Below are 115,343 nucleotides of genomic sequence, written 5' to 3' on the forward strand. Positions count from 1 at the left end.
TTTCAGATTCCGGAGTTAATCCGCAAGCATTAAACTCAGCTTCATCATCTGTAATAGTTGGAGCATGTTCGTGTTTTGGATGTGCTTTCATCAACCAGTTGGCCATTACAGGAACAAAAGTTTGAGAGAGTAAAAATGAAATTACCATCGAGAAACCAATCGCTAAAGCCAAAGGCAAGAACAATGCGCCCGGAATACCAACCATTGTAAATGCTGGCGCAAAAACCGCCAAAATACAAAGTAAGATCAATAATTTAGGTAAAGCAATTTCCTGACACGCATCCCAAATGGCGAGCGCTTTGGGTTTGCCCATGTCAAGATGCTGGTGAATATTTTCGATAGTTACCGTACTTTCATCCACCAAAATTCCAATTGCAAGAGCCAATCCGGATAAAGACATTAAGTTGATCGTTTGTCCAAATAATTTCAGGAATAAAACTCCCGATATAATCGAAATCGGAATGGTTAAGATTACGATCAAAGCCGCACGTTTATCTCCTAAGAATAATAAAACCATTAATCCGGTTAAAACGGCTCCAATAATACCTTCAGTAATTAAACTTTTAACGGAGTTGATTACATAAACCGATTGGTCAAATTCATACGATAATTTTACATCTTCGGGTAACGTACTTTGAATTTTAGGCAATTCAGCTTTTAATTTCTGAACCACATCCCAGGTCGAAGCATCTCCCGCTTTTGCAATACTAATATAAACCGAACGTTTTCCGTTTACTAAAGCATAACCTTGCGTAATATCTGCACCGTCTTTTACGGTCGCAACATCGCCTAATTTTAAGTTTTGAACACTTCCTTTAAACAAGGGAATATTCTCAAAATCTTTAACTTCTTTAATTGTATTATTTGTTGGTGTGATATAATTTTTATCACCAATTCTAACGTTTCCGGATGGAGCCGTTTGGTTGTTTACACGAATAGCTTCAACAATTTGGTCCGGAGTCATATTGTGCGAACGCAATAAATCCGGATCAACGTTAACCTCAATTGTTCTTGGGCTTCCGCCAAAAGGTGCCGGCGATAATAAACCGGGAATTGAAGTAAAGGAAGCACGAACATAAACGTTGGCTAAATCCTGTAATTCGTTATTCGATCTAATTTTACTGCTCAAAACCAATTGTCCAATTGGCAGAGAAGAAGCATCAAAACGAATGATAAACGGCGGTTGCGTTCCCGGAGGAAATGCCGCCTGAATTCTGTTCGAAAGTGAACTCAACTCGGCCGCAGCCTGAGCCATATTTGTGTTTTCGTAATAGGTTAATTTCATAATCATTAACCCCTGAATATTCTTGGTTTCAACTGATTTTACACCATTTGCAAAAGGTAAAATGTTGACATAAGTTTTAGCAAAGTAAGCCTCCATTTGGTCTGGAGTATATCCACCAAATGGATGTGCAATATAAATTACCGGTAAGTTCATTTTTGGCAGAATATCTACCTTAATGTCCTGTATGGCGCCAATTCCGAAGAAAAATAGACCCGCAACCAATACTAATATGGAGATGGGTTTGCGGAGTGCAAAACGTATTAAATTCATTAGGATCTATAATTAAAATTCATTTATAAATAAGTCAAAATTGCCTGTGGCAGCTACTTTCAATAAAAACGACTGCCATACATTGTTATTGACAATATCACGATCGATTTCGGCGCGATTAAGTGTATATAATGTTTGCGTGATATCTGTCAAATCCGTTAAGCCGTTTTTATATAAAGTCGATTTTTGCAAATACGCTTTTTGTGCTGCATTTACCTGAATTGGTGCTTCGGCAAAATTGTCAAGTGTGATTTTTATTTTATCGTCCGCTAATGTTAACTGCGATTTTATTTCTCTGTCCGCCTGATTGTATTCTTCCTGCAAACCTTGCGAAATATATTTCTGAGCACTTACCTGTTTGCTCATTCTAAACGGAGTTGTAAGGTTCCAGCTAATTCCAATTCCAACTAAATAATTGGTACGATCAGGATTTACGCCATCCCAATAGTTTCTATTGAACGAAGTCTGATCCGTAATATAATTGCTGTTAAAGCCCGAAGCACGTGTTTGCAAAACACCAAATGCGCTCATTGTTGGGTAGTAAAAACGTTTGTATAATTTTGTTTGCTGATTGCTGTAATCAATCTTAGTTTTATAATATTGAAGTAACGGATGTAAACTGTCAGAAGCAATTCCTGTTAAAAGTTCTTTCGGAATCTCGTTCACAAACAACGTATCAGTAACAAAATCCTGAGGTGCAACGCCCATTAAATCAACTAATTTATTGTTTTGTTCTTTCACGAAGTTTTTAGCAAGATTCAAAGCGATTTTAGCTTTAGAAACTTCCGCAGTTGCCAAAGTAGAATCAACTCCTGCCAATAATCCGTTTTTAACACGGGCAACAGCAGTCCTTTTAAAAACTTCGGCACGGCTTAAATTCTTTTGTTGCGAAATCAATAATCTTTGGCTCGCCAATAAATTGAGATAAGCAGCAGAAATTTTGATCTCTTGTTGAAATTCTTCCTGTTTCAAATCATTTTCTTTGGCTTTAACATCAATTTTAGCCAGATTGATTCTTTCCTGCGTTTTTCCGAAAGTGAAAAAATCCCAGTTCATATTTACCAAATACAAAGCACCAAAAGCAGAATTCCAGTTTTGGTCTGGTAGTGCTGGTCCGGATGAAGCGGTTCCTAAACCATTAAAACCATACAGAGCGCCGTTTTGCCCGTTGATGGTTCCGTAATCTTGTTGTGCCGATAAATTTAAATTGGGCAAATAGTCACGTTTTGATTGTTTGAGAGTCTCGCGTGACGCATTCGTGTAATTGCTTTTTGCTTTGATAGTACCGTAGTTTTGTAACCCCGTTTTAACTGCCTCTTTTAAAGACAGGGTTTGTGCATAACTACCACAGGCAAAAATCAAGAAAACTAATAAGGTAATTTTTCTGAAGTACATAAAATTCTTGGTGTCAAAATTGTCTAACAAAATTATTTCTCTTAGGTCAATATATGCCTCGATAAATGATGTAATACGATAATAAATGACCAATTGAATTTGTCATTTAATGGAAATAAAAACTAAAAAAATGTTCGTACTTTGTAAACTATTTAAGTATTAAAAATGAATAAAAAATTTGATAACATATTGGACAACAAATGGTGGCAGGAAATTGCTGTAGTTGTTTTTTCATTTACGCTTTATACGCTAAAAAATGATTGGATGTTATTTAGTTCTTTCATTTCCATTTTAATGGGTGTTTTTTTCTATCTGGTTTTATATATGCATGCCCAATTCAATCGTTTTTTTTTACTTCCAATTTTATTTAAAACCCAACGCCCTTTAACCTATATTTTTTTAACGGTTTTTGGAGTATTTGTATTTTCTGTGATTTTATATGAAGTTACCAAGTTGGACATGTTCAGTAATTGCCGTTTGTATCAAAACTCGCATCAAAGAAGTTATGTATATCAATTGGCAAGTGTTTTAGGTACTTTGGTTTGTATTTTGAGTCCAATAATTGTGTTTAAATTTTATAGAATTCATAAGAGAAAAACTGACGAAACCTTGTTGTTCAATCAAATGCAGCTGAATGCACTTAAAGGGCAATTGAATCCTCATTTTTTATTTAATACCTTTAATACGCTTTACGGGATTAGTTTAGAATTTCCTGACAGAACACCTGATTTAATCATGAAAGTGTCGCAATTGATGCGTTATCAATTGGAAAGTAATAACAAGCAATGTGTTTCGTTAGAAGAAGAATTGGAGTTTATAAACAGTTACGTACAGCTTGAAAAAGAGCGTGTTGCCTATCGATGTGAGATTACATATGATTACAAAGTAGATAACGAAAATGCTTATAAAGTGTCTCCAATGTTATTAATCGCTTTTATCGAAAATGCCTTTAAACATGGGACTTGTGCTATCGAGAAATGTTTCGTGAGAATTATTATTACAGTCGAAAATGGTTTGTTGCATTTGCATGTTGTAAATTCAATTCCGGAGAAAAAAACAGACGTAGTTTCGACAAAAATAGGTTTAAAAAACACTATTGAACGTTTGAATTTAATTTATGGTAAAAACTATAAACTGGATATTCAGGACAATAAAAATACTTACATTGTAGATCTGAAATTACAATTGAAAAAGTTTGTAGAATGAGAGAACCAAAAAAATGTATAATTGTAGATGACGAACCTGCAGCGCATTATGTTTTGGCGAATTACATCAAACAGAATCCGCAATTAGAGTTGGTTTTTCAAGGTTATAATGGCATTGAAGCCATGAATTATCTTCGTGAAAACAAAGTCGATTTAATGTTTTTGGATATTAATATGCCGGAAATTTCGGGAATGGAATTACTAAAGATTATTCCAACTCATCCCAAAACTATTTTAACAACAGCATATTCTGAATATGCACTCGAAAGTTATGATTACGGAGTAATTGATTATCTCTTAAAACCCATTTATTTTCCTCGCTTTCTTAAAGCTATTGATCGTTTTTTTGCGACAGAAAATATTAAAACAAAAGAAGATGAAATCGTAATCAATACAGTAAATGTTAAAGTTGACGGTTATTTTATTGATATCGAATTAGATCAGCTTTTGTTTGCGCAGAGTTTTGGTAATTATGTGAAGTTGCATACAACAAAACGAACCTATTTGGCTTCAATTACCACAAGTGAATTTGAGAAATGCCTGCCTGAAAAGAACTTCATACGCATTCATAAATCATATATAGTAGCGTTAGATAAAGTTGAAGCTGTAGAGAAAGATTTTGTCATCATCAAAAAAGAGAAATTACCGGTTGGTATCACTTATAAGAGAGAACTATCAGAACGATTAAAAAAAGAAAATGACTAAAAAATAAAATATTTCATTAATTCTTAAATTAAAAGTAGTAATTTTAATACGTTATTTTAAAGATTGTTAATTTGAAAAATGATGAATTATGAAAAACGTTTTACTTGTAGTTCTTTTTTTATACAGTAGTTTTTTAATTGGACAAAATGGAGTTTCTCCTGATAAAGTGGTTACGCCGCCAGAAAAAGTGCTCTTTACTTTTCAAAAAGAGTATCCTGGTAAAATAGCAGTTTGGGTGCTAAAATATGTTGGAGATGATGATGATGAAATTCGATATGAAGGAAAATTCAAAACCAATGAAAATACAGAATCATTAGCCGTTTATAGTAATTTGGGAGTTTTAAAAGCCTTTGAAACACAAATTCCGCTAAGTAAGCTTCCACAGAAAGCGCAAGCTTATTTAAAGAAAAATTATCCTTCAAATGCCATACGTGAAATTGCAGTTGTTGTAGATGATAAAAGCAAAACAACATATGAAGTGGGCGTTGAGAAAAAAGGACGATTTTATGATCTTGTCTTTGACCAGAATGGTGGATTTGACGTTGCAATTGAGAAAGATTAAAAACATGCTTACTTACTAATTCAATTATATTTGAGACAATAAACCCGACAAATTTTTAAAGTTTGTCGGGTTTTGTTTTTATTATCTGTAAAAGCTTTCGGGTTTAATTTTGATGCTAAATTACAACATCATCCCGCCAGAAACTTCGATACGTTGTGCATTTACCCAGCGAGCTTCTTCAGTACATAAAAAGGCAACTACACCACCAATATCGTCAGGCAAACCAACTCTTCCTAAAGCAGTTGCTGATGCGATTTGCTGATTCATTTGCTCGTTATCACGAACAACGCCACCGCCAAAATCAGTTTCAATTGCACCGGGAGCGATTACATTTACTCTGATTTTTCTTCCGCCTAATTCTTTTGCCTGATATTTTGTTAAAACTTCAATCGCGCCTTTCATAGAAGCATAAGCCGCATAACCCGGAAATGAGAATCTCGCCAAACCTGTTGAAATATTGACGATTCCACCGCCATCATTCATTACATTTAATGCTTTTTGCGTTAAGAAAAACGGGCCTTTAAACTGAATATTAGTCAATTGATCAAATTCAGCTTCAGTAGTTCCAATAAATGAATTGTGAATTCCGATTCCCGCATTATTTACTAAAAAGTCAAATTTATCAGTATTAAAAGTGTTTTTCAAAGTTGAGTAAACGCTTTCAAAAAAGCCATTGAAAGTACTTGAATCTGCAACATTCAATTGAAGTGCAGCGGCTTTTTGACCTAAATTTTCGATTTCTTTTACAACCAAATCAGCTTCTTCTTTTTTACTGTTGTAGGTAATAATAACGTCGATCCCTTTTTTTGCAATTGCAATTGCCATATTTTTTCCTAAACCTCTGCTACCACCTGTAACTAGAGCTATTTTTGTATTTACTGCCATTTTATAAATTGTTTTAAATTGATAGAGCAAAGGTAGGAGCGAAGTAGTGTTGGGGAATTGTAAATATCAAATCGATATTTGCGAAATTCAAATCATTAATTAAATTCGGAAAGCTAATGGCGTGAAAGAGGTTTGTTTTTTAAAGAAATTAGAAAAATGCGCCAATTCTTCAAAACCTAAAGAGAAAGCAATTTCGGAGATATTCCAATCTGTTTGTTTTAAAAGAATTTTGGCTTCATTGGTCAAACGGCTGCTAATTAATTCAGTGGTTGTTTTTCCGGTGTTTTCTTTTAAAACTTTATTTAAATGATTGACATGAACAGATAATCTTTCGGCAAAATCTTTAGCAGTTCTCAATTCTAATCGTTGATTTGGAGATTCAATTGGGAATTGTCGTTCTAACAATTCAGCAAATAACGAAGATACTCTTGCTGCCGAATTGTGTTTAGAATAAAGCGCTGTAATGGGTTGGAGTTTTTGTCCAAAATGAATTAACTCCGCAACATAATTTCGAATCAAATCGTATTTATAAATGTAATCAGAGTTGATTTCTTTTTGTATTTTGTTGAAAATCAATTCTACTTCAGCAACTTCTTCATCTGTAAGCTGAAAAATAGGATATCCGTCAGATGCGAAAATTGGAAGATCGTCTAAATCAATTCCGCTTTTATTCTTCGATAAAAACTCACTTGTAAAAACGCAAAACTGCCCAGATTGATTGGTGTCTTGAGGAAGATAGTTGTACGGAATTTTTGGCGTAGCAAATAAAAGTCCCTGTTTTTCAATATCGATTATTTTATCGGCATATTCAGCTCTGTTTTTACCTTTTATCAGGCTTATTTTGTAATAAGCTCGTCGATCATAAGGCATAATCGATTTTCCTTGAAGGCGTTCCAGAAGCTCTTTAATATCAAAAACATTAAAGTGACCAATTTCTTTTTGAATGTCATTTGGAAGTAAAGAACTCGGTTCAATGGAAGAACCTTCAGTGATATCTTTGTAAAATGAATCTAGAGATTTCATATGTTCGAATTGTAAAATTCAAATATACGAAAAAGAGAAAGATTGTTTTATTGGTTTATAGTTTTCTTTGTTTCAAGTTTCAGGTTTCAGGTTGCTTTTTTGTGAGTTTTTGTTATTTCGAGGAACGAGAAATCACACTTGCAAGTTCATGTAGAAAGTAACCTGTCTTTATCGATTAGCGAGTGTGATTTCTCGATCCTCAAAATGACAGGCTTCATAAAAATGCAAAAAATCAAAACAAACTTCCCTGAATTAATTCCGGTTGAGGGTTATTGCCAAATTGGAAATGATCAATCACGAAAAATTGTTTTTTAATAGGATCGAATTCTCTTAATACAATAGAATTGCATAAAAAATCAGTATTTATGACTGTAAAAAGCTTTGAAGCTATTTCAAGATTTTCAGGACTTAATCTTCGGCCAATAGAAATATGCGGATCGTTACTTTTCTTGAGATTTGAAAGCTGAAGTGATTCCTGCGTTTTCTTCATAATGGGTTTTAAATTTATTTTAGAATCCTCATTCGGAGCAATAAAAAAAGCGCCATTTTCATAACTGCTAAAATGATCTAAATGAACTTGAAAAGAAGAAAATGAATCGCAGATTTTTAAAAGTTTCAGTTTTATTTTTTCTAACTCTTTTTCTGCTATTTTGAATTCGCAAATTGTAATATGTGCAACAGAATTTTTACTATTAAACCAACCAATTTTTGCTGCCAATTGCTCCTTCATGGTTTTAACAGAATCAATTATATTTTGAGGCGGATAAATAGCTACAGAATAGTGTTTCTCCATTTTAAAGTTTGTTTTTTAGGTGTAAGCGATGATAAATTTCAGATTGAAGTAATCCGCTTCCTCCGCCAAAATGCTCTATAACTTCTACTTCAGGTTGGGTTTTAAGGCAAAATTGTGTGAATTCTTTTTCAATATGATCTTCGATTCCTGAACTTAATAAAACGAAATCTAAGTTATTTTTTAAAAAGTGATCTTGCGCTAATGTTTCGTCATTAAAGCTTATTGCGTGCCAATTTTCGTTTGCATTTACAAGTCGAAGTAAAATTTCTAAGATAGGCTGGTTCTTTCCAAGTATTAAGAATTCTAATTTTTTCATAATTTTTTAATTTACTGGACAAATTTACTAGATTATAAATTGGCTTAACTTAATGTAGGACAAGAAATTGAAAAAATGGTAGTTTAATAAATTGATAAGTTTTTGTTAGAATGTGGAAAGCCGTAAGTTTTTTTTATTCAATGCATGTAGCTTTGTGGTATAGAGATCGGGAAATATGATGTTTTTACCTTTTTAAACGCGTATAGATCTCTATGGTTAACTGTTTTTGGAGAAACATTTTTACAATGAAAATTTGACATATTCATTTGATCATGGATATAGCTTTGTATAAATTTGCAAGAATACAAAAGAGTCTGATTTTTAGTGGGTTTTTAGATTAAGTTATTAATTTAACTGAATCTAAAAACCCTTTTTTTATGCTAATAACCGTGATTTTTAAGCCATTCTTCACAATCTCTTGTCCAAAATTTACTAGTATCTTTTACGCCTAAACCAAATCCGTGGCCGCCTTTTTCATATACATGTAATTCGGCTGGAACATTATTTTTTTTGAGCGCCAAATAGTAATTAATACTGTTTTCCGGTAAAACTACAGTATCGTCAGTTGCATGAATTATAAAAGCAGGAGGAGTTTGCGAGGTAACTTTTTTCTCGTTTGAAAATGAATCAATTAAGGCTTGTGATGGGTTTTCACCTAATAGACTTATTTGAGATCCTTTATGTGTAATATCATTTTGCATTGAAATTACAGGATAAATTAAAAGCGAAAAATCTGGGCGAGCGCTTACTTTAGAAGTTGTTTCATATACTTTGTCATCATAATGTGTTGCTAAAGTAGAGGCCAAATGTCCGCCGGCAGAGAATCCTAAAATTCCAATCTTGTTTGGATCAATATTGTATTTTGCAGCATTTTGTCTCACATAACGCATTGCTTCTTGTGCGTCTTGCAAAGGACCAATGTTTTTATTCTTCATTATTTTGTCGCTAGGCAATCTGTATTTTACAACAAATGCTGCGATTCCTAAACTGTTAAACCATTGCGCTACTTTAGTTCCCTCTTTATCAATTGCCAGATGTTGATATCCTCCACCCGGAAAAATTAGAACTGCGGTTTGATTGGGTTTGCTGTCTTTGGGTAAAAAAACACTTAAAGTTGGAATTGTAACTAAACTTGTACTCTGTACTTTTCCTTCGCTAATTAATTCTTTTTCGTTGTAATTTGAAGCTTTGATCTCATCAGGAATTGTTTTCCATAACGGTATTACTTGAATTTGGGCGTGCAATTGAGTAGTCATTCCTAAGAATAAAGTAAAAATTAGTGCTGTTTTTTTTAGATAATCCTTTTTTATAGTCTTCAATGTAACATGAATTAGTTGAATATTAATTTATTTGATGAATTCAAAAGTAGAATTTTTTCCTGGTCAATTTTATGACAAATTACGATTGTAACAAGTTATTTTTATTACAAAAAGAGAGAGATTCGTTAAAATTGTTCAAAAGTGAATGTTTTTTGGACAATTTTGACACCTGAAAAGGACAAATTTCACCTGTTGGCTTTTAACAAATATATTGTTTAATATGTAATTTTGAGTTCTTTTTTTTAGTCTATATGTTTATTTAATGAGTTAAAATAATTTTTTATACAATTTATTTGGAATATAAAGATTTAAAACTATATTTGTGCAATCGATTACATTATTTCGTTTTATTGCATTTAATTCATTGATTTCAATGTTTCTATATTGATGCTTACAGACGAATAAAATTACCCAAAAAATATAAATTTTATAATAAACCATTACCATGAATCAAACAGATGCAGTTATTATGAGCCAAACCAAAAAATCAACAGGAAGCTATCGTTGGAGTATATGTGCGTTACTTTTTTTTGCAACTACAATTAACTATTTAGACAGACAAGTACTTTCGTTGACCTGGAGTGATTTTATTGCACCTGAATTTCATTGGACAAATAATGATTATGGTAATATCACAGCTTTGTTTTCAATATTTTATGCTGTTTCTCTTTTGTTTGCAGGACGTTTTGTAGATTGGTTAGATACTAAAAAAGGATTCCTTTGGGCAATCGGAATTTGGTCTATTGGAGCCTGTTTGCACGCATTTTGTGGTATTGCAACTGCCGGAATCATTACAGGGAACTGGTTTGTTGGTTTTGAAGGTGCTAAGGAAGCGATTCATCTTGTAAAAGATACAGGATTGGTTATTAATGTAAGTGTTACATTGTTCATATTTGCCCGTTTTGTTTTGGCGGTAGGTGAGGCAGGAAATTTCCCTGCGGCTATTAAAACTACAGCGGAGTATTTTCCTAAAAAAGACAGAGCATTTTCTACAAGTATTTTTAATGCAGGTGCTACTGTAGGGGCATTGGCGGCTCCTATATCGATTCCGTTCATTGCAAAATCTTTTGGATGGGAAATGGCGTTTATAATTATTGGAGCATTAGGTTTTGTTTGGATGGGATTTTGGGTTTTTATGTATGATAAGCCTGAAAGACATCCAAAAGTAAGTGCTGCTGAACTTGAATATATTCAACAAGATGATGTTGCTGATAGTAAAATAGAAGGTTATGTGCCTGAAACTACAGCAAAAGTATCTTTTGTAGATTGCTTTAAATACAAACAAACGTGGGCTTTTGCCTTTGGTAAATTTATGACTGATGGTGTTTGGTGGTTCTTTTTATTCTGGACACCGGCATATTTAAGCTCTGTTTACGGAATGGATTCTACTCAGGCTGCGTTACCTTTATTTGTATTATATATGATTACGTTGCTTTCTATTGTTGGAGGCTGGCTTCCTACTTATTTTGTAGAAAAGAAAGGTATGAATCCGTACGAAGGAAGGATGAGAGCAATGCTTATTTTTGCGTTTTTTCCATTATTGGCGCTAATTGCACAGCCATTAGGATATATTAGCTACTGGGTTCCAGTTGTTATTATTGGTATTGCCGGAGCAGCTCACCAATCTTGGTCTGCAAATATTTTTACAACAGTCGGAGATATGTTTCCTAAAAAAGCAATTGCTACTATTACAGGTATCGGTGGATTAGCAGGAGGTGTTGGTTCAACAATTATTAATAAAGGATCTGGGTTATTGTTTGATTTTACTCAAAAAAATTGGAGTTTAGTAAATGGACAGCCTTTGTTAGAGAAATATCCTCAATTTCAAAATCCTGAAACAGCGAAAGTTTTTCTAAATGAAAAAGGTATTGCTAATCTTGGTGATTTCTTAAAAGCATTATCAACATCAGGTGATACTGTTGTAAACGGTATAAATTCCGGATATATGATTATCTTTTCTATATGCGCAGTTTGTTATTTAATAGGATGGGCAGTAATGAAAACTTTAGTGCCAAAATACAGTCCAATCACTAATCTTTAATACTTTATAATACTGCTAAACTAACCAACTAAACCAACCAACATCATGAATCAAGCTAATACGGCAATCGGTAAATACCGCTGGACTATTTGTAGTTTAGTCTTTTTTGCAACTACTGTTAATTATCTTGATCGAAATGTAATAAGTTACCTGAGGCCTTTTTTGGCAGAAGCTTTTCACTGGACACCAGAGCAAGAAGTAATTGATTATTCGAATATTGAGTTGGCTTTTAAGATCGCATATGCAATGGGAATGTTGGTTGCGGGTGGAATTATTGATAAATTAGGAACGAAATTAGGTTACGCAATTGCAACAGGATTATGGAGTTTGGCTGCAATTGGACATGCTTTTGCAACCGGAACAGGAGGTTTTTTAATAGCACGTGTTTTTCTGGGAATTACTGAAGCAGGAAATTTTCCGGCGGCAATAAAAGCAACAGCTGAATGGTTCCCGCAGAAGGAGAGAGCATTAGCGACAGGAGTTTTTAATTCAGGAAGTAATATAGGAGCTATTATTGTGCCTTTATCTGTTCCTTTTATAGCAGAAAATTATGGTTGGCAATGGGCATTTATTTTAACCGGAATTGTAGGTTTTGTTTGGCTGGGATTATGGTTTCTTTTGTATGAAGTGCCTCAAAAACAAAAACGATTGTCTCAGGCTGAGTTAGAATATATTACTTCAGATCAGGTTGTGATTAATGAAGTTGAAGATACAGGAAAAGTTTCATGGTTTAAATTGCTTTCATTTCGTCAAACTTGGGCTTTTGCCTTAGGGAAACTATTAACAGATCCGGTTTGGTGGTTTTATTTATTTTGGCTGCCAGATTTTTTAATGAAGCAATACAAACTTACTGCAACCGAGATTATTTGGCCTTGCGCTTTAGTATATGTTATTGGAAGTGTGGGAAGTATTGGTGGAGGCTGGTTGCCGTTAAAGTTAATTAATAAAGGCTGGCCGGCTTATAAGGCCAGAAAAACAAGTATGCTTCTTTATGCATTTGCAGTTTTACCGGTATTATTTTCGCAATATTTAGGTGCGATAAATATGTGGTTGGCAGTTTTAGTTATTGGTTTTGCGGTTTCAGCACATCAAGCATGGAGTGCTAATATCTTTACTACAGTTTCAGATATGTTTCCTAAAAAAACAACTGCATCTGTAACAGGCATAGGTGGAATGTTTGGAGCACTTGGAGGAATTTTACTGACTTTGGTAGTTCAAAAAAATATGTTTGTTTATTATACCAAATTAGGGAAGATAGAGGAAGGGTATTTTATTATGTTTTGTATTTGTGGAGCTTCTTATTTATTAGCGTGGTTTATCATGCATCTTTTGGTTCCTCGTATGAAAAAGGTAGAATTATAGTTTAAAATCAATAAAAATAAAATAAATTTTAGTTTCAATTATGGTTTTTTAAAGATAAAAATCTAATTTTGTGCAATCGATTACATTAAAATAAAATTATGACAAAATATAGCTCAAGATACGCGTCAAGTCCAGAAGCAGTAAAAAAATATGATACGCAGCAATTAAGAGAAGAATTCTTAATTGATAACTTAATGCAAGAAGACGAAATTGTATTAACGTATTCTCATTACGATCGATATATTGCTGGTTCAGCAGTTCCTGTAAAAGGAGATTTGACTTTAGAAAGTATTGATCCGTTAAAAGCACCTTACTTCTTAGAAAGAAGAGAAATCGGAATTATCAATGTTGGAGGTGATGGTTCTATTGTTGTTGAAGGAAAAACTTTTGAACTTGGTTTTAAAGATGCTTTATACATCGGAAGCGGTAATAAAGAAGTAATCTTTAAAAGTAACGACAGCAAAAATCCGGCTAAATATTATATCAACTCTGCGCCGGCTCATACAAGTTATCCAACTGTAAAAGTGAGTTTAGCAGAAGCGAATAAATTAGAATTGGGTACAATGGAAACGGCCAATCACCGTACCGTAAACCAAATGATTATTGGTAGTGTTGTTACAACTTGCCAATTGCAAATGGGGATGACAGAACTTCGTCCTGGAAGTGTTTGGAATACAATGCCTGCACACGTTCACGATCGTAGAATGGAAGTATATTTCTATTTGGATATTCCGGAAAATCAGGCAGTATGCCATTTTATGGGACAACCACAAGAAACAAGACATATTTGGATGAACAATCATCAAGCAGTTATTTCTCCGCCATGGTCTATTCACTCAGGTTCAGGAACCAGTAATTACACTTTTATTTGGGGAATGGCTGGTGAGAATTTAGATTACGGAGATATGGATGTTTGTAAAATCACTGAATTAAGATAAACAATTATGACAAACTCATTATTTGATATAAACGGAAAAGTTGCCTTGATTACAGGAAGTACACACGGACTGGGAATGGCGATGGCAAAAGGATTAGGCGAGGCTGGTGCTACAATTATTATTAACGGAAATTCTTCTCAACAAAAAATTGATGAGGCAGTAAAAGAGCTTCAGAGTCAAGGAATAAAAGCTGTTGGTTATAAGTTTAATGTAACGGACGAGCAGGAAGTTATTGCAGCGGTTCAGAAAATTCAAAGTGAGGTTGGACCAATTGATATTTTAATTAACAACGCAGGAATCATTAAGAGAATCCCGTTACTAGATATGGAAGTGGCTGATTTTAAAGAAGTCATTGATATTGATTTGGTAAGTCCTTTTATTGTTTCAAAGCACGTTGCGAGAGGAATGATCGAAAGAAGACAAGGAAAAATAATCAATATTTGTTCGATGATGAGCGAGTTGGGACGTAGTACTGTAGGTGCATATGCTGCTGCAAAAGGTGGTTTGAAAATGTTGACTAAAAACATGGCTACTGAATGGGCAAAATACAATCTTCAGATCAACGGAATTGGGCCTGGTTATTTCGCTACAGAACAAACAAAACCTATTAGAGTTGATGGACATCCATTTAATGATTTTATCATTAGTAGAACTCCAGCAGCAAAATGGGGTGATGCCGGCGATTTAGCAGGAGCGGCTATATTCTTGTCCTCAAAAGCAAGTGATTTTGTCAATGGACATATTTTATACGTAGACGGTGGAATTCTGGCTACAATTGGTAAACCATCAAACGAATAATTATTTCAATTATATTAAAAAGACATGAGCGCAAATCAAACATTCATAAACGATAATTTTCTTCTTGAAAATAAATTTGCTGAAGAGTTGTATCATAATTACTCAAAAAATCAGCCTATTATAGATTACCACAATCATTTGAATCCTCAGTTTATTGCTGAAGATAAAATTTTTGACAACATAACTCAGGTTTGGATTAACGGAGATCACTATAAATGGCGTGCAATGCGTACATTAGGGATTAACGAACAATTTGTAACAGGAAACGGATCTGACAAAGATAAGTTCTTAAACTGGGCAAAAACAGTTCCGTATACAATGCGTAATCCATTATACCACTGGACGCATTTAGAATTAGCGCGTTATTTTGATATTTACGATTTACTGAACGAAAAATCGGCAGAGAAAATCTATATCGAAACAACTGAGAAAATTAATTCTCAAGCATACAGTACACAAAACCTGCTTAAAAAAGTAAATGCTGAATTAGTTTGTACTACCGAAGATCCAATTGATAGTTTGGAGTTTCACCAGAAACTGACAAAAAATCCAATCGGAACTAAAATGAGTACGGCTTTCAGACCTGATAAAGCCATCTTGATTTCTAATGATGGGTATAATGCATATCTGGACACATTAGGGGATGTGTCCGGAGTTGCAATTAACACGTATGCAGATTTATGCAGCGCGTTAAGAAACCGAATTGAATTTTTTAATGAAAACGGTTGTAAATTAAGTGATCATGGTTTAGATCAGATTTATTTTGAAGAATTTACAGAATCTGAAGTAGCAACAATCTTCAAAAAGAAAAGAGAAAACAGAATTATTTCCCCTGAAGAGGGATTGAAATTCCAAAGTGCTATACTTCAATTCTTATCAGAAACCTATCATGAGTTTGGTTGGGTGCAGCAATTTCACTTAGGAGCTTTAAGAAATAATAATGCTCGTATGCATAGAATTTTAGGTCCTGATACAGGTTGGGATTCTATTGGAGATTATCCACAGGCTCAAAAATTATCAAGTTTTTTAAATGCTTTAGATAGTAAAGATAAATTGACTAAAACAATCATCTACAACTTAAATCCTGCTGATAACGAAGTTATGGCAACTATGATTGGAAATTTCAATGACGGAAGCGTTCGAGGAAAAGTACAGTTTGGATCTGGTTGGTGGTTTTTAGATCAAAAAGACGGAATGACAAAACAATTAAATGCCCTTTCGAACATGGGATTAATCAGTTGTTTTGTTGGAATGTTGACAGATTCAAGAAGTTTCTTGTCTTTCCCAAGACACGAATATTTCAGACGTATTTTATGTAATCTTTTAGGAGATGAAATCAAACGCGGTGAACTTCCAAACGATATGGAATGGATTGGAAAATTAGTTTCTGATATTTCATACAATAATGCAAAAGAATATTTCAAATTTTAGTTAAGAAGAGAGAACAAAGAGAATAGAATAAAGAGAATAGAATAAAGAGAATAGAATAAAGAGGATGAAATTTACTGTTCAAGCTTGAGTTTTTTTAATCCTTTGTAATCTGTGACAAAAAATAAAATGATATGAGTAAAGTAGTTGCATTCGGAGAAATTATGTTGCGTTTATCGACAGAAAGACATTTACGTTTTTCACAATCTACAGCATTTGGTGCTACGTACGGAGGTGGAGAGTTTAATGTATGTGTTTCTTTGGCAAATTATGGTGCGAATGCTGAATTTGTTACGAGATTACCTGAAAACGAAATTGGTTTTTCTGCATTAAGAGAAATCCGAAAAATGAACGTAGAATCTAAAAACATAGTTTATGGAGGAGAACGTTTAGGAATCTATTTTTTAGAAACCGGTGCAGGAACACGTGGAAGTAATGTAGTTTACGATCGTGCGCATAGCTCGATGGCAACTATTGAAAAAGGTACAATTGATTGGGAAAAAGTATTAGAAGGCGCTACTTGGTTCCATTGGAGCGGCATTACACCAGCTATTTCTCAAAGTGCTGCTGAAGCTTGTTTAGAAGCAATTAAAGTAGCTCATAAACTAGGAATTACAATTTCATGTGATTTAAATTATAGATCAAAATTGTGGCAATATGGCAAGACTCCAAGTGATGTTATGCCAGAAATGTTGAAGTATAGCAATGTTGTTTTAGGAGATATTGATACAGCATATTTTATGTTAGGAATTCCGAAAGTAAATCCTAATTATCAAGACGAGAAATCGCTTCCGGTTTTATACAGTAAATTGTTTGATTTGATTCCGAATTTAAAAACGGTTGCGACAACTTTACGTTATTCTGTAAGTGCGTCACACCAAAGAATAGGAGGGATTTTATTTGATGGAAAAGCGATTTATCAGGCTGCAGTAAAAGAAGTAACTCCTGTTGTAGACAGAGTAGGAAGTGGAGATGCTTTTATGGGCGGATTGATTTACGGATTACAACAATATCAAAATAATAACCAAAGAGCTTTAGATTTTGCAGTTGCGGCTTGTTGTTTAAAACATACGATTGCAGGAGATTACAATTTGGTTACTTTAAAAGAAGTTGAAAATATGATTGATGGTGATGGTTCAGCATTAGTATCAAGATAATTAAAATAAAATGGCAAAATATTCAAGAATTGAAGTGGCTTTACAAATGAAGGAAAACGGAATGGTTCCGTTGTTTTTTCATTCAGATTTAGAAATAAGTAAGAAGGTGTTAAAAGCTTGTTATGAGGGTGGTGCGCGATTAATGGAGTTTACAAGCAGAGGCGATTTTGCTCATGAAGTTTTTGGAGCTTTAAACAAATATGCTTTGGCTGAATTGCCGGGAATGATGTTGGGTGTAGGTTCTATTACAGATGCTGCGGCAGCGTCGTTATATATGAGTTTAGGAGCTAATTTTATTGTAACTCCCGTTTTTAGAGAAGATATAGCTATAGCTTGTAACCGACGTAAAGTATTGTGGTCTCCGGGTTGCGGAACTTTAACAGAAATTGCAAGAGCGGAAGAATTAGGTTGTGAAATTGTAAAATTATTCCCTGCAGATATTTACGGACCGGAGTTTATAAAAGCGATTAAAGGACCATGTCCATGGACGAATATAATGCCAACTGGTGGTGTTTTTCCAACGGTAGAAAGTTTGTCTTCGTGGCTAAATGCAGGTGCAACCTGTGTTGGAATCGGATCTCAGTTAATTTCAAAAGATATACTAGATAAACAGGATTTTGACGGACTAAAAACTAAAGTCAGTCAAGTGCTGGAAATCATCAAAAATATTAGAAATAAATAAGGAAGTAATCATGCCAATTCCTTATTTAAGATTGCGTTTTTTTTAGATTTTAGAGATTGTAATTGAGCATTACGCTTGCAAAATAAAACTTGTCACTCCTCACAGCAAGATTTATTTTACTTACAAGTGTAATGTTTCTTTTACAAGTTTGAAGAAGTTTCAAAAAGAAAAAAAATAAGGTATTTAAATGTGATTATTTATAACGCTTTAAAGAAATTTTAAAATGAAAAAATTAAATAGAATAAATACAGGATTAGAAAAGTTGCAGCCAATTAAGGTGGTTCAGTTTGGAGAAGGTAACTTTTTAAGAGCTTTTGTTGACTACGCTTTTCATAAACTAAATAAAGAAGTTGATTTTAATGCCGGTATTGCAATAGTTCAGCCTTTGAAAGACGGTATGGTGAACCTGATTAATGAGCAGGACGGTCTGTATACTTTGTTTATGAACGGAATTAAAAAAGGTGAAAAGATACAAGATATTGAGTTAATTACAAATATTGTAAAAACGATAAATCCATATACTGAATTTGCAAATTATTTGGCTTTAGCCAAAGAAGAAGAACTTCAGTTTATTGTTTCTAATACTACTGAAGCTGGAATTGAATTCATTGAAAGTGATACTCCCGACATGCAGCCGCCAGTGTCATTTCCTGCAAAGCTGACGGTTTTATTATATGAAAGATTTAAACATTTTAACGGAGATGCTTCTAAAGGAGTAACAATCATTCCTTGTGAATTGATTGATTATAACTCAGAGACACTGAAAAAATATATCTTGCAATATTGCGATACATGGAAGTTAGAAGATGCATTTAAAACTTGGGTATCAGATGCTTGTACTTATCACAGTACTTTGGTTGACAGAATTGTCCCTGGATATCCAAGAGCTGAAATTGAAGAATACAATAATAAATTAGATTATCAGGACAATTTAATTGTCGCTGCTGAACCTTTTTTCCTTTGGGCTATTGAAGGTGGAGACGCTTTAAAAGCAAAATTGCCTTTTCATAAAACGGATTTGAATGTAAAAATCGTTGATGATATACGTCCTTTTAAAATGATTAAAGTTCGTATTTTAAACGGTGCACACACGGCAATGGTTCCTTTTTCACTTTTGTATGGTAACAAATTAGTAATGGAAACTGTAAATGGAGATTTTAGTGGAAAATTTGTAAATAGCGTTATTAGTGAAATTAGTGAAACTCTTGATATGGATAAAAATGAAATTACCGCCTATACTGAGGAGGTAATGGACCGATTTAAAAATCCATTTATCAAACATGCACTTGCTGATATTGCATTAAATTCTGTTTCGAAATTCAAAGTAAGAGTTTTACCTAGTTTATTAGGATATTATAATGCTAACAAAAAACTGCCTGTTAATTTGACTTTTTCATTAGCGAGTTTAATTCGTTTCTACAAAAGAACATGGAATAGTGAAAGTTTACCGGTTAAAGATAGTGACGATATTGTTTCGTTTTTTCATGGTTTATGGAAATCAGATGATTATGAAAAAATCGCAAGACTTACATTGCAAAACAAAAGTTTCTGGGATGAAGATCTAACTGAAATTCCGGGATTAACAAAAGCGATTACAATTGCTTTAGAAGAAATTGATGCAAACGGAATAGAAAATGGTTTCGCCAATTTTCAAAAACAATTAAATACAATAACTCAGAAAGTTTAGTTATGGCAACGCAAAAAAAATTAATAAAAGTTCATCCTACTGATAACGTAGCAGTAGCTTTAGTAAATCTTTCAGCTGGTGAAGTGATACACTTTGAAGGTGAGGATATTACTATTGAGAGTGATGTGAAAATGAAACATAAAATCGCGATGGTTCCTTTTAATGTAGGAGACAGGATTATTATGTATGGTGTATTGGTTGGAAAAGCTAGTGCCAGAATCGAAAAAGGAGGATTACTTTCTACAGCAAACGTAAAACACGAAAGTGATAAGGTTACGGGTAAAACTGAAACAATTGGCTGGACTGCTCCAAATATTGATAAATGGAAAGACAGAACATGGCAAGGTTACCACAGAGAAGACGGACAGGTTGGAACTGAAAATGTTTGGTTATTTTTTCCATTAGTATTCTGTGAAAACAGAAACATCGAAATCTTAAAAGATATTTTCGAAAAAGAGTTGATGAAACCTAAAGAGAACGATTATCAGTTGTTACTTCGTTCTTTAGTAAAAACAGAAACTGGCGGTGCAGGAAATGAAGCGGCTTCAAATGATGCTAACTTGTTTAACAACATCGAAGTAAAATTCATTACACATCAAGGTGGATGTGGTGGAATTCGTCAGGATTCGCATAGTTTGGCTAAATTATTAGCTGGTTATGTTAATAATCCAAACGTTGCCGGAGCTACTGTATTGAGTTTAGGATGTCAGAATTTACAAATTCAGATTTTTAAAGATGCTTTAGATGCAATAAATCCAAACAGTAAAAAACCTGTTTTAATTTACGATCAACAGCAAATAGGAACTATCGAAACAATGCTTAGTAGTGTTGTAAAAGATACTTTTGAAGCGATTAAAGTTGCAAATGAAATAAAAAGAGAGCCTGCTCCATTATCTAAATTAAGAATTGGTTTAGAATGTGGCGGTTCTGATGGATTCTCTGGAATTTCTGCTAATCCAACATTGGGAGTTTTATCAGATCATTTAGTTGCTTTAGGAGGAACTACAATTCTTTCTGAATTTCCTGAATTATGTGGAGTAGAACAAGAATTAGTAAATCGTTGTGTAGATGATAAGGATGGAAAACGTTTCCTAGATCTAATGCAATGGTATGAAAAAACAGTTGTAGATGCAGGTTCAGGATTTGATATGAATCCGTCGCCAGGTAATATTAAGGACGGTTTGATTACTGATGCAATGAAATCTGCAGGTGCTGCTAAAAAAGGTGGAACTTCGCCTATTACAGGAGTATTTGATTATGGAGAATATATTAATGAACCAGGCTTCACATTGTTATGTACTCCTGGAAATGATGTAGAATGTACAACGGCAATGGTAGGTTCAGGAGCAAATATGGTATTGTTTACAACAGGTTTGGGAACTCCAACAGGAAACCCAATTGCTCCGGTTGTGAAAATTTCATCAAACACTCAATTGGCGACTAAAATGTCTGATATTATTGATATTGATACTGGTGGAATTATCACCGGAGAAAAATCTATTGATGAAATGGCTGATGAAATGTTAGAATTTATCATAGATGTTGCTAGTGGTACTATTAAAACCAAAGCAGCAATCTTAAATCAAAACGATTTTATTCCTTGGAAAAGAGGAGTTTCTTTATAAAGAGTATTAGTTGCAAAGGTACAGAGATACAAAGTGACAAAGGTTTATATGTAGAGACGCACAGTAGTGCGTCTCTTTTTTTTTTTTTTTTTGAATAGAGAAAGCTCCAGCGGAGCAAAATATTTACAGATAACAATTAGCCATCGATATTCAAGCTCCAGTGGAGCGAGATATTTAGTTAAGAATGTAAAATAAAAAAAGCTCACTTTAAAAATGAGCTTATATTACTTATTTGGTTTTATTTTATCTAGAAGGTGGTTCTTGACGAAGATTTACGAATGTGCAATTCAGGAGCAAGAACTACCTTTTTTTCAATTTTAATTGTATCGGTTTTGTCTACCTGCTCTAAAAAAACACGAGCTGACATTTTTCCCATTTCAAGTGGAGACTGATCGACGGAAGTTATTGATAATTCCATGAACTTGGTAAAAGGTTCATTACTGAAGCCTGCTACGCAAAATTCATTTGGAATACTTATGTTTCTTTCTTTTAACTCCTGAATGGCGCCTAAAGCAGCAAAATCACTTGATGAAAATATGGCATCTGGAGGTGTTTCTAGTTGTAGTAAAATATCAACCGCATTTTTTCCCGCTTCTACCATACTTTTTACAGGAATGACATATTCTTCTTTAAATGTAATTCCGCTATCTAATAAAGCTTGCTTATATCCTAAAAACCTGTTTTTGAAGATTTCAAGAGACTGATCACCTGACAAGTGTGCAATATGTCTGCAGCCTTCATTGATTAAATGTTTTGTAGTTAAATATCCGCCTCTAAAGTCATTGATGGTTACTGAGCTAACACCGTCAATATGTTTACTTCTGTCAAAAAAGATAAGAGGAACATTTTTTTCTAATACATTTTGAAAAGCGCCATCATTCTCGCCCGTAACATCAGTAACAGACATAATGATACCATCAACTTGTGCGTCTATAAGGGTGTACAAATTTTCATTCTCTCTTTTGGTGCTTTCATGTGTTTGGCAAATAATTACCTGATAACCATGAGGGTGTAATTCTTCTTCAATTCCTCTAATTACAGATGCAAAAAAGTTGCTGTCAATACGCGGAACGATTACACCTATATTATTACTTCGACCACTTTTTAATGCTAAAGCAAGTTTGTTCTGCTTGTAATTCATTGCAGCAGCGGTTTTTATAACCAACTCACGTGTGCTTTCTTTTATCTTCGGATTGTTGTTTAACGCTCGCGAGACGGTAGCAGCAGTGATATTCAATTTTTCAGCAATATCGTAAATGGTTATTTTTTCGCTCATTAAAAAAAGATTTTTCGGATTAATTCAAAACAAAAATACATATTTTTTTATAACCTCAAACAAAATGTTATCGATTACCATAATTTATAACTAAAACGTTTTCAGTTCTACAATGATAATAAATTATTAGTTTTTTTACATTAAGTGCAATTATATTTCATAATAAAAATTAAATATATAATTAATTTCTAAATAAATTTGGTGCATTGGAACTTATTTTCTATTTTCGTGTAATCGATTACATAATTACATTGTTTTGACTTTCAAACAATAAAATACAGTTCAGCATGATTTCAAATAAACTTAGAGTGTTTAAGTCGGTTTCAATGATAAGCGCATTAGCTTTGATGGTGTTTTCATGTGCGGAAAAAAAATCTAGTGTCTCAGAATCTGATCCTTGGAAACAAAAAGAATTGATTGTTAAAAGTATTTCTAAAACAAATTTTCCTAATAAAATTTATAGTATTAACGATTTTGGCGCTGTAGCGGATGGAAAAACGTTAAATACGCTTGCTTTTGAGAAGGCTGTAAAAGCATGTGCCGAAAATGGCGGAGGTCAGGTATTAGTTCCTAATGGAAAGTATTTGACAGGAGCGATACATTTAGAAAGCAATGTGAATTTACATTTAGCAGACAATGCTGAAATCCTTTTTAGTATTAATCCTAAAGATTATCCAATTGTTCATACTTCGTTTGAAGGAACTGAATTAATGAATTATTCACCTCTTATTTATGCTAAAAATAAAACTAATGTTGCGATAACCGGAAAAGGAACGTTAAACGGTCAGGCTGATCGTACCAATTGGTGGATTTGGTCTGGAGGTAAAGATTACGGATGGAAAAAAGGGATTCCGTCGCAAAATGATCCTCAAAATCGTGAAGTATTAGTTGAAATGGCTGAAAAAAATGTTCCTGTTGCAGAAAGAGTTTTTGGAGACGGACGTTATTTACGACCTAATTTCATCGAGTTTTTTGAATGTAATACTGTTTTAGTAAAAGATATCACAGTAATAAATGCGCCATTTTGGATTTTACATCCTTTAAAGTCTAACAACATAATAATTGATGGAGTTACAGTAAATAGTCACGGTCCAAACAATGATGGCTGCGATCCTGAATATTCTCAAAACATACTGATTAAAAACTGCACTTTTAATACCGGAGACGATTGTATTGCGATCAAAGCTGGCCGCGATGCTGATGGAAGAAGAGTTGCAATACCAAGTAAAAATATTATCGTTCAAAATTGTAAAATGATTGATGGTCATGGCGGAGTAGTGATTGGAAGCGAAATATCAGCCGGTGTAAACAATGTTTTTGTTGAAGATTGTGTAATGGATAGTCCGAACCTTGATCGTGCGATTCGTATTAAAACAAATTCAAAAAGAGGCGGAATTATAGAAAATGTTTTTGTTCGAAATCTTGAAGTTGGAACTGTTAAGGAATGTGTTTTAAAATTGAACATGTTTTACAATGTTTACGGATCACAAACCGGAAATTTTATTCCGACAATAAGAAACATTAGTCTAGAAAATGTGAAGGTGAAAAACGGAGGAAAATATAGTGTCTGGGCCGAAGGATATAAAGAGTCTCCAGTTGAAAATATTACGCTTAAAAATGTAGTCATTCAAAAAGTAGATTCGATCTATTTATTGAAAAATGTGAAGAACATAAAATTTATTAATACCTATATCAATGAGAAAAAAGTAGAATCAATTAAAAATTAAAAACTATCAATTAACCAAACCACTTAAACTAAACTATGAATACGAAACAACCATTAAAGAAAAAAATAAAATACAGTGCTGTATTTTTATTTTTCCTGAACTTTTTGTTGAGCAATTCGATTTATGCTCAATCGACTGTTATAGAAGGGAAGATCACAGATGCTTCGGGACTATCACTACCAGGTGTTAACATCCAGGAAAAAGGAACTAAAAACGGAACCTCGACAGATTTTGAGGGAAGTTTTAAAATTAACGTCACTAGCAGTAAGGCTATTTTAGTAATTAGCTATTTAGGCTTTCAAACACAAGAAGTTAGTGTTGCAGGAAAAAGTAAAGTAAATGTTAGTCTTGTAGAGCAATCGAACTCACTTAACGAAGTTGTTGTTGTGGGGTACGGATCTGTAAAAAAGACTGATCTTACCGGTTCTGTGAGCACTATTAATGCCGCAACAATTACCGAAAGAAATACAACAAGCGCCTTAGAAGCAATTCAGGGAAGCACGCCTGGGGTTCAGATTTCTTCTAGTTCAGGACGTGTTGGTGACGGATTTAAAGTAGTGATCAGAGGTAACAACTCGTTATTAGCTGATTCTAGTAATCCAAATGTATTAGGATCAACTCCTTTGTATGTTGTTGACGGTGTACCAATGGACGGAATAGACTTTTTGAATCCGCAGGATATTGCCAGAATGGACGTTCTAAAAGATGCATCTTCGGCAGCAATTTACGGTTCAAGAGGATCTAATGGAGTTATCATTGTTACAACTAAGAGCGGAATAAATGCGAAATCAGGTATCAATGTAACTTTCGATTCTTCTTACGGAACAAAGACTGCTGCAAGATTACCTGAAATGATGAGCGGTGCAGAATGGTGGAAATTTCACCAAGTTGCCTATATGAGCGCAACACCTGCTACACAAACACCTGCTCAACTAGCTGCTTTGGCAGGAAATCAAAGCCCATTGTTAGTATCAAGAGCAAATGCAGGATACAGTTTTGACTGGTATGATGCAGTGTTGAAACCGGGTATGACTCAAAATAATTATTTGAATATTTCAGGACGTTCTGATTCTGGATTGAGTTATAATTTAGGTTTCGGTATACAAAGCGACGAAGGTTTAATCGATAATGATGGAACTGATAAATACTCTTTCAAATTAGGATTAAACCACAAAATAAATGATAAATTTTCTACAGGAGCAAATGTTACTATTGCACACGTTGATACGCAATTAGGTAGTGATTTGGCAATGCAGGATGCTTTTAGATTAAGTCCGCTTATGTCACCTTGGGCAGTTGATGCTGCAGGAAATGAAAAAGTAGGTACTTTATTCTTTTTACCTGGAAAACTAACATATCCTGATGGTTCTTGGGCAATTAATAAAACCAGTGCTGTAAATCCGTTAATGGAGATTGCCAATTCATCTCAAACTGAAAAAACATGGCAAACCGTTGGAAATGTTTATATGCAATACCAGCCATTAAAATGGTTAACATTCAAAACAACATTTTCTGCAGGAATTCAAAATACAAGTACAAACAGTGCTTATACTGCACAGACAAATAATGGTGTAACATTAAACGGTAAAAACTCAGCATCAATTAAAACGTTCAATAATTTTAATTATACATGGGATAATCAGGTTGATTTAAAACATACTTTTAATGATGTACATGATTTTAGCTTATTATTATTGCAGAGTTCGTATTCTAATGTAGATGAAAATTCATATATGTATTCTAACAATCAGCCTTTTGATGTTGGAACAAATAATATGGGTTCAGGAGTTCAGACAAGTTATAACTTAACTTCTGGATATGCAAAAAACACATTAAGTTCTTATGCAGTTCGTTTGAACTATACTTTTAAAGATAAATATTTATTGACAGCTTCTAATAGATGGGATGGTTCATCTGTTTTATCAAAAGATAATAAATGGCAAAGTTTTCCATCTGTTGCTTTAGGTTGGAAAATCAGCAAGGAATCGTTTTTAGTAAATAGTTCTGTAGTTTCTGATTTGAAACTTAGAGCAAGTTTAGGGTATACAGGAAATGATAATGTGGCGCCATATACTTCACAAGCTTTATTAAATCAGCAGACTTTTTATGCTAATGGAACAAATGTAGTTCCTGGATGGCAGTCTGAAAATTTAGCCAATCAAAACCTGACTTGGGAAAAAACAAGAGAGGTAAATTTAGGTGTTGATTTTGGATTCTTAAAAAACAGAATTACAGGTAGTGTAGATGTTTATGATAGATTATCTGATGATTTGATTTACAAACAGCAATTGCCATTAGAAACAGGATGGAAAAATACCTTTGCTAATGTTGGTTCTGTAAGTAATAAAGGAATCGAGGTTTTATTGACTACTAAAAATATAAAATCGAACAAAGTAAATTGGGAGACTACTTTCACATTTACTAAAAACGTAAACAAATTAGAGTCTATCTACAATCAGGATAAAGTAAGCGATATTGGAAACAAACTGATTTTAGGTTCAGAAATAAATCCAAACTACAATTACGTTTATGATGGTGTTTGGCAGGAGAGCGAAGCGGCTAAAGCAGCAACTTATGGTATGGCTCCAGGTCAGGCGAGACCAAAAGATTTGAACGGAGACGGTAAATTTAATGCTGATGACAGACAAGTAATTGGTAACGCAAATCCAGAGTGGCAAGGAAGTTTTTATTCTAAATTAACAGTTGGTCAGTTTGATTTTAATTTCTCAGTAATTACAAGTCAGGGACAAACAGTATTAAGTACGTTTCATCAAAATTTTGCTGACGTAAGTGATAGAGGTCGTCAAAAAATTAAAATGGATTATTTTATTCCAACAAACGGAACCGGTATTGCTGCAAACGCTGACAATTCTAACCCAAGACCAGGACCTATTGCAACAGGAGCAGGTGCTTATTGGACTTCTTTATTTGGATACTATAGAGATGCATCTTATGTTAAAATTAAAAATATCTCTTTAGGATACACTTTCAATTCAGAATTGCTTAAAAAGATTAAAATGAGCAATTTAAGAATTTATGTAAATGTTTTAGACCCATTTGTGTTTACAAATTTTGACGGATATGATCCGGAATGGGCAGGTTCAAACTTTGGTATTAACCGTCCTGCATCTGTTACAACGCAATTGGGCTTAAGTGTTAAATTTTAATAAGATATAAAATGAAAAAGATAATATTAATATTAGGAATAATCGTAACCGCTTTTAGTTCATGTAGTGATTACATTGAAGAAGAAAGTCTTTCTAACGTTCCAGCAGATGCAACATACAAAACAGCATCAGGATTTCAGTTATTAGTAAATTCTAACTATGCCAAACTAAAAGGAATTTATGGAGGAAATCCATGGTTGTTTGAGTCAGGTACAGATATGTATGCCGAAGGAAGAACTCCTGAACCGGCAGGTATAAGTCAATATACTTTATTAATTCCATCAGCAGCAAATGTCGATGATTTGTATACTTCTTGCTATCAGCAAATTCAGTCAGTGAATAATACAGTTTATTATTCGACAGTAACAGAGCAAACGGCAAATTTAAATACACTTGTTGGCGAAGCAAAATATATGAGAGCCAATGCTTATTTTTTATTGGTTCAGACTTATGGTGGAGTTCCAATTGTTTTGGATAACATTACCTCTGCAGTTTTATCTTTTAAAAGAAATACAGCTGAAGAAGTTTACACACAAATCATTGCAGATTTAGATGCTTCTTTGGCAGCTGTAGGTACTTCAGCTTATGCTACAACAGGAAAAGTAAACAAAAGAGCCGTAAATGATTTATTGGCAAAAGTGTATTTAACAAGAGGATATGAAACTTTTGGTACTCCTGCTGATTTTACAAAAGCAGCTGCTTATGCTGATGCTGCAATTGCAGGACAAGGATTAAATATTGCTTTTGACCAATTATTCAAACCAGGAAATGATTTAAATTTAGAAACTATTTTTTCTGTACAATACGATAAAGCTTCAACAAGTACAGATCCAACAAAATTAGGAAACAATCAGTTTTATTATTTCAGTTCGTATTTAGGAGGTGCAGAAACAGGAGCTCCGTTAAGAAGTTACAATTTATGCCCAACTGATTATGCTTTAGGTTTATATGAAAAAGGAGATAAAAGATGGGATGCTACCTTTATGACAGAAATTTTAGAAGGTCCTGAAACAACAAATGGAGTAACAAAAACAATTTTGTACTATCCATATTACAGAAGTACATCTCCCGCAACATTAAAAGTGAGACATTTTTATGAGCCAAAATGGTTTACACCAGCCGATAAAGCAGCTTGGAATACAGCAAATGCATCTAGAAAATCAGCAACATTTGTGTACCATCCTTGGGGAGAATATTCGGCAGCACATACTTTAATTCAAAACTTGGATTGCTATACAATTCCTGTTAAGAAATTCGATGACCCGGATCCAACTACACCATCAAGCACCGGTCTTGTAAGTACAAGAGACATTATTGTTGCAAGATTGGGCGAAACGTATTTAGTAGCGGCTGAAGCGTATTTAAAAGCCGGAAACCCTACAACAGGTCTGGATCGTTTAAATGAAGTGAGAAGAAGAGCAGGCGTAGCAAATGCAACCGCTGCACAATTCAACATCGATTATATTTTAGATGAAAGAGGAAGAGAACTGGTTGGAGAGTACAAACGTTGGTTCGATTTGAAACGTACAGGAACTTTAGTTGCAAGAGCTTCGGCATATAATTATAAAATCAAAGCAGCAAATTTTGTTGGAGTAGACGGTAAACTTAAAATTTTAAGACCAATACCACAATCGGCGCTAGACTTAAATCAGAACAAGGATTTTCCTCAGAATCCTGGTTATTAGTAATTCGATATTTTATTGAGGGTAAGTTTTTTTGAAGAAGTTAAAAAGGAGTTCGATCCCTGTATCGGGCTCCTTTCTTAACTAAAAAAAGAGATTAATTTTAATGCGAAAAGTTGTATTCATTTTAGTATTCATTACCTGCACCATTTCGGCGCAGCAGACTTATAATGTAGATACATCCTACACGGAAAGAAGTACTTATAAGAAACTGATTAAGAAATATCCTTTCATAAAAATTGCTGAAGCAAATAAAGGTACAAATGACATTCAAATTGAAAATGTAGTTTATTACAAAAACAAAGATAGAGCGTTGCATTTAGATGCTTTTTATAATAAAAATGAAAAAAGAAATCCAGGAATTATTATGATTCATGGTGGAGGATGGAGATCAGGAAATAAAGATCAAATGAAGGTTTTGGCACAAGAAATAAGCTCAAAAGGATATTCTTGTTTTGCAATTGAATACAGATTATCGCTCGAGGCGAAATATCCGCAAGGGATTTTTGATATAAAAAATGCAATTAAATTTATAAAAGATAACGCAAAAAAATTCCATGTAGATCCAAACAAAATTGCCGTTTTAGGATGCTCTTCCGGAGGTCAGATGGCAGCTTTGATTGGTACAACAAATGAAGATTTTGGTTTTGAAGATGTTCAATATAAGAGTAAATCTTCTTCAAAGGTTCAGGCAATTATCGATGTAGATGGAATTTTAGCATTTAAACATCCGGAATCTGAAGAAGGAGAAATGGCTGCTTTTTGGTTGAACGGAACATATGAAGAAAATCCGGAAAACTGGAAAAAGGCATCGGCTTTAAATCATGCCGATAAAAATACGCCGCCAACATTGTTTATAAACAGCAGTTTTGATCGGTTTCATGCAGGAAGAGATGATATGATTGCAATTTTAAATCAAAATAAGATTTATAGCGAAGTAAAAACAATTCAGAATTCGCCTCATTCTTTTTGGTTTTTTCAGCCTTGGTTTAATGAAACCGTGGTTTATACGACACAATTTTTAGATAAAATATTTAAATAATTATAATAAAAAATGAAAACAAAAATCACATTAGCGACCTTATTTTTAGTTGGTGTTACGACAGTTAATGCTCAAAAAAAATATGATATAAAAACGGCTAAGACGTATGCCGAAATATCTGCAAAAACAGATGGAAAATGGGAAGGACGTAAATATATTGGCGGAACTGTTTTTAAAAATGTTGACAGATTAAAATTGGCTCCTGAACATACCGATCATTCATTTGATATTCGTTACGAAGGTCCGGGATGGGAAAGCAACCGAATTGGATATCGTTTGTACTTAGACTGGAGAAATGCGATTGATATTTTCGGAAAGAAAACTCCAGAGATGATTTTGCCAAAAGTAGGACAGGATAATTTCGACTCTTATCATGAAATGAGCGATTGGGGAGCAGATATTTTGAAAGCAGGTAAAGCGATCGGAATCGGATCTATTGATCGTTATTTAAATAATGAAAAATTGCACTTTCGTGAAGTCGATTCTACTATTGCAACTGTGGTAAATAAAATAAATGAATCAGGCGTAAAAGTGCAATATTATGGATGGAAAACTGCTTCTGATAAAATTGATTTTACATCAGAGTTAACAATTAAGCCGGACGAACTTTATACACAACACACGATTCAGGCTTCAAAAGAAATTAAAGGAATTTGTACCGGAATTGCAAAACAAAAAAATACTGAATTCTTAAAGAAAGAAAGTAAAAATAAAAAATGGGCTTATATAGCAACTTATGGTGTACAATCGTTGGTTCCGGACAAATTAGGAATGGCTATTTTTTATGAAGTCAATACAATTGAAAGTGCTCCGGATACAGATTTAGATTATCTTTTGGTATTTAAACCAACGACTAAAAAAACTTCTTTTTACCTTTTAGGTGCTTGGGAACAAGAGCCAAATGGTATTAAATCGAAAGAAGAGTTTGTGAAGTATTTAGATCAAAAATTAGAAATACTGAACAAAAAAGGTAAGATGTAATTTTTGTGGTAAAAAACAAACAAATGATTAAATATAATATATGTTTAAATCAACTTTTATAATGACAAATTTCACCAAATATTCAATTGTTTTACTATTGATTTTCAGTAGTAAAACAATTGCGCAAACTGCAGAAATTGCTGTTCTTCCTGACAATGTAAAATGGTCAGAAAGAACGGCAATTACTATTTTGAACAAATACCCAAAAGCCTATCAGATTGACGGAACTGAAAAACCAAAATGGGATTACAAAATGGGATTGGTACTGTCCGGTTTTGAAAAATTATATCAGAAAACAAATGACAAAAAGTACTTCAATTACATAAAAGGATATGCTGATGAACTAATTGATACTGATGGAAATATTGCTAAATATGATATTAAAGAATACAATATCGATTGTGCAAATCCTGCAAAATTGCTGTTCAATTTATATGAAGTAACAAAAGACAATCGCTATTTAAAAGTATTACAGCAAATAAGAACTCAACTTGAAAGTCAGCCGAGAACGGCGAGCGGAGGATTTTGGCACAAGCAAATTTATCCAAATCAAATGTGGGTTGATGGTTTGTACATGGCAGAACCTTTTTACACGCAATACACTGTTAAATATGAAAATGATAAAGCTTTAGACGATGTTGCGAAACAATTTGAATTAGTGCAAGCTCATTTGGTAGATAAAAAAACAGGATTGATTTATCAGGCTTGGGATGAAAGTAAAGAAATTGGTTGGGCAAATCCGGAAACAGGAACATCACCAACAATTTGGGGTCGTGGAATAGGTTGGTACATGATGGCTTTGGTAGAAACACTAGACTATTATCCTAAAACAAACAAAAATTACAAGACTTTGGTTGGATATTTGAATCAAATTGCAAAAAGTGCAGATAAAAATAAAAGTGCTTCAGGTTTGTGGTATCAGGTTGCTGATAAGCCTGAAATGGCAGGTAATTATTTAGAATCATCATCATCGGCAATGATTATTTATGCTTTTGCAAAAGGTGCAGATAAAGGATATTTAACCTCAAATTACAAAAAGACCGCACAAAAATCATTTGACGCTTACGTAAAAGAGTTTGTAAAGAAAGACGAAAAAGGTCAAGTGATTATTTCGAACGTGTCGTCGAATGTAGGTTTAGGAGGAAAGCCTTTTCGCGATGGAACAAATCAGTATTACATCAACAGTAAAACTAAAGACAATAGTTCGCCGGCTCTCGCAGCATTTTTGTTAAGTGCAATCGAATTGAATAAGTAGTAATCACAAAGCATTTTAAAATGATAAATAATAGAAAGAAAAATTTTGCTGTTTCAATCGTGCTAACTTGTTTGGTTGCATTTTCATTTGGTAAAATGACAGCTCAGGAATCTTTAAAGAAAGAAATTGTAATTTCTAAAGATTTAAAATGGTCAGAGCGAATGGCGCTTTCTATTATGAAACGTGATCCAAAAGCGTGGCAAATAGATAATAATGATAAACCAAAATGGGATTATAAATTAGGTTTAGTAACCATGTCTTTTCAGGAACTTTATAAAAAGACAAAAAATCCTGTTTATGAAAATTATGTAAAAGAATACGGCGAAACGGTTATTAGTAGTTCAGGCGAAATAATGAACTATAAACTGGAAGATTACAATATTGATTATGTAAATGCTGGAAAAATACTTTTTGATCTTTATAAAACAACAAAAGACAATCGTTATTTAACTGCAATGCAAACATTAAGAAAGCAGTTAGAAACACATCCAAGAACAAATTCGGGTGGTTTTTGGCATAAAAAAATCTATCCGTACCAAATGTGGCTGGACGGTTTGTATATGGGAACGCCTTTTTATGCGCGTTACACTGTAGAATTTGAAAAAGGAAAAAATTTAGACGACGTAGCAAAACAATTTGAACAAATACATTTGCATACCATCGACAAAAAAACAGGTTTACTTTTTCATGCCTGGGACGAAAGTAAGCAAATGCCGTGGGCAAATAAAGAAACAGGAACTTCACCAAATTTTTGGTCACGTTCTATTGGCTGGTACATGATGGCTTTGGTTGATGTTTTGGATTATATGCCAAAAGAGCATCCAAAACACAAAGAATTGATTCAATATCTGAATGAAATTTCAGTTGCAGTTGCAAAATATCAAGATCCCTCAGGATTATGGTTTCAGGTTACAGATGCAGGAACAAAAGAAGGAAATTATCTTGAAGCTTCAGGATCAGAAATGTTTGTTTATGCTTTTGCAAAAGGAGCAAAAAAAGGATATTTACCTTCAGGTTATAAAAAGCTTGCCGAAAAAGGTTTTGATGGTTTAATCAATAAATTAATCACAGTCGATCCTGATGGAGAAATTCATATAACACAGGTTTGTGCCAGCGCAGGTTTAGGAGGGAATCCTTATCGTGATGGCTCTTATGAATATTACATAAAAGAAAAAATAAAAACAGACAACTCACATGGGTTAGGGCCATTTATTTTGGCTGCACTTGAATTAGAAAAATAGTAGAATTTAAATATATTTTAAAATGAAAATTAATAGAAAACAAAGTTATTTTACATCGGTTGCTTTAGTTTGTTTAATGACTTTTGCGAGCTGTAAAGTGACTTCGCAAGAACCGGCAAAAAAGGAAATAGTAATTTCTAAAGATTTAAAATGGTCAGATAAAATGGCTTTGACGTTAATGAAACGTCATCCTGAAGCGTATATGATCGACGATTCTAAAAAGCCAAAATGGGATTATGTTCATGCTTTAGTTTTGCATTCAATCGAAGAATTGTACAAAAAGAATCCGGACGCTCGTTATAAAGCGTATATAAGAGGATATGTTGATGAACTGGTACAAGCTGACGGAACTATTAAAACGTACGAATTCGATAAATACAATATTGATTTAGTAGTACCGGGACGTTTGCTTTTTGATATTTATGCAACTTCAAAAGAAGACAAGTATTTGAAGGCAATGCAATTGGTGCGTAAACAATTAGCAGAACAGCCGCGTACCGCAAGTGGAGGATTCTGGCACAAACAAATTTATCCTAACCAAATGTGGTTAGATGGTTTGTATATGGGAGAACCATTTTACGCGCAATACACACTTACGTTTGAAAATGGAAAAAGTTTTGATGATATCGCAAAACAATTCGAGTTAATTCAATCGCATGCAACAGACCCAAAAACAGGATTGTTGTACCATGCCTGGGATGAAAGTAAACAAATGCCTTGGGCTAATAAAGTGACAGGAAATTCGCCAAATTTCTGGTCAAGAGCTTTAGGTTGGTATGTTATGGCTTTGGTTGATGTTTTAGATTACATGCCAAAAGAGCATCCAAAACAAAAAGAATTAGTTAAGTATTTAAACAATGCTTGTGCTGCTTTGGCTAAATATCAAGAGCCTAAATCTGGTTTATGGTATCAGGTAACTGATAAAGGTGCAGCAGAAGGAAATTATCTTGAAGCATCAGGATCGTCAATGTTTGCTTATGCTTTTGCAAAAGGAGTAAACAAAGGATATTTACCGGCAAAATATAAAAAATTAGCCAATAAAGCTTTTGATGGATTAACGACTAAATTGATCACAAAAGTAGATGCTGATGGAGGAATTACACTTACACAAGCTTGTCAGGTAGCCGGTTTAGGTGGAACACCTTATCGTGATGGTTCATATTCTTACTATGTAAACGAAAGAAAAAAAGACAACGATCCTAAAGCAACCGGACCTTTTATTTTGGCTGCTATAGAATTGAACAGATAACACATAATTTGTCATTTCGACGAAGGAGAAATCACACGAGTTTGTCGACAAAGATTGTTGAAATTCTTAGTAGAGTTTCTTACGAAGATTTCTCGTTCCTCGAAATGACAAAAAAAGACGAGAGACCCGACATTTTTTTATCTCGAAACTTCGAGGCTGTTAGGTTTAATTAAAAAGTAATCATTACCAAAATGAAAATTTTAAAACCCCTCTTTTTTCTTTTATCAATATTCTCATTGCAAAAGAATTTTGCTCAGGTCTGGGTACCCGATAATGGAGATGGAACTTATACAAATCCTATAATCCATGCCGATTATTCTGATCCCGATGTTGTTCGTGTAGGAGATGATTTTTACATGACTGCATCGTCATTTAATTGTATTCCGGGATTGCCTATTTTGCATTCTAAAGATCTTGTGAATTGGAAAATTATAAGTTATGCGCTTGTAAAACAACCACCATTTGAAACTTACGATAAAGTGCAGCACGGAAATGGAGTTTGGGCACCAAGTATTAATTTTCATAACAACGAATTTTATATTTATTATCCGGATCCTGATTTTGGAATCTATATGATAAAAACCAAAAATATTGAAGGACCTTGGTCTGAACCTCTTTTGGTAAAAAAAGGAATTGGACTTATTGATCCAAGTCCGTTGTGGGATGACGATGGTAAAGTTTATCTCGTTCATGCGTTTGCCGGAAGTCGTGCTCAAATTAAAAGTTTATTAGTGGTTTGCAGCATGAATGCCGAAGGAACAGTTGCCAATAATGACGAAGTTATGGTGATTGACGGACATGAAGGAGAAGAAACAATTGAAGGACCAAAATTCTACAAAAGAAATAATTACTATTATATTTTTGCCCCGGCGGGAGGAGTTGCAACAGGTTGGCAAACTGTATTAAGATCTAAAAATGTTTACGGTCCTTACGAAAAGAAAAAGGTTCTTGAACAAGGAAAAACAGCTATAAACGGACCACATCAAGGTGCTTGGGTACAAACACAAACGGGTGAGGATTGGTTTATTCACTTTCAGGACAAAGGCGCTTACGGCAGAATCGTACACCTTCAGCCTATGAAATGGGAAAAAGACTGGCCGGTGATGGGACAGGATTTTGATAAAAATGGAATTGGAGAACCTGTTACAACATTCAAAAAACCGAATGTAAGCAAGAAATATCCAATCGAAACCCCTGCAGAATCAGATGAATTTAATGCACCAAAATTAGGATTGCAATGGCAATGGCAGGCAAATTCTCAAATCAATTGGGGATTTCCAACCAGTTTAGGATACTTGAATTTATTTTGTCAAACTACCTTAAAAGACGATCAGAAAATCTTTGATGCACCAAATTTATTGTTGCAAAAATTCCCCGCCGAAGAGTTTACAGCGACAACGAAATTAACGTTTAATACACGCCTAAACGGAGAATCGACAGGACTTTTAATCATGGGGTTAGATTATAGTTATTTGTGTTTTAAAAATGATAACGGAAAATTATATTTAAGTCAGAAAACGGGTAATTTCGATAAAACAATTGCAGAGAATGAAACCAAACCAATCTTGGTTAGTAACCGTACAATTTATTTGAGAGTTAAAGTTAGAAAAGGCGGTATTTGCAGTTTCTTTTATAGTTTAGATGATAAAAAATATGAACCAATTGGTACTGATTTTATTGCTAAAGAGGGAAAATGGATTGGAGCGAAATTTGGACTTTTTGCATTGAGTCAAAAGGTAACAAATGATTCAGGAAATGCGGCTGTTGATTGGTTTAGAATAACAAAGTAACCGAGTTGCAAAGGCACAAATGTTTATAGTAACAAAGTAAAGGATTGGAATAAAGGGATGCTAAATTTGCGAGAAAAATAAATACAGAACTATGAGATTTATTTTAAGCGTAACGACTATCAAAAAGTTTATAAAATCTATGTATCAAAACGCATATACAACCAAAATAACGTCAAAGTGAATCAAATTAAAAAACAGATAGTATTTCTTTTATTCAGTATTAGTTTTGCAGTAAATGCACAAAATACGTTTAAAAAATGGCCGGATATCATTCGCAAAAATGATGCATCCTGGTTTGGAACTGATGAAGCTAAAAAGATTGCCGAAAACGTTTTGCTCTATCAAAGAGATATTGGCGGTTGGCCAAAGAATATCCAGATGCAGCAGGAATTAACGCCACAGCAAAAAAAGGATTTATTGGCATTGAAAAGTGATTTGCATGAAATTACAACAGACAACGGAGCAACATCTCAGGAAATGCTTTTTATGTCCAGAATGTATGCACAGGTTAAGGATGAACGCTACAAAGAATCATTTTTAAAAGGATTGAATTACTTGTTTGAAGCGCAATATAAAAATGGTGGCTGGCCTCAGTTTTATCCTTTAAAAAAGGGATATTACACACACATCACTTACAATGATGATTCGATGGTGAATATTATGAATATCATGAAACAAGTTGCAGAGCAAACGGATTTTTATAGTATAAAACCATCTGCAGCAATTGTTGAACAAGCGAAGAAATCTTTTGATAAAGGAATCGATTGTATCCTGAAAACACAATACAAACAAAATGGGGTTTTAACAGCTTGGTGCGCCCAACACGACGAAGTTACTCTTGCACCCGCAAATGCAAGAGCTTTTGAATTGGCATCACTTAGCGGTTATGAATCTACAAAAATTGTATTGCTTTTAATGTCAATTGAAAAGCCTTCTCCTGAAATAGTTACAGCAGTGAAAAGTGCTAAGGCTTGGTTCGAAAAAACAAAAATCACCAATCTTGAAGAGAAACGTGTTCTGAATGACGCCGGAAAAGTTATCGATAAAAAGATGATTGTAACTCAAAACGCAGAACCTATCTGGGCTAGATTTATGGAGCTTGATACGAATGAACCTTTCTTTTGTGATCGTGACGGAATCAAGAGAAAATCTTTGGACGAAATTGGTTCTGAAAGACGTAACGGATATTCTTGGTATACTGAGGCGCCAAGAGAAGTTTTGAAGAAGTACGATGCCTGGGCAGTTAAAAATGGAACAAAAGTTTCAGGTTCAGAAAAAAAAAACGTTAGTTTAATTACTGTTGCGCAAGATGGAACAGGGGATTTTACAAAAATCCAAGATGCTGTTTATGCATGTCCGGCATTTCCATATGAGAAAGTTACGATCTATGTAAAAAACGGAATTTACAATGAAAAAGTCCGAATTCCGGAATGGAATACCAATGTAGTTTTGCAGGGCGAAAGCAAAGAAAAAACCATTATTACTTTTGAGGATAATTTTTCGAAAATTAGTTTAGGAAGAAACAGTACTTTTTACACCTATACACTTTTAGTGGAAGGCGATGATTTTTCGGCATCAAACTTAACAATTAAAAATGCTTCAGGAGATAAAGGACAAGGTATTGCATTATCTGTAGTGGCAAATCGCGTTAAAATTTCAAATTGTATTCTTTTAGGAAATCAGGATACTTTGTATTTATCAGGAAAAGACTCAAAGCAATATTTTAAAGACTGTTATATCGAAGGTACAACTGATTTTATTTTTGGAGGAGCAACCGCTTTATTTGAAAATTGCGAAATTCACAGTATCAAAAGTTCTTATATTACAGCAGCTTCAACTCCGCAAAATGTAGCTTTTGGATTTGTTTTTAAAAATTGCAAACTAACAGCAGAGCCAGCAGCTACAGAAGTTTATCTGGGAAGACCTTGGCGTTTCTATGCAAAAACAGTTTACATCAACTGTGAAATGGGAAAACAGATAAAACCGGAAGGCTGGGAAAACTGGTCCAAACCGGAAGCCGAAAAGAATGCTTTTTACGCAGAATACAATTGTAAAGGCGAAGGTTTTCAACCCACAAAAAGAGTTGCGTGGTCGAAACAGCTTACAAAGAATGAAGCAGCAAAATATACGATAGAAAACATTCTAAAAGACTCAATCTTAAATTGGTATTCAAGTTCGACAACTATTAAATAAGCAGTAATTAAGTGGGTAAGAGAATCAGGTATCCAACCTAAAAACAGATACTAAGTAACGTAGTCCCGAAGCTTTGGGATAGTAACTTAAAACCTTAATAAAAAAACATATGAATTTTAAGTACTTCATTTTTCTATTCATTTCATGGGCATCTTTTGCTCAGAATAGCGAATTTCCATCAGCAAAAGTAGATTCTATTGTCAATAGAATCCAGCTTCCTATAATTCCGTCTTATCAAATTAATGTTTTAAAACTAGGAGCGAAAGGAGATTCGATTACGAACAATAAAACGGCATTTGATAAAGCAATGGCATTGTGTAAAAAGAATAATGGCGGAACTATTATTGTTCCTAAAGGAATTTATAAAATTAACGGACCAATTCATTTTGTAAGCAATGTAAACCTTAAAATCGAAAAAGGAGCGAAAATTAAATTCAGCGATAAACCCGAAGATTATTTGCCAATGGTTTTAACGAGCTGGGAAGGGACCATGTTATACAATTACAGTCCGTTAATATATGCGTACGAATGTTCAAATATTGCCATAACCGGTGAAGGAACGATAGATGGAGAAGGAGGAAAGACCTGGAAAAGTTTTAAAGCCAAAGAGGGAAAAGGAAAAGATCTGAGCCGCGAAATGAATCATAATAATGTTCCTTTAAAAGACAGAAAATTGGGAGACGGTTATTTTTTACGTCCGCAAATGATCCAGTTTTTTAATTGTAAAAATATCCTGGTGGAGAATGTCCGAATCGAAAATTCACCTTTCTGGTGTTTGCATTTATTGAAATCACAGAGTATAACCGTTCGTGGAGTAAGTTACAAATCGTTGAATTACAACAATGACGGTATTGATCCTGAATATGCCAAAGATGTATTGATCGAAAAAGTAAATTTTGATAATGGAGATGATAATGTTGCAATTAAAGCAGGTAGAGATCATGAAGGAAGAGCCAATTCGGCCACACCAAGTGAAAACATTGTAATTAGAAATTGCAATTTCAAAGGACTTCACGGAGTTGTAATAGGAAGCGAAATGTCAGCAGGAGTTCAAAATGTTTATGTCGAAAACTGTAAAACTATTGGTTACTTAAAAAGAGGAATATACTTAAAGACAAATGCAGACAGAGGCGGTTACATCAAGAATGTTTTTGTTAGAAATATTCAGCTCGATGAAGTTGAAGATTGTTTGTACATGACAGCTAATTATCACGGAGAAGGAAGCGGCTATCAGTCTGAAATATCAAATATACATTTCTCTAATATTTCATGCAACAAAGCAACAGAATCAGGTATTGTAATTCAGGGATTTCCAGATAAGAAAATTCAAAATATTACTTTGAAAAACATTGAAATCAAAGAAGCTAAAAATGCTATTTCAAATGAAAATGCTGAAAATGTTTTAATGACAGATGTTTTTATAGGTAAAAGAGCTACAGTTCCTACAGCAGTTTCTAAGCATTAGTTTTTTTGTAGGTTCAAAGGTTCAAAGGTTCAAAGGTTCAGAGGTTCAGAGGTTCAGAGGTTCAGAGGTTTTTCTAAAAATATGTGGTACTTAGATATAGTTTTATTTTGTCATTTCGACCAAAGGGAGAAATCACACTAGAAGCTCCACAAAGATTGGTAATTTCTTTGATACGTAGTGTTATACTATTTTAAAGCGTGTATATTCGTACAAAAATATCATGCTAAATGCACAAATTGGTTTTCATAGTTACTATGTTTATATCATAACAAATGAGCATCGTACCTCATTTTATATAGGTGTAACAAATAATTTAAAACAGAGGCTTGCAAAACATAAAGAAAATATAGATCTAAATGTCAACACGTTTGCAGCGAAATATAATATTCAGTTTTTAGTTTATTATGAAAAATTTACATGGATTAAGGAAGCGATAGCAAGAGAAAAAGAATTAAAGAAATGGAGAAGAGATAAGAAACTCGAATTAATCAGGAATTTTAATTCGAACTTTGATTTTCTTGATTCTTATTTCTAGCAAAATTGTTTATGATTAAAAAAAATAGACTAATAAAGTTATTTCATTTTGCCAATCTTTGTAGAGTTACGCGTGTGATTTCTCCCTTTGGTCGAAATGACAAAAATGTGGATAATTTGGATTTGTGATTAAATTTTGCACCCGATGATCGCTATCGCTCTTATCTTCCTCAGAATGATATAACTGTCCATAATCTAAGAAGTCTAAGAAGTCTAAAGTCTAAGAAGTCCAACAGTCCCAAAAAGTCCAACAATCTAAAAATCAAAAAAAAATGAAAAAATATATCTACTTAACATTACTCATCACATCGGCTTGTTTTGCACAAAACACAACACTGTATACTATTGGAGACTCAACAATGGCCAACAAAAAAGACCCGGATCGTAATCCTGAACACGGTTGGGCACAAGTATTACAGCCTTTTTTTAAAGCAAATGTTATTGTTGAAAATAAAGCTTTGAATGGTCGAAGCACAAAAAGTTTTATTAATGAAAAACGTTGGGATTCTGTTTATAAAAAACTAAAAAAAGGAGATTACGTTTTTATTGAATTCGGGCATAATGATGAAAAAATAGAAGATTCAACACGATATACCAATCCACATACGAGTTACAGATACAATCTGATTCGTTTTGTAAAAGATACCAGAGAAAAAGGAGCAATTCCGGTGCTTTTAACTTCGATTGCAAGACGCAATTTTAACGATAAAGGTGTTTTGATACCAACGCACGGAGATTATCCTTTAGAAACCAGATTGGTTGCTCAGGAATACAAAGTTCCTTTTATAGACTTAGAATATTACACAGAATTATTAGAACAATCGTACGGACCTGAAAAATCAAAACAATTGCATTTGCATTATAAGGCAGGCGAGAATAGTTATTATGATAAAGACAAAGCAGATGACACACATCTTTCGTTAAAAGGAGCTACAGCCATTGCACAAATTGTGGTGAATCAAATTCAGCTTTTAAAAGATCCTGCTATCGATAAGCTTAAGAAAGAAATTAAATAAACTCATTTTTTAAGATTGACACTTTGTGATAGTAAACAGTATTCCCTGTTAATTTGATCTTTGAAGTTCAAAATACTTGTAATTTTATGAAAGTGAGCGTAATTGTAGGCTTTCATTTTTTGTATAAAAAAAATATGGTAAAAAAGAGGAAGTGATAACTTCCTCTTTTCATTTATAATAGCCGCAATTATTTTAAAAAAAAAATAAGCAATAAAGCTTAGAAAGAATCAAATTTCACATCGTAAAGTGTAATGTGAAGAGCTTTCATTTTGAACTAAAAAAACTTTTGTTTCTTATTTATAACGTGTAATATGTTGTAATTCAGTATATTTAGTTTTTGGTAAGAAAGTATTACTCCCAAAATTATTTACTGCTCTTAATAGTAAAAAGAGTATTAAAAGCCTGTTTTAAGCTTCGGCTTAATTATAAATTTATACACACTTCAATTTTAGGCGCTTTCTTTTTTTAATAAATCGTATGATTTTATACGAGGTTATTTTTTTAATATAAGATATCACGTGTTAATTTTTAGCATTCCCCACTTCTTAAAACAATTAAGTAAAGTTATAGTTGCCATTGTTTGCTTGCTATTGATAAAGAGTAAGAAAAAAATGTCCTAATGTGTTACAATAAAGCCTTTTACAATCAAGAATTAAACAGGTTTTTGATAGAATTTTGCAATTGCTAAAATTTTAGGAAAGACCAATATAACCTGAAATTGTGTAAACTAAACTGTAGTAAAATGGAAGGAAAATTAAAAAAAAGATTACGAATTGCATTTATAATACTTGGGTTTAGTGTACTGTCACATGCTCAGGTGGGTATCGGAATACTGAATCCCTCTAATGCGGCACAATTAGATATAACTTCATCAAACAAAGGACTTCTCGTCCCAAGATTAGCTCTTATACAAACTATCAATTCAGTTCCTGTTACGGGAACAATTACAAATAGCTTATTAATTTATAATACGGCGACAACTAATGATGTAAGTCCCGGATTTTATTATTGGCAGACCAATAAATGGGTAAGGATAGTGGCGCAAAGTGATCCGGTAGTATTTAATGAAACGTTAACGACTCTGACTTATAATGGAGCAACTAATGAATTAACATATAAAGACGAAAAGGGAATTTTGAATGTGTTGCAGTTGGTAGGGCAAACCGGGCCACAAGGGCCAATAGGTATTCCCGGAAACGATGGCGCAACGGGAGCTCAAGGACCTCAGGGGCCAATAGGTTTAACCGGAGCAACAGGCGCACAAGGTATTCCCGGAAACGATGGCGCAACTGGAGCTCAAGGACCGCAGGGGCCAACAGGTTTAACCGGAGCAACAGGCACACAAGGTATTCCCGGAAACGATGGCGCAACGGGAGCTCAAGGACCTCAGGGCCCAACAGGTTTAACCGGAGCAACAGGCACACAAGGTATTCCCGGAAACGATGGCGCAACAGGAGCTCAAGGACCTCAGGGGCCAATAGGTTTAACCGGAGCAACTGGCGCACAAGGTATTCCCGGAAACGATGGTGCAACGGGAGCTCAAGGACCTCAGGGGCCAACAGGTGTAACCGGAGCAACAGGCACACAAGGTATTCCCGGAAACGATGGCGCAACGGGAGCTCAAGGACCTCAGGGGCCAATAGGTGTAACCGGAGCGACAGGTACACAAGGTATTCCCGGAAACGATGGCGCAACGGGAGCTCAAGGACCTCAGGGACCAATAGGTGTAACCGGAGCGACTGGGCCTCAAGGGATTCAGGGGATCCCTGGCAATGACGGTGCAACCGGTCCTCAGGGAGGTATTGGATTAATAATAAATGGCAGTAATACAACAGTAAGTGGAGCAGGAACAACAATCGATCCTTATAAAATTGACACACCTTCAATACCTGTGACAACAGTTGCAAATACATCAACAGTAAATAGTCTAACGACAACCGTAAACAGTACGACAGGAACGGCCGTCAACATTATCAATTCGAATGTTTTGAATGCTGCAAATGGCAGTCTGACCTCTACAGTAAACGGTGTTGCATCAACACCTGCTATACCTGTATTAATTGCAGCTAATAATGGTTTAACGGCTACAAATGGAACCGCACAACTTGGTGGTATTTTGCTGCAGCCAGTTGTAGTAACTACAAATACTACAAATACGTTGGCAGTTGCAGGTCTGCAAACTGGAGCCACTACTGATAATATAGTAGTTACAGATGCAAACGGTATTTTAAAAACGGTAACAACCGCAGCACTTAATGCAAATAACTGGAATATTCTTGGTAATGCGGGAACTGTATCCGGAACTCATTTTATAGGTACTACAGATGTGGTACAGCTTAATTTTAGAGTAGGAAATGTACCTGCAGGTAAAATTGGTACGTCACCTGGTGTATCTGCCGGTGATGCCAACACTTATTTAGGTTTAAATGCAGGCTTGGCCGATGCCGGAGTTACTCCTTCATCTACTATAATTAGAAATGTTGCTGTAGGAAATGATGCTCTTAGAGCCAGTACAGGAAGAATGAATACTGCAGTTGGCGCACGAGCTCTTGCAGCAAATACCACTGGTTTTGTAAATACAGCCTTAGGATGGAATTCTCTTTCGGGAAATACAACTGGTGCCGGAAATACAGGATTGGGAGTTCAGGCTCTTAATGTGAATTCAACCGGAGATAGCAATACCGGAATAGGTTCCGGAGCACTGCAAAATGTTACAACAGGAAGTAACAATGTTGGTGTAGGTAATCAGAGTGGATTTACGAATACAAGCGGAAGTGAAAATGTTTTTATTGGAAATTTAGCTGATGCATCGGTAAATAATCTAACCAATGTCATTGCAATAGGATCGAATGCTACAGTAGCTGCAAGCAATTCAATGGTTTTAGGCGGTACAGGTTTTAGTGCTGTAAAAGTAGGTATTGGTATTAATGCTCCAACCAATACGTTTCATGTAAAACCGCCGTCAGGTATTAATCCGGTACGTTTTGAAGGTTTACAAACCGGTTCCACAATAACAGATTTGATTGTGGTGGCAGATGCGACCGGGGTTTTAAAAACCGTGCCGCAACGTGGTAGTTTTTCATCAAAAGTACCAATATCAATTTCGGGAACTGTTGTACCGCCAGCGAAAGCGGTAACGCGAGAAAATGATTTTATTCGGTACCGTGATCTTGGTAATAATGAAATAGAAGTCGATTTTTTATACTCAGCAATCAATTCATTTGGTGGAACTTCGGGAAGTGGTGATTATTTGTTTTCTCTGCCAAACGGATATCAGTTTAATTTAACAGAGCAGCCCATCTATGCTGGTGCTATAGGTAGTAATACTTTTCCTGAAGCCGCCTATGCACTTCGGGATGTTAAAACAGTTTTTGCTTCGGCAGAAACCTTCATTACTTCCAGAGGTATTTATATCATTCCTTATAGTAGTACTCAATTTCGAATAGCCGATTTTCTTACTACTACAGGAGCAGCAATCAATGATTTGTATTTTTCTTTACTGACGAATCAATTGGTTATCGCAGGCAGGTTCACTTTTGTAAAACAGTAATACATAAAATATGCTGCAATTTTTGAAATTACCGGATTTTTTGATCAATACAAACAGGCAATGAAAAACCGCAAATTATATAAAACCGCAAAATCATCAGGTTTAGTTTCCTTGCGCAGGAACAATTCTGGTTGGGTAATAAGCATGATTATAAGTATGTTTATTTGTCAGGAAAGTAATGCTCAAGTCGTAAATCAGGGTGATATAAAGATTAATGATGGTACATTAATGTCTGTTTATTTTGACTACCAAAACAAAGTTGGTGGAAATTTCATTAATGATGGTGAAGTGTATATTTTTGAAAATTGGAACAATGAAGGTATTATTTCGTATACCAATTCCGCTAATGGTACAACATTATTTACGGGAACAACAGAGCAAATAATTGAAGGCACGCATCAATCGGATTTTCAGAATATCGTTTTCAACAATAAATCTTCTACAGTACCTTTTCATTTAGCAACTATTATTTCTGTTGGTAAAATGGCAGATTTCACAAAGGGAATTATTAATGCTGATACTTATAATGGTTTAATGATTTTTAACGAAAATGCGTTTCATAAGAATGTAAGCAGCCAAAGTTTTGTAGATGGCAGAGTCGAAAATAATGTCGATCAGCCTTTTCAATTTCCTATTGGAGATGCACTTTTTTTCAGACCGACTCTTTATACATCAAATTCGGCTGATAAAACAGCTTATACTTCTCAATACTTTTATAAAAGTGCTAGTAATCCTTATCCCTTTGAAAGTAAAGATGAAAGTATTATAACAATAAATAATGCGGAGTACTGGACGGTAACACAAGAAAAAGGTACAGAAAAAATCATACTCAGTCTTACGTTAGATGCCAATACAACTCCCGCCGCTTTTTTTGAAAGTGATCCGGAAACTGAATTGGCAATAGTACGCTGGGATGCAGTTGCAGCTAAATGGGTAAACGAAGGCGGAATATTGAGTGAACCCGTATTTGGAGAGGCTTATTCTAATTTACTCACAGGAGAAGTAGGAGGTTACGGAACTTTTACAATGGCAATTGTTAAAAAAGAAGTTGTTCCTACAGATGATTTAATTGTATACAATGCCATATCGCCAAACGGTGATGGTATAAATGATACTTTTCACATCAAAGGAATCAATAAATATCCGAATAATACTGTTGAGGTTTATAACAGATGGGGAGTAAAAGTATATGAAGCAAAATCATACAATGAAAGTGACGTCATGTTTAGTGGTTATTCTGATGGAAGAGCTACAGTAAACAGAACTGATAAACTGCCAACAGGAACCTACTTCTATACTTTGAAGTACAATAACAATAATGGTAAGACAGAAAAAAAAGCAGGATACCTCTATCTTAATAATCAATAAGATTATTCTCTTGAAGTAAAGTTTCCACTTCAATTACGCTTTTAATAATTGTCTTATTCTGTAACAATGATATCGTTTTAAGGTCAAGATTGACCAAAGTTTAGCAGAAATTTGTATCGCAAATTTTAAAGCATAGAAAAACAGACTGTTTTCGAATTCTATATTGATGGGGTTTTTCTATCCTAGCAAAAAAACGGTCTTTTAGTCTTGGCATATAAACAAAAACAATCATGGATACGTTAAGTATAATTGGAGCAGGAATTGGAGGACTGACAACAGCCCTTGTGTTGAAAGAGAGAGGAATTGATGTAACTATTTATGAAAGTGCCGAAGCAATAAAACCTGTTGGCGGCGGAATAATGATGGCGAATAATGCCATGCAGATTTTTAAGAAACTAGGCATTCATAATAAAATTGAAAGTGCCGGCAATAAAATTTCCTTTTTAAATATCACAGATTCGCAGCTTAATAGTATTTCTAAAGTAGATTTGACCGAATATGAAAAAGAGTACGGAGTGTCTAATATTGCCATTCATAGAGGAGAATTGCAAAAAATATTGGCAGATGAATTGGGTTATGATAAGATAAAGTTGTCCAAAAAACTTTCCGGAATTGAAAAAGGATCTCCTTTTAAACTGACTTTTGAAGACCAAACAACAATAGAAAGCAAAATTGTAATTGGAGCAGATGGAATAAAATCAGTAGTTCGAAATCAACTTTTTGAAAAAAGCATTTTACGCGATGCGAACCAAATTTGCTGGAGAGGAATTTGCGAAATCGATCTGCCTTCTAAATATCACAACGAACTTAACGAAGCCTGGGGAAAAGGAAAAAGATTTGGCTTCGTAAAAATTAGTGATAGCAAAGTATATTGGTTTGCTTTGACAAATTCAAAAAATATAAATGCAAAAGAAGTTGTGCTAACTGAAATGTTTAGTGATTTTCATCCGGATATCTTAGAAATTATTGCGGCAACAAATAAGGAGCAAATCATAATAAACAGTATTTTTGACCTGAAGCCAATAAAGAAATGGTACGATGAAAATATTTGTCTAATTGGAGATGCAGCCCACGCCACAACTCCAAATTTAGGACAAGGTGCTTGCCAGGCAGTGGAAGACGCATATGCTTTGGGTAAATTGATCGATAGCGGACTTACTATTGAAGGCTGTTTTGAAGAATATCAAAATGTACGACAGAAAAAAGTAAATACCGTCGTAAGTACAAGTTGGAAAATTGGAAAAATGGCACACTTAGAAAATAGTTTTGCCATCTGGACGCGCAATATTATGATGCGTAATTTTCCAAAATCAGCCAATAAAAAACAAATGGATAAATTATTTAATCTGGACTAAATGACAACAATAATTGCAATACTCTTATTTTTAATTTTTCTATTTCTTTCAGGAATTCATTTTTACTGGGGCTTTGGCGGAAAATGGGCATATGGCGCTGTAATTCCAACTACAAGCGACAACGTAAAAGTGATGCACCCAAGTGTTTTTTCAACATTTGTTGTAGCGTTGGGTTTGTTGGCTTTTGGATTGATAGCCTTAATGAACGGAATAACTTTAAGTATTGAATTTCCTTCATGGAGTAAAGTGATTTTCGATTATGGACTTTGGGTAATTGCTGGAATTTTTACTTTACGCGCCATAGGAGATTTTAATTATGTTGGTTTTTTCAAGAAAAGCAGACAGACAAACTTTGCACAAAATGATACAAAATATTATTCGCCATTATGTTTGATAATTGTTATTTTGGTAATGCTATTAGCAGGGCATCATACCAAAATGCTCTTTAAATTTTGATGCGAAATAAGAATTGTTTGTAAAGTGCAATCTATCAGAAACCTGAGAAATTGATAATTGTTTGTTTTCAAGAAGTTCTTTGGCTAGCAGTAATTTGTTATCCATAAAAAATGAATTGGGTGTTGCGCCGGTTATTTTTTTGAATAAACTTTTAAATTTTGATTCTGACATATTGGCTCTATTGGCCATGATTGCAATGCTTGGAAATGGATTTTCAATATTTTTGATTAAATACTTTTGTGCTTCAATAATATTAGCAAGATCTGATTGATCAACAGTTTGAATAATAATTTTGTTCATCGCTATTTTTTTTAAATAATTAGAAATTAGCATATGAACCGTTCCAACTAAGTTCAGATCGAAGATTGGTCCTCCAACTTTAATTTTGCGTAAATCACTTAGTAAATGATAACTGTCGCTGCTCATTCGGTCAAACCGAATCATAGTATTTTTTTTAGGATCAATTACTTTGTGTAAATTATTTAGAATAATATTATTTTTTTGAGCAAATGTTTCGATCATTGCTTTTTTTATAAAAATGCAGAGCGCAAATGTATTACTGCCTGATTTTACATAGTAATTTGATTCTAACGAACCATCGATAACAGACAAATTGTATTGCCATCTGCCAACATCATAGAGAGAATTATTTGTAGTTAATTTAGCATTACCTTCTGTTAGATTATAGTAGATTCCTATAAAATCATTCGTTAAGTTTTTTTGAATCAGATGGAGGTTTTTATTATAAACGACGTCGATGTAATAGGCGATTATGCCTTCTCCGCAGTCTAGTACATAACGTGTTCCAGAAAGAAGAGTCTCCGGACATACGATGAAATTTCCATCAATTTTTCCGTTAAGCTGTTTAGCAAATGGTTCAACCCATCCAAGGTCTGCGCCATAGGAATGTATTATTTTTTTTACAAATTTTGCTTTTGGAATTATAAAGTTAATGTTTTTTTGTGTTAAAGATTTGTTTTATTATCCGTTTTACTGCTAAAATGATAATAATTGCTAAAAAACTAATTTCTGTGTTTTTCAAAAATGTGGTACTTGATTTATTGTATTGTAATGATATTTGCATTATTCTGTTACTATTTGGGCTTATACAGGGCAAAGTATGTGCCTAAAAATATTTACATTACTTAATTTGTTAATTTTCAGAGCGATATGAATTGAGTGGTAAAAAATGATGTTTTTTTGTGGTGGTAATTTCGTATCACCTGCGGAATTATTACACTTTTTTATCGGGAATAGGAGATAAAAAAAATGAGAGACGAAAAGTCCCTCATAAAACAATTTTTTTATTGCCTGAATAAGATGTTTTATTGATTTGTCATTTTTTGATTTAAAGTCTTACGGTCTATTTGTAATATTTTTGCTGCTTTAGATTTGTTGTTGCCCATAGCAGTTAATACTCTTGAAATTTGCTCTTTTTCATATTCCTTCAACGATTTGAAAATCTCGCCAGTTTCAGGAACATGATATTTTAAATGTTCAGGAACCTGCTGAATGTCTATTGTATCATCACTCATGATAATCATTCGCTGAATTATATTCTCGAGTTCTCTTACATTTCCCGGCCACGAATAACGCAGCAAGATTTCGATTACTTTTCCATCAATACCAATATTCGGTTTGTGGTACTCATTGGCATATTTTATTATAAAATTGTTTATCAGAAGCGGAATGTCCTCTTTTCGCTCTTTCAGTGGAGTCGTTTTGATATTTACGACATTAATTCTATAATATAAATCTTCTCTAAAAGTGCCATTTAGAACCATCTGATATAAATCATTATTGGTAGCTGATAGTATTCTTACATTTATTTTTTCCGGATTTGTAGCACCAACCTTAGTAATTTCTTTTTCCTGAAGCACGCGTAAAAGCCTTGTTTGAACAGACATCGGTGCTATGCCAATTTCATCTAAAAATAATGTTCCTCCTGCAGCTGCCTGAAAAATACCTGTTTTTGATTCCGCTGCACCGGTAAATGCACCTTTAACATATCCAAACAATTCTGATTCTATTAGGTTTTCCGGAATACCGGCGCAATTCACGGCAATAAAAGGCATATTCGCAAATGTACCGTTAGAATGAATCGCTCTGGCAATAAGTTCTTTTCCGGTTCCGCTTTCGCCCTCAATTAAAACACTTACTTTATTATTGGTTACACGTTTTATTACTTCGATCAAATCTTTATGATGGTGAGATGATCCAACAATGCCGGAATAGTTGTTCTCTGTTTCTGATAGAATTGATGCGCTTGGTATTTTTTTTAAATTGAATTCTGATTTTTCAAAAGAGCTTTTTATTGCTGCAAAAAGCTCGTCACTTGTAAAGGGTTTTGATAAATAATCTAAAGCCCCTGATTTTAGTGCTGTAACAGCATTATGAACATTATGTAATCCGCTTATGACTAATTTTGGTATTAAAGGAAAATGCTCCTCAGTATATTTTAGTAATTCAACGCCGTTTACTTCTGGCATATGAAGATCTGTAATTAGCAAATCGATAGTTGCGTATTTTAAAACAGCAATAGCTTCGTTGACAGATGATGCTTTATAAGTACGATACTTAAATGTTCTTAGATGACGTTCAAGTAAGTGGAGCATATCGTCGTTATCATCTACAATAAGTATATTTTCTTTTTTTAGATTCATTTTGTATTAAGTTATAGGTAATCGTATTGTAAAAATGGTTCCTTTTGGGAAGTTGTCTTTTATTATAATTTCTCCATTGTGATTTTCAACTATTCCGTGTACAACACTAAGGCCCAATCCTAATCCTTCCTTCGAAGGTTTAGTGGTAAAGAAAGGCTCAAAAATTTTGTGTCGAATAGCGACAGGTATTCCCATGCCTTGATCCTCAATTGTGATGTAGATATTTAGGTCATCACTGTCAATAATTAACTTGATAATACTCTTATTGGGCGAAATATAAATAGCATTCAGGAGCAGGTTAAAAAGAACCTGAGTAATTTGTATGGAATCAATATTGGCAGTGAGATCGTCATTTTTAAAGAATACCTCATTTTTAATTTCTTTTTTCTGGAAGTTTTGTTTTAAAAAAGATAAAGCAAAAGTGACCAATGGCTTAAGTTTGGTTGGTTCTAACTGTTGCGGCATTTCACAGGAAAAGAACATAAGTTTTTTTATAATTTCACGCGAGTAGATGACAGAGTTTATCAAAATAGAAATGTCAGAAGTAATTTCTGGATCGGTATTACTGTCCTTAATAAGTTCTGCAAATCCTAAGATATTTGCCAAAGGAGTATTGAGTTCATGTGCTATCCCTGCAGTCATTTCGCCAAGTAATGACAATCGGTCCATTCGCTCAATAGTTTGTCTAAGCAGCGCTTTTTTTTCCAGATTTTGGAATTTTTCTATGTAGGTTTCAATTTCATAAGCTATCGTATGAAGCAGCTTTTGTTCATCATCAAGAAAGTCTTCAATTGTGTATTTAGTAGCGGGATAATGTACTCTTATAAAACCTGCAGCAGTATTAAAAATAGTAATCGAACTACATTGAAATATAGTAGTACCTGGGATTTTTGCGGTCGATAAATGCAAGTTCTGAATGTTGATTTCGACTATAGCATCATTGTTAAAACGCCATGCCTTTTTTGTGCTTGAAATTATTTTTTTCAGAACCTCTTTTTTAAAAGAATCAGAGTGTGATATTATTTTTGAAATCTCATAAAGACAAGTAAGTTCTTTTACTCTTTCTTTGAGTTTTTCGTCTGTTGTAATGAAATTCATTTTATAGGAAATTATTTGCAATCAATTTAAATCGCAATCAAAAATAAGTAAATATTTAAGGCAACAAAGAAAAATGATTATTTAATTAACTATTTGAAAATAAACTAAATACATTTTATTATTTAGTCTTATTCTGATATTTTTTTGACTTATAAAGGTTTGTTTGTAAAGAAAAATACACGATAAATTTGTGAGAAAAAGTTTAGGATTGAAACAAACCTTCTTATTGTCTCTTTTTTTACTTTTAGATTGTTTTTCATAGTCGGTTTTAGAATTATGTTCAAAGTAAAAAAAGTCTTATTCTGATATATTATTAACTTGATTAGGGAGTTGAACCTTTTTTTCTATACTATTTTTGCTTTTAGTCTAACCACAAGATTTTTACAAAAACAATACTTAATCGTAAGAACATGAATGCAGCTAATTTTTCTTTAGAGTTCAAATTAGATAGGATTGAAATACATAAGTTAAACAGAATGTATTTTAAAGATCTATATAAAAAAAGAGTAATGTTCTTTTTGGCCATTCTTTTATTTACAGCTATTTTTTTTGATTTCTTTAATTTAAGGAGTGACAATGATTTTATTCAATGGACAGTGGGCAGTTTAATTCTTGTAATTCTTTTTTTGCTTTTTCATTACTCGTTGGTAGATGTGATTTGTAAAATGACGTTTCAGCTCATTAAAAGATTATTGAAATTTGATCGATTTATAAAAAAATACAAATTTAGTTTTACTAATTCCTTTATATGCATTCGTTCGCCGCTTGGCGTATTCAGACACGAATGGAATCGTATTGAAAAGGCAATTCTAACAAAAGACTTCTTGTTTTTGTATGTAAAAGATAAAAACGCTTACATTATTTCAATTTCAAATAACTATAATAATAGCAGGCAGATGAACGAACTAATTTCTTTTGTAAATAAGAATGTGACTCAAATTACAAAAATCTAATACAAACAAATACTTCAAAATAAACCTTATTCTACTGGTTTTATGACGTTTTGTGTAGGCTCGCTAAAGTAGAATCGGCATATCTTTGCATCTCAATTCTAGGTATTTAACTTTAATGATGTCAGCAGTTTAGCTGGTGAGGTAAGTTTGAAAAAATCCTGGAATAAAATTTAAATGTCTTTTAAAGAAATTAGAGAATGGAAAAGGAGAGAGTTTTAGTCTGCGATAATAAAAAGATCTTTTTAAAAATGTTCAAAAGAAAATTCGATAATGATTTCGAATTTACTGAAAGTAGTTTTTTTAAAGAAAATAAAACAGAAATTAAAGATTTTGAACGCTTTATATATGTTATCTACGATAAGAGTGAATTAATTCAATTTTTAAAGATGGGTAAAAAAGAGAATAATGTTTTAGTTTGCTTATTCGATAAGCAATTATATGATAGCATGTCTTTTTTGGAAGAAAAGAACAGTTTAATTTTATTAGACAGTAACAAAACAAGAGTTGAAATTATCAAAGATTTAAAAGCGTATTTTAGTAAACCAGACCCGGCGCCGCAAATAGCTAAGGAGATGTTTCCAACTTCAAATTACCTTCAATCACAATTTAATGGTTTTTATAAAGCCTTATTTTTTCTTATGTAGTTTGAAAGACTTGTATATAATACCGTTATAATATTTGTAAAAGTATTTCAGTTAAACTGAATCGAATTTTTTAAAGAAGGATATAAGATTAACTCTTATATACTTCTTTTTTGTTTTATACTTTTTGCTCCGCACAAGTATTTTCCACTAAACTAATGGCGTCAATTAGAGTAACAATTTCGTTATAAAAGAACTTTTTTATTTGTACCAAATGGTCTAAATTGTTGAAAAAATAAAAAGGGAAAAAGTAATGAAAAATACAATTAAACTTTGTTTGTCCAGTACAATGTTATTAATGGTTTTTGCAAACGGTAATGCACAACAGAAAGCAGTAAGTGAGAAAGTTATTTTGAAGAACACGACAAAATTACCATTGCCACAAGCCGCAATTTCGATAAAAAGAAATCAATTTTCATTGAAAGAAACAACAAATAGATTTCCTCTTTTAATATATAAAAAGGATACAATTCCCGCACAGATTAACGACCTGAATGGAGATGGAAAATGGGATGAACTTTTTTTAGTGACAGATTTTTCTCCAAACGAAAAAAAAATAGTAGAATTAAAGTGGTCTGAAACCGATCCTAAATTTCCAATAAAAACGAGTGTTCGATTTGGTAAAAGAGAAGGTAAAAATCTACCGGTTCACCCTGCAACCGAAGAAGTTTTAATGGCCAATCAAGTACATAAAAAACTGGGGTACCAAAAATACCAAACCGATGGACCAACTTGGGAAAATGATAAAGTAGGTTTTAGGCATTATTTGGACGGAAGAAATTCTAAAGATGTTTTCGGAAAAAAAATACCTGCAATTACACCTGAAGATGTGGGTATTAACAGTAAAGGAGCAGTTGAAGATAATTATCACGTAATGTACGATTGGGGAAGAGATATTTTTCCGGTTGGGAACTCCGCTGGTTTGGGAGGTTATGCATTGCTGATTGATAATGAAGTAAAAAGATTAGGGATTATTGCCAGTGATACCTTAAATAACGTCGAGAAAACAACCTTTAAAATTGTAGCTGAAGGACCTGTAAATTCAGTTTTAAGCTATAATTATTACAATTGGAAAGCTTCCGGCAATAAATACCAAGTTCAGGAAACTACTTCGATCTGGCCCGGAATGTATGGTTTTAAGAATACCGTTGTGATTAATGGAATCAAAGGAAAAGAAACGTTTCTGGTTGCACTTTCTAATTTAAACAATAAAAATCCATTAAAAGTAATTGAAGCCGGAGATTGGGTTTGTCTTATTCAACACGATTATTTAACCTACGAGCGTCAATGGATTTTGGGAACTGCTATTTTAGTTCCTAAAAATATTTATAAAGGATATATTGAAGCTCCAAAAACAGGGCAATTAACAGATTCGTACTTAGCAAAATTGTCGGTAGTAAACAATAAAGAGATTTCTTATTACGCGATTGCAGGTTGGGAATTAAGTGCCGACAAGAACTTTAAAGATGCCACATATTTTGCCAATTATGTTACAACTCTCGCAAAACAACTTTCGGCAAAAATAAAGGTTGAAGTTGTAAAATAAACAGTAAAAAAAATGATAAGACTTTTGACTTTGATGATGTGTATTCTTGGGTTCTCTCAAAGTGTAACATCCCAAAAAAGTAATGACAGTACATTTCCGGATGGAACCGTAATTTCGCCATGGTTCAAAGATTCAAACAAAATTCAGCTTAAAGAACTAGGTAAGAAATATACAATCACAGATTTTGAGGTATCAAATGATAGTCTAAAAATTCAGACCGCTGCCATACAAAATGTTATTGATAAAGCGGCAGCAAATGGAGGCGGCGTAATAATAATTCCAAAAGGTGTTTTTTTGAGCGGGGCATTATTTTTTAAGCCAAAAACAAGTTTATATGTTTCAGAGGGAGGCGTTTTAAAAGGCTCAGACAATATTACGGATTATCCTATTATGCCATCGCGAATAGAAGGTCAGAATCTGGATTATTTTCCGGCATTGGTAAATGCTTATGGAGTAGACCATTTTTCAATATCGGGCAAAGGAACAATAAACGGAAATGGTTCAAAGTATTGGGAGGCATTTTGGCAACGACGCAAAGAAAATCCCGATTGTACTAATTTAGAAGTATCCAGACCCAGACTGATCTTTATTTGGAACTCAAACAACATACAGCTTCAGGACGTAAAATTGATCAATTCAGGATTTTGGACTTCTCATTTTTATAACTGTAATAATGTGAAAGTAATCGATTTGTTTATTTTCTCACCGCATTTAAAATTAAAAGCACCAAGCACTGATGCCATAGATATTGATGTGTGCACTAACTTTTTAGTTAAAGGCTGTTATATGTCTGTAAACGACGATGCAATTGCGTTAAAAGGAGGAAAAGGCCCGTACGCAGACCAGGATAAAAATAATGGAGCAAATACGAATATTATTATCGAAGACTGCAATTTTGGATTCTGTCATTCAGCATTAACAAGTGGGAGCGAAGCAATTTATAACAAAAATGTAATAATGCGCAATTGTAAAATAAAAGGAGCTTCGCGATTATTATGGCTTAAAATGAGACCTGACACACCTCAAAAATATGAATACATCAGGGTAGAAAACATAAAAGGAGAAGCAACAACCTGTTTGGCAATTTTTGCATGGAAACAATTTTTTGATTTAAAAGGGCGATCAGATATTCCGCTTTCATACGGGGATCATATCACATTAAGAAATATAGAGCTGAAATGCGATACATTTTACGGAGTAGAAAAAGATCCAAATGTTCGTTTGTCTAATTTTACATTTGAAAATTTAAAGATCGAAACAGTCAAAAGTAAAATTGATAAAAGCATTATAAGTGGTACAACTTTTAAAAATGTTACGATTAACGGAGAACAAATTGAGTAAATTTTCCTCAATGAAACCTGTTTTTAGAACTTCGGGAATGAAGAAATAAGAATATTTTAGATAATTTTAAGAGAAAAGCATATTCTGGACGAATTTTTTTTTAATACCGCCAAAAATAAAATGTTTTGGGTTTTTTGAAATAAGTTACTGACTATTAGTTCGTTGCTTTTCTGAGAATAAAAAAAAACTTAGTAGTAAATTTAATGTTAAGTTGAAGGTCGAAAAACAAGGATAAATTTAACAGCAAAATTGTTGTAACTACCATTCAAACTTTTATTTTTGCGCCTTAATTTAATAATTATAAGCATGAAAGATCTATTAGTAAAAATCAACGCCGAAATTGAAGCATTTAAAGCAGAGGCTGAATCATTAACTGAAAAAGGTGTTAAAGCTGCTGGACCAAGAGCACGTAAATCAACTTTAGAAATTGAAAAACTTTTAAAAGAGTTTAGAAAAGTTTCTATCGAAGAATCAAAAAAATAATATTTTTGTTTACAAAAAATGACCTCGTTTAATGCATTTTAAACGAGGTTTTTTTATGGTTTTATTTTGTCATTTTGAGGAACAAGAAATTTACCGCAGAGAACGCTAAGTTTTTTTTATTCTTAGCTTTTATAAAAAGGCAAAGTTCGCAAAGCTAGGTCAATACGAAGCTTTGCGAACTTTGTACTTTTAGAAGCATTCTTAGATGAAAATCTTTGCCGTTTTGTACCTTTGTACCTTTGTACCTTTGTACCTTTGTACCTCTGAACTTCTGTACCTTTGTTCCTTAGATAGAATTTCTATCAATAAAATTAAAAGGAACCTTAACTTGTCCTTTTTCTTTATTCAAAATCATTCTGGCAGCAGTTTCTCCCATCACATTAAAATCGGTGGACATAACTGTAATACCTAACAATTCTTTAAGAGGTGTGTCATTATAGGAGATTACACCAATATCTTTTCCTAAAACATATTCTTCATCACGAATTTGTTTCATTAAATTAACCAAGTCAGATTCTTCAATAGTAATAAATAAATCTCCTTTTTTGAGAATCATATCATCATAAACCTCGCTCAGAATTTCGAAATTAATTTCGTGCTCAACGCAAAACTTTCTAAATCCATGTAAAATTCTTCTCGGATAAGGATAAACAGCCTTTTCAGGATAAACCAGAATTAATTTTTTGTACTTTGATATCTTCGCAATTCCTTCTTTCAAAGCATTGTAAATATCGTTTTCAAAATCCTGATAAATTTTAATGATTTCGCCATCCATTCCTAATTTGATGTTATCCATTAGGACAAGTTTATCTTCAGGGATTTTTTGGATTGCTTTGGCCACTTCATCTGTAAAACTTAGATGTTTTAATTCGTCAGTTTTAAAATGAGTTGTTATAACATAGTAATCGTATGCACCTTCAAATTTATCAAGTAAATTCAGGAAAAGTGTTTCGTCGCAATGATAAATATGAAGATCGGTATGTGCGTTGGCACCAAGTGTATTAATAAATGAGCTGTACGTTTTCATTTTGTACGCACTTACTTTATTAATCAAAAACAAGATATTGACTTTAGATTCAAGCTTCGTTCTCGTTATATAATAACCTTTTCCTCTGATAGATGAAATGATTTTTCGTTCTTTTAGAATATTATAAGCTTTTTCGACAGTATCTCTCGACATATAAAATTCCTCGCTAAAGCTATTTATTGACGGAATTTTTTGATTTATTTTTAAATTTCCATTTGCAATATTCTGCAAGATAGAGTCTACAATTTGTTTGTATTTGGGTACTCTGGAATCTTCGTCTATTTTAATAAGTTCAATCATGGTCTTTTTGGGCAAATTATATCTGTTTAAAGGTATAGAGATATAATTCTAAATTACATTAAAAAAAATCGCTCAAAAACATCCCAATTTTTCAGTTAATAAGGGATTCCTACAAAAACCTGCGAAATTACTAACGCTTAGTTTGTATTTTGTAAGATTTGTTAATTTGTTCCTTATTGCGGATATAATAATTGCGAAATCGATTGCTAAAATAGAAATTTTAAATTTATATTTCCAATATTATCGAGTTGTTCTTTGTAATAATATTTAGTTTTAACATAATTACCAAAACCATAAAGGATAGTACAGGACAGTTTTCTTTTTTACATTCTATTATTTTACAAAACCAAACTAACTTACCAAACTAACCAAAAAACAAAAAGAATAAATGGAGTCATTATTAGGAATTATTTTTCATTCTATCGGAGGTTTTTCTTCAGGTAGTTTTTATATGCCTTTTAAAAAAGTTAAAGATTGGGCTTGGGAAAGCTACTGGATCGTTGGAGGTTTTTTCTCTTGGTTAATAGTTCCGCCAATTGCCGCTTATTTAACGATTCCAAATTTTATTGAAATAATAGTTACAGCATCTCCAACCATAAAAGCCTTCACATTTACAATGGGATTGATTTGGGGAGTGGGAGGATTGACATATGGTTTAGGAGTTCGTTATTTAGGAATGTCTTTAGGAAACTCTATTACGTTAGGTTTTTGCTCCGCTTTTGGTGCCTTAGTTCCTTCTATTTATTACGATTTATATCCAACCGAGGGGAAAATTTCATTCAGCGATATGCTTACTAATTCAGGCGGGCGTTTAGTTTTATTGGGTGTAGCTGTTTGTCTTATAGGTATTGCTATATCTGGAAAAGCCGGAATGCTTAAAGAAAAAGATTTTGCCGTAGGTCATGAAGATAAAGACAAAGATTTTAATCTGGTTAAAGGTTTAATAATAGCTGTTATTTCAGGTATTTTAAGTTCGTTTTTTAATTACGGAATCGAAGCCGGAAAGCCAATGGCAGAAACAGCTGTAAACTATGGTTGCAATCCATTATTTCAAAACAACGTTACCTATATTGTTTTGATGTGGGGAGGTTTAACTACCAATTTTATCTGGTGTATGTATCTCAATTTTAAAAACAAAACATTCTCAGATTATACCAATAAAAAAACACCTATTGCTAAAAACGTACTCTTTTCGGGTATTGCAGGAACAATGTGGTTTTTACAGTTTTTCTTCTACGGAATGGGAGAAAGCAAATTAGGAAACGGGGCAAGTTCATGGATTTTGCACATGGCAACGATTATTCTAACAGCAAATTTATGGGGCTTTTATTTGAAAGAATGGTCAGGAGTTTCTAAAAAAACAATCACAACTTTTGGGGTTGGAATTGGATTAATTATGCTTTCGATTGTTTTGGTGGGAATAGGGAATTCATTATAAAATACAGAAAATAAATATTTAATAAAGCATGTCGAATACAACAACAATGTCGAATATAAACACAAAAAATATGAATTTTAAGCACGTAAGCTACCTTTGGGATGATGCTAAGGCAGCGGCACTGGCAGGAGATGAAGTAGCGCTTTTCATTTATCGTTCTAACTTACTTGGAGCCGATTTAAGACTTACTAATTACGGTGGTGGAAACACTTCTGTAAAAATTACAGACAAAGATCCATTGACAGGAGAAAGCTCTGAAGTAATGTGGATTAAAGGTTCTGGTGGTGATATTGGTACGTTGACAAAATCAGGTTGTGCGGCACTTTATTTGGACAGACTTCGTAATCTTGAAAATGTTTACAGAGGTATTGAGTTTGAAGATGAAATGGTAGAATTGTTCAACCACTGTATTTTTGACTTAGCTTCAAAAGCACCTTCTATAGATACGCCTCTGCATGGTTTTTTACCATTCAAACATATTGATCACTTACATCCTGATGCAGCAATTGCAATCGCTGCAGCAAAAGACGGAGCTAAAATTACTGACGAATTATTTGACGGTGAAATTGGCTGGGTAGGATGGCAGCGTCCAGGTTTCGACTTAGGACTTCAATTAAGAAGTTGCTTAGAAGAAGCGGAGAAAAAAGGGAAAAAACTTCGCGGAATCATGCTTGGATCTCATGGTTTGTTTACCTGGGGAGACACTGCGTTTGAAAGTTATATTAATACTCTGGAAGTAATCGAGAAATGTGCAGAGTATTTAGAAAACAATTACGGAAAAAAACGTGCTGTTTTTGGAGGTAAAAAAATGGACAGTCTTCCAGAAGCAGATCGTAAATTAAAAGCAGCAAAAGTTGCTCCAATTTTAAGGGGTTTCTGCTCATCAGAGCGTCAAATGATTGGGCATTATACTGATGATGCAAGAGTTTTAGAGTTTATCAATTCTAATGATTTAACAAAATTAGCGCCATTAGGAACTTCTTGTCCGGATCACTTTTTGCGTACTAAAATAAGTCCGTTGGTTTTGACTTTAGATCCAAATGAAGATTTATCTGATATTGATGCCGTTAAAGCAAAATTAGCACCCGCTTTTGAGGCTTATCGCGCAATGTATAAAGAATATTATAACGCTTGCAAGAAGTCAAATTCGCCTGCAATGCGTGACCCAAATCCAGTTGTGATTTTATATCCGGGAGTTGGTATGTTTACGTTTGCGAAAGATAAAACAATGGCGCGTTTAGCATCTGAATATTATATCAATGCAGTAAATGTGATGAAAGGTGCCGAGGCAGTTTCAGAATATACTTCGTTGCCGCACCAGGAAGCTTTCGATATCGAATATTGGTTGTTAGAAGAAGCAAAATTACAACGTATGCCAAAACCAAAAGCATTGTCAGGAAGAGTTGCTGTAATTACAGGTTCTGCTGGTGGAATTGGTAAAGCTATTGCTAAAAAGTTTGCTCAGGAAGGTGCATGTGTTGTGATTAATGATATTAACGAAGAGCGTTTAGAAACTGCTACAGCTGAGTTTATTAAGTTGTTTGGAAAAGACGCTGTTTCGAGTACATTATTGAATGTAACAGACGAAAAGAGTACAGAAAAAGCATTAGACGAAGCTTGTTTAGCTTTTGGAGGTGCTGATATTATTGTAAATAATGCAGGAATCAGTATTTCAAAATCTATTGCAGAACATACACTTGATGAGTGGGATAGATTATATGATATTTTGGTAAAAGGACAATTTATTGTGTCTAAAGCCGGAATCGAAGTAATGCGTAAACAGGGATTTGGCGGAGACATCGTGAATATTGTTTCTAAAAACGCTGTTGTTGCAGGTCCTAACAATCCTGGATACGGTTCAGCAAAAGCAGCTCAGGCACACTTAACACGTTTAATGGCAGCAGAATTGGGAGCTGATAAAATTCGTGTAAATACAGTAAATCCTGATGCAGTAATCTCAGATTCAAATATTTGGTCTGGCGGTTGGGCAGAAGGTCGTGCTAAAGCATATGGTATAACGGTTGCCGAATTACCAGCATATTATGCAAAACGTACGCTATTAAATGAAATTATATTGCCGGATGATATTGCAAACGCTTGTTACGCTTTTGTTGGTGGTTTACTGGGTAAATCAACAGGGAATGCTTTAAATGTAGACGGCGGTGTATCAATGGGCTTTTATAGATAAGTTGTTTAGGTTTTTTAAGTTTGTTTAAAACAAAAGTGGTTTTTTGTGATCTAACGTTCGATATCATTTGAGCGTTAGATTTTTTTTAAATATAAAAACTCTCACAGAACCTGTAAAATAGCATAAAATAGTAAAGTTAAACCAGAGTTCAATTTATATAAAAAAGCTGAAAATTTATTGAACACATAGAAACATAGATTAGAATATAAGTAAAAGGTGTTCTTAAAAAATCATAATTTTCGCACATAGATCTATGTGTGTTAATAAAAGTGAAACGTCTTTTTTGAAACTATGAAATCTATATTTCTATGTGTTTAAAAAAAATCATACCAAAGGCTTAAATTATATATATTGTAGACTCTATTAAAAGATAAAATAATATGTTAATCGGATCAAACAATATAGCGTCTCATAACGAGGAATTAATAAAAAAACATCAGAATAAATTTGCTTTTACAATTTCGGAAATTGAAGATACAGAAGCAATTATTAAAAAAATAATAGACTTTCAAATTGCAATTCCATCTTGGGCATTGGGAACAGGAGGAACAAGATTCGGACGTTTTGCAGGAGGCGGAGAACCTCGTTCTATCGAAGAAAAAATTGAAGATGTTGGTTTGCTTCATGCATTAAACAATGCTTCAGGTGCTATTTCATTGCATATTCCGTGGGATATTCCAACAGATTATAAAGCAATCAAAATGCTTGCGGCACAACACAATTTAAAGTTTGATGCCATGAATTCGAATACCTTTCAGGATCAGGCAAGTCAGGCACATTCCTATAAATTCGGATCGTTACAAAACGTAAACAAAGCAGTTCGCAAACAAGCAATTGCACATAATATTGAAGTAATTCAACACGGAATCGAATTAGGATCTGAATCGCTAACAGTTTGGTTGGCCGATGGTTCTTCTTTTCCTGGACAATTAAACTTTAGAAAAGCATACCAAAACACATTAGAAAGTTTAGAAGAAATCTACGACGCATTACCTTCAAACTGGAAATTGTTCTTAGAATACAAATGTGCTGAACCCAACTTCTATTCCACAACAGTGGCAGATTGGGGACAATCGTATTCATACGTAAAAAAATTAGGCGATAAAGCTCAGACTTTGGTAGATTTAGGTCATCATTTGCCAAATGCTAATATTGAACAAATCGTTTCTTTATTATTAATGGAAAATAAATTGGGAGGTTTCCACTTTAATGATTCAAAATATGGAGATGACGATTTAACAGCCGGAGCATTAAAACCATACCAACTGTTCTTGATTTTTAATGAATTAGTTGAAGGAATGGACGCAAGAGGAATGAATCATGCAAAAGATTTAGGTTGGATGATTGACGCTTCACATAACATAAAAGATCCTTTAGAAGACTTATTACAATCTGTTGAAGCCATTATGATTGCTTACGCACAAGCACTTTTGGTTGACAGAAAAGCATTAGAAATTGCTCAGGAAGAAAATGATGTAGTAAAAGCACAAGAGATTTTACAAAATGCTTTCCGCACAGATGTTCGCGCTTTAGTTGCTGAAGCTCGTTTACGCTCCGGTGCTGCATTAAATCCTGTTGAATTGTATCGTAGTCTTGCCATTAGAAAAAATCTAATAGGAGAAAGAGGTTTAAAAACAATGGCTACAGGATTATAATTATAAATTATTAATTGTTAATTATAAATTATGAGTTAATGCCAATGCTATTTATATGTTGGTCGTTTTAAAAAAAAAGACTTAGCAAAAATCATAATTCTGTAATCTATAATTAACAATTGACAATTAACAATTTACAATTAAAAAAAAATGAACGTAGTTGCAATTTTTGATATTGGTAAAACCAACAAAAAAGTATTTCTATTTGATGAAAATTACAAAATTGTTTGGGAGAAATCAGTAAATCTGGAGGAAACTGTTGACGAAGACGGTTTTCCCTGTGAAGATATTGAGTTGTTAAAAAACTGGATATTTGAAGGATTAGCTGAAATAAAAGATCTAAACAACTATGTCCTCAAAGCTATAAATTTCAGTACGTACGGAGCTAGTTTTGTTTATATTGACGAAAACGGAAAAATTTTAACACCGCTGTATAATTACCTAAAAGATTATCCGGAAGATTTAATAGATGCTTTCTATAAAAAATACAAAGGCAAAGAAAAATTTGCTGCAAAAACTGCTTCTCCGGTTTTAGGAAACCTGAATTCAGGAATGCAGATTTACAGACTCAAAGAAGAAAAACCCGAGTTATTTGAAAAAATAAGGTATTGCTTGCATTTGCCGCAATATTTGAGTTATCTTTTAACAAATGAAGCTTATTCAGATATTACAAGCATAGGATGCCATACCAATCTTTGGAATTTTAAAAAGATGAAGTATCATAAATGGCTCAAAAATGAAGATATTATCGATAAGATTCCACCGCTTCATTACGGGAAAGACATCATTAAAAAAGACAATGAAGTTGCAATAGGAGCTGGTTTACACGATAGTTCATCGGCTATTATTCCTTATACCATAAATTTTACAGAACCTTTTGTTTTATTATCAACAGGAACCTGGAGTATTTCTCTAAACCCGTTCAATAATAAGCAATTGACTTTTGAAGAATTGCAAAACGATTGTTTGTGTTACATGCAATATACCGAGAAACCTGTAAAAGCAGCTCGCTTATTCTCAGGAAACGAACATGAAGTGCAAACCAAAAGATTAGCCGAATATTTTAAAGTACCGCTTGATACTTATAAAGATATTTATTTTGATAAAAAGATAGTATCCAATCTGCGAGCTTTAAATTTTCAAATTATATATCCAAAGAAGTACGATTTTGATATCTTAAAAGAATGTCCTTTTCAAAAAAGAGACCTTTCAACATTTAAAAATTACGAAGTTGCTTATCATCAATTAATGCTTGATTTAGTGGAGCAACAGGTTTTTTCGACTAATTTAGTAGTGCATAATAGTCCGGTGAAGAAAATTTTTGTTGACGGAGGATTTAGTAAAAATTCAATTTTTATGAATTTATTAGCTGAAGCTTATCCTGATGTAGAAGTTTATGCCGCTTCAATGGCGCAAGCGAGCGCTTTAGGGGCCGCATTGGCAATTCATCAAAACTGGAATCCAAAGCCAATTCAGAACGATTTAATTGATTTGAAATTTTACAAGCATTAGAATTGAATTAAAAATTAAAAATTCAGAATTAAAAATTTTAAATATAAATCTGCTCGATCTGCGAGAGAATGCTTGCCAGAGATTAAAAAGATTTTGTTTCACGCACATCTGCTTAAATCGTTTTGAAATCTGCGTGAAATAAATACAATTAACAAGAATATGAAAGTCGGATTATTTATACCGTGTTACGTCGACCAATTTTATCCAAAAGTAGCCATTGCAACCTATGAACTTTTGCAGAAATTAGGTTGCGAAGTTCATTTTCCGATGGGGCAAACCTGTTGCGGACAACCCATGGCAAATAGCGGATATCAATATTTAACCAAAGGTTGCGATGCCAATTTTATAGCCAATTTTGCAGGATTCGATTATATTGTTTGTCCGTCCGGAAGTTGTGTTTTGCATGTAAAAGAACATTTACATGATGAAAAACAAGAAGAAGTAGCAGCTGAAATGCGAAAGAAAGTATTCGAATTGACAGAGTTTATTACTGATATTCTAAAAGTAGATTCCATCAACGGAAATTTTCCGTACAGAGTTGGAATGCACGTAAGCTGTCACGGTCAACGTGGATTAAAGCTTTCGCAGATGACAGAATTAAATGCACCATTTTTTTCAAAACCGGAGCAATTACTACGCGGTATAAAAGGGTTAGATTTAGTTTCATTATCACGAAAGGATGAATGTTGTGGTTTTGGAGGAACATTTTGTGTGACTGAAGAAGCCGTTTCTGTAAAAATGGGACAAGACCGAATAAAGGATCATGAAAACCATCAGGTTGATTATATTACCGGTGGAGATATGTCGTGTTTAATGCACTTAGAAGGAATTTTGAAAAGGCAAAAAAGCAAGGTTAAAACCATTCATATCGCCGAAATATTAAATTCGTTGGAAAACTAAGTTATTTTAAAATTAAACTTAATTTTCTTTTTACCATTAAGAGATTAAGTAATTTAAGCCAAAGCCTTATGATCTTAATGTCTTAATGGTGAAATAAATAAGAAAAGATGTCTTCAGAAAAAATAATAGAACATAGCGAAGCCGCTGCCCGTTTTAATAAAGATGTAGAACGAGTAAACTGGCACGATGAAACACTTTGGTTTGTTCGCGAAAAGCGTGATAAATCAGCGCATCAAATTAAGGATTGGGAATTGCTTCGTGAAACTGCTTCCAAAATCAAAAATAACGTATTATCTAATATTCACGATTATTTGGTTGAATTTGAAGCCAAAGCACAGAAAAACGGTATCATAGTACATTGGGCGGCAGATGCAAAAGAACATAATGAAATTGTACATTCAATAATGGCAAAACATGATGTCAAGCAAATGGTGAAATCAAAATCGATGCTTACAGAAGAATGTCATTTGAATGATTATTTAGCCGAAAAAGGGATAGAAGTTATCGATTCTGATTTAGGAGAATACATTGTTCAACTTCGTAAAGAACCGCCAAGCCATATTGTTTTACCTGCAATTCACCTTAAAAAAGAAGATGTAAGTGAAACTTTTCATGAGCATTTAGGCACAGAAAAAGGAAACATAGATCCTCAATACTTAACCGAATCTGCCAGATTAAGTTTAAGAAATACATTCTTAACGAGAAAAGTAGCTTTGACCGGAGTCAACTTTGCCATTGCAGAAACCGGTGAAATTGTAGTGTGTACCAATGAAGGAAATGCCGATATGGGCGCACATTTAGCCGATGTTCACATTGCCTGCATGGGATTCGAAAAACTGATTCCACAACGCAAACATTTAGGCGTTTTCCTGAGATTATTGGCAAGAAGTGCAACAGGACAACCGATTACCACTTTTTCAAGCCATTTTAAGAAACCAAGAGACGGAAAAGAAATTCATATTGTAATTGTTGACAATGGCAGAAGTACGCAGCTGGGACGAGAAGATTTTAGAAATTCTCTAAAATGTATTCGTTGTGGCGCTTGTATGAACACTTGTCCGGTTTATAGACGAAGTGGCGGGCATAGTTATCACAATGCTGTTGCGGGGCCAATAGGATCTATTTTAGCGCCTAATTTAGACATGAGCAAAAATGCCGATTTACCTTTTGCAAGTACACTTTGTGGTTCTTGTACCAATGTTTGTCCGGTAAAAATTGATATACACGATCAATTGTACAAATGGCGTCAGGTGTTGGTAAAAGAAGGCCATACGCCAAAAGCAAAAACAATAGCAATGAATACGATGGCAAAAGTTTTAGCAAATCCAACGATCTTTAATATTGCCGGAAAATCAGGAAGATTTGTAATGAAAAATATTCCAGGATTGGTCAATAATAAAATGAACAAATGGTACGATCAACGCGAAATGCCAGCTGTTCCGGAGGAATCTTTTAGAGAATGGTACAAGAAAAATTCAAGAGAATCAAAAGCAAAAGACAATGAGTAGTAAAGCTGAAATATTAAAAAAAATAAAGCAAAATCAACCTGCTTTAATTGCAGATTTACCAGACTTAAAAGTTTTAGGTTCAGAACAATTTGATGTTCTTGAAACCTATAAAATGGTTTTGAAAAACATTGGCGGTGATCCTGTAGAAGTTGCTGATTATGCTGAAATTGTCAATTATATAAAAACAAATTACAAAATTGAGAAACGAATTATAACAACGATTCCGGAACTTTCTGAAATTGCACGTTTAGATTGGACAAATGACGATCCGCATTCGCTTCAAAATGTAGAATTAACAGTTATAAAAGCTCATTTTGGAGTTGCAGAGAATAGTGCACTTTGGGTGACAGATGATGTTTTAGGACAGCGCATTTCGCCTTTTATAGCACAATATTTGGCTATTATCGTTCATAAAAAAGATATCGTTGCCACAATGCAGCAAGCTTATGATCGAATTGGAAATCAGGAATATGGTTTCGGAACTTTTATCGCCGGTCCATCTAAAACAGCTGATATTGAACAATCATTAGTTTTAGGAGCTCACGGCGCGCGAGGATTAATTGTCTTTTTATTGGATTAAAATTATTTAAACACATAGAAACATAGCTTTTGTTTGCTTAAAAAAAGGCGTTTCACTTATTTAAATACACATAGCTCAAAAAAAATCTGCTCACTCGAGCGATAGCGAACAGGCGAAGCAATCTGCGTAAAAAAAAATTAATACAATTATTAAATTTTTGAGATTAACACACAGTTTATTTAACTATTACACCTAGCGAGAAGAAGAAATTATTTACAGTTTACCGAATAGAAATTAAAAGAGGATTTAATAATCCTCTTTTTTTGTTTGCAGATACCCGATAACATTTGCGTACATCAAATAAAAGTTTAATTTTACCTTTTATATATTGCCTTCTCACTTGTCAGTACAAAATAATCCTTCCTAATTATTTTGACAAGTTGTTGGTCTAAGAAGGTATTTATTTTTTTGAAAACTCAATTTCAATTACATAAACTCATAATTTCATGTATCAATTTGTAAAATATATTTTGATGCTTTTCTTAGCATCATTAAGTTTAGTTTCCTGCAAGCAAAAACAGGGCGATAAAATCAAAGTCGGATTTTCTCAGGCGATGACTACAGACGATTGGCGTAAACAAATGAACAGCTCCATAAAAATTGAAGCTTCGTTGCGACCTGAAGTCGATTTAAAAATTAGCGACGCCAATAACAATATCGAGAAACAGATCGAAGATATCGAAAGATTTATCTCTAATAAAGTAGACGTCATTATTGTATCTCCAATTCAATCCAAACCTTTAACAGCAGTAGTCGAAAAATCGATAAAAGCTGGAATTCCGGTTCTTGTAGTAGACCGTAAAATTGACGGCGAAAACTACACCGCTTATCTTGGAGCCGATAATATTGAAATTGGCAGAATTGCTGCCCGATATATTATTTCGCACAGTAAAGGTTCAGGTAAAATTATCGAAATTACGGGAGCAAATGGTTCATCGCCAGCGTATGAGCGTAGTTTAGGATTTGACCAGATAATCAATGAAAACAAGCGTTTCAAAGTCGAAAACACCATTCATGGCGATTGGGAAGGAGAATCGGTTAAAGAGCCTTTAAAAGTAATTCTTTTGCAAAATCCGGATGTTGAATATATTTTCGCTCATAACGATCGCATGGCTTTAAGTGCCTGGGAAACTGCCAAAACTGTTGGATTAGAAAAGAAAATTAAATTTATTGGTGTGGACGGATTAAATACCGTTAATGGCGGAATAGAGTTAGTGAAAAGCGGAGTTTTAGACGGGACCATTTTATATCCGACTGGAGGAAATGAAGCTTTGAAACTGGCTTTAAAAATGTATAATAAAGAACCCATTTCTAAAAACAATATCCTAAATACAATCGTTATAGATCGAAATAATGCTGAGATTATCGAAAATCAAATGGATAAAGTTGATCAACAGCAAGCGGTTATTGAGTCGCAGCAAGGAGCGATAAAAATTCAGGAAAGAGAATATGCTTCACAAAATAATCTGGTAAGACTGCTTAGTTTCTTTTTAGTGATTATTTTGAGTTTGACGATTTACAGTATTTATTCGACGATTTCTATTTCAAGAAAGAAAAAACAACTCGAAAGGATCAATCAGACTGTTATTGATCAAAATAATGAAATTCAGGAAATGGCAAAAATTGCAGAAAGAAGCAATGAAGCAAAACTGAGTTTCTTTACAGGTCTTTCGCACGAATTTAAAACGCCGATAACTTTGATTATGAGTTATGTGGAATCATTAATTGAAAATGAAAAAATTAAAGGTACCGCACTTATTGATGAAGTAAAACTGATTCATAAAAACTCAAACAGATTACTGCGATTAATAAATCAATTGTTGGATTTTAGAAAAATTGAAGAGCAAAAATTTACCTTAAGAGCTTCAAATACTAAGATCTATGATTTTTCAAATGAAGTAATGACGAACTTTAAAGGCGAAGCAGCCCGTAGAAATATTGACTTTCAGCTTATGTGTAAAAACAAAAACCTGGAACTGTTTATTGATAGAGGATTGATGGATAAAGTATATTTCAATTTGCTTTCAAATGCCTTCAAATTTACGCCTGATAACGGAAAAATAACTATTTCGATTATCGAAAATCAAGATAACACGGTTAAAATTAGTTTTAAGGATTCTGGAATAGGAATACCTGAAAATGAATTGTCTAACGTTTTTAATCCGTTTTTCAGAGCTTCGAATAATAATAAAAACAGTTCAGGAATCGGACTTCATTTGTCAAAAGAATTTGTGCTTTTACACAAAGGAACAATCGAATTAAAATCGAAACAGGGAAGTGAGTTTGTCATTACTTTATTAAAAGGAAGCTGCCATTTACAGCCTTCAGAGATTATAGCTAAAGCCGAAAACCTCAATATAACACCAAATTTAATCACAGATAATTTGGATATAGAATCTGATTTGAATGAAGTAAATGTAATTGCTGAATCAGAAAAACACACTCTTTTGGTTATAGAAGACAATATCGATTTGGTTACATTTTTAAAAGCTAAATTATCTAGTGAATATGTTGTTCATACTTCAGACGGAAGCGATGCTATTGAAAAAGCAATGGAAATTGTTCCGGATATCATCATTTGCGATATTAATTTGGTAGACAAAGACGGTTACGAAATTAGTAAAGAATTGAAAAAGGATTTGCGTTCGTCGCATATTCCAATTATTATTTTAACGGCACAAAGTAACAAAGAATCTGTTTTGAAAGGATTGCAAAGCGGAGTAGATCAGTATTTGACAAAACCTTTTAGTCTTTCGATTTTAAAACAATCCATTTCGAGTTTGCTTTTCAACAGAGAAAAACTTCGTTATTATTATACCAATAACATTTATCGTGTTGAACCTGAGTCTAAATTTGGCAATCAGGAACAGACGTTTATTACCAAAATGAACGATATTATTAAGAAGAATGTTGAAAACCCTAAATTCTCTGTTGAAGATTTAGCCGATAAATTGGGGGTTTCCAGAGTTCAGTTGTATCGAAAGGTAAAAGCAATCATCGGAATTAATATCAGCGATCATATCAATAATGTAAAGTTGGAGAAAGCTGCAGAGCTTTTGAAGTCAAATAATATGAATATTTCTGAAATTGCGTACTCACTTGGATTCTCTTCTCCAAACTACTTTTCTACAGCTTTTAAGAATAAATTTGGAATTTCACCAAAGGAATACAAATCTTCAAATTAGTATTGGTTTAAAATTGATACAAATCCCGTATCAATTTTGTACGTAATGTAACAAAATCGAAACTACAAGGTTTTCGTAAATAAATTTTAATTCCCGTAAAGTCTTATGAATAAAGGTTTTACGGTTTAAGTGTCAAACTGTCAATAATTATAGAATTAAATTGTAACATCATTAAAAATAAGTTGTTTTTTTTGCGGATATCTTAGCGATAAGTTTTTAATACATCTACAATGAACAAGATATTGATTTGGTCTGTTACTGCTGCACTGGCAGGTTTTCTATTCGGTTTTGATACCGTAGTTATTTCTGGAGCTGATAAACAATTGCAGCTTCTTTGGCATTCATCTGATGCTTTTCATGGATCTGTTGTTATGGCAATGGCACTTTGGGGAACAGTTGTAGGTGCCATTTTTGGGGGAATCCCAACAAATAAAATAGGTCGTAAAAAAACACTATTCTGGATCGGAATTTTATATTTCATTTCTGCTATAGGCGCCGCTTTTGCAAATGACCCTTATGTATTTGCTGCCTTTAGATTTATAGGAGGATTAGGAGTTGGAGCTTCAACCATCGCGGCTCCGGCTTATGTGTCTGAAATTGCTCCCGCTGATAAACGCGGACGACTAGTTGCTTTATACCAGTTTAATATTGTATTAGGAATTTTGATTGCCTTTATATCCAATTACTTTTTAAAAGATATTGGAGAAAATGCGTGGCGCTGGATGGTGGGAGTTCAGGCGATTCCATCATTTATTTATATTCTTTTTATCCTTACAATACCAGAAAGTCCAAGATGGTTATTATCTAAAAACCGTGATGAAGAGGCACGTAAAGTATTGTTTCAAATTGATCCGACTGCAGATCTAAAAGATATTATGGATGATTCTAGAGAAAATGGTGTTACCAAACATGAGAATATCTTCATGAAAAAATACCGTTTTCCGTTAATGTTGGCTTTTTTAATTGCGTTTTTTAATCAGTTTTCGGGAATTAATGCCTTTTTATATTATGCGCCAAGAATTTTTGAAGAAGCAGGTTTAGGACAAAATACCGCTTTATTAAGCAGTATCGGAATTGGAATCACGAATCTTATATTTACTTTAATCGGAGTAGCATTAATTGACAAATTAGGAAGAAAGTTGTTAATGTACATTGGTTCAATTGGATATATTATTTCCTTAGGATTGGTCTCTGCTTCTTTTTATTACAATTGGGGAGGATTATCAGTACCCATTTTCCTTTTCTTATTTATTGCTTCGCACGCCATTGGTCAGGGAGCTGTTATCTGGGTTTTCATCTCAGAAATTTTCCCGAATCACATTCGTGCTTCAGGACAAGCTTTTGGAAGTTCAGTGCATTGGGTTTTGGCCGCCATCATTCCATCTTTAATTCCGATGTTATTTTCAGAAATTGGTCCCGAAGTCGTCTTCTTAATTTTTACTTTGATGATGGTGCTGCAATTACTGTTTGTAATTTTTATGATGCCGGAAACCAAAGGAATTTCTTTAGAAGTATTGAGTGAAAATCTAACTAAAAAAAATATCAAAAAAAATGAAATCAAAGAAACATCTACCGCTGGCATTTTATAGTGCTATACTATTATCAATAGGAGGTTGTAAACCATATTCGGCTGTTGCACAAATAACTGCTGTTTCAGTGTTGATTCCTTCAGAAGAGCAAATGTACCGCCCTAACTTTCATTTTACACCAAAAAAAGGTTGGATGAATGACCCTAACGGAATGTTCTATGCCAACGGTTATTATCATTTATTCTACCAGTACTATCCTGATAAAAATGTTTGGGGACCAATGCATTGGGGGCATGCGGTCAGCAAAGATTTAATTAAATGGGAAGAACAGCCAATTGCGATTTATCCGGAAAGTGACAAATACATTTTTTCAGGAAGTGCTGTAGTAGATGTAAACAATACATCAGGATTAGGAACAGGAAAAACAGCCCCAATTGTAGCGATTTACACGCTGCATGATATGACAAAAGAAAAAGAGAATAAAATTGATGTTGAGCAACAGGATATTGCGTATTCAAACGACAACGGTTTTACATGGCAGAAATTTGAGGAAGGAAATCCTGTCGTGAAAAACCCCGGAATTCGTGATTTTCGTGATCCAAAAGCAACTTGGGATAAAACACATAAACAATGGATAATGGTTTTGGCAGCTCAGGATCGCTCTCAATTTTATAAATCAAAAGATCTTAAAAACTGGGAATATTTATCTGACTTTGGAAAAGACATTGGTGCTCACGGAGGTGTTTGGGAATGTCCGGATTTCTTTCAGATAAAAGTGCAGGGAACTAATGAAACTAAATGGGTTTTAATTCAGAGTTTAAATCCGGGTGGCGCCAATGGAGGTTCAGGAACGCAATATTTTATTGGAGATTTTGACGGAACAACTTTTACGCTTGATGCCAACTTTGCTAAAAAAGTAGCAACCGAAAAAGCCGTTTGGATTGATTATGGCAAAGATAATTATGCAGGAGTTACCTGGAATAATGTTCCGAGTGCAGACGGACGACGATTATTTATTGGATGGATGTCGAATTGGGATTATGCACAGCAAGTTCCAACGAATACCTGGAGAAGCGCTACTACAATTGCTCGCGAAATTCAATTAATCAAAAAAGGAAATGATTATAGTTTGATTAGTAATCCGGTAAAAGAAATTAACAAATATGTTTCAAAATCTGTTAAAGTAAAAAGTCTGAAAGGAAAAGGAAAACTTTCGATTCCGGAAGCTGGAAAACTTGATTTAACGCAGGCAATTATCAATTTTGATTTAAAAAACTTAAAACAAGATACGTACACTTTTACACTTTCAAATGCAGTTGGAGAATCTTTGACTTTCGGAATCAATAATTCAGATCATTATTTATTTGTGGATCGTTCGAAGTCAGGAAAAAATGATTTCTCTGAGAAATTTGCTTCAACAATTACGAAAGCCGCTTTAAACGGAAATCAGAAAGAAGGCATTTTTAAAATCATTTTAGACAAAACATCGATTGAAATATTTTACAATAATGGCGAAAAAGTTATTACCGAAATCTTTTTCTCAAACCAGCCATTTACTTCTCTTTCAGTTTCTTCAAACCAGGAAATCGAATTGAGCAATCTTGTACTTAACCAATTAAATATAAAATAATAAGCTATTCGGTTAAATTGATTTTAACACATAGAAACATAGATTTTGTACGCTAAAAAAAGTAGGCGTTTCACTTGTTTAAAAGCATCCCGATGCTTCGGGACTATGTGCGAGAAACGAGTTTCTTTCTACTCTCTTTCAAAAGATAGAAAACTATGTTTCTATGTGTTAAACAAAATTTTTTATGACGTGATCGAATTGAGCAATCTTGTACTTAACCAATTAAATATAAATTAAAAACAAAACCACTAACTATGAAAACCAAATTTTTTTATTTTCTGTTTTTCTTTTTTCCGATGCTGATTATGACGGCACAGGAAGGAGGAATTAAAGGAACGGTGATTTCGTCAGATGACGGAATGCCGCTACCGGGAGCAACTGTACTCATTTCCGGAACCAATACAAGTACGGTAACAGATTTTGATGGAAATTTTTCTTTCCACGAAATAAATTCAGATGCCACAATTGTTGTGTCTTTTATAGGATATGCACCGCAATCTATTGCTGTTAAAGGGCAAAAAACATTTAGTATCACTTTAAAACTAGATAACAATCAGCTCAATGAAGTTGTTGTAACTGGATATTCAAAACAAAAGAAAACAGATATTACCGGAGCTGTTGCCGTTGTGAACATGAAGGAAGTCATGAAACAACCGGAACCAAATCCGATTAAAGCACTACAAGGAAGAGTAGCCGGGGTGAAAATTTCATCTGATGGATCTCCAAGTGGAGGAAATACTAAAGTGGTTATTCGTGGAGTTGGAACTTTAAACAACACAGATCCTCTGTATGTTATTGACGGAATGCCAACTAAATCAGGAATGCACGAATTAAATCCGAATGATATTGAATCAATTCAGGTTTTAAAGGATGCTTCTTCGGCAAGTATTTATGGTTCTCGCGCTTCAAACGGTGTAATTATTATTACGACCAAGAAAGGAAAAGAAGGTAAAATGAGAATTAATTTCAGCACTTATACTTCTATTTCTAATTATTCAAGAAAACAAGAAGTATTAAATGCAAATCAATTTGGTCAGGCTTTATGGCAGGCAAATATTAACGACGGATTAAACCCGAACGCCAATAACCTTCGTTACCAATTTGACTGGTCGGTAAACAATAATAAACCGCAATTAAACAAAGTTTTGGTTCCGGAATACTTAGATGCCAATCAGACTCTGAAAGCATCAAATACAGATTGGTACGACGCAATTTCGCAAACCGGAATCGCAAGCTCTTATGATTTATCGGTTTCTAATGCATCTGATAAAGGAAGTTATGTTTTCTCTTTAGGATATTATGGAAATGAGGGTGTTGTAAAAACAACCGATTTTGAAAGAATTTCTGCCAGAATGAACAGTTCTTACAAGTATTTTGACGGCAAATTAGTTATCGGCGAAAACTTTAGTTTCAATCGTACTAATGAAGTTACAGATCCCGGAGTTCTGGATCCTGCTCTTCGTGCTTTGCCAATTATTCCGGTACATACTGTCGACGGAAAAGGCTGGGGCGGGCCTGTTGGCGGAATGAATGACAGACAAAATCCGGTTCGTCTTTTAGAATATAATAAAGACAATAAATACGATTATTTACGTCTTTTCGGGAATATGTATGCCGATTTAGAAATTATCAAAAATCTTCATATCAAGAGTAGTTTTGGTATTGATTACGGATCATATAAAAAACGCACTTTACAAAGAAGTTACCAATCCGGGTATTTGCAAAATGATCAAACATCAGTTACAATTGACCAATCGGTGAGTGATAAATGGACTTGGACAAACACGGCAATTTATAGTTTGAATTTCGGAAAAAGCAATTTAAATTTAATGACAGGAACCGAGATGTACAAAGACATTTACGATACAACAACTTTGCGCAAAAACGACTTTTTGATCGAAACACCGGATTATATGTATCCTGATGCAGGAACGGGAGAATCGTTTACAAGCGGAACATCGACAACCTATTCATTGCTTTCTTATTTTGGAAAAGCAGACTATGAGTTTGATAATCGTTACTTAGTTTCGGCAACAATTCGTCGTGATGGTTCGTCTCGTTTTGGAAAAAACAATCAATTCGGAACCTTTCCCGCGGTTTCGGCAGGATGGAGAATCAGTAATGAAAATTTCATCAAAAATAATGCTCCTGTTTTCTCTGATTTAAAATTAAGAGCAGGATGGGGACAAACCGGAAATCAGGAAATTAGTAATACTGCGGTTTACAGTCTTTATTTGGCAAGTTATGCGGGCGGAAGTCCAACTTGGGCAACTTCTTATGGTACCGCTTACGATATTGCAGGAAACGGAAACGGCTTGCTTCCGTCTGGTTTTATCGCAACGCAATCTGGTAATGATGATTTAAAATGGGAAACCACTACGCAAACCAACATTGGTTTGGACTTTGGATTATTCAAACAAAAGTTAAGCGGATCTGTTGATTATTACATCAAGAAAACGGAAGATATTTTGGTTTTACCGCCTTATTTGGGCGTAATTGGCGAAGGTGGAAATCGTTGGGTAAATGGTGCTTCGATGCAAAATGAAGGATGGGAATTTACTTTAGGATATCACGATGAAACTTCATTTGGACTGAAATATGATATTTCGGCTAATGTTTCTGCAAACAAAAATAAGATTACACAATTGCCGGATGAAGTAAAAAATAATTACGGCGGCGACGGATTAAACGATAATATTTTAGGCCGTCCAATTAATTCGATGTACGGTTATGTTACTGACGGATTGTTTAAAAGTCAGGACGAAGTAGATAATTCGGCCAATCAGGAAGGAAAAGGCCTTGGTAGAATTCGTTATAAAGATTTGAATGGAGACGGAACTATTACAGACAAAGATCGTACTTGGATTGGAAACCCAAACCCGGGTTTGCTTTATGGATTTAATTTAGGATTAGGATATAAAAATTTCGATTTCACTACTTTCTGGGAAGGAGCAAGTAATGTTGACGTAATTAATAACACAAAATATCAAACTGATTTTTGGAGTGTAGATGATGTAGGTTCTAACAAAGGAACTCGCTTGTTAAATGCTTGGTCTTTAGATAACCCGAACTCTACAATTCCGGCTTTAACAACCGTAGACAGAAATGCAGAATCAAGATTCTCTACTTATTATGTAGAAAACGGAAGTTATCTTAAACTGCGTGTTTTGCAATTTGGATACAGTTTGCCAAAAGATTTATTGAAAAAATTGAATTTCGATAGCTTTAGATTTTACATCAGCGGACAAAATTTATTGATCATTGATGCAAAAAGTTTTACTGGTGTAGATCCTGAAAATGCAGGATTTGGATATCCGCAGCCAACCACTTTTACAGCTGGTCTTAATTTTACTTTATAATAAAGATTAAATCAAAAAAAATGAAAAAATTACTATATATAACAGCTTTTCTGGTACTTGGAACCTTTGCTTCCTGTTCTGATTTTTTGGAGAATGATCCGCGTGGCGTTTTATCTGAAGAAGATATTGTGACACCACAATCAATAGAAGGATTCATGAATGCCGCTTACGCACAATTAGGAAACGACCATTATGATTCGCCTTACAGTTTGTGGCCTTTTGGAAATGTTCGTTCAGATGACGCTTACAAAGGCGGAAGCGGAACTAACGATATTCAGGATTTTCACTTTTTTGAAGTTTCTAATAATATCAGACCTGATTTTGGTGAGCTAGATTCTTTTTGGTACATCAGTTATGTTGGAGTTTCCAGAGCGAATAAAGCGTTGAAAGCATTAGAACAAATTTCAGAAGCCGACTATCCATTAAAGAAAACACGTATGGCCGAAATGCGTTTCGTGAGAGGACATTTCTATTTTATGCTTAAAATTATGTTCAGAAATGTTCCTTACATCACAGAAGATATTCCGGTTGAGGATTATAAAACCATTTCAAATAAGGCACTTTCAAACGAAGAACTTTGGAATAAAATTGCGGAAGATTTTCAGGCTGCAGCCGATAATTTGCCGGAAGTTCAGCCACAAGTTGGGCGTGCTACTAAAAAGGCTGCTAATGCTTATTTAGCCAAAACACGTTTGTATCAGGCTTACACACAAGATGAGACTTATAAAGTTACAGGAATTAATCAGCAACATTTACAAGAAGTAATTACAGCGACAGATAAAGTAATTGGAAAGGCAAGTTTAGAACCGGATTTTGCCAATAACTTTTTGCCTGGAACTTTTGAAAATGGTGCAGAATCAATTTTCTCGATTCAGTTTTCAGATAACGATGGAACTTTATACGGAAGATTAAATTTTTCAGATGTTCTTTCGACTCCTCAAGGTTTAGGATGTTGTGATTTTCATAAACCAAGTCAAAACCTGGTAAATGCTTTTAAAACAGGAACGAATGGTTTACCTGAATTTGATACGTTTAACAATCAGGATTTTGATTATAAAAATATCAATGCCAATACAGTTGATCCAAGATTGTATCACACCGTTGCAATGCCAGGATTGCCATATAAATATGATCCTGAATTTTTATATGTTGAAGCTTGGGTAAGATCTCCGGGAACGTACGGTTATTTTGCTTCATTAAAAGAAAATGTAGCTCCAAGTTGTAGTTGTGTGGTGAATATTGATCCGTTTTATGGAAATTCAAAAAACAGAATTCAAATTCGTTATGCCGATGTGATTTTGATGCGTGCCGAAGCTTTAATTGAATTAGGAAGACAATCTGAAGCTTTACCGTTAATCAATCAAATTAGAGAAAGAGCTGCTCAAAGTACAGGAAGACTTCCGTACGTAAACAACTTTAAAATAAATACTTATGTTGATGGAGTTAATTGCAACTGGACACAAGATTTTGCCCGTAAAGCCATGCGCTTCGAACGCCGTTTAGAATTGGCGATGGAAGGAAACCGTTTCTTCGATTTAGTTCGTTGGGGTGTTACAGATCAGGTAATGAATGACTTTTATGCAGGAGAAAAAACAAAACGTACGTATTATCAGGATGCCTTTTTTGATGCTCATAAAGAAGAGTATTGCCCGATTCCGTTGAAGCAAATTAATTTCAGTCAGGGATTATACAAACAAAATCCAGGTTATTAATCTATTTTAAGAACATCAATATGAGAAAATTTATATATAAAAATTGGACCAAAGTGTCTTTGATATTGACAATGGTTTTTATGATTACTGCCTGCGAAAATAGTTTTGAAAATGGCGGTTTTGATGTCAATTCACCATCTAATGTTACTTCTTTTAAAATAAAAGGAGTAACAGGAGAAATCGATCAGAAAACAGGAAAAATTAATGTGACGATGCCTTACGGATCAGACATAAAAGCTGTAACGCCGGAAATTGTTTTAGAGGATGGAGCAACATCAAATCTAGAGGTAACAACACCAATCAATTTTACAAATCCGGTGACTTTTAGAGTTATAAACGGTAATTTATTTAAAGATTATACAGTTACGGTAGTCGTTTTAAGTCCGATTAAGAGTTTTAAAATCAATGGAGTTACAGCAACAGTCAACGATGTAAACAAAACCATCATAATGACTTTACCTGAAGATACAAATTTGAAAGCCTTGAAACCAGTAATCGAATTGACCGAAGGAGTTTCGATTTCGCCTGTTTCAGGAGCAACAATTGATTTTAGTAATCCGGTAACTTTCGTGGTAACGTCTAATGGAAAAAGCGTGAATTATACTGCTAATGTTGGTGTACCTGTAACAGGTTTAGTTGTGGCCTTTTTAGGAACAGCCGCAACAAGAGCCGAAATTACAAATATGGATGAAATTACAGCCGCAGACTGGTTCTTTGCAACTTTTAGCGGAGCAAAATACATTTCATTTAATAGTATTCAAAATGGTGCCGGTTTAAGTGACGTAGATGTAATTTGGTGGCATTTTGATTCGGCTGCTAACTTACCTTCGGTAGCTTACAATCCGGCAGTAACAACAGCTTTGAAGAATTTTAGATCCAACGGAGGAAATTTACTTTTGACGTCTTTTGCTTCTCAATATGTAGATGCGTTAGGAATTGTTCCTTCAGGTAAAGGACCGAATAATGTTTTTGGAGATTTTCCTCCCAACGGATTTGTTGATGGAAGCTCTTGGGGAATGTCATTTGTTGGGCACGAGAATCACCCAATTTTTCAAGGATTAGTCACTTATGAAGCTGGAAAAGCTAATTTACTGCAAAGCGGAACTTTCCGTTTAAATCATACCGCATGGTGGTTTGTACCGGAATGGGGCGGCTATGTTAACGGAGAAGGTTGGAGAAACCAAACAGGAGGAACCAACTTAGCGAGTGAAGCTTGGGATAATAACCTTGATGGAAGAGTTACAATTGCAGAATTTCCAAAAACAGGAACAGATAAAAATGTGATCGTGATTTCGATGGGAGCATACGACTGGTACAATGAAGCTAATAGCAGCGGAGTTCCAAGTCAGTCTAACGAATTCATCAATAATATCAAGCTTTTGACACAAAACAGTATCAATTATTTGGCTAAAAATTAATCTACCTTGAATTCAATTAAAATGAAATATAGAAATATAGTAACGATAGCTTCCATTTTCTTTTCGCTTGTTTCGTGCAGTCAGGAAGATACCTACATTGGAGGTTCAATTTCCGGTGGCAATTCTGAAATAGCCAGTATTTTTCCTGTGCCGCCTTCACAATGGATGGGAGGAAATGAGCCGTATTATAGTGCGGGTTATACAGGAGATATTATGCCGTTTTTTGACAATGGAAAATTCCATGTTTACTTTCTTCATGATGCACAGAATAAACCTGCCGGAAAAGGTTTTCACGATATTCATGAATATTTAAGTACCGATTTGGCTCATTTTACCTACGAAGGTCAAATGATTCCATTTGGAAAAACTACTGATCCTGATTTTGCAATTGGCACAGGATCAGTTGTAAAAGTCGGTAATCTTTATTACTTTTATTACACTGGACATAATGAGACACCTGCTTTTGTGCAGTCAAATGCAAGAGAAAGTGTATTGTGTGCTACAAGTACTGATTTGAAAAACTGGAAAAAAGTTCCTTCGTTTAAAATCACTGCGCCAACCGGATATTATAATTATGATTTTAGAGATCCACATGTATTTTATAATGATGAGTTGAAAAAGTATTCGATGTTGGTAAGTACGCAGACAGAACCGGGCAGAAAAGCCGTTTTATTGCATTTTACAAGTACAGATCCCGCTTCAGGAAAATGGGATGTTCAGGCGCCAATTTATACCACAACTCCACAGGATAATTATTTGATGATGGAGTGTGCGGATGTATTTAAAATGGGGAGTTATTGGTATTTAGTTTTTTCTGAAAACTGGAGTGGCAATAAAGGAACACATTACAGAATGTCTTCATCAATAAATGGACCTTGGAATAAGCCGGAAAATGATATGATTGACGGGGAATATTTTTATGCCGGAAAAACAGCTTCAGATGGCAATAAAAGATATGTTTTTGGATGGAATGCCAGAAAAACTCCGGAAAATGATTTAGGAAATAAAGACTGGGCCGGAAATATGGTCATTCATGAGTTAATACAAAACTCAGATGGAACTTTAGGAACTCAGGCACCACAAAAAGTAAAGGATTTATTTTCTAAAAAAGTAACCGCCGAAGTTGACGCAACTTCAGGAAATGTAACCGCAACTTCAGGAAATTATGCCTTGTCCGGTGTAACGAATAAAGTGATAGTAACGTTTAAAACGGTAGGTAAAAAAGCCAAAATAAAAGCTGAGGTTACTTTAGGAAATGCGTCAGGAACGTCGGGATTTGTTTTTCATACCAATGATACCGGAAGTTTTTACAAGATCATTTTTGATGTATCAAAAAGTAAAATTATAGGTTATAATTCGGCATCGCAGGAAGTAACCAGAATACCATTTCAATTTCAGGTCAACACAAAATATGATATTGAAATAATTACTGAGGGAAGCGTTGTTGTACTTTACTTTAACGGAAAAACGGCTTTAACGAATCGTATTTACGGAAGAGACAAGAATAAATGGGGATTGATTGCTGAAGGGCAAAATAGTACTTTTTCAAACCTTCAGATTACACAACCAGAATAACATTAATATAAAACAATTTTAGAATGAATAACGGAAAAAATCTTAAGGCAGTAGCTTATGGAGAGGTACTTTGGGATGTTTTTGCCAATGAAAAAAAGATTGGCGGAGCACCATTAAATGTAGCTTTGCGTATGAAAACATTAGGTTGCGAAGTAGCCATGATTAGCTGCGTAGGAAAAGATGAAGATGGAAAAGCGATTATCGATCAGGTAAAAAGTTTGGGACTTGAAACGAATGCAATTATGCAAACAGAAGATTTTCCAACCGGATTAGTAAACGTAACACTAAATGAACGTGGTTCTGCTAGTTATGAAATCAGTTATCCATCGGCTTGGGATAAAATTGTATTGAATGATTTTGCCAAGAAATTAGTTGCCGATGCCGATGTTTTAATTTACGGAAGTTTAGTTTGCAGAGATCAAGTATCAAGACAGTCTCTGGAAGAATTGCTCCAGACAAAAGCTTATAAGGTTTTTGATGTCAACTTAAGAAAGCCTCATTATTCGTACGAAATTCTGGAACAATTAATGCATTCAGCCAATTTTATAAAGTTTAATGATGAAGAATTGTTAGAGATTGCTGCAGCAATGAATTCGTCTTTTACAAGTCTTGAAGATAATATGCGCTTCATTGCACAAAAAACAAAAGTGACTACCATGTGTGTGACTAAAGGCAAGCACGGGGCTTTGTTAATGTGGGAAGGACAACTTTACGAAAATGGTGGATATCCTGTTGAAGTTGCCGATACAGTAGGAGCAGGCGATTCGTTTTTAGCGGCTCTAATAACATCTTTATTGACAGGAAAAGCACCACAAACCGCTATCGATTTTGCGTGTGCAGTGGGAGCTTTAGTTGCTCAGGCACCGGGAGCAAATCCTGAGATATCAAATTCTAAAATTGAAAATTTAATGTTGAAGGTAAAAATATAACTTCATTAATAGATTTTAAATAAAAACCCTTAAACTAAATAATAGTTTAAGGGTTTTATGATTTAAGCATTTTTAGATGTATTTTTTATAATACAAAATACTTTTTATACCGTCTGGTCGTCTGTGGTTGCGTCAGCTGCATTTTTTTTAACTGATTCAATTCCGTTTTCTCTTGCAGATACACTTTCATACATTTCGCTCGAACCAATGATTTGACCATTGCTTGCTTTTAAGTTGAAATACGGTTTTCCGTTGCTTGATTCTTTTCTGTCAAAACGGCCATCATCCTGCGAGTTGGTTTTAACTGATTCAATTCCGTTTGTACATGCCGCCTTTGTTGTATATCCTTCACTAGTAAGAATGGTTTGACCATTTCCAGCTTTTAAATTAAACTGAAATTCGCCGTTGGTTCTTTTAGTAATTACAAATTTTCCCATTTGCTTTATTGATTAAGTTAAAAATTAAGTACTTTCTTTCCTATAAAAATACAAAACTTCATCATACAAAGTATAACTCTTTAAAAAAAATAAACAAATTTATAATCGCTTAATCTTAGCGTATTTTAAAAACTGACATTTTTTCATATCAAGCTAATATTTAGTTGTTTGAATGTTGAAAAAATGTCAGTTTTAACCGTTTGGTATTTATTTTGTATTTAAACTAGTCGGGAAAAATAATTAATGTATAACTATTTAAAAAGTAGAAATTATGTTAAGTATCAGAAAAAATGAAAACCGTTCTCAATCATTTCCGAGATTATTTGACGATTTTTTAAATCGAGAACTTTTTAACTGGGAAAACAGTAACTTTTCTTCTACCAGCACTACTGTGCCTTCAATAAATATCAAAGAAACAGATAAGAATTTCGAAGTTGAAGTTGCTGCTCCGGGACTTGATAAAAAAGACTTTAATGTTACGCTTGATGACAATTTACTAACAATATCCTGCACTAAATCAACTACAAAAGAAGATAAAGGAGAAAACGATACTTATACTCGTCGTGAGTTTAGTTATCAATCGTTCCAAAGAAGTTTTGAATTGCCAAAAAATGTTGCAGATGAAGATAATATAAATGCACACTATGAAAATGGATTGTTGCGTTTAAGCATTCCTAAAAAGGAAGAAACAAAACAAAAAGAGCCAAAATTAATTGAAATTAAATAATTGATTTTGATTTAAATTTTGATGGTTGTAATCTGTTCTATTGATTAAAAAAAGAAGCCGTTTCAAATTTGTTTTGAAACGGCTTTTTTATTTTTATAGCTAAAGTATTATTTGATTGTGATTGGAACTTCAACAGTTGTTTTATCCCAGCCAATTACCAAATTTGCAACAGAACCTTGAGTTGTAAAAGCAATTGACAAAGCTTCAATTACATTTGATACCGGTTTAACAGGAACACTTACTCTTACCAGATCTTTAGATTCGTCATAGGCATAAGCTCCCCATAAATCAATTTCCTTATTAATAATAATGGTCCATTTGTCTTTTTCAGGAATAGCAAATAAACTATAAGTTCCTGCCGGAATTTTTTTACCATCAATTGTAACCGGTTTGTAGAATTTGATTTCAGTATTTTCGTTTGCACCAACTCTCCAAACTTCTCCATACTTAATTAAATCTCCAAAAATAGCGCGTCCTTTTGCAGATGGTCTTGCATAAATAACCTTAATTACCGGTGAAGGATTATCCGTTTTTTTAAATTTAACTGCTTTATTTGGAAAATAAGCAATATCAACCGGACTTGCATCTAATGGAGCGAATTTCACTACTTCTTGTGCTTGAACTGTAAAGGCAGCAAATAAAGTAACTGCCAGTAAACTTAATTTTTTCATAGGATTACAATTTTTAGAATAACTACAAAGTAAGTTAATAATGAAGAAAAATCATATCATTACAGTTTGTTTTTTGTTAATGAATTGGTAACAGTTCTTAATTTTTATTGTCTTTTTTCTTTTTGGCGTACCAATCCTGCATAATGTAAAAAGCTTTCTTTTTATTACCATCATTTGAAATTAAACCTTTACGGTTATATCCGTCCTGAATTCCCGGAAGTAATCGTTTTGGAGATCTAAAATCGACCAAAATCCACGGACTTAAACCGCTAAGATGTGGTATTTTTTCGATCATTTTTAAATTCTGAATGTATAAATATTCCTGATACTCTTCTGTCCAGCGTTCATTTTTTTCTCCATGAAATCCTTGTTTTGCATCTCCGCCAAATTCAGAAACGATCACAGGTTTATTATACTTTGTTTTCCATACTATTTTTTCGGCATCTTCTAAGTTCCCGCCGTACCAACCTAAATATTGATTGAATGAAATAAGGTCTAAATATTGGCCAATTTCGTCATTGATTGTCTCATTTTTAGTTAATAATGCTGCGCTGATTAATCTTGTATTATCTAAAGATTTAGTGTGATCGACTAAATTTTTAATAAAAGTATTTCTGGCGTCAGAAACCGGAGTTTCATTTGCCATTGACCAAATAATAATACAGGCTCTGTTTTTATCTCTTGTAATTGCTGCGGTCAGTTGATCTTCGGCATTTTTGTAGGTGTCTTTATTTGTGAATTCAACCGTCCAGTAAACCGGAATTTCTTCCCAAACCATTAAGCCCATTTTATCGGCTTCTCTGATAATGTTTTCGTTATGCGGATAATGAGCCAAACGTACATAATTGCAACCCAATTCTTTTGCCCAGTTTAATAAACGCAAAGCATCTTCTTCAGAGTTTGCGCGTCCGCCTTTAGCATTTTCTTCGTGAATAGAAATGCCGCGTAAAAAGATCTGTTTTCCGTTTAATAGAATTTTATCTTCTTGCGTTTCAATCGTTCTAAAACCTATTTTATCATTTAACTTTTGTCCGTTATAATCAATTGTAACATCGTATAATTTTGGATTTTCCGGAGACCAATAAGAGATTTTTTTCGCCGGAATTTCGAAGTTTGCAATTCCGTCAGATCCAATTTTTCCTTTGTAATTAATTTTCAATTCAGGAATCGAAATTGTAACTCCATTTTGTGCCGAAGCAAAATTATTGATTTTAATAAAGCCCGAAATTAAAGCTGTATTATTCTTTTTAAGTTGAATATTATAATCTTCAACAAACGATTCATTTTCTTCGATTAAAGTAACATCGCGCGTGATTCCGCCATAATTCCACCAATCCGTATTAATAGTCGGAACATCTTCTTTGTGACGTGTGTTGTCAACTTTTACAACTAAATAATTGTCTTTTGGTTTAATGATCGAGGTGACTTCAAAATTAAAAGGTGTAAAACCACCTTCGTGAGTTCCCAGTTTTTTCCCGTTCAAATAAATATCCGCTTTATAATTAATTGCTCCAAAGTATACAAAAAGACGTTTTTTTGCTGCTAAATTATAATCGAAAGATTTCTTGAACCAAACATTTCCTTCGTAATATTTAAGTTCCGGAACTTGTGAATTCCAATCTCCCGGAATATTGATTTTTGGAGATTTATCAAAATCATATTCTACCAGTTCCTGTTTGTTAACCGCATGATAATTCTTGAAAAAAGCACCGTTTGATGGCTTTTCCTGCTTGTCATATTGATCGTGATGAAAGCTATAGAACCCCGTTTCATAAGGATCTATTATATAATTCCAAACGCCGTTTAAAGAAGTTGTATTTCGATTTGAAACATTTGAAATCAGGTTTTGCGTAAATCCAAAAATGGATGAGATTAATAGTAATGAGGTTAGTAATTTTTTCATTGGGATTATTTATTTTTTAATCATTTTTATGCCTTTTGAAGTTGTATTTCCTTTCTTGAATTTAACAATATAAAGCCCCGATTTTAAAGTCGATACATTAATGTTTTCAGAAAGTGTATCGTTAGAAATCACTTGCTTACCAATATTATCATAAATCTTTAATCCTGTATATTGATTTAAAATAGCTTCTGAAAGTTGCAGTTTATCGGCAACAGGATTTGGAAATTGAATTGTTTCAAGAGAATGATCTTTTGTAGATAAAGTAGTCAATTCTTCAATACTAAAATCCGAAAAACGCATGGCTTCATCTCTCATATTCGCGATGTCGGCCAAACTGCGATAAATTCCCCACTTAGGTCTAATAAAAGAATTTGCTGCATAAACAACGCCAGTTGCCGAAGTATAGGCAGGACGAATAGTTTGAATATTAGGATTGCTATAATCCATTAAAATGGCTCCGTCGCTTACTTTTTTTATTGTTATAGCATATGTCCCCTGTAAACCTACTTTGATAGTTTCTGTCGCTTCAACCCAAACTCCTTCAAACAAAGACATGTTTGGGTTTAGATATTTTATAGTTGCAGCTGCAGCATCTTTATCATAAATCAATTCTAATTTTGTTCCGCCGTTAGACAATTTTCTTAAAGTTAAAGTAAAAAGCGGATCGTCGTCATCGCCATCCACAGCTTTAACCTGATGGATATGCGTAAAACTTGTCGTTGGTTTAAATCCTACAGGAACTTTAAAACGCCATTTGTATTGTACCGTTTCGCCAATTACTCCCTTTAAATTATCAGGAGAAGGTGCGTACGATTTTATTTCGACACGCTGTCTGTCTGTTTTTCCTGCCACAGGTTTATTATCCGGAGGTGTGTTGCTGACGTGAGAATAAAATTCAAAAACATATTTATTCAATTCAGTATCAAAAACTTCAGCGATGTGCGGTCCAAAACTTGGGTGAATGGCATCTGGCGCTTCTATAGCTCCGTTTACTGTTCCGGGTGCCAATGCATTTGTAATTAATTCATAGGTTCCAATTCCGTCAGGACCATCAGCATTTAATGTTACTTGTGCATTTGCTGCAAAACTTGTCAATACTAAAGCAGCTCCATAAAAGATTGTATTTTTCATAATTGAGTTTTTAGTTTGCTCCCGAAACTTCAGGATTGTTATTTTTTGCACTCATTTTTGTCATTTCGACCGAAGGGAGAAATCACACTAGAAATTCCGTAAACAATGTCGATAATCTTTGTCGAGCTACGAGTGTAATTTCTCCTCCGTCGAAATGACAAACTATACATCAAAGCGTGATAAACAAAAATCTTTATAATCCTTTTAATCTGTGACTAAAAAAAATCTAGCTTTCAATCAATTCGTAATCTTCAAATATTCTCCTTTAAAACTTTGATTTAATGCCGTCATTTCAATCGGAATCCCAGATCTATCAGGAACCACTTCAATTGAAGCTTTACCGTTTGCCATTTTTATAGATTCACTTCCAGTTGGAGTTCCCTGACTTTTCATGGTTTTTCCGCCTTTTAAGCATTGAAAATAAACACTTTCTTCATAATCAAGACAACGTAAATTATTGTTGTCAATTGCAATTGCTGTTACCAGATAATTACCGTTTTTTAATTTTTCGTAAGACAGTTGTAATGCCGTTGCGGTATCATTTTTATTGAAACGATAATTTACTTTAATAGTATCAGAAACCTTTTTGCCGTCTTTCGTTTCTCCAATGGCAATCAAAACATTTTCACCTTTAAAAAAATTGACATCCCAAGTTAAACCATTTGCGGGATAAAGAGAAAGATTTCTCTGTTTTTCTCCAAGTGACTTTCCCTGATGAAATAAAGTAACCTTTGGACAATTGCTGAAAACGCTTAGCGTTCGTGGCGTATTTTCAGGCCCTTGACGTTCTGTCCAGGTATGCGATTCGATGTAAGTAAAAGGTTCGTCGCTCCAATAACTTTTAAAAACATAATAAGCATCTTTTGGATTCCCGTTTCGATCCACAAGTCCTTTTTGATTCATGTACGGAATATCATCTTCCGGACGTAAAGGCGTTGCAAAATCCTTAAATGCCCACTGAATATTGCCCACAAACTGTGGATCATTTTCGGATATATGCAAATGCCAGTCAAATAAATCAACGATATAATTCTCACTCCAATCGCCAATTTGTGCAATATTAGCCACTTTGGTTTGCACAATTGCTTCTTCCCAACCTTCGGCTTTTATGATATTTTCGCCTGTAATCGGGTTTTCGCTATGACGGCCAACGTGACTGTCTCCTCCATATTCGGCATGAATAAAGTGTTTGTATTCTTTTTTGTAAACATCAATTGCTTTTTGATAGTTTTTATAACTTCCTGAATACCAGCCAGACCAGATAGAAGGGGAGAAAACGTCGACAATTTGCGAGCCTTCATAATACTTTCTAATGGCTGTTTTTCGGGTTGGATCCATTCTATGAGCGATGTCGTTTAATTCAGTCAGGAATACATTTGTTTTTGCTGTATTATCTCCGTCAGGAAAATCAGGAAGCCAGTTCATTTCATTACCCAAAGACCAAATAATAATACTTGGATGATTGTAGTTTTGATTGATGATTTCGGCCAGCATATTTTTAGTATTCGTTTGCCAAAGTTCACCGCCAATACCGCCGCGACACCAAGGCAATTCATCCCAAACTAAAAGTCCCAATTCATCACAGGCTTTATAAATTTCAGGATCTTGCGGATAATGTGCCAACCGAACAAAATTGGCTCCCATTTTTTTGATTGATTCCATATCAGCGCGATGTTGTGCATTGCTCATCGCAGCGCCAACTCCGGCTTGTTCTTCATGACGATGTGTACCACGAATCAATAGTCGTTTTCCGTTGAGGTAAAAAGGACCGTGATCTTTAAATTCAAACCATCTGAAACCTACTTTTTCGTTAACGCTGTCCCTAATTTGATTTTTCTCTGATAAAATAGCTGTTACGCGATATAAATTGGGTTTTTGAGTATCCCATAATTCTGGATTTTTAAGATTCTCAAATTTAATAGTTGTTGTTTTATCAGCAACCGGAATTGTTTTGCTGGCAATCTTTTTTCCTTTCGGATTTTTAAGAATCACTGTTAAAGACAGGTCTTTTGTGTTTTCAAGATTTATGGTAGAAGCAATAATACTCAAAGAAGCTTTTTTAGCTGAAACTTCAGGAGTTGTAATTTTTAAATTCTCAATATGATTTTTGTATTTAGACAATAACCAGACATCTCGGGTTATTCCGCCATAAATAAAGAAATCGCTTTTTTGAGACGGAATGATTTCAATATCATAACTGTTATCAACCCGTACAAAAATTTCGTTGTTTCCTTCTTTGATAAAATTAGTAATATCAATTGTAAAACCAATGTAACCGCCAATGTGTCCACCGGCTTCTTTTCCGTTAACATAAACCTTCGTAGTTACATTTGATCCTTCAAAATAGAGATAATAACGTTGGTTTTGATCGATTTTAGCAATATTCAGTTTCTTTTGATACCAACTTGCATCACGTCTGTAACCCGGGTTTAAATCGGTTGCATCTTCTGCATTCCAGGTGTGCGGTAAATTTAAAGAAGCCCAGTTTATGGCTTTTTGTGCTTCGCTAAGATTTGAAGTATTATTTTCTAAATATTGCCAATTTTCATTGATATTCATTTTTGTCTGAGCGAAACTGCTGCTCAGACAAATTTGAAAAAAAACAAAAAGTGAAAAAATAGAAAATGTATTATAGTGGTGCAGTCGGTTCTTCATAGATCATAAAGGTTTTTTTAGGTGCAAAGGCTTAAAGTTGCAAAGGTTCAGAGGTACATAGTTTCAAAGGCTCATAGTTTCAAAGGCTAAAAACCTTTGTCGCTTTGGATCTCTGAACCTTTGAACCTTATTAATTACTTTTTCCTTAATAATGCTTCCAGAAAATAATAGTCAGCATAGATAATTGGTTCGTCGATTTCGTCGTGTTTTGGCCAGTTGCCTGTACTGTGATCTAAAATAAATGGCGCATTTACTTTAGGATCTAAAATGTATTTATCTGAATGTAAAGACGCAATTACTTTATCGGCGAAAGCCAAGTAAGTTTTGTTTTTGGTATAACCGTATAACTCATACAAAGCTGAAGCCATCACAGTTGCAGCAGAAACATCACGTGCTGAATTTGGAATACTTGGATCCTTAAAATCCCAATACGGAATTCCGTCTTCAGGCAGGTTTTTATTGTTTATAAAAAATTGTGCAGTTGCTTCGGCTTGTTTTAAGTAAGCAGGATCTTTGGTATATCTATACGACATTGTAAATCCATAAACTGCCCAACCTTGTCCGCGTGCCCAAACCGAATCATCATTATATCCCTGAAGTGTAGTTTTTTTTCTGACAGCGCCGGTTTTAGGATCATAATCGATCACATGATAACAGCTATTGTCTTCTCTAAATTGATTTTTTAAAGTTGTATTGGCATGTTTGATTGCTATATCCTGATACTTTTTGTTCCCAGATAATTTAGAGGCTTCAAAAAGCAATTCAAGATTCATCATATTGTCAATAATCACAGGATAATCCCAAATTTCTTTGTTGAAATCCCAAGAGCGAATGGCGCCCACTTTCGCATCAAAACGAGTGCATAAAGTTTCAGCTCCTTTAATGATGACGTCTTTGTATTCTTGTTTGTTTTCTACTTTTAAAGCTTCTCCATAGCTGCAATAAACTTTAAAACCAACATCGTGAGAGTTTCTGTTTACGCTTTCTTTTTTACTAAAAGGCGTCCATTTTTCCGCTTGTTTTTTATATTCAGCGTTACCGGTAAGTCGATATAATTGCCAAAGATTTCCAGCAAAAAAACCACTTGTCCAATCTCTCGACGGAACTTTTTTGATAAGATCTGTTTTGATGGTCATACTTCTCGGCATTGACATCGAATCAACAGGATAATCCAATAGCATTTTGTATCGTGTATTCAGCAGATTTTCTACTGTACCGGTATTTTTTGTTGGGGAATTAACTCCGGATTTGCACGCTGTTGCCAGTAATGCAAACCCTAGAATTAAACTGAAAAAACTAACTTTATTCATACTTACTAATTATTTTTAATGAAATATGTAATTTCACTTGTTGGCTTTATTTTAATACCTATAGACAACATTTTTGATCTAGGTTTGCAAAGTTTTTTTAGCCACAGATTAAAGAATTAAAAAGATTTCTGAAAAATAGAAATACTTAATCTGTGTGAAAAAATTAAACACATAGAGACATAGTTTTCATAGCTTAAAAAGACGTTTCACTTTGCATTAAAACATCCCGATGCTTCGGGACTATGTGCGAGAAACTCGTTTCTTTTTATTCTCTTTTTTTAATTTCTATATATAAAATCTATGTCTCTATGTGTTTAAAAAATAATCTTAATTGGTTAATATAGTATTTAGTAACCAGGATTATTTGGTTTTAAATTAGGATTGATTGCTAACTCAGTTCCTGGTAATGGAAACAAATAATCTTTATTTGGATTAAAATTGGCATGCGGTTCAAAACCATTTGGACCAAAAACTTCCGGACCATTTTTTAATCTTTTAATATCGTACCATCTGATATATTCAAATGCCAATTCTAGTCTTCTTTCGTCAATAACCATTTTTCTAAAATCGGCCTGAGACAAACCGGGTGTAACATTTGCAGGAAAGGAAACCAGTTTTCCGGCTTTGTTTCTGGCTCTGGCGCGTACTCGGTTAACATAACCATCAGCTTCTGAAGTTCCCGGAGTAATTTCGTTCAAAGCTTCGGCAGCAGTTAGCAATACTTCGGCAAAACGCATCGTGATATAATTGTGCTGTGAAGTTCTTCCGTTAGCTCCTGCTTTTCCCGGGAAACGGTAATACTTGGCAATATGTGGGCGAGGCGCTTTTTCGTTATCACTTGAAGGGAAAATTTGTAAAGATCCACCCGGACCAGTTTTCTTTCTAATAATAGTATCAAAACTTACGGCTCTTCTGTAATCTCTTTTGTCCCAATCGTTGAATACTTTTAATGAAGGCACGGCAACAGAAAACCCTTGTCCGTAGCTATAACTATCGTCTTTTAAGGAACCTGTAAAAAATGCGGTATAATCCTGACCGTAGTTCCCTGAAACTAAATTGTTAAAATCGATTGTAAACAAAGGTTCTTTTAGCGAAGCTGTTTTTGTAGCATTAAATAAATCCTGAAAATCGGCATCTAAACCTAAACCAAATTTTGCTTCGTTTGTAATTACATATTTTGCTTCATCATACGCTTTTTGGTAATTTCCTAAAGTCAAATAAACGGATGCTAAATAACCTGCAGCAGTACCTTTTCCGGGAACGGCTTTTACTTTTGGTTTGTCTTCCAGCCATTGTTTTGCAAATTCTAAATCGGCAATAATTTTTGGATAAACTTCGGCTTCTTTAGTTCTGCTCAAAGAATTTACTTGTTTTACATCGTTAACCACAAAGTCAACGTATGGAATGTCTCCAAAGATTCGAACCAAATGATAATAAGCAAAAGCTCTTGCAAAATGTGCCTGAGCCACAATGGCGTTTACTTTTGCAGGATCACCAGGAGTTTTTTTAGCACCTTCAATGGCTTGATTTGCTGCTGTAATGATAATATACGATTGAGGCCAAAAGTTAGCTACAAGCGCGTTCGTATCGTTCATATTCATGTCATTCACATCGATACGCGCTGCCTGAGTTGTTCTGTCACCAATATCGGCCATATCATCGCGTAACATTAGTGCGATCGTAAATTCTCTTCCCCAATAATTATTATGGGCAATGTTGGCAAAAGCTCCGTTTACAGCGGCTTGCAAATCGTCTGTATTGTTGAAGAAGTTGTCTGGACGAATAATTCCTACCGGATGTTCTTCTAAATCTGAACATCCGAAAGCGAATATTCCCAAGAAAAGAAAAGCTATATATTTTTTCATAATTATGATATTATTTTTTAAACTAGAATTTTAAATTGAAACCTAAAGTGAATGTTCTTACGTTCGGATAACTTCCATAATCCAATCCTAAGTTGGTATTACTCCTTGCATTCGTGTCATTTAAGTAATTTACTTCAGGATCTGAACCCGGATAATTTGTAATCGTCCATAAGTTTTGTGCACTGATGTAAAAACGAACTTTACTCAATCCCATTTTTGATACAATTTTGTCATCTAAACTATATCCTAAAGAGATGTTTTTTAAACGAATGTAACTTGCATCATACACAAATCTCGAAGTAACTCTTTTTGTTCTTGCTGCATTTATTGGCACGTTTGTATCTGTGTGCGTAGGTGTCCAAGCGTCTAGAACTTCGGTGGTTGCATTGTTGTTTCCTGAAGCCAATTCCATTAAAGTGTAGTTTAATATTTCATTTCCTTCAGAGCCTTGAAAGAAAATGTTCAAATCAAGGTTTTTATAGGTGAAGTCATTATTGAAACCAAAAATGAAATTAGGATTTGGGTTTCCGATAATAGTTTTATCATTCGAATCTAATTTTCCGTCACCATTTACATCTTTGAATTTTTCTCCACCGGCAATCGTTTCAAAATTCCCCGGTAAAACGGTTTCTCCTTGTTGAATTACGCCATCATAAACAAACCCAAAGAAAGAACCTACAGGCTGTCCAACTCTTAAAATCTGAGAATCTGTTGCAAGGAAATGTCCAGGTGTAGAGTTGATTAAAAGATCTTTATTATCGGCTAATTTTAATACTTTGTTTTTGTTTGAAGAAATATTAAAATTCGTTGACCATGTAAAATCAGCACCAATAAAGTTTTTGGTATTGATACCCAATTCCCAACCTTTATTTTCTAATTCTCCAACATTTTGAAGCTGAGAAGCAATTCCTGAAATTCCGGGTAAAGGTCTGTTGAACAATAAATCCTTGGTAATTGTTTTGTAATAATCTGCAGTAAGACTGATTCTGTTGTCAAACAAACCCAAATCAATTCCGTAATCTTGTTGGTATGAAGTTTCCCATTTTAAGTTCGGATTATCTAATGAAGTCAATTGAACTGCATTTACAATAACGTCGCCGCTTACATCATAAATTTCAGAGAATCTCGATAAAGTAGAGTAGGCGCCAATCGACGGATTTCCTGTTGCACCATAGCTTGCTCTTAATTTCAAATTAGAAACTGTTTTGTTGTCTTTTAAGAAATTTTCTTTGCTAATATTCCATCCAATTGCTCCAGAAGGGAAAGTTCCGTATTTGTAGTTTTTACTAAAACTTGAAGAACCGTCGCGACGTGCCGTAAACGTAAATAAATATTTATCAGCATAATCAAAATTCAATCTTCCAAAAGCCGAGATTAATTCTGTTTCAGATAATCCAGAATCCGGTTTCAAGAAAACAGTTCCTGCGCCTAAATTATGGTAAGAGTTGGTATTGGTCAAAAATCCTCTTGAAGCGGCATACGAATTTTCGTTTCTGTTTTTTTGATACGAATAACCTCCAAGAACCGTCAAGATTCCTTTTTCGATAATTTCGCGTTTAAAAGTCAGATAGTTTTCCGTTAAGAAAGAAGAAAATCTGGTGTTGTTTACAGAAGCTTCTCCTTTGATATTTTTTCCTGCAATTAAAGTTGATGGAATATATCTTCCGGTTTGAGAATTAGATTCTGTTAATCCTAAAGTAGTTTTGAAGTTAAGATCTTTCGTAATTTGATACGATGCGAAAAAATTACTTCTGTTTGTAATATTGATTACTTCAAGAATGTTTTCCATCGCAGTCGCATAAGGGTTATCAATGTCGTCTCCAATTGGAGCTGTTGAGGTATAAGAACCATCAGCATTATAAATTCCTTTATCCGGCATAAATCTGTAAGCAGATGCAATTACTCCTGCAGCTCCTGTTCCTCCTGCACCAGTCTGGCTGATGATTCCGTCTTTGTTTTGTTTACTTTGAAATAGATTCAAACCTACTTTAAACTTGCTTGATAAGTCGGCTTCAAGATTACTTACAATAGTATATCTATCAATTCCGGAATTGATGACAACACCATTTTGATTGAAATAATTTCCTGAAACATAATACTTGATTTTATCAGATCCGCCTGAGAATGATAATTGCGAGTTAGAAATCATTCCATCACGATAAATTACATCTTGCCAGTCTGTGTCAGAACCTGCATCAGTGTGTGTGGTAAAGCTTTTTCTGTAGGCTACAAACTGATCTGCATTTAGCAAATGCAATTTATTATTAACAGATTGTACTGAAGTTGAATTACTAAATTCAATAACCGGAGCGCCTGGTTTTCCTTTTTTGGTTGTAACCATAATAACTCCGTTTGAACCTCTGGATCCATAAATGGCAGTTGCCGATGCATCTTTTAAAATCTCAATCGAAGCAATATCCTGAGGCGCGGGCATCGAAGCGCCTGCAAAACCATCTACAACAATAAGTGCATCTCCGCTCGCATTAATAGAAGTTCCTCCACGCACTCTGATTTTTACCGGTGCACCAGGTTCACCACCATTATTTGATTGTACAGAAACCCCAGCAGCACGACCTTGCAAAGCCATTTCGGCATTTAAAGTTGGGTAAGCAGTAAGCTCTTTTGCTGTTACCGAAGATACTGCACCGGTAATATCACTCTTTTTACGTGTACCGTAACCCACAACAACTACTTCGTCAAGGTTTTTGGTATCCGGTTTTAAACTCACATTGATTACGGTTTTATTTCCTACCGGAATTTCTACCGATTGATATCCTACATAATTGAAAACTAAAACAGCGTTTTTTTCTGAAACTATTACACTGTAGTTTCCATCCATATCTGCAGATCCTCCAACAGAAGATCCTTTAATATAAACATTAGCACCAGGAAGCCCGAGTAAGTCTTCGGAGGAAGTAATTTTTCCGGTGACTTTTTTCTCCTGTGCATTCATCACAATATTTACCAGTAAAAAAGCGACCAGCAAACACCATTTAAGCGGTTTGAAATTTTGGTTTGTAAACATTCATTTTTGGTTTTAGGTTAATGTTAGATAAAATAAAAAAGCAATAGACTCATTCCGATTATCAGCAAGGTAAATACAATTTGCAGTAATATGAATTTTGTTTTTTTGGTTTTCATAGTCACAAATGTAGTAGGGGAAAAGGATATAGAAATACAAAAAAGGGTATCTAAAAATACAGATACCCTTTTTTAAACCCTTTAAAATAACGAATTCTTTAAAATACAGTCGAAGACTTAAAAAATTTGTCTGCAAATTGAGTTGGTGTTTCTCCGTACTTTTTTTGGAAACATTTGCTAAAGTATTTTGGATTATTAAAACCTACTTTATAGCTAATTTCTGAAACGGTTAATTTATTTTGTTCCAATAATTGAGCAGCGCGTTTTAATCTTATTTCGTGAATAAATTCGTTTGGCGTATAATTCGTCCAGGCTTTTATTTTTAAAAATAACATAGTGCGGCTTACGCCTAATTCAGTACAGAAATACGGAATATCAAATTGTTCGTTCGAAATATTTTCTTCTACAATTTTGAAAGCCTTTTTTAATAGTTCTTCGTCTAATGAAGAAACGGTTATTTCCGATGGAATAAAATTATCATCGCTTGAGAATTTGTTTTTCAAACGTTCTGTTGAATTCAAAAGGTTTTTAACCCTAAGTTTGAATTCAATTAAATTGAATGGTTTACTGATATAATCGTCGGCACCACTTTCCAATCCTTCAAATTTATACACTAACGAAGTTCTTGAGGTTAACAGAATAACCGGAATATGGCTTGTTTTTAAATTTTCTTTGATTTTAGAACAAAGTTCAGTTCCAACCATTTCGGGCATGATTACATCACTGATAATTAAATTCGGAAGATGTTGAAGTGCTTTTTCAAAAGCAATTTTTCCATTTTCAGCTTCGATAATATTGTATTCTTTTTTAAGAAGGTTTTTCATGAACGAGCGAAGAATTTTATGATCTTCGACAATCAAAATGGTTTGCTTTTCGTCATTCACTACAAAATCCTCGATGTCTTCGTGTTCAATTATTTCCGAAGTTTCAAGTTGAGCGTGATATTGCTCAATATCATCACTAATTTTAAAATCAGAAATGATTTCATTTTCCAGAAGATGCGCTCTTCCTAGCGGAAGCGTTACTTTAAAAACAACACCTTGTGTGTTTTTGTTCGTTACTTCAATATTTCCTTTATGAAGTTTTACAATGTTTTTTACAATCGAAAGACCTATTCCGGTTCCTTTATTATAGTTTTTTTGAACATTGTTGTGCGTTGGAACTTCAAAAAACAAATCAAAAATTTTGTCAATATGTTCCGCTGCAATTCCAACTCCGGAATCTTCAACAGCTATAAAAAGGTTTTCGTTATCGTGTGAAATTTTAAGATGAATATTGCCGCCTTTTGGCGTATAACGGAACGCATTCGATATTAAATTATAAAAAACACGCTCTAATTTGTAACGATCAAAATACAAGAGAATTTCTTCTTCTGATGATTCAAAAATATAATTGTAACCGCCATCTTTGGCATATTCGATAAACGATAAAAATATTTCTCTGGTAAATTTCACGATATTTCCTTCTGCCGATTCAAGTGTAACCTGATGGTTCTCCAATTTTCTGAAATCCATTAAACGGTTAATCAGGTTTAAAAGATGATTGGCACTTCCTTCAATAACCAACAACTTTTTATACATTTCATTAGTTCCGTTATAATTGGCCAGAATTTGTTGTAAAGGTCCTAAAATCAAAGTTAAAGGCGTTCTGAATTCGTGTGATATATTAGTAAAAAAATCAAGTTTAGCCAGATTATTTTCTTCAATTCGTTTGGTTTCAAGATATTCCAATTCCAGTTTTTGTTTCAGTCTGGCTTTTGATTTCATGATCCAGATTAAACCGTATAATCCTAAACCAATTACAATTCCGTACAGTAAAAATGCCCAAATACTGCGCCACGGAGCTGGTTTTACAACAACAGTTAGCGTAGTCGGGACTTTATTCCAAACGCCATCATTGTTAGCGCCACGAACCTCAAAAGTATACGTTCCCGGATTCTGAATTGCAAAAATGGCTTCGGTACTTTTAGTCGTTGTCCAGTTATTTTCCAGTCCAACCAAACGATAACTGTATTGATTGTTTTTTGATCGGATGTAATTTGGAATGGCAAAATCAATAGAAAAATTAGCTTTGTCATAATCTAAAATAATGGTTTTGGTGTAGCCAATACTTTTTTCTAAAATCCTAATTGAATCGTTGGGATGAATGGTTTCATTTTTGATTTTCAAATTAGTAATCAATACCTGAGGCGCATATCTATTTAAGGAAATTTTCTTCGCGTCAAAATAGGTGGCTCCAGACGGACTTCCGAAATAAAACTTGTTTGAATCTAATTTTAAAGCCGAGTTGTCATTAAATTCGTTACTGGCCAAACCATCTTTTTGATCATAAATAACAACGTTTTTTTGATTTGTATTGTATTTTATAATTCCCTGATTGGTGCTGATCCATAAATTTTTATCATCATCTTCAAGAATGGAATGTATTGAGGTTATGACCGTATTTCCAACCTTTAGATTGATTTTATTGAATTTTTTTCCATCAAAATAATGCAGTCCTTTTGCTTTTGTTCCTACCCAAATTTTCTTTTGACTGTCCTGAAACAAAGTCAAAATATCATCGCCTGATAATGATGATGAATCAAAAAAGTAATGTTTTATTGTGTATTTGTTAGAATTGAAATTATATAACGGAATATAATTGAGTCCATTTTGAGTACCAACCCAAACACCTTTTTTTTGATCGACTAAAATTGTTCGAACAATGTTATTGGTCAAATAAGTAGGTTTATTGTTGTCGTTTTCAAGAATTAGAAAGGTTTTAGAAATGGTATTGTATCGAATCAAACCTTTGCCAAAAGTACCAATCCAGATGATATCATTTCCTTCAGGTTTGATGGAATAAACGCCGGATTCTTTTAATAAAGTATTCAAATCTGTGGCAATTCGATTGTCTTCAATTCTTTTTGAAATCGTGTTGTAGGCCGATAGTCCTTTTGAGAAAGTACCAATCCATAAAATATCACCGGCAAGACACATCGACTTAATATCATTTTTGATGGTTTGTCCGCTTTTACTGTTGATGTAACTTATGGCTTCGGTATTTTTGTTATAAATGGTAATTCCGCCACCTTCAGTTCCAAAATAAATGTTGTTGTTTTTATCTGCAATTATAGAACTTACAACATCAAAACTCATCGGAATCTTTTTAGAATTCTGATTGTAATTGGAAAAATTCACATTCGAAATATCCCAAATATTAACGCCTTTGTAATAACAACCAATCCAAACGGAGCCTTTTTTATCTATAAAAACCGATTTTACTTTATCTATTCCGCTGCTATTGTTGTTGTTATTTATTTTCTGAAGATCGTTGTCTTGTCCTAAAATATAGATACCGTCATAGGCTCCAATCCATAAAGAACCTTGATTGTCGATAACCAAAGAACGAATGTCGGTATTGATTTCGCGGTATTTTTCTGAAGATAAAAAAGAAACAAAGGCATTAGAATTGTTATCAAATTTTAGAAGTCCTTTGTTTTTAGTCCCAACCCATAAATTTCCTGAAGCATCTTCTGTAATGGCTTGAACATTAAGTTGATCAACAGCATTTAGAGGATAGTTTTTAAATTCGAATTTCCCGTTTTTTCTGCTTGTAAGCTGGCACAGACCTTTTGTAGTACCGATCCAGATTTCTCCTTTTTTAGATTTTAGAATCGTAATAATATTATTGCTTGGGACAGTTGTATTATCAGTATCTGAGTGAAAAACTGAAATAAATGTATTGGTTTTCTTATTGTAAATCGAAAGCCCTTTTGAGGTTCCGAACCACATTTCGCTGCCAATTTCTTTGATCGACCAAATGGCATTGCTGCTAATAGTATGATTCGTTTTCGTATGTAAATATCGCGTAAAAGCATTAGTGATCGGATCGTAGCAATTTAATCCGTTATAAGTTCCAACCCAGATTTTTCCTGTATTGTCTTCTTCGATCGATAAAATGTCGTTGTTGCTGATAGAATGTTTGTTGGTGACATCATTTCTGAAAATAGTAAATTTACTTCCATCATATTTATTTAAACCATCGCGCGTACCAAACCACATTTGCCCAAATTTATCCTGATGAATAGCAATAACAGAACTTTGCGAAAGCCCGTCAGTAGTTGAGATGTTTTTTAGACGATATTTATTTTGAGAAAATACATTTCCGAAAATAGATACGATTACTAGAAAGGCTATTTTGTATTTCATCGCGTTTTTTTTAGGTTCAAAGTGGCAATCCCGAAGCTTCGGGAGAAAGCGACAAAGTTTTAAAGGAACTTAGGTTTAGCTTTTTCTCTTTGGGTCTCCGTTACTTTGCAAGATTAATTTAAACTATGGTAAAATATTTAAACACATAGAAACATAGATTTTTCTTCTAAAAGAGGATAATAAAAAAAATAGTTTTTCACACATAGCTAAACGTTAAGGACTATGTTTTTTAATGTAAGTGAAACGCCTTTTATACGTTCCCAAAAGCTATGATTCTATGTGTTTGAATTATTTTTTTAAGCGTTTACTTAATTGATAATCATACAATGAAGGAACTTTATCCATCGCCGTATTTAGAAATTCAATATAAGCATCAGGTTCATATTTTACTTCATATTTTGCATTGCCATTCACACCAATTATTCTTGCAAATGGTCCATCTTTCATTCCGTATAATAAAACGGGTTTATCAGAAGGGTTTGAAAGCTGAACATTCAGATTCCAAAAAGTGCTAAAAGGAGCGTGTGAAGGTTTCCAATAATCAGCACCGCCGCCGCCAAACAAATAATAACTGTTGTTTTTATCAGCCGTAATATGAACCGTAATTTGATCAAATAAATTTTGGTGATTCGCTCCCGAATGCTGATCTAAAAGTGCATCGGCAAAAATCTCACAATTTTGATACACGTTTTTTGTAGCAAAAGTGTTAAAACTCAAAGGATGAACTGCTTTATTATAGATTTTTAAATTCTTCACCAAAACATTATGAACGCCGCCCAAAGTCACGGTATAATGCGACATATGCGAACCATCAGTTACGATATCCTGAATAGTTACATTTGAAATTTCTTCACCTAGAATTCCGCTATCAGAATTTGTAATCTTGACATCTTTGACCCAACTATTAAAAAGACGGGTTAAAAAGATGGCATTGTTTCCCGGTTCAACGTGATGTGCCACTCTTGGAATATCAGGAAAAGTGAAACGAAGATGTTCAATTCCAACTTCATTCAAATGTTTCCATTCAACCAATTGAGCCTGATAACTTGGTTTTATAGCAATAGTTAAAGGGGTTTTAATCGTTATTTTAGATCCCGAAATTTTGGTAATTTCAACTTGTTGCCTCACAATTGGAAGCATTGGAAATTTCCAGTGATGAGAACCCGGTTTAACGTTTGCGCCTTTGTATAAGTCTTTTATAATTGCACCATTTTCACCCTCTTTATTGAATAATTGCAGCTCTACAATATCACCAACTTTTAGCCCTTTTACCTCAAAAACATTAATAATGTGTTCGCCCATATTTCCGGAACTCACTTTTGCAAAAGGATTTGGAGTAGGTTCGTATTTATCAAGATATGATTTTACGCGTTCACCGGGAATTTGCGTCCAAATAATTCCGCCTGACCACGCATATTGTGAGAAAGGCAAATCGACATTATTCTCAGGTTCGCGTTGTCTTTTATCAAACGTGGTCAAATACTCTCGAAGTTCTTTAAGAGATTCCGGATCTTTAAAATACATCATTGGTCGCGGGCAATATATTTCAGTTCCATTTTCGCCAGATCCTGTCCCACGAAGAACAAAATTGCTTCTTTCGATATACAAAATGTCACTCAGAATAATTCGTCCCGCAGGTAGTTGTAAAATAACATTTCCTTCAGCCTCATTTGCAGCTTTTACAGCCTTTAAAAGTGCTTTAGAATCATCTAAACCATCATTAGCTTTGACGCCGTAATCTGTTGCGTTAATGATTTTTCCTGCTGCATCGGGAATTTGGCTTTCGCCGAAATGGTATCCGGCATAGCTAAAATCTGGTAAATAGTTTGTTTTTGAATCTGTCAGTATTTTTGGTGTTTGCTGACTAAATGCAATACTATTTACAAAAAGGCTGCAAAGAATAATGAAGGTTTGGTTACTCATGGTTGTGGTTTTTTGGTTAGGTTAGTAGGTATTGTTTGCCGCTAAGGCACAAATTTTTTAAGTCTAGTTTGTCGACGGAGGAGAAATCACACCTGTAACTCGACAAAGATTAGAACTCTAGGAACGGATCTTCTAGTGTGATTTCTCCTCCGTCGAAATGACATAAAAATGAGAATAAAACTTCGCGCCTTAGCAACATAAACATTTTAAAGAGACTTCTTAATACCCATTTCAAGCCCTCTTAATTCAGCCAAACCGCGTAAACGCCCAATAGCTGAATATCCTGGATTTGTTTTTTTATTCAAATCGTCCAGCATTTGGTGTCCGTGATCCGGACGCATTGGCAATTGGCTATTATTTCTTTTTTCAACTTCAACAATTGCCTTTACAACTTCGTACATATCAACATCACCTTCAAGATGATTTGCTTCATAAAAACTTCCCTCTGCATCTCTTTCAGTACTTCTTAGGTGAATAAAGTTCATTTTATCGCCGTGACGTCTTACAATTCCGGGCAAATCATTATCAGCTCTTACGCCGTATGAACCTGTACACATTGTAAATCCGTTAGATTTAGAAGGTGCAGCATTCATAAGTTCCATTAAATCTTCTTCCGTGCTTACAACTCTTGGTAATCCTAAAATCGGGTAGGGTGGATCGTCCGGATGAATTGCCATTAAAACTCCTTTGCTCTCGGCAACCGGAATAATTTCTTTCAGAAAAAAGAATAGATTTTCTTTCAAAGCTTTTCTATCAATATGATTGTAACCACTTAAAGTAATTAAAAAATCTTCAACAGAATACGCTTCTTCAGCTCCGGGAAGTCCAGCCAGAATATTTTGCTGCAATTTTACTTTATCAGCATCTGTCATAGCTTCAAAGTATTTAGTCGCTTTTTGAATCTGTTCCTGCGAATATTCTTTTTCAGCGCCGGGTCTTTTTAGAATAAACAATTCAAAAGCTGCAAAAGCATTAATATCAAAACGTAAAGCTTTTGATCCGTCTGCTGTTGTATAAGCCAAATCAGTTCTTGACCAGTCTAAAACCGGCATGAAATTATAGCAAATGCATTTTATACCGCATAAAGCTAAGTTTAAGATGCTTTCTTTATAATTTTCAATGTATTGAAGATAATTTCCGGTTTGTTTCTTAATATCTTCATGAACCGGAATACTTTCAACAACTGACCAAGTCAAACCTGAAGCTCCTTTTTTTGGATCGCCATTTTTATGTTCAATTTCAACTTTTCGTTTAATAATTTCTTCAATTTCCCAAACTTGTCCGTTCGGAATATGGTGTAATGCTGTAACAATTCCGGTAGCTCCGGTTTGTTTTATATCTTGTAAAGAAACTGGATCGTTTGGTCCGAACCATCTTAACGTTTGTTCCATTTTTGATTTGTTTTTATTGGTAATTATTTAAATACTTGTAGCGGCGAATCCTCCGTCAACTTTTAGGATTGTTCCCGTTACAAATTTGGACATGTCGCTGCATAAAAATAAAAGAGCTCCATCGATATCTTCAGGTGTTCCAAATCTTCCCATCGGAGTATGTTCGATTATTTTCTCGCCTCTTGGAGTTAATTTTCCTTCTGGAGTTAGTAATAATGCACGGTTTTGTTCTCCAATGAAAAATCCCGGAGAAATAGCATTTACACGAATACCTTCACCATATTTTGAAGCCAGTTCAACTGCCATCCATTGTGTGAAATTATCAATTGCCGCTTTTGAAGCAGAATACCCAACAACTCTTGTTAAAGGCCTTTGTGCTGATGCGGATGAAATATTGATAATATTTCCCTCTTTTTGTTTCGCAAAAAGCGCTGAAAATACTTGAGATGGCAACATAGTTCCGATGATATTCAAATCGACAACTTTTTGTAAATCATCAGTTTTCATGTCATAAATTGCCTGATCTGGCTGGATTGTTGCGCCCGGCATATTTCCGCCGGCAGCGTTGATTAAAATGTCAAGACGCCCGTATTTTTCTACGATAAAATCTCGGGCATTTTCTAATTCTTCTTTGTTTAAAACATTCGCCTGAATAGCAAAAGCTTTTCCGCCATTGCTTTCTATTGTTTCAACTGTTCTATTGGCTTTTTCAATCGATTGAGAAACGATTCCTGTAATAACGCCTTGTTTTGCCAAAACGTTTGCAAAATTGCTTCCTAATACACCCGCACCGCCAGTAATTAATGCAACTTTTCCTTTTAGATTAAATATTGAATCCATACTAAATTAATGATTTTTGATACTTTTTTAGCCGTAGAAACACAGTTTTTAGATCTTAAAAAGACGTTTCTATGTGCTTAATATTATTGTGTTTTATAATTGTTTTATTTTCTTATGGTCTCAATGATCTCCAGCATTTTCTTGGTTTCACTTTCGATTACGTCATAATCTTGTTCCTCCATGCGTTTTTTACTGATGAGTTTGCTTCCCAGTCCAACCGCTGATGCTCCGGCAGAAAACCAGCTTTGAATACTTGCATGCGTTGGTTCAACCCCGCCTGTAGTCATGAAAACCAATGATGGAAAAATATCTTTTATACTGCTTAAAAATTCTGTACCGAGTATATTTCCCGGGAAAAGTTTAACGAGTTTTATTCCAGCATTTTCAGCTGTAATAATTTCTGTTGGTGTCATGCAACCTGGTGCATACAAGACGTTTTTGCTTTTTAAGAATTCCGCAACTTCAGGAACAAATCCGGGACTAATAAAAAAGTCAGCTTCAGCAGCGTGAAAATCTTTGGCTTGCTCTATATTCTTTATTGTTCCAATACCCAGTAACATTCCAGGCAATTCAGTATTTCTAACAGCAACCATTTTTTTGAAGTTTGTTATGGCTTCAGAACCTCGGTTTGTGTATTCTACAGCTCTGATTCCTGCTTTGTAAAGCGTTCTCAGGACATCAACACTAACAGTTTCGCTTGTTGCAAAATACAAAGGAAGAATTCCTTGCTGCGCAATAATAGCAATGGTGTTTTGAATCGTTTTCATACTTTAGATTTTTACTTTAATAACAATTTTTTTCAGTGTTCCGTCTCCAATCATTGCCGCATGAACATCTTCGGGAAACAAAATAGCAAACTGTTTTTCCTGCAATTGAAAAAACATATCAGGTTTGTCGTGAAAAAAACGAACATCTCTTTCGTCACTATAATCTCCATTTGGACTAATACATTTTTCTCTTGGTTTCCACGCAAAAGTTTCAGGTCCCTTTATAGAAATCTGTATGTCGATATTTTTATCATGACATTCAAAACCTTTTATACTTTCTTCTTTTGTTGCTCCTTCGCCAACAATTACAATTACTTTTAATCCGTCTGCAATTTCAAATGCACCTTCTTGGAGATTGTTAATGTCATTTTGATTTACATAATCAAATGCTTTTTTGAAATTAGGATGAAGGCTGAAATATTTTGCAGCGTTTTGTAATGAATCTACAATCATTTTATTTGGTTTTATGTTTTATTATATTGTTTTTTAGTTCTTGAATAATTAGCCTTTTTTCTTATAAAACCGTACTTTTTTGTGGTGATTTATAATCTTATAAATTGATTTAAAACTATTTAAGTATTACTTTTTATAAATTGATTTAAAATACTGGTTTTTAGTTATTAATGTATTTTATGTCAGTGTGAATCATTAAAAATGTGTCATGAGCTTTTATAGTTACTTATAATGCTTTTTTTATTCGTTTTTTATTTAAATTAATAGTTTATATAAATGAATTAAATGATTTGAACAATAAGTATTTATTCTTTTTTATGATCTAATTTTATGATTTTGTTTTTTGCTCTAAATATGTATTACAATCTTTATTGGCTAAAATCTTAATAATTTTTCACTTAATGTTATGATTTTTTCAAACACATGTGTATATTTGCGTGTACGCACACGGGCTTTTACAAATGTATATAAAAAGTTAGGTAAAACAACTTATATTTAATAAAAAATATAATAATTTATTATTGTTAATCAAGTCTTTTTAACTTAAAAACCATCATTATCATAACAATTAAAAAAATTGCTGAACTAGCAAATGTTTCACCGGGAACGGTTGATAGAATTATCCATAATCGTGGGCAGGTTGCTCAGGAAAATGTGGATAAGGTCAATGCTATAATTGAAAAATATGGCTACAAACGAAATATTCTGGCAAGTAATCTTGCTTTGAATAAAAAGTTTCATTTTGCCGTTTTTCTGCCACAATATGAAAATTTGGAATATTGGAAAAGCCAGATTGCAGGAATTGAGAAAGCAGCGATTGAGTTTAGTAAATTCGGAATTGTTTTGGATTATTTTTTCTATGATTTTAATATCAGTTCTTTTAAGGAAGCGGTGAAAAAAGTACTGGAATTTGATTGCGATGGATTGCTGTTTGCACCTATTTTCTATGAAGAGTCTGTTCAGTTTTTAACCGAATACAAAAAAACAAATATTCCGGTCGTGATGATCGACTCCAATATTGATTCGGGCGTTGAACATGCTTATGTTGGACAAGATGCTTTTCAGAGCGGATATTTAGCTGGAAGACTTATTAGTTTTGCGGTGAAAAAGGAAAGACAGATATTGATTTTTAAAATTGCCAGAGAAATCGAAAGTACCTCTGTTTATCTGCAACGTATTAACGGATTTTATTCTTTTTTTAAAGATCATGAAAATCTTCAGAATTTTAAATTTTCAGAAATAACGATAAAGGATTCTGGAATTGATCAATTGAGTTTGGAGATGTTTTCTGGGATCAATAGTGTTTTCGTGCCCAATTCAAGAGCTTATATTGTAGCTCGATTTCTAGAGCAGCACCATATAAAAGGTGTTCGAATTATTGGTTATGATTTATTAAAAGAGAATATTGAATATCTGAATAAAGGTGTAATTGACTTTTTAATCAATCAAAGACCCGAAGAGCAAGGTTATATGGGGATTAATCATTTGTATAAAAAATTAGTTTTACAGGAAACTGTAGAAAGCACGCATTATATCCCGTTAGAAATTATACTGAAAGAGAATTATTTTCCTGCTAGAAAGAGTTAGCATTTTACCCATAGATTTTTCATTCCAATTAAACCCGACAGTCCCGAAGCCTCGGGACTGTCGGGTTTGCTTATAAGTAAGGAGAAGATTGCAAACAAAAAAACTGCGAAAATCAGTAAAACCCGTAGACAAATAGACTATTTCTTCAACTTAACAACCAAAGGATTGTTTATCTTTTTTGCAAACGTACTCAAATACGTTTCCCATTGTTGTTTGGTTTGAAACGGGCTTCCTTTTTTCCATCCAAAACCAACATAATAAATTACTTTATTATTTTTTACATTCAGATTTCCGTACAAATTACTTAAGTCTTTGTCGTTAGTAATGTGATTATCAAAGCTTGTTAATGTGTTTTTTGGTACGACTAATCCTGTACCAATTTCAGAATCGTCAATTGGTTCCCAATGTGAGAGCCAGCCTTCTTTTATGTTTGCACCAATAGTTCCTTTTTTATCATGGAGTGTTAATCCTGCAGCAATTGATTTTGTTCCTGTAATATTGATTTCAAAACGCGAAAGATAGCTTCCGTAATCCAGACTAATCAATTTCGATTCGGTTATGGTATTGCCATTTGCATCCCAGTTGGCGTACGTAAGAATAAAACTCGTTCTTATTGGTCCGGTAGTGATCGTTTTCCAACTGGTAAAATTCTTAGAGAAATAATATTTACCATTGGCCTTTACAGCAATTCCGCCTACGCCGCGACTATCGCCTACATGAAAATTATCCAAACCTTCGCCAGTATCTTTATGATACGTTCCGGTGCCGTTAGTAGCTTTTTCATACCATTTATTGATAATCGGATAATCTACTCTTTTCAACCAAGCATCAATTCCGCTTGTTAAAGTTCCACCGGGAATTTTATCTTCCACCATTTTTTGCGCCACAGGACCATATGTTCTAAAAGCTACTTTATTATTTTCCCATGCATAATCATCTGTGCGTTCAGGAACAAATCGGGAGTAACAACTAATTGTGGTTTCTTTTGATGGTTTTTCACCTTCAATAATTTCAAAAACCAGATGAGATGAAGCTTTTATTTTAGGCTGGAATAAAATCAAGTCTGCAATTCCGTCAGAATCATTATCTACGGTTTGAGTTTCTAAAAAAGTATTTGTACCAATTTCTTTTACAGCATAATTTTCAAGTTTGGCTGTTACACTCAATCCAAGTGATTTTTTAGTCAATTCAATTGTTTCAAATTCTCTGTCAACGGGTAGAGAATTGGTAATTGTGATAATTTTGTTTTGAGAATGAACTGCAAAACCGCTAACGAGAATTGCAGTGAATAAGAAATGTTTTTTCAAAATCTATATTTTTAAATGTTCTAAAAAGGCTTTTTTGATTTTATAAAATTACAAATGAAGTAATGAACAGGAATACAAAATAGGAGTAAAAATGTACAGAAAACGGAAAGTGAAATCTTTTTAAAGAGAAATATAAATATTCGATTTTGTAGAACTCAATGCTTTATTTTTTTGTAATTTACAATGCCTGTCAATAAAAGCAGGTTTTTTATTAATTAAATGTAAATCAATACGATGGTTAAATGTATTATTTTCGATTGCGATGGAGTTCTTGTAGATACTGAAAAAATTGGTAACGGAATTTTGCTTTCGATGGCAGCCGAACTTGGTTTTGAGATGAAATTGGAAGATGCTTATCGCGATTTTAATGGTCGTAATTTAAAAGAATGTTTTCAGGAAATAGAAAAAGGTATTGGTAAAAAGCTTCCTGAAAATTTTGAGAGTGATTATCGCGAAAGAAGTTTTGCAGCTTTTAAAACACAAGTTAAACCTATGGAAGGGATTGTCTCATTCTTAGAAAACTTAAAAATACCTTATTGTGTTGCATCTAGCGGCCCAGTTGACAAAATCAGGTTGAATCTTGAAGTTGCGGGTTTACTGAATAAATTCGAAAATAAAATATATAGCGCTTACGAAATCAACAGTTGGAAACCGGATCCCGGAATTTTTCTGCATGCCGCTAAAGAAATGGGATTTGATGTTGAAGATTGTGTTGTAATTGAAGACAGTAAAGCTGGAGTAATGGCCGGAGTACGAGGAGGATTTACTGTTTATGGTTTTGCAAATGGCTATAACAACACCGACTTAGAACAAGAAGGAGCTATACTTTTTAATACTTACGGCGAGTTGAGTGCTCTTTTGAAATTGTAGTAATAGGAGGAAGGATTTAACCGCAAAGGTTTTTATATGTTGTGGTTTTATAAAAAAACGTAAAGTTCGCAAAGCTAGAAGTTAATTTAGCTTTGCGAACTTTGCGTTTATATGCTCAATAAAAGTAAAAAACTTTGCGCCCTTTGCGTTTAAAGTCAAAGCCAAAGTAAAGTGAGAAGAAACATTATCATTCGGTAACAATAGGTTAAACGTCTTTGCGGTTTAAATGCATAAAATTGCGAACTTATTTTAGATAGTCCCAATTTCAAAGTTTAACTTATGAATTTTAAAATCAACCTTCGTTGTAAATACTATTTCCCAATTCTTATTTTAGTTTTTTTTAATTCGAATATTGCAGCTCAAAAACAGAATAATCTTAACGGTGTTCAAATTGCTTTTTTATCCGATGTGCATTTGCAGGATTTATTCGGATCATTTTCGGATAATGATTATAAAGGCGTTTTGAATCCGAAAACCGGAAAATATGTTTTAATGCGAACGATGGCTTCTCAATTGCATTCGACGCGAATTTTTAATGAAAATTATTTTGCTTTTATTGCCGCTTTAGAAGATATCGCAAAGCGAAAGATAAAATACGTCGCACTTCCCGGAGATTATACAGATGATGGTCAGCCAATACACGTGCGCGGATTAGAAAAAATACTGAAACAATACAGCAAAAAATATAATATAGAGTTTTTTATCACAACGGGAAATCACGATCCGGTTGGGCCTTTTGCGCAAGAATCAGGCAAAGAAGATTTTCTTGGTAAAGATGGAAAAAGTCAGCCCATTTATAGTAAAGATGGACTGTATAAGCCCAATTTAGCTATTGAACAGCCTGTAGTTATTACTGCAGATATTGCTAAAATGGGTTATTTAGGAATTACGGACAATTTAAAGGATTTTGGTTTTTATCCGAATAAAAATTACAAATTTTGGACAACTCCATTTTCAACTTATAACAGTCAAAATTATAGTTTCGAAAAAGCTTCTCAAGCGGCTTTATTATCTAATCGTGTTTATGAGGTTGCGCCCGGATATGAAGTTCCGGATGTAAGTTATGTTGTAGAACCTGTAGAGGGATTATGGTTAATGGCGATTGATGGAAACGTTTATATTCCGAAGAAGAATGAAGTAGTTGCTCCTAAAGATTCTAAAAATTACGGAGAAGCAAGTACAGGTTATAATAATGTGCTCTCGAACAAAAAGCATCTTATAAAATGGGTTGAAGAAATTTCGGCTCAAGCCAAAAAGCAAGGCAAGACTTTAATTGCTTTCAGTCATTTTCCGATGATTGATTTTAATGATGACGCTTCCGCGGAAATTAAAGAGTTACTCGGCCCTAACAAATGGCAATTGAACAGAGTTCCGGTCGAAGAAGTGGCGCAGACTTTTGCTGATGCAGGATTGAAAATTCACTTTGGCGGACATATGCATATTAATGATACAGGAATTCGTACGACGGCAAAAGGAAATACTTTGGTAAATATTCAAACGCCGTCATTGGCAGCTTATATTCCGGCGTATAAATTATTGACTATTCAGAAAAATAATTTAGTAGACATTCAAACCATTACTATTGATAATGTCCCGAGATATAACGAACTTTTTGATTTGTATAAAATGGAATATCAGTTCTTAGAAAGTCAGCAAACTAAAGACATTTGGAATATTGATATTTTGAAAACCAAAAACTATCACGATTTTACCGATTTTCATTTGAAAGAATTAGTTCGATTACGATTTCTAGCAGATGATTGGCCCGTTAAATTCAAAGATTTTTTCCTGAATATTTCGGCTCAGGAATTATTGATTTTGGCTAATATTCAATCCGATAAAGATTTTGATGTTATTTTGAAAGGCAAAGAAAATTTCAAAGATGAATATTCTAAAGCAGAACTAAAATTAAGTAAAGTACTAACAGAAAACAATCTCAAAAAAGGAGATTTTAATTGGACTGGTTACGATTTTCTAGTTGATTTTTATCGTTTCAGAAGCGCTGATGAATTGGCTTTAGTTGATGTTGGAACTGAACGGGCAAAACAATATAAAGTCCTGTCTCAAATGTTTTTTGAAAACCATAAGGAAGATGCTTTAAAAGTGAAGCCACTGCAAAATCAAGTACGATTGTTTTTAATGATCTTCAATAAATTCATGCATGAAGTTCCGGCAGATCATTTTTCTTATGATTTAAAAACTGGCGAAGTTAACCGCAAAGACCGCTAAGATTTACGCAAAGACCGCAAAGATTTTATAAACAGAAAGTTCGCAAAGCTCATTGACATAGCTTTGCGAACTTTGCGTTTAGAAACGTAAGCTTAGATAAAAAAACTTTGCGCTCTTTGCTGTTAAATTTTTCATCATTTCAATCTGAAAACTGTGACTGAAAACTACTTACCATTAACTGGATTATTTCTAACATAAGTTCCATCATCATATTTAATTTGATATGGAGAATTGAAGAAAGTACTTGGTAAATAATAATCGGTAGTGATGATTTGTGCGCCTGATTTTTTGGCTGATTCAAAATGCGAATAATCATTCGCTCTGGCTTCTTTAGTATCAGAATCTGCTCTTGTACGGATTATGTAACCTTTTTTTACTAAATCAGTTATTGTAGCATCTTCAGAGTTGTTTCTGAATAAAGTTGCTGCTTCAGGTTTTCCAGGTTCTGCATTAATAAAAACCGCGCGACCTTTTAATGAAGGATGATTTAAAGCATACAAATCTCTTTTGGCTCCGTTATTATCCAAAATAAATAAAAACTTGCCTTTTGCTTTTTTTAGAGTTGGCCAATTGTTGTTTAGGACAGCTTCTTCGAGTGTTTTGTATTTTCCTCGAACCATATCTGGCGTGATTAATTTATTTCCTAAACCTTTTCGAAGTTCTTTATCCAAAGCATCAAATAATTCAGGTGTAAATTTCTCGGCTTTTGTACCTAAGTAACTATCATCATCTTTCGGCTCTAAAGTAATAAAAACAGGAACGTGATCCGGATTGGCATCAGACCATTTTTTTAGTTCTGCAAGACAGCCTTGAAGCGTGTAGCAAGAAGTTCTAAAATCGATATCAATCATATGAAAAACTTTAAAACCCGGTTTTTTCATTTCGCCATTTGGGTCATATGCTTCTTGTGATTTTGCGAGATCTAAACCTTTTGGATGTGTAAATTTTCCACCTTTAGAATCGGCTTGAACATCAATTTCAAGATTTCGCAAACCTTTATTCAATTGTTCTGTAATGCCAATATGTGTGTATTGCAAACCTTTTAGAGAACGGCTTGTGTCTTTGGCCTGAATGGTATTGTATAAATCGGTTTCAATCGCCTGACGGTAACTGTTGTGAGAACCAATAACTTGAATTTGATTGATTTTTAAAGTATCATTTTGTGCCTGAACGCTGCTATTAATCGCACTGGCAATAATTAAGGAAAACAGAATTTGTTTCATTTTTTAAAAGTGTAAAATTTATTAATACTGAGGACGCAGCATTAGAAAATTACCTTTTTTTAGCGTGTACTAAATTAGATTCTGTATTTGATTTTTGTGTTAGTTAAAGAAAAAGAAATCGCAAACCGATTGTCATTTTTAGGCGAAAATAGTAGTATTAATACAGCAAAAGAATTCTTTATTTAATTTAAAGTTAACCTTCAGACAAAAAACTTTGGTATAACATTTTATTATTTTACATCACCAAATAGTCCCAAAATAAGTTATGAAAAACCCTGAAATTTTTGAAAAAACGTATAATGATTACTGGAAAAAGCTTAATGCCTTTTCGTATACGATGACTCAGGATAAAGACTTGGCACAGAACATTGTTCAGGATGTTTTTATTGATTTATGGGAACGAAAAGACGAGGTGAATATTAATGCGATTGAACCTTATTTGTTTCGTGCAGTAAAAAATCAGGTTTTTAAGCATTATCAAAATAACCGCTTTGATAAGACAATTCTGGAAGATCAGTTTGAGGATTACATTATTGATAATTTTGCGACGATTGATCCTGAATTAATGGATTTACTTTATTCTTTATTAGATCAACTTCCGGAGAAAAGAAAAGAAGTTCTGTTGATGTATAAATTTCAGGATATGTCGATTGATCAGATTGCTGATGAACTCGGAATTTCAAAACAAACGGTTAAAAATCAAATTTCTTCGGCTTTAAAACAATTGCGT

82 protein-coding genes (2 of these 82 running past the window's edge) are annotated in these 115,343 nt (G+C 33.9%); 54 read left to right on the top strand and 28 right to left on the bottom strand.

The annotated features are described in order from the left end of the window. Together ACHRVZ_RS11970 and ACHRVZ_RS11975 are read right to left on the bottom strand one after the other, a co-directional pair. Nucleotides 1-1,555, bottom strand: partial view of an efflux RND transporter permease subunit gene (locus ACHRVZ_RS11970; protein WP_395422694.1) — the beginning only. The gene continues 1,733 nt to the left of window position 1, outside the view; 1,555 of the gene's 3,288 nt are visible here — the first part of the coding sequence; the start codon lies at nucleotides 1,553-1,555; its stop codon lies beyond the left edge, outside the window. Between the two features lie 12 nt (nucleotides 1,556-1,567). Further along, nucleotides 1,568-2,950: a TolC family protein gene (locus ACHRVZ_RS11975; RefSeq protein WP_395422695.1), complete on the bottom strand. Its 1,383-nt coding sequence runs from the start codon at nucleotides 2,948-2,950 to the stop codon at nucleotides 1,568-1,570. Nucleotides 2,951-3,115: 165 nt separating this feature from the next. Between ACHRVZ_RS11975 and ACHRVZ_RS11980 the strand changes: the two genes are divergently transcribed. The 3 genes from ACHRVZ_RS11980 (at nucleotide 3,116) to ACHRVZ_RS11990 (ending at nucleotide 5,422) form a co-directional block, all read left to right on the top strand. Then, on the top strand, nucleotides 3,116-4,156 hold the full coding sequence (locus tag ACHRVZ_RS11980; protein WP_395422697.1) for a sensor histidine kinase: 1,041 nt from the start codon (nucleotides 3,116-3,118) through the stop codon (nucleotides 4,154-4,156). Next, nucleotides 4,153-4,860 (top strand): LytR/AlgR family response regulator transcription factor, encoded by a 708-nt coding sequence (locus ACHRVZ_RS11985; protein ID WP_395422698.1) that lies wholly within the window; start codon nucleotides 4,153-4,155, stop codon nucleotides 4,858-4,860. The genes ACHRVZ_RS11980 and ACHRVZ_RS11985 overlap by 4 nt, the downstream gene beginning before the upstream one ends. 88 nt (nucleotides 4,861-4,948) lie before the next feature. Further along, nucleotides 4,949-5,422 carry a PepSY-like domain-containing protein gene (locus ACHRVZ_RS11990; protein ID WP_395422699.1) on the top strand — a complete coding sequence of 158 codons (474 nt, stop codon included), beginning with the start codon at nucleotides 4,949-4,951 and terminating at the stop codon, nucleotides 5,420-5,422. 120 nt (nucleotides 5,423-5,542) lie between these two features. Here the strand turns inward: ACHRVZ_RS11990 and ACHRVZ_RS11995 are convergent, their stop codons facing one another. The 5 genes from ACHRVZ_RS11995 to ACHRVZ_RS12015 form a co-directional block, all read right to left on the bottom strand. Continuing rightward, a complete protein-coding gene (locus ACHRVZ_RS11995; RefSeq protein WP_395422700.1) occupies nucleotides 5,543-6,307 on the bottom strand; it encodes an SDR family NAD(P)-dependent oxidoreductase in 765 nt (254 codons plus the stop codon). A gap of 99 nt (nucleotides 6,308-6,406) precedes the next feature. Further along, nucleotides 6,407-7,330 carry a helix-turn-helix domain-containing protein gene (locus tag ACHRVZ_RS12000; protein ID WP_395422701.1) on the bottom strand — a complete coding sequence of 308 codons (924 nt, stop codon included), beginning with the start codon at nucleotides 7,328-7,330 and terminating at the stop codon, nucleotides 6,407-6,409. A 232-nt stretch (nucleotides 7,331-7,562) separates the two neighbouring features. Further along, nucleotides 7,563-8,123: a 2'-5' RNA ligase family protein gene (locus tag ACHRVZ_RS12005; RefSeq protein ID WP_395422702.1), complete on the bottom strand. Its 561-nt coding sequence runs from the start codon at nucleotides 8,121-8,123 to the stop codon at nucleotides 7,563-7,565. 1 nt (nucleotide 8,124) lies between these two features. Continuing rightward, nucleotides 8,125-8,439 carry a hypothetical protein gene (locus tag ACHRVZ_RS12010; RefSeq protein WP_395422703.1) on the bottom strand — a complete coding sequence of 105 codons (315 nt, stop codon included), beginning with the start codon at nucleotides 8,437-8,439 and terminating at the stop codon, nucleotides 8,125-8,127. Nucleotides 8,440-8,819: 380 nt separating this feature from the next. After that, on the bottom strand, nucleotides 8,820-9,758 hold the full coding sequence (locus ACHRVZ_RS12015) for an alpha/beta hydrolase (RefSeq protein WP_395422704.1): 939 nt from the start codon (nucleotides 9,756-9,758) through the stop codon (nucleotides 8,820-8,822). A 445-nt stretch (nucleotides 9,759-10,203) separates the two neighbouring features. On the opposite strand from ACHRVZ_RS12015, the gene ACHRVZ_RS12020 reads away from it, so the two are divergent. From ACHRVZ_RS12020 to ACHRVZ_RS12060, 9 genes are all read left to right on the top strand, one after another. Then, nucleotides 10,204-11,799 carry an MFS transporter gene (locus ACHRVZ_RS12020; RefSeq protein ID WP_395422705.1) on the top strand — a complete coding sequence of 532 codons (1,596 nt, stop codon included), beginning with the start codon at nucleotides 10,204-10,206 and terminating at the stop codon, nucleotides 11,797-11,799. 45 nt (nucleotides 11,800-11,844) lie between these two features. Beyond that, entirely contained in the window at nucleotides 11,845-13,161 is a 1,317-nt protein-coding gene (locus ACHRVZ_RS12025; RefSeq protein WP_395422706.1) for an MFS transporter, read from the top strand. A gap of 98 nt (nucleotides 13,162-13,259) precedes the next feature. After that, nucleotides 13,260-14,099 carry a 5-dehydro-4-deoxy-D-glucuronate isomerase gene (kduI, locus tag ACHRVZ_RS12030; RefSeq protein ID WP_395422707.1) on the top strand — a complete coding sequence of 280 codons (840 nt, stop codon included), beginning with the start codon at nucleotides 13,260-13,262 and terminating at the stop codon, nucleotides 14,097-14,099. A 6-nt stretch (nucleotides 14,100-14,105) separates the two neighbouring features. Next, on the top strand, nucleotides 14,106-14,897 hold the full coding sequence (locus ACHRVZ_RS12035) for a gluconate 5-dehydrogenase (RefSeq protein ID WP_395422708.1): 792 nt from the start codon (nucleotides 14,106-14,108) through the stop codon (nucleotides 14,895-14,897). A 24-nt stretch (nucleotides 14,898-14,921) separates the two neighbouring features. Next, the gene (gene uxaC, locus ACHRVZ_RS12040; protein ID WP_395422709.1) at nucleotides 14,922-16,328 is read left to right on the top strand and encodes a glucuronate isomerase; all 1,407 of its coding nucleotides are present in this window, start codon (nucleotides 14,922-14,924) and stop codon (nucleotides 16,326-16,328) included. Nucleotides 16,329-16,459: 131 nt separating this feature from the next. Continuing rightward, nucleotides 16,460-17,482: a PfkB family carbohydrate kinase gene (locus ACHRVZ_RS12045; protein WP_395422711.1), complete on the top strand. Its 1,023-nt coding sequence runs from the start codon at nucleotides 16,460-16,462 to the stop codon at nucleotides 17,480-17,482. Nucleotides 17,483-17,492: 10 nt separating this feature from the next. Beyond that, nucleotides 17,493-18,164 carry a bifunctional 4-hydroxy-2-oxoglutarate aldolase/2-dehydro-3-deoxy-phosphogluconate aldolase gene (locus ACHRVZ_RS12050; protein ID WP_395422712.1) on the top strand — a complete coding sequence of 224 codons (672 nt, stop codon included), beginning with the start codon at nucleotides 17,493-17,495 and terminating at the stop codon, nucleotides 18,162-18,164. A 223-nt stretch (nucleotides 18,165-18,387) separates the two neighbouring features. Next, nucleotides 18,388-19,851 carry a tagaturonate reductase gene (locus ACHRVZ_RS12055; protein ID WP_395422713.1) on the top strand — a complete coding sequence of 488 codons (1,464 nt, stop codon included), beginning with the start codon at nucleotides 18,388-18,390 and terminating at the stop codon, nucleotides 19,849-19,851. 2 nt (nucleotides 19,852-19,853) lie between these two features. Continuing rightward, nucleotides 19,854-21,476, top strand: coding sequence for a UxaA family hydrolase (locus ACHRVZ_RS12060; RefSeq protein ID WP_395422714.1), 1,623 nt, complete (start codon nucleotides 19,854-19,856; stop codon nucleotides 21,474-21,476). A 247-nt stretch (nucleotides 21,477-21,723) separates the two neighbouring features. Here ACHRVZ_RS12060 and ACHRVZ_RS12065 read toward each other — a convergent pair whose 3' ends face one another. Further along, nucleotides 21,724-22,752 (bottom strand): LacI family DNA-binding transcriptional regulator, encoded by a 1,029-nt coding sequence (locus ACHRVZ_RS12065; RefSeq protein WP_395422716.1) that lies wholly within the window; start codon nucleotides 22,750-22,752, stop codon nucleotides 21,724-21,726. Nucleotides 22,753-23,039: 287 nt separating this feature from the next. Here ACHRVZ_RS12065 and ACHRVZ_RS12070 point away from each other — a divergent pair, with 287 nt between their 5' ends. The 17 genes from ACHRVZ_RS12070 (at nucleotide 23,040) to ACHRVZ_RS12150 (ending at nucleotide 48,823) form a co-directional block, all read left to right on the top strand. After that, nucleotides 23,040-24,479: a glycoside hydrolase family 28 protein gene (locus ACHRVZ_RS12070; RefSeq protein ID WP_395422717.1), complete on the top strand. Its 1,440-nt coding sequence runs from the start codon at nucleotides 23,040-23,042 to the stop codon at nucleotides 24,477-24,479. A gap of 35 nt (nucleotides 24,480-24,514) precedes the next feature. Beyond that, complete coding sequence (locus ACHRVZ_RS12075) at nucleotides 24,515-27,646, top strand: SusC/RagA family TonB-linked outer membrane protein (protein ID WP_395422718.1); 3,132 nt, start codon at nucleotides 24,515-24,517, stop codon at nucleotides 27,644-27,646. A gap of 11 nt (nucleotides 27,647-27,657) precedes the next feature. Then, nucleotides 27,658-29,331, top strand: coding sequence for a RagB/SusD family nutrient uptake outer membrane protein (locus ACHRVZ_RS12080; protein ID WP_395422720.1), 1,674 nt, complete (start codon nucleotides 27,658-27,660; stop codon nucleotides 29,329-29,331). 103 nt (nucleotides 29,332-29,434) lie between these two features. Further along, a complete protein-coding gene (locus tag ACHRVZ_RS12085; RefSeq protein ID WP_395422722.1) occupies nucleotides 29,435-30,370 on the top strand; it encodes an alpha/beta hydrolase fold domain-containing protein in 936 nt (311 codons plus the stop codon). A gap of 12 nt (nucleotides 30,371-30,382) precedes the next feature. Then, nucleotides 30,383-31,351 (top strand): DUF4861 family protein, encoded by a 969-nt coding sequence (locus ACHRVZ_RS12090; RefSeq protein WP_395422723.1) that lies wholly within the window; start codon nucleotides 30,383-30,385, stop codon nucleotides 31,349-31,351. Nucleotides 31,352-31,412: 61 nt separating this feature from the next. Next, nucleotides 31,413-32,606, top strand: a complete 1,194-nt coding sequence (locus ACHRVZ_RS12095; protein WP_395422725.1) for a glycoside hydrolase family 105 protein — start codon at nucleotides 31,413-31,415, stop codon at nucleotides 32,604-32,606. Nucleotides 32,607-32,626: 20 nt separating this feature from the next. Continuing rightward, nucleotides 32,627-33,847 carry a glycoside hydrolase family 105 protein gene (locus ACHRVZ_RS12100; RefSeq protein ID WP_395422727.1) on the top strand — a complete coding sequence of 407 codons (1,221 nt, stop codon included), beginning with the start codon at nucleotides 32,627-32,629 and terminating at the stop codon, nucleotides 33,845-33,847. Between the two features lie 22 nt (nucleotides 33,848-33,869). Next, nucleotides 33,870-35,096, top strand: coding sequence for a glycoside hydrolase family 105 protein (locus ACHRVZ_RS12105; RefSeq protein ID WP_395422728.1), 1,227 nt, complete (start codon nucleotides 33,870-33,872; stop codon nucleotides 35,094-35,096). A 191-nt stretch (nucleotides 35,097-35,287) separates the two neighbouring features. After that, nucleotides 35,288-36,886 carry a glycoside hydrolase 43 family protein gene (locus ACHRVZ_RS12110; RefSeq protein ID WP_395422729.1) on the top strand — a complete coding sequence of 533 codons (1,599 nt, stop codon included), beginning with the start codon at nucleotides 35,288-35,290 and terminating at the stop codon, nucleotides 36,884-36,886. Nucleotides 36,887-37,063: 177 nt separating this feature from the next. Then, nucleotides 37,064-39,079, top strand: a complete 2,016-nt coding sequence (gene pelA / locus ACHRVZ_RS12115) for a pectate lyase (RefSeq protein WP_395422730.1) — start codon at nucleotides 37,064-37,066, stop codon at nucleotides 39,077-39,079. A gap of 109 nt (nucleotides 39,080-39,188) precedes the next feature. Continuing rightward, the gene (locus tag ACHRVZ_RS12120; protein ID WP_395422732.1) at nucleotides 39,189-40,544 is read left to right on the top strand and encodes a glycoside hydrolase family 28 protein; all 1,356 of its coding nucleotides are present in this window, start codon (nucleotides 39,189-39,191) and stop codon (nucleotides 40,542-40,544) included. A gap of 220 nt (nucleotides 40,545-40,764) precedes the next feature. Further along, nucleotides 40,765-41,079 carry a GIY-YIG nuclease family protein gene (locus ACHRVZ_RS12125; RefSeq protein WP_395422733.1) on the top strand — a complete coding sequence of 105 codons (315 nt, stop codon included), beginning with the start codon at nucleotides 40,765-40,767 and terminating at the stop codon, nucleotides 41,077-41,079. Nucleotides 41,080-41,350: 271 nt separating this feature from the next. Next, complete coding sequence (locus ACHRVZ_RS12130) at nucleotides 41,351-42,094, top strand: rhamnogalacturonan acetylesterase (RefSeq protein WP_395422734.1); 744 nt, start codon at nucleotides 41,351-41,353, stop codon at nucleotides 42,092-42,094. Between the two features lie 742 nt (nucleotides 42,095-42,836). Next, the gene (locus ACHRVZ_RS12135) at nucleotides 42,837-45,644 is read left to right on the top strand and encodes a hypothetical protein (protein WP_395422736.1); all 2,808 of its coding nucleotides are present in this window, start codon (nucleotides 42,837-42,839) and stop codon (nucleotides 45,642-45,644) included. Between the two features lie 60 nt (nucleotides 45,645-45,704). Beyond that, nucleotides 45,705-47,012, top strand: coding sequence for a gliding motility-associated C-terminal domain-containing protein (locus ACHRVZ_RS12140; protein WP_395422738.1), 1,308 nt, complete (start codon nucleotides 45,705-45,707; stop codon nucleotides 47,010-47,012). A gap of 230 nt (nucleotides 47,013-47,242) precedes the next feature. Continuing rightward, nucleotides 47,243-48,367 (top strand): FAD-dependent monooxygenase, encoded by a 1,125-nt coding sequence (locus tag ACHRVZ_RS12145; protein ID WP_395422739.1) that lies wholly within the window; start codon nucleotides 47,243-47,245, stop codon nucleotides 48,365-48,367. Further along, nucleotides 48,368-48,823, top strand: coding sequence for a DUF3995 domain-containing protein (locus ACHRVZ_RS12150; RefSeq protein WP_395422741.1), 456 nt, complete (start codon nucleotides 48,368-48,370; stop codon nucleotides 48,821-48,823). Here ACHRVZ_RS12150 and ACHRVZ_RS12155 read toward each other — a convergent pair. From ACHRVZ_RS12155 to ACHRVZ_RS12165, 3 genes are all read right to left on the bottom strand, one after another. Continuing rightward, nucleotides 48,785-49,345, bottom strand: a complete 561-nt coding sequence (locus ACHRVZ_RS12155; RefSeq protein ID WP_395422743.1) for a helix-turn-helix transcriptional regulator — start codon at nucleotides 49,343-49,345, stop codon at nucleotides 48,785-48,787. The genes ACHRVZ_RS12150 and ACHRVZ_RS12155 overlap by 39 nt on opposite strands. An 803-nt stretch (nucleotides 49,346-50,148) precedes the next feature. Next, entirely contained in the window at nucleotides 50,149-51,486 is a 1,338-nt protein-coding gene (locus ACHRVZ_RS12160; RefSeq protein ID WP_395422744.1) for a sigma-54-dependent transcriptional regulator, read from the bottom strand. A gap of 6 nt (nucleotides 51,487-51,492) precedes the next feature. Continuing rightward, entirely contained in the window at nucleotides 51,493-52,584 is a 1,092-nt protein-coding gene (locus ACHRVZ_RS12165; RefSeq protein WP_395422745.1) for a sensor histidine kinase, read from the bottom strand. A 410-nt stretch (nucleotides 52,585-52,994) separates the two neighbouring features. On the opposite strand from ACHRVZ_RS12165, the gene ACHRVZ_RS12170 reads away from it, so the two are divergent. From ACHRVZ_RS12170 to ACHRVZ_RS12190, 5 genes are all read left to right on the top strand, one after another. Further along, nucleotides 52,995-53,537, top strand: coding sequence for a YcxB family protein (locus tag ACHRVZ_RS12170; RefSeq protein WP_395422747.1), 543 nt, complete (start codon nucleotides 52,995-52,997; stop codon nucleotides 53,535-53,537). 248 nt (nucleotides 53,538-53,785) lie between these two features. Then, nucleotides 53,786-54,181 (top strand): hypothetical protein, encoded by a 396-nt coding sequence (locus tag ACHRVZ_RS12175; protein WP_395422749.1) that lies wholly within the window; start codon nucleotides 53,786-53,788, stop codon nucleotides 54,179-54,181. Between the two features lie 250 nt (nucleotides 54,182-54,431). After that, the gene (locus ACHRVZ_RS12180) at nucleotides 54,432-55,724 is read left to right on the top strand and encodes a DUF4861 domain-containing protein (protein WP_395422750.1); all 1,293 of its coding nucleotides are present in this window, start codon (nucleotides 54,432-54,434) and stop codon (nucleotides 55,722-55,724) included. A 12-nt stretch (nucleotides 55,725-55,736) separates the two neighbouring features. Continuing rightward, nucleotides 55,737-57,065, top strand: coding sequence for a glycoside hydrolase family 28 protein (locus tag ACHRVZ_RS12185; protein ID WP_395422751.1), 1,329 nt, complete (start codon nucleotides 55,737-55,739; stop codon nucleotides 57,063-57,065). A 306-nt stretch (nucleotides 57,066-57,371) separates the two neighbouring features. Next, a complete protein-coding gene (locus tag ACHRVZ_RS12190; RefSeq protein WP_089351555.1) occupies nucleotides 57,372-57,548 on the top strand; it encodes a histone H1 in 177 nt (58 codons plus the stop codon). Between the two features lie 286 nt (nucleotides 57,549-57,834). On the opposite strand, the gene ACHRVZ_RS12195 is transcribed toward ACHRVZ_RS12190, so the two are convergent. Then, nucleotides 57,835-58,875: a GntR family transcriptional regulator gene (locus tag ACHRVZ_RS12195; RefSeq protein WP_395422753.1), complete on the bottom strand. Its 1,041-nt coding sequence runs from the start codon at nucleotides 58,873-58,875 to the stop codon at nucleotides 57,835-57,837. Nucleotides 58,876-59,263: 388 nt separating this feature from the next. Here ACHRVZ_RS12195 and rhaT point away from each other — a divergent pair, with 388 nt between their 5' ends. The 15 genes from rhaT (at nucleotide 59,264) to ACHRVZ_RS12270 (ending at nucleotide 83,993) form a co-directional block, all read left to right on the top strand. Beyond that, nucleotides 59,264-60,313 (top strand): L-rhamnose/proton symporter RhaT, encoded by a 1,050-nt coding sequence (gene rhaT, locus ACHRVZ_RS12200; protein WP_395422754.1) that lies wholly within the window; start codon nucleotides 59,264-59,266, stop codon nucleotides 60,311-60,313. Between the two features lie 46 nt (nucleotides 60,314-60,359). After that, on the top strand, nucleotides 60,360-62,501 hold the full coding sequence (locus ACHRVZ_RS12205) for a bifunctional aldolase/short-chain dehydrogenase (RefSeq protein WP_395423073.1): 2,142 nt from the start codon (nucleotides 60,360-60,362) through the stop codon (nucleotides 62,499-62,501). Between the two features lie 380 nt (nucleotides 62,502-62,881). After that, entirely contained in the window at nucleotides 62,882-64,156 is a 1,275-nt protein-coding gene (locus ACHRVZ_RS12210) for a TIM barrel protein (protein ID WP_395422755.1), read from the top strand. A gap of 150 nt (nucleotides 64,157-64,306) precedes the next feature. Further along, nucleotides 64,307-65,668 carry an FGGY-family carbohydrate kinase gene (locus ACHRVZ_RS12215; protein ID WP_395422757.1) on the top strand — a complete coding sequence of 454 codons (1,362 nt, stop codon included), beginning with the start codon at nucleotides 64,307-64,309 and terminating at the stop codon, nucleotides 65,666-65,668. Between the two features lie 159 nt (nucleotides 65,669-65,827). Then, nucleotides 65,828-66,568 carry a (Fe-S)-binding protein gene (locus tag ACHRVZ_RS12220; protein ID WP_395422758.1) on the top strand — a complete coding sequence of 247 codons (741 nt, stop codon included), beginning with the start codon at nucleotides 65,828-65,830 and terminating at the stop codon, nucleotides 66,566-66,568. A gap of 107 nt (nucleotides 66,569-66,675) precedes the next feature. Continuing rightward, nucleotides 66,676-68,076 carry a lactate utilization protein B gene (locus ACHRVZ_RS12225; RefSeq protein WP_395422759.1) on the top strand — a complete coding sequence of 467 codons (1,401 nt, stop codon included), beginning with the start codon at nucleotides 66,676-66,678 and terminating at the stop codon, nucleotides 68,074-68,076. Then, nucleotides 68,069-68,656, top strand: a complete 588-nt coding sequence (locus tag ACHRVZ_RS12230; protein WP_395422760.1) for a lactate utilization protein C — start codon at nucleotides 68,069-68,071, stop codon at nucleotides 68,654-68,656. Before ACHRVZ_RS12225 ends, ACHRVZ_RS12230 begins: the two co-directional genes overlap by 8 nt. Nucleotides 68,657-69,102: 446 nt before the next feature. Continuing rightward, nucleotides 69,103-71,841: a substrate-binding domain-containing protein gene (locus tag ACHRVZ_RS12235; protein ID WP_395422762.1), complete on the top strand. Its 2,739-nt coding sequence runs from the start codon at nucleotides 69,103-69,105 to the stop codon at nucleotides 71,839-71,841. Nucleotides 71,842-72,071: 230 nt separating this feature from the next. Continuing rightward, a complete protein-coding gene (locus ACHRVZ_RS12240) occupies nucleotides 72,072-73,430 on the top strand; it encodes a sugar porter family MFS transporter (protein ID WP_395422763.1) in 1,359 nt (452 codons plus the stop codon). Beyond that, nucleotides 73,393-75,000 (top strand): glycoside hydrolase family 32 protein, encoded by a 1,608-nt coding sequence (locus tag ACHRVZ_RS12245; RefSeq protein ID WP_395422764.1) that lies wholly within the window; start codon nucleotides 73,393-73,395, stop codon nucleotides 74,998-75,000. The genes ACHRVZ_RS12240 and ACHRVZ_RS12245 overlap by 38 nt, the downstream gene beginning before the upstream one ends. A gap of 254 nt (nucleotides 75,001-75,254) precedes the next feature. Further along, complete coding sequence (locus tag ACHRVZ_RS12250; protein ID WP_395422765.1) at nucleotides 75,255-78,359, top strand: SusC/RagA family TonB-linked outer membrane protein; 3,105 nt, start codon at nucleotides 75,255-75,257, stop codon at nucleotides 78,357-78,359. Between the two features lie 20 nt (nucleotides 78,360-78,379). Beyond that, nucleotides 78,380-80,071, top strand: coding sequence for a RagB/SusD family nutrient uptake outer membrane protein (locus ACHRVZ_RS12255; protein WP_395422767.1), 1,692 nt, complete (start codon nucleotides 78,380-78,382; stop codon nucleotides 80,069-80,071). A gap of 20 nt (nucleotides 80,072-80,091) precedes the next feature. After that, a complete protein-coding gene (locus tag ACHRVZ_RS12260; protein ID WP_395422768.1) occupies nucleotides 80,092-81,489 on the top strand; it encodes a DUF4960 domain-containing protein in 1,398 nt (465 codons plus the stop codon). Between the two features lie 21 nt (nucleotides 81,490-81,510). Next, nucleotides 81,511-83,064 carry a glycoside hydrolase domain-containing protein gene (locus ACHRVZ_RS12265; protein ID WP_395422769.1) on the top strand — a complete coding sequence of 518 codons (1,554 nt, stop codon included), beginning with the start codon at nucleotides 81,511-81,513 and terminating at the stop codon, nucleotides 83,062-83,064. Between the two features lie 23 nt (nucleotides 83,065-83,087). Then, complete coding sequence (locus ACHRVZ_RS12270) at nucleotides 83,088-83,993, top strand: carbohydrate kinase family protein (RefSeq protein ID WP_395422770.1); 906 nt, start codon at nucleotides 83,088-83,090, stop codon at nucleotides 83,991-83,993. A gap of 104 nt (nucleotides 83,994-84,097) precedes the next feature. On the opposite strand, the gene ACHRVZ_RS12275 is transcribed toward ACHRVZ_RS12270, so the two are convergent. Next, nucleotides 84,098-84,430: a YegP family protein gene (locus ACHRVZ_RS12275; protein ID WP_395422772.1), complete on the bottom strand. Its 333-nt coding sequence runs from the start codon at nucleotides 84,428-84,430 to the stop codon at nucleotides 84,098-84,100. 271 nt (nucleotides 84,431-84,701) lie between these two features. Here ACHRVZ_RS12275 and ACHRVZ_RS12280 point away from each other — a divergent pair, with 271 nt between their 5' ends. Continuing rightward, nucleotides 84,702-85,157 carry an Hsp20/alpha crystallin family protein gene (locus ACHRVZ_RS12280; protein ID WP_395422773.1) on the top strand — a complete coding sequence of 152 codons (456 nt, stop codon included), beginning with the start codon at nucleotides 84,702-84,704 and terminating at the stop codon, nucleotides 85,155-85,157. Between the two features lie 107 nt (nucleotides 85,158-85,264). Here ACHRVZ_RS12280 and ACHRVZ_RS12285 read toward each other — a convergent pair whose 3' ends face one another. The 13 genes from ACHRVZ_RS12285 to ACHRVZ_RS12345 form a co-directional block, all read right to left on the bottom strand. Beyond that, complete coding sequence (locus tag ACHRVZ_RS12285) at nucleotides 85,265-85,828, bottom strand: DUF2911 domain-containing protein (protein ID WP_395422774.1); 564 nt, start codon at nucleotides 85,826-85,828, stop codon at nucleotides 85,265-85,267. A 97-nt stretch (nucleotides 85,829-85,925) separates the two neighbouring features. After that, nucleotides 85,926-87,731 carry a glycoside hydrolase family 2 protein gene (locus ACHRVZ_RS12290; RefSeq protein WP_395422775.1) on the bottom strand — a complete coding sequence of 602 codons (1,806 nt, stop codon included), beginning with the start codon at nucleotides 87,729-87,731 and terminating at the stop codon, nucleotides 85,926-85,928. Nucleotides 87,732-87,740: 9 nt separating this feature from the next. Further along, nucleotides 87,741-88,862 carry a T9SS type A sorting domain-containing protein gene (locus ACHRVZ_RS12295; RefSeq protein WP_395422776.1) on the bottom strand — a complete coding sequence of 374 codons (1,122 nt, stop codon included), beginning with the start codon at nucleotides 88,860-88,862 and terminating at the stop codon, nucleotides 87,741-87,743. Between the two features lie 237 nt (nucleotides 88,863-89,099). After that, the gene (locus ACHRVZ_RS12300; protein WP_395422777.1) at nucleotides 89,100-91,421 is read right to left on the bottom strand and encodes a glycoside hydrolase family 2 TIM barrel-domain containing protein; all 2,322 of its coding nucleotides are present in this window, start codon (nucleotides 91,419-91,421) and stop codon (nucleotides 89,100-89,102) included. A 230-nt stretch (nucleotides 91,422-91,651) separates the two neighbouring features. Beyond that, nucleotides 91,652-92,827, bottom strand: a complete 1,176-nt coding sequence (locus ACHRVZ_RS12305) for a glycoside hydrolase family 88 protein (RefSeq protein WP_395422779.1) — start codon at nucleotides 92,825-92,827, stop codon at nucleotides 91,652-91,654. 347 nt (nucleotides 92,828-93,174) lie between these two features. Then, the gene (locus ACHRVZ_RS12310; RefSeq protein ID WP_395422781.1) at nucleotides 93,175-94,692 is read right to left on the bottom strand and encodes a RagB/SusD family nutrient uptake outer membrane protein; all 1,518 of its coding nucleotides are present in this window, start codon (nucleotides 94,690-94,692) and stop codon (nucleotides 93,175-93,177) included. A gap of 22 nt (nucleotides 94,693-94,714) precedes the next feature. After that, nucleotides 94,715-97,717, bottom strand: coding sequence for a SusC/RagA family TonB-linked outer membrane protein (locus tag ACHRVZ_RS12315; protein WP_395422782.1), 3,003 nt, complete (start codon nucleotides 97,715-97,717; stop codon nucleotides 94,715-94,717). Between the two features lie 214 nt (nucleotides 97,718-97,931). Then, complete coding sequence (locus ACHRVZ_RS12320; protein ID WP_395422784.1) at nucleotides 97,932-102,023, bottom strand: two-component regulator propeller domain-containing protein; 4,092 nt, start codon at nucleotides 102,021-102,023, stop codon at nucleotides 97,932-97,934. A gap of 288 nt (nucleotides 102,024-102,311) precedes the next feature. Then, nucleotides 102,312-103,946, bottom strand: a complete 1,635-nt coding sequence (locus tag ACHRVZ_RS12325) for a hypothetical protein (protein WP_395422785.1) — start codon at nucleotides 103,944-103,946, stop codon at nucleotides 102,312-102,314. Between the two features lie 206 nt (nucleotides 103,947-104,152). Beyond that, nucleotides 104,153-105,337 carry a mannonate dehydratase gene (uxuA, locus tag ACHRVZ_RS12330; protein WP_395422786.1) on the bottom strand — a complete coding sequence of 395 codons (1,185 nt, stop codon included), beginning with the start codon at nucleotides 105,335-105,337 and terminating at the stop codon, nucleotides 104,153-104,155. Nucleotides 105,338-105,364: 27 nt separating this feature from the next. Continuing rightward, entirely contained in the window at nucleotides 105,365-106,177 is an 813-nt protein-coding gene (locus tag ACHRVZ_RS12335) for an SDR family oxidoreductase (protein WP_395422787.1), read from the bottom strand. A gap of 104 nt (nucleotides 106,178-106,281) precedes the next feature. Then, the gene (locus tag ACHRVZ_RS12340; protein WP_395422788.1) at nucleotides 106,282-106,944 is read right to left on the bottom strand and encodes a bifunctional 4-hydroxy-2-oxoglutarate aldolase/2-dehydro-3-deoxy-phosphogluconate aldolase; all 663 of its coding nucleotides are present in this window, start codon (nucleotides 106,942-106,944) and stop codon (nucleotides 106,282-106,284) included. Nucleotides 106,945-106,947: 3 nt separating this feature from the next. Next, nucleotides 106,948-107,397 (bottom strand): YhcH/YjgK/YiaL family protein, encoded by a 450-nt coding sequence (locus ACHRVZ_RS12345; RefSeq protein WP_395422789.1) that lies wholly within the window; start codon nucleotides 107,395-107,397, stop codon nucleotides 106,948-106,950. 576 nt (nucleotides 107,398-107,973) lie between these two features. Here ACHRVZ_RS12345 and ACHRVZ_RS12350 point away from each other — a divergent pair. Continuing rightward, nucleotides 107,974-108,984, top strand: coding sequence for a LacI family DNA-binding transcriptional regulator (locus ACHRVZ_RS12350; RefSeq protein ID WP_395423074.1), 1,011 nt, complete (start codon nucleotides 107,974-107,976; stop codon nucleotides 108,982-108,984). A 137-nt stretch (nucleotides 108,985-109,121) separates the two neighbouring features. Here ACHRVZ_RS12350 and ACHRVZ_RS12355 read toward each other — a convergent pair whose 3' ends face one another. Beyond that, on the bottom strand, nucleotides 109,122-110,291 hold the full coding sequence (locus ACHRVZ_RS12355; protein ID WP_395422791.1) for a DUF4861 family protein: 1,170 nt from the start codon (nucleotides 110,289-110,291) through the stop codon (nucleotides 109,122-109,124). A 234-nt stretch (nucleotides 110,292-110,525) separates the two neighbouring features. On the opposite strand from ACHRVZ_RS12355, the gene ACHRVZ_RS12360 reads away from it, so the two are divergent. Both ACHRVZ_RS12360 and ACHRVZ_RS12365 read left to right on the top strand, forming a co-directional pair. Then, complete coding sequence (locus ACHRVZ_RS12360; protein ID WP_395422792.1) at nucleotides 110,526-111,161, top strand: HAD family hydrolase; 636 nt, start codon at nucleotides 110,526-110,528, stop codon at nucleotides 111,159-111,161. Between the two features lie 279 nt (nucleotides 111,162-111,440). Next, nucleotides 111,441-113,390 (top strand): metallophosphoesterase, encoded by a 1,950-nt coding sequence (locus ACHRVZ_RS12365; protein ID WP_395422793.1) that lies wholly within the window; start codon nucleotides 111,441-111,443, stop codon nucleotides 113,388-113,390. A gap of 164 nt (nucleotides 113,391-113,554) precedes the next feature. On the opposite strand, the gene ACHRVZ_RS12370 is transcribed toward ACHRVZ_RS12365, so the two are convergent. Continuing rightward, a complete protein-coding gene (locus ACHRVZ_RS12370) occupies nucleotides 113,555-114,613 on the bottom strand; it encodes a phosphatidylinositol-specific phospholipase C1-like protein (RefSeq protein WP_395422794.1) in 1,059 nt (352 codons plus the stop codon). A 265-nt stretch (nucleotides 114,614-114,878) separates the two neighbouring features. Between ACHRVZ_RS12370 and ACHRVZ_RS12375 the strand changes: the two genes are divergently transcribed. Beyond that, on the top strand, nucleotides 114,879-115,343 hold the 5' portion of the coding sequence (locus ACHRVZ_RS12375) for an RNA polymerase sigma-70 factor (protein ID WP_395422795.1). 60 nt of this gene lie beyond the right edge of the window; only the first 465 of its 525 coding nucleotides appear in the window; its start codon is at nucleotides 114,879-114,881; the stop codon falls past the right edge of the window.

The sequence above is a fragment of the Flavobacterium sp. FlaQc-57 genome (assembly GCF_044007395.1).
Classification (GTDB): domain Bacteria; phylum Bacteroidota; class Bacteroidia; order Flavobacteriales; family Flavobacteriaceae; genus Flavobacterium.

Excerpts from the sequence above, each read along its gene's own strand:
- ACHRVZ_RS12090 (WP_395422723.1), top strand. The coding sequence starts at position 30,383 with ATGAAAACAAAAATCACATTAGCGACCTTATTTTTAGTTGGTGTTACG.
- ACHRVZ_RS12275 (WP_395422772.1), bottom strand. The coding sequence starts at position 84,430 with ATGGGAAAATTTGTAATTACTAAAAGAACCAACGGCGAATTTCAGTTT.
- ACHRVZ_RS12055 (WP_395422713.1), top strand. The coding sequence starts at position 18,388 with ATGAAAAAATTAAATAGAATAAATACAGGATTAGAAAAGTTGCAGCCA.
- rhaT (WP_395422754.1), top strand. The coding sequence starts at position 59,264 with ATGGAGTCATTATTAGGAATTATTTTTCATTCTATCGGAGGTTTTTCT.
- ACHRVZ_RS12060 (WP_395422714.1), top strand. The coding sequence starts at position 19,854 with ATGGCAACGCAAAAAAAATTAATAAAAGTTCATCCTACTGATAACGTA.
- ACHRVZ_RS12370 (WP_395422794.1), bottom strand. The coding sequence starts at position 114,613 with ATGAAACAAATTCTGTTTTCCTTAATTATTGCCAGTGCGATTAATAGC.
- ACHRVZ_RS12205 (WP_395423073.1), top strand. The coding sequence starts at position 60,360 with ATGTCGAATATAAACACAAAAAATATGAATTTTAAGCACGTAAGCTAC.
- ACHRVZ_RS12095 (WP_395422725.1), top strand. The coding sequence starts at position 31,413 with ATGACAAATTTCACCAAATATTCAATTGTTTTACTATTGATTTTCAGT.
- ACHRVZ_RS12120 (WP_395422732.1), top strand. The coding sequence starts at position 39,189 with ATGAATTTTAAGTACTTCATTTTTCTATTCATTTCATGGGCATCTTTT.
- ACHRVZ_RS11990 (WP_395422699.1), top strand. The coding sequence starts at position 4,949 with ATGAAAAACGTTTTACTTGTAGTTCTTTTTTTATACAGTAGTTTTTTA.
- ACHRVZ_RS12250 (WP_395422765.1), top strand. The coding sequence starts at position 75,255 with ATGAAAACCAAATTTTTTTATTTTCTGTTTTTCTTTTTTCCGATGCTG.
- ACHRVZ_RS12220 (WP_395422758.1), top strand. The coding sequence starts at position 65,828 with ATGAAAGTCGGATTATTTATACCGTGTTACGTCGACCAATTTTATCCA.
- ACHRVZ_RS12230 (WP_395422760.1), top strand. The coding sequence starts at position 68,069 with ATGAGTAGTAAAGCTGAAATATTAAAAAAAATAAAGCAAAATCAACCT.
- ACHRVZ_RS12315 (WP_395422782.1), bottom strand. The coding sequence starts at position 97,717 with ATGTTTACAAACCAAAATTTCAAACCGCTTAAATGGTGTTTGCTGGTC.
- ACHRVZ_RS12010 (WP_395422703.1), bottom strand. The coding sequence starts at position 8,439 with ATGAAAAAATTAGAATTCTTAATACTTGGAAAGAACCAGCCTATCTTA.
- ACHRVZ_RS12080 (WP_395422720.1), top strand. The coding sequence starts at position 27,658 with ATGAAAAAGATAATATTAATATTAGGAATAATCGTAACCGCTTTTAGT.
- ACHRVZ_RS12335 (WP_395422787.1), bottom strand. The coding sequence starts at position 106,177 with ATGGATTCAATATTTAATCTAAAAGGAAAAGTTGCATTAATTACTGGC.
- ACHRVZ_RS12175 (WP_395422749.1), top strand. The coding sequence starts at position 53,786 with ATGTTCAAAAGAAAATTCGATAATGATTTCGAATTTACTGAAAGTAGT.
- ACHRVZ_RS12255 (WP_395422767.1), top strand. The coding sequence starts at position 78,380 with ATGAAAAAATTACTATATATAACAGCTTTTCTGGTACTTGGAACCTTT.
- ACHRVZ_RS12245 (WP_395422764.1), top strand. The coding sequence starts at position 73,393 with ATGAAATCAAAGAAACATCTACCGCTGGCATTTTATAGTGCTATACTA.
- ACHRVZ_RS12210 (WP_395422755.1), top strand. The coding sequence starts at position 62,882 with ATGTTAATCGGATCAAACAATATAGCGTCTCATAACGAGGAATTAATA.
- ACHRVZ_RS12235 (WP_395422762.1), top strand. The coding sequence starts at position 69,103 with ATGTATCAATTTGTAAAATATATTTTGATGCTTTTCTTAGCATCATTA.
- ACHRVZ_RS12160 (WP_395422744.1), bottom strand. The coding sequence starts at position 51,486 with ATGAATCTAAAAAAAGAAAATATACTTATTGTAGATGATAACGACGAT.
- ACHRVZ_RS12365 (WP_395422793.1), top strand. The coding sequence starts at position 111,441 with ATGAATTTTAAAATCAACCTTCGTTGTAAATACTATTTCCCAATTCTT.
- ACHRVZ_RS12310 (WP_395422781.1), bottom strand. The coding sequence starts at position 94,692 with ATGAAAAAATATATAGCTTTTCTTTTCTTGGGAATATTCGCTTTCGGA.
- ACHRVZ_RS12075 (WP_395422718.1), top strand. The coding sequence starts at position 24,515 with ATGAATACGAAACAACCATTAAAGAAAAAAATAAAATACAGTGCTGTA.
- ACHRVZ_RS12085 (WP_395422722.1), top strand. The coding sequence starts at position 29,435 with ATGCGAAAAGTTGTATTCATTTTAGTATTCATTACCTGCACCATTTCG.
- ACHRVZ_RS12325 (WP_395422785.1), bottom strand. The coding sequence starts at position 103,946 with ATGAGTAACCAAACCTTCATTATTCTTTGCAGCCTTTTTGTAAATAGT.
- ACHRVZ_RS12340 (WP_395422788.1), bottom strand. The coding sequence starts at position 106,944 with ATGAAAACGATTCAAAACACCATTGCTATTATTGCGCAGCAAGGAATT.
- ACHRVZ_RS12035 (WP_395422708.1), top strand. The coding sequence starts at position 14,106 with ATGACAAACTCATTATTTGATATAAACGGAAAAGTTGCCTTGATTACA.
- ACHRVZ_RS12100 (WP_395422727.1), top strand. The coding sequence starts at position 32,627 with ATGATAAATAATAGAAAGAAAAATTTTGCTGTTTCAATCGTGCTAACT.
- ACHRVZ_RS12295 (WP_395422776.1), bottom strand. The coding sequence starts at position 88,862 with ATGAAAAATACAATCTTTTATGGAGCTGCTTTAGTATTGACAAGTTTT.
- ACHRVZ_RS12360 (WP_395422792.1), top strand. The coding sequence starts at position 110,526 with ATGGTTAAATGTATTATTTTCGATTGCGATGGAGTTCTTGTAGATACT.
- ACHRVZ_RS12215 (WP_395422757.1), top strand. The coding sequence starts at position 64,307 with ATGAACGTAGTTGCAATTTTTGATATTGGTAAAACCAACAAAAAAGTA.
- ACHRVZ_RS12285 (WP_395422774.1), bottom strand. The coding sequence starts at position 85,828 with ATGAAAAAATTAAGTTTACTGGCAGTTACTTTATTTGCTGCCTTTACA.
- ACHRVZ_RS12000 (WP_395422701.1), bottom strand. The coding sequence starts at position 7,330 with ATGAAATCTCTAGATTCATTTTACAAAGATATCACTGAAGGTTCTTCC.
- ACHRVZ_RS12320 (WP_395422784.1), bottom strand. The coding sequence starts at position 102,023 with ATGAAATACAAAATAGCCTTTCTAGTAATCGTATCTATTTTCGGAAAT.
- ACHRVZ_RS12145 (WP_395422739.1), top strand. The coding sequence starts at position 47,243 with ATGGATACGTTAAGTATAATTGGAGCAGGAATTGGAGGACTGACAACA.
- ACHRVZ_RS12265 (WP_395422769.1), top strand. The coding sequence starts at position 81,511 with ATGAAATATAGAAATATAGTAACGATAGCTTCCATTTTCTTTTCGCTT.
- ACHRVZ_RS12240 (WP_395422763.1), top strand. The coding sequence starts at position 72,072 with ATGAACAAGATATTGATTTGGTCTGTTACTGCTGCACTGGCAGGTTTT.
- ACHRVZ_RS12005 (WP_395422702.1), bottom strand. The coding sequence starts at position 8,123 with ATGGAGAAACACTATTCTGTAGCTATTTATCCGCCTCAAAATATAATT.
- ACHRVZ_RS11975 (WP_395422695.1), bottom strand. The coding sequence starts at position 2,950 with ATGTACTTCAGAAAAATTACCTTATTAGTTTTCTTGATTTTTGCCTGT.
- ACHRVZ_RS12290 (WP_395422775.1), bottom strand. The coding sequence starts at position 87,731 with ATGAAAAAATTACTAACCTCATTACTATTAATCTCATCCATTTTTGGA.
- ACHRVZ_RS12195 (WP_395422753.1), bottom strand. The coding sequence starts at position 58,875 with ATGATTGAACTTATTAAAATAGACGAAGATTCCAGAGTACCCAAATAC.
- ACHRVZ_RS12130 (WP_395422734.1), top strand. The coding sequence starts at position 41,351 with ATGAAAAAATATATCTACTTAACATTACTCATCACATCGGCTTGTTTT.
- ACHRVZ_RS12140 (WP_395422738.1), top strand. The coding sequence starts at position 45,705 with ATGAAAAACCGCAAATTATATAAAACCGCAAAATCATCAGGTTTAGTT.
- ACHRVZ_RS12300 (WP_395422777.1), bottom strand. The coding sequence starts at position 91,421 with ATGAATATCAATGAAAATTGGCAATATTTAGAAAATAATACTTCAAAT.
- ACHRVZ_RS12125 (WP_395422733.1), top strand. The coding sequence starts at position 40,765 with ATGCTAAATGCACAAATTGGTTTTCATAGTTACTATGTTTATATCATA.
- ACHRVZ_RS11985 (WP_395422698.1), top strand. The coding sequence starts at position 4,153 with ATGAGAGAACCAAAAAAATGTATAATTGTAGATGACGAACCTGCAGCG.
- ACHRVZ_RS12105 (WP_395422728.1), top strand. The coding sequence starts at position 33,870 with ATGAAAATTAATAGAAAACAAAGTTATTTTACATCGGTTGCTTTAGTT.
- kduI (WP_395422707.1), top strand. The coding sequence starts at position 13,260 with ATGACAAAATATAGCTCAAGATACGCGTCAAGTCCAGAAGCAGTAAAA.
- ACHRVZ_RS12110 (WP_395422729.1), top strand. The coding sequence starts at position 35,288 with ATGAAAATTTTAAAACCCCTCTTTTTTCTTTTATCAATATTCTCATTG.
- ACHRVZ_RS12165 (WP_395422745.1), bottom strand. The coding sequence starts at position 52,584 with ATGAATTTCATTACAACAGACGAAAAACTCAAAGAAAGAGTAAAAGAA.
- ACHRVZ_RS12150 (WP_395422741.1), top strand. The coding sequence starts at position 48,368 with ATGACAACAATAATTGCAATACTCTTATTTTTAATTTTTCTATTTCTT.
- ACHRVZ_RS12185 (WP_395422751.1), top strand. The coding sequence starts at position 55,737 with ATGATAAGACTTTTGACTTTGATGATGTGTATTCTTGGGTTCTCTCAA.
- ACHRVZ_RS12170 (WP_395422747.1), top strand. The coding sequence starts at position 52,995 with ATGAATGCAGCTAATTTTTCTTTAGAGTTCAAATTAGATAGGATTGAA.
- ACHRVZ_RS12225 (WP_395422759.1), top strand. The coding sequence starts at position 66,676 with ATGTCTTCAGAAAAAATAATAGAACATAGCGAAGCCGCTGCCCGTTTT.
- ACHRVZ_RS11995 (WP_395422700.1), bottom strand. The coding sequence starts at position 6,307 with ATGGCAGTAAATACAAAAATAGCTCTAGTTACAGGTGGTAGCAGAGGT.
- ACHRVZ_RS12190 (WP_089351555.1), top strand. The coding sequence starts at position 57,372 with ATGAAAGATCTATTAGTAAAAATCAACGCCGAAATTGAAGCATTTAAA.
- ACHRVZ_RS12065 (WP_395422716.1), bottom strand. The coding sequence starts at position 22,752 with ATGAGCGAAAAAATAACCATTTACGATATTGCTGAAAAATTGAATATC.
- ACHRVZ_RS12155 (WP_395422743.1), bottom strand. The coding sequence starts at position 49,345 with ATGATCGAAACATTTGCTCAAAAAAATAATATTATTCTAAATAATTTA.
- ACHRVZ_RS12180 (WP_395422750.1), top strand. The coding sequence starts at position 54,432 with ATGAAAAATACAATTAAACTTTGTTTGTCCAGTACAATGTTATTAATG.
- ACHRVZ_RS12135 (WP_395422736.1), top strand. The coding sequence starts at position 42,837 with ATGGAAGGAAAATTAAAAAAAAGATTACGAATTGCATTTATAATACTT.
- ACHRVZ_RS12045 (WP_395422711.1), top strand. The coding sequence starts at position 16,460 with ATGAGTAAAGTAGTTGCATTCGGAGAAATTATGTTGCGTTTATCGACA.
- ACHRVZ_RS12020 (WP_395422705.1), top strand. The coding sequence starts at position 10,204 with ATGAATCAAACAGATGCAGTTATTATGAGCCAAACCAAAAAATCAACA.
- uxaC (WP_395422709.1), top strand. The coding sequence starts at position 14,922 with ATGAGCGCAAATCAAACATTCATAAACGATAATTTTCTTCTTGAAAAT.
- uxuA (WP_395422786.1), bottom strand. The coding sequence starts at position 105,337 with ATGGAACAAACGTTAAGATGGTTCGGACCAAACGATCCAGTTTCTTTA.
- ACHRVZ_RS12345 (WP_395422789.1), bottom strand. The coding sequence starts at position 107,397 with ATGATTGTAGATTCATTACAAAACGCTGCAAAATATTTCAGCCTTCAT.
- ACHRVZ_RS11980 (WP_395422697.1), top strand. The coding sequence starts at position 3,116 with ATGAATAAAAAATTTGATAACATATTGGACAACAAATGGTGGCAGGAA.
- ACHRVZ_RS12305 (WP_395422779.1), bottom strand. The coding sequence starts at position 92,827 with ATGAATAAAGTTAGTTTTTTCAGTTTAATTCTAGGGTTTGCATTACTG.
- ACHRVZ_RS12280 (WP_395422773.1), top strand. The coding sequence starts at position 84,702 with ATGTTAAGTATCAGAAAAAATGAAAACCGTTCTCAATCATTTCCGAGA.
- ACHRVZ_RS12070 (WP_395422717.1), top strand. The coding sequence starts at position 23,040 with ATGATTTCAAATAAACTTAGAGTGTTTAAGTCGGTTTCAATGATAAGC.
- ACHRVZ_RS12260 (WP_395422768.1), top strand. The coding sequence starts at position 80,092 with ATGAGAAAATTTATATATAAAAATTGGACCAAAGTGTCTTTGATATTG.
- ACHRVZ_RS12050 (WP_395422712.1), top strand. The coding sequence starts at position 17,493 with ATGGCAAAATATTCAAGAATTGAAGTGGCTTTACAAATGAAGGAAAAC.
- ACHRVZ_RS12270 (WP_395422770.1), top strand. The coding sequence starts at position 83,088 with ATGAATAACGGAAAAAATCTTAAGGCAGTAGCTTATGGAGAGGTACTT.
- ACHRVZ_RS12025 (WP_395422706.1), top strand. The coding sequence starts at position 11,845 with ATGAATCAAGCTAATACGGCAATCGGTAAATACCGCTGGACTATTTGT.